Genomic DNA, 115,343 nt, shown 5'->3' with positions numbered 1-115,343 from the left:
TGATGTTGTCGCTAGCTTGGGTGAGCTTATTGATCGTCTCTTGGGAATGTTCTCCCCCACTTGTAGCTGCTTTTGTGAGTTCATCTGTACCTTTAAAAATATCCTGCATGGTGGCTTGTAAACCCTCTAGCCCCTCACGCATGCCCGTGTAGTAGAGGCTAAAAATAGAGTTTTTACCGCACTCCGTGAGTAAATCTATGGTTTCTGTAATGGAGTGATAAAGCGTGTCATCGATGTGCTTACTCTTGGTTTTGTAGAGGCGGTTATTGAGGCTAAAGTCTTGGTTAGGGTTGCTAAGGTCGCTGGTCTTGGTGTCGATCCCTTCTAAATCCACAATGTCGCCATTTTTAAACACAATTTTATGGTCTTTTACCCCAATAAAGCCCATGTGGTCGCATAAGTCAATCAATTGTTGGTAAAAATCCAACTTTTCTTGCAAAATCCTAATCTCTGCGTCTTTGTTTTCTAACTGCTTTATCAGGTCTTTTTTACCAAAAAACATACCACGCCCTTTCAAAGTGAATTTTTGATTATACCCTAATTTTAACCTTGCGTGCCTATATTGGCAAGTCATATTCACTACATTTGTGTATAATAGCGACTTTCGCTCTCTTTTATGGGATGATTTTAATAAGGAGTTGGCATGAACCGACTAGAAACTTTAGAATCCATTTTGGAGCGCTTGCGTTTGGCGATCCGCAAAAATGGGCTTAAAAATTCCAAACAGCGTGAGGAAGTGGTGAGCGTGCTCTACAAAAGCGGGACGCATTTAAGTCCCGAGGAAATCACACAAAGCATCCGTCAAAACGACAAAAACACCAGCATCTCTTCTGTTTACCGCATTTTAAATTTTTTAGAAAAAGAAAATTTTATTTACACTTTAGAAACGAATAAAAACGGCAGGCGTTACGAGATTGCAGCAAAGGAGCACCACGACCACATTATTTGCTTGCATTGCGGAGAGATCATTGAATTTGTCGACCAAGAAATTGAGGAGCGGCAAAATCAAGTCGCCAAAAAGCACCAAGCCAAATTGGTCAGCCACGACATGAAATTATTCGTGGTCTGCGCCAAATGCTTGGCTTCAGGGGTCGAGTAAATCCTGCCAACTTAGGGGGTGCCCCACTTCCAAATCTTGGTGGGCTTTTTTGCCTAGGATTTGGGGGAGAAACTTAGGGGCTAGCCCGGCGTTGGGGCGCAAGGCTTTGATGTGCCTTTTGGTGATGGTTTCTCCTTTTTTGAGCGGCTTAACCACAAACAGCGAACGGGCAAATTGCGCTCCTTGTGGCTCTTTAACTGGTGGGGTAGGGCTACCTAAAGCTTCTTTGGTGTCGCTCACGGCTTGCACAAGTGCGCTAAATTCTTTAGTGTCTAGGCTAAAGGCACTATCGGGGGTCTTTAAGCTCTTGTCGAGTGTAAAATGCTTTTCGATCACGCTTGCGCCCAAAGTCGTGGCGACAATCGCGCTCAAGTGCCCTAAAGTGTGATCGCTTAATCCGTAATCTGTGCCGTAAAGTTCTTTGAATTTTGGCATGGCTAATAAATGTGCGTCTTGCAAAGGGGCAGGGTAGGCACTGGTGCATTTTAAAAGCGTGATGTTTGTGTTGCCCACTTTGTGGCACACTTCTAGCGCATCTAGGATGTTCTCGTGCGTGGCAATACCCGTAGAAATGATTAAAGGCTTTTTGGTGCTGGCGGTGTGGCACAATAATTCTAAATCCGTGATCTCAAAGCTGGCGATTTTATAAAGGGGGCAATCCAGGCTCTCTAACAGCTCCAAACCCTTGAGGCTAAACACCGAACTAAAGAGGCATAAATCTAAACTCTTGGCAAGCTCAAAAAGCGGTTTGTGCCACTCTAGGGGCATGGCGGCTTCTTGGTAGAGTGCGTAGAGGCTTTGTTGATCCCAAAGCGTGCCTTCAATGATGAAGGGTGGCTTGTTAATGGGCAGGGTCAGGCAATCTGGGGTATAGGTTTGCAACTTTGCCGCCCCCACGCCTATATTTTTAAGCACAATCAAGGATTTTTGGGCGGTTTCTAGGGAGTTAGCATGGTTAGCACTAAGTTCTGCTACGACCAGGGGGGTCATTTTAAGCCTTTGTCTAGAGGAGAAATTTTAGAAAAGAGCCATACATCGTAATAAGTGTCTTCGTGGCATACAAAGTCACGCAAGAACCCACCCTTGCGGTAGGCATGTTTTTCATAAAAAACAATGGCATGGGTGTTGTTTGCCATCACTTCCAAATGCAAGGCGTGCAAGCCAAACTTAAAAAAAGCGATGAACTCTAGCCCATCTAAGATCAAAGCCCCGATGTGCTTTAAGTCTGGGTTTTTATAAATACCCAAAAAGGCGTGGTTGTGGGCAAAGTCTATACGGGTGAGAGAACCCACGCCTAGCAATGTCTCACCTTGTTTAAAAAGATAGTAGGCGGCGTTTTGGCTGTATTGCAGCTGCTCGATGAAATGCAAATGCGCTTCTTTAGAAATGTGTTGCGTATACATCCAAGCGGTGGTGGTGGGGTGGTTGCGGAAGTCTAGGATTTGGAGTTTTTCGGCTTTGGTGGTGTGGCAAAAGTGGCAAGCGTGCAAGGGCGGGCTTTTATCAAAATGCTGGCTAGGGATTTCAAAGCTTTGGGTTAATAGGTGCTTAAGCATAGGTTAAAATCCCTTGTAAAGTGGGGAGGAGCTTATCCCCAAGTTTTAAACTCTTTTGGGCGGCTTGCATGCGCTCCCTAGCGTTTAGGTCTAGCAAATCTTGCAACACACATAAAAGATTGTCTAGGCTGGCGAGAAACAACGCTTCCACTTTGGCTAGGGCCTGCACTTGGGCGAGCTGGTTAGAGGCGATGGGTAGGCTAATGAGTGGGGTTTGACTCAAAATGGCTTCATAGATCATCTGCCCCCCGCCAAATAGAGCAATGTCGGCTTGAGATAGACGCTTAGCGAGCTCTGTGGGGTTTAAGAGCGGCTCAAAAACAAAGTTGTGGGCTGTTGGCAAGTGAGGCAGTAACGGCTTGGGGGCGATGGTATGGATTTTTAGGGGGGTGTGCTTTAAAAGCTTTAGGGCATTTTGCAAGGGAGTTAAAGTTAAATCACTGCCCCCCAAGCACAGCAAGACCTCTTTAGGGGTGGTTTTTAGGGATTTTACTTGGCAAAATATGGGATCAATGGGGTAATACCCACTGCCTAAAAAATAATGTGAGTGATTTTGTAACTCTTTAGGGTAGGCTGTGTGGGCATTGTAAGCGGGGTTAAAAACATAAGTGGAGCTAGAAAACTTTATTTCTGCCCTATAAAAATCTTCAAAAACCACTAAGGGAGTTGGCACTTGGGCGTAAAATTTGGGTGTGGCTAAGTAGCTGTCCACAACGCACAGATCAGCCCCTAAAATTTTTTGATTGAGCCAAGAAATGGGTTCATCGGCTAGCGGGTGGGGGGCAAAAAGGCGCACTTTTGCCAAAGGTGCTAACAAGACTTTGAGCTTTTGCATGCGCCTTAAATGCCCCAGCCCACTTTGTGGGCTGGCATCAGCGAAAAGATGAATCGTTTTCATGCAAGGCGGTGTATTTCAAGGTGGCAAGTTTTAAATCTTCTGGGGTGTCGATGTCTTGCACGCACGCTTGGGGCAAGATGAGGGGCAAGGAGTGGGGGGCAAGGAGGGGTTCTTTAGCCATAAAATGCTGTGCTTGCCCTAAGTAAAAAAGCCCGACATCGTGGTAAAGCAAGGGCAAGTCCTGCGAGCGTTTGGACATGTTGTCTGCAAAAAGTGGCGTGGGGGTGTTGTTTTGAATGCTAAAGCTGCGGTAAGGCGAGGCGCTGTAAGCACTGCAAGCAAAGGCGTATTTTTTGTGAGGGTTTGTCTGCAAGGCTTGCAGAGCATCCTTAAGGTGTGTAGTCCTTAAAAGCACACTAGTGGCGTAAAGCACGCAAAGCAAAGCTTCAGGCTTTAACTTGAGCTCTAAAGCGGCATGGCTAGCCACATCTAGGGTCGTGCTAAAGTCATCGGCTAAATGGGTGGGGCGTTCTAAAACACACGCTCCATTTTCTTTGGCAATCTTGGCAATTTGGGCGTGGTCTGTGCTGACAAAGATTTGACTAAAAAGTTGGCTAGCTCGTGCCGTTTCAATGACATAGCTTAAAAGGGGCTTGCCCAAAAAGGGCGCAATATTCTTAAGCGGAATGCGTTTAGACCCCCCACGCGCCAAGATTAAGGCAATCATCAGTAAGGAAAGCTCGAATCTAGCACATCTCCCCCCACTTTTTTCTTGTTGCTGGCACTCAGTGCCCCCAAATTTGTGTAAGAAATCTTGGCATCTGCAATGTATTTAGATTGGATGGTGTTGTCGCGCGCGATGTCAAAAGGGCGGATCACCCCACTGATTTTAATGACTTGTTTTTCTCCATCGACCAAGACCTCACGGCTACCATAGATAAAATAATTGCCATTTTCTAAGACTTTGACAATGCGTGCGGTGAGGGTGAGTTTCAAGTCTTCGCTTTTCTTCTGCGCACCCCCGCCCTTAAAGGTGTTGTTGGTCGCCGATTGCGTGAGGCTGTAGTTCGCATTATCGTCTAAAAACTGGGCTTGGTTGCGCTTGTTGGGGTTCGTGCCATTGTAGGTAAGGCGTGGGGCTGTAGCAGTGCCATTAGAGGTTTTGGTATAGTTTTTAGAGGTGCTGTAGTTTGCGCTGGAGTTTTCGGACACAATCACGGTGATTAAATCATTGGGTTTCATCGCCCGTCTGTCGGCAAAAAGCGGTCTTTCGCCCTGCCCGAATAAACTGCCCGGCTTGGCAATTTGCGGGATAAACTCTTTAGAGGGCATGTCTTCGACATAATCGGGGGGGTCAAATTTCATGCTAGGCTCCACAGCCCCCATAAAAGAAATCCCCACAGCCAAAACGCCCAGGCTAAAAATCCGTTGCAGCACCATAGAGTATCCTTTGAGGTTGGCATATTTTAGGGCTAAATTATACTATAATAAGGGCTTATCACCAAGATTTTAGGGAGTGGTATGGCAAAACAGAAGGTATTGGGTTGGGTTTTTGGAACGGCTTTGGGGTTGGTGTCCGCACAGGCGCAAAGTAGCGATCAATTCAGGCAACATAACTCTTGGACGGACGGGCTCTTTGTGGGTGCAAATTACCAAACAGGCGCGGTTACGATCCTAACCAAAAACTCTAGTGCCATGAGCACAAGCCACCCCGGGCGCGACAACATGAATGCGGGGGCAAATGGGCTGGGCTTTAATGTGGGCTACACGGGCTATTTTAGAAAAGACCAAATGTTTGGAGCGCGTTACTACGCCTTTTTAGACTGGCAGGGTTTTGGCGCACATTACCCTAAAACCCTCTATGGGGGAGGGCAGTATTATGGGGGTAATAATTTACTCACCTATGGTGCGGCGGCGGATTTTTTTTATAACTTCTTTCAAGGGGCTTTTTATCGTAACGACATTTCTTTGGACTTGGGCTTTTATGTCGGGGTTGCCCTTGCGGGGACCTCTTGGCTTATAGGTGCGGATGGGCAAAAGGCAATGGGTTTACCCGCTGATACTAGCCCTAGCGTGAGTGCATTTCAGTTTCTCTTTAATGTGGGACTTAGGGCTTTAGTGGTGGGGCAGCATGGCATTGACATTGGCTTTAAAATCCCCACCATCAACCACATTTACTACAGCGGGGGCGACTACAGCGTTACCTTCCGCCGTACCTTTGCCTTTTACATTGGCTATAATTATCACTTTTAGCGGCATTCGCTCCACATTTTTTTGTAGTAGCTCTGGGCTTTTTGGATGAGGCTGTGGTCGTTATCCCTTAGTAGCAATTCATAATTGTTTTCAAAGGCGTTTTTGCTCCAGTTAGCCGAGCCTAAAAAAATCGTGTTGTTGTCAATGATGGCGAGTTTTTGGTGCATGATGCCTCTGTACTCTTTGCCTTTGCCAAAAAAGTGCGCTTGTCGACCGCTGAGAGTGCAGGTAGAAATCCCTCTATATTTAGCTAGATAGCCCATTGTGGAGTACTTGCCTTGTGCCCCACTGGTGTCGTAAATGATGTGGATTTTCACGCCCCGACTCGCCGCGTCTTTAAGGGCTTTAGCGATGTCCTTGTGTGTAAAGCTGTAAATGGAGATGTTGATTTGGCTTTTAGCGGCGTTGATCCCACTAATCAAGCTTTTTAAGGCTTCGTGTTGTTCGTAGGGGAGCATGTATAGGGTAGGGGTGGCTTGTAAAACAGAGGCTAACAGACAAGGGAGTAGAAAAGTTTTTAAGCGACCCATGGGACTTCCTTTGAGTGGTGTTGTTAAAGTAAATTGAATTAGTTAAATTAAAGCAAATTAAAGCAAATCAAGGGAACTTATATTATAATCCGCAGCCTAGGTAGCCTAGCTTAAGGAGTGTCCTTGAAAATTCTCTTAGTAAACCAGAACAAAATGGTGGGTAAACTTTTTGAGAACATCGCCAAGAAGCTAGGCTTAGAGCTTGTAGCCGAGGAGCATGTTAAAGAGATTTTGCCCACCCTTGAGGAAAATCGGGATTGTTTCTTTTTCGCTGATGACACAGCGGTAGATGGTGAGGGATATGAGTGCCTAAAACCGCATTTAGGTGGGGTGTCTTTCAGTGGGCTTTTGTTGCGTAAGGGTATTAAAGAATTTGGAGAATTCACTCACTATATCAAAAAACCCTTTTTACCCACAGATGTGCTCCATATTCTCCAAAGGAATATGGGATCTGCATCGCCCACCGTTTACCCCGCAAATGAGCTGGAGACGCACTTGCCGACGGTTGAATCAGATAGTGATTTTTTTAAGGATATTAACTCGAGCCTTGACCAGCTAGAGGGGCTCTTAGATATTAATAAGCCTATAGCCCAAGATGGACAAAAGGTGGAAGTTTTAGAAATCCCAGAGGACAAGTCCACGCTAGAAAAAAACCCCCAAGAGTTCCCAGAAAAAGAGATTGAAGCCCAAATGCCACAAGAAAGTGTCAAAGACCTAGAAACATCCCAAGAGCAAGGGCTCCAAGAGTTAGAAGAATCCCAGTCAAAGCCAGAACAAGAACCTCAAGAGCCCGAGCCCCAAGCGGTCTCTCCCCAAGCAGCAGAAGCTAAAAATTCCCCCGATGAACAAGTCCCCCAACCAAGCCCCCTAGCTTTGGATTTGGAGGATTTGTTGCCCATAGATAGCGGTAAGGATGAAACCCACGCCGGCTTAGAACACGATAAAATGTTAGAGGATTTGGTGCAAGAGGACTCTCCAAAGGCGCAGGATTTGATGGACAGCATGCAAAACATGGGCGATCTCATGCGATCTGCAGACCACGAAATCGAGGAACCTAAAAAACCCGAATTACAAACCTCCAAAGAACCCCCAGTCCCTAAAGAAAACGCAGACCAAGACCCCATGGATATGCTAGGGAAACTAGAAGCCCTAGAAGCAGAGGCTCAAAAAAGCGCAGAAACCCCACAAGAGCCCGAATCTGAATCTACAGAGCCAACCCCCCAAGTTGCAGATCCTACTGAAGAGATCCCCCAAGAATCCGAACCCACAGAATTAGAAGCACCCACACAAGAATCACAAACCCAAATCCCCACAGAACAAGAACCCACAGCTACACAGAACGCTACAGAAACCCCCAAAGAGCTAGAGCCCCAAACCATAGAGAGCGCGCAAGAAAATTTAGAACAATTGGGATTAGAAGACTTGGAGGGGTTAGACAATTTGGAGCAAGAGTCCGAAGAACAAGAGGCCCAAGCCACAGAGGGGGCGCAAGTCCCCAAATTGGAAGGGTTAGATGATTTAGAGTTAGAATCCACAGAACCCGCACCACAACCCGAACCTAAAGCGCAAGAACCTCAGACCACAGAAGAGGCGCAAGTCCCCAAGCTAGAGGGATTGGACGATTTAGACACATCCACAGCCCCTAAAGAACCTGAGCCCCAAGAACAAGAACCACAAACACAAGAGAGCGCACAAGAAACCCCTAAAGCGCAAGAACCTCAAGAAACCCTACAAGAACCCCTAAAACCCCAAGAGAACACACAAGAAGACCCAGAGCTAGAAAACCAAGCAGAGTTAGAGAACACCCCTGCGACAAAAGACACGCAAGAATCTCAAGTAGAGCTAGAAAAAGACCCGCAAGAGTATGAAAACATTGAGGACATCCCCGAACCGGTGATGTCTAGCGTGGTGGACGGCTCGTATGAAGCCCCAGCCCCAAGCCCCAAAAACCCCCAGCAGACACTAAGCAAGCCCCCCAAGAGATAGAAAACTTAGCAGAAGAACCCCCCCAAGAAACAGAAAGCCCAAAACCCGAAACCACAAAAGACCAAGCAGAAGCTCCCCAAGAGCAAAAGGCGCAAGAAACCCTCCAAGAGAGCGCGCCCACAGAAAGCCTTAAAATGGGAGCAGCACCCTTGCATTTGAGTTTTAATTTGCAAGATTTACTCAAAGACCTACCCATTGACCCCAAACTCTTAGAGGGCAAAACATTAAAAATACAAGTCAATTTAGCGGATAAAGATGAGTAACCACGCTTACCGCATGTTGGTTTTAGCAGGGCCTAGTGGTTCGGGCAAAAGTACTTTAATCAGCTATTTATTACAGCATTGCCCCAACATTTACTTTTCCATTTCCACGACCACCCGTCCCAAGAGGGCGGGCGAAGTGGAGGGGCAACATTACTACTTTGTGAGCCAAGAAGCGTTTATCAAGAGCATTGAGAATAAGCAGTTTTTAGAGTGGGCTAAGGTGCATGGGCATTATTACGGCACTTCGCTAGAGCCGATCAACAAGGCCCTAAAGGCGGGCAAGTTGGTCTTGTTTGACATCGATGTGCAAGGGCATCGCAGTGTGAAAGAAGTTTACAAAAAAGCAACTTCTATTTTCATCACTACAAAGAACATCCACACCTTAAAAGAACGCCTAGAACAAAGGCACACAGACAGCCACGAGATGATCGAGCGGCGTTTACAAACCGCCTTGCAAGAGATCCAAGAGATCGAGTTGTTTGACTATGTGTTGATTAACGAGGATTTGGAATTGTCTAAAAGAATGGTCTTGGAAGTCGCCCACACCCTGGGCTACAAACAACAGATGTTCCCCAAAGAGACATTTTGTGAGGCGTGGGGTGCAAGTCATAAATAAAGGATAAAAATGGGTACTTTTAGTGTTTGGCATTGGTTGATTGTTTTAGCGGTGATTTTGCTTTTATTTGGGGCAAAGAAAATCCCCGAGTTAGCCAAAGGGCTAGGCAGCGGGATTAAAAACTTCAAAAAGGCGATTAAGGAGGACGAGGAGGAGGGCAAAAAACCCGAGAGTGTGGGCATGCAACCCCCGCAACAGAGCGCGCAACCCACCCCCACCGCCCCCAAGCAAGAACAACAAAGCTAACCATGCACCGCAGAGTCAAGGAGTTATTAGAACGGGTGTTACAAACTGAAGTGGTGCTAGAGCACCCCAAAGATCGCTCTTTAGGGCATTACGCCAGCGTGGTGGCCTTCCCCCTAGCCAAGGTGCGTAAAAAAGCCCCTAAACTCATTGCTGAAGATCTGGCAAAGAGTTTAAGCACCCACCCCGAGTGCCAAGAGGTGTTTAGCCAAGTCGCTCCGCTCAATGGGTATATCAACTTCACACTCAAAGAAGAGTTTTTAAACAGCCTTTGTAATGAGGCTCTAACTTTAGGGGAGGATTTTGGCAAACAGCCCAGCAAAGAGGAGAGTTATTATGTGGAGTTTGTGAGCGCAAACCCCACGGGGCCCCTGCATATCGGGCATGCAAGGGGGGCGGTGTTTGGGGACAGCTTTTGTAGACTCGCTAAATTCTTGGGCTATAAGGTGCATAGCGAGTATTATGTCAATGATATGGGCGCACAGATCAAAACTTTGGGGCTATCTGTGTTTTTAAGGCTTAAAGAGAGTTTAGGCTATCAAGTGGATTATCCCAAAGAGTGCTATCAGGGGGAGTATATCTATGAGCTTGCTCAAGCCGCTAAAGAGCACTTTAAAATAGAGAGTTTAGAGGGGGTGGATGAAGAGGTGTCGAGCGCAGAGTTTGGGGGTTTTGCTAGGGATTTAATGCTTACAGAAATCCAAGAAACTCTAGCTGAGGCAAGCGTGCATATGGATGCGTATGTGAGCGAAAAAGCGGTGTTTTCTAAGAGTGCAGAGGTGTTTCAACGCCTAGAGGCGGGCGGGGGAGTGTATGAAGAAGAGGGTAAGTTGTGGCTTAAATCCAGCGACTTTGGCGATGAGAAAGACCGCGTGGTGCGTAAAGCTGATGGGGATTTTACCTATTTAGCCCCCGATATTGTTTACCACGACTATAAGTTTCAGCAGGACTATCACCACTACATTAATATTTTTGGGGCAGATCACCACGGCTATGTCCCCCGCATTAAAGCATCCTTGCAGTTCTTGGGTTACGACTCGTCCAAGTTAGAGGTTTTGTTGGTGCAAATGGTGGCTCTGCTAAAGGGCGGGCAGCCTTATAAGATGAGCAAGCGGGCGGGCAATTTCGTGTTGCTTAAAGATGTCTTGCAAGACATGGGCAAGGACGCTTTGCGTTTTATTTTCTTGTCTAAAAAGCTAGACACGCATTTAGACTTTGATGTGGCGAGCTTGCAAAACACGGATAGCACCAACCCCATTTTTTATATCCATTACGCCAACGCCCGTATCCACACCATGCTAGACAAATTCACCCAAAAAGGGGGGAGCTTAGAGGCGGTGCACCAAAGCCACCTATTGGACTTGCCCCCCGCCGGGCAGAACTTGCTCTTTAACGCTCTCAACCTACCCAGGGTCTTGCAAGGGGCGTTCAACGACAAGGAATTGCAAAAAATTTGCGACTATTTAAAAGCCCTCGCGGCGGATTTACACAGCTTTTACAACGCCCATAGGATTTTAGACACGCCCCAAGAATTACCCTATTTGAAGCTATGCCAAATGGTAAGCTTGAGTTTAACAATCGGGTTAAAACTGCTAGGGATTGAAGCCAAGAAGAAAATGTAAAAAGGGTGGGCGAGGATAAGGAGGGGGAGGTTACCCCGCCCATGCCCGGTTGGAAAGCCAACCAAGACGCATGATACCTAAAAAACTTATATCTTTCTCTTAAACTTTACAAGAGCTTAAAAACTTATGTTATAATTCTTCAAGTTTAAGTTTAAGGTAAAGGATTGAAATGCGTATCTTATTAGTCGAAAACGATGGGGACTTGAGTAAAGAGGTCAGCACCTTTCTCAATGAAAAGGGTTTTCAAGTTGATGTCGCCGAAAATCTTGAGGATGGGGAATATTATATCAGTATCCGCAACTATGATTTGGTGCTGATTGGGTTTGAACTCAAAGATGGCAATGGTTTAAGCCTCGTGCCTTACGCCAAAGCCAAACACCCCTCCATTGTCAGCATCATTTTGGCCGAGCATGACTCGAGCGAGCAAGAGATCAAGGCATTTAAAGAGGGCGTGGACGACTTTATCGCCAAACCCTTTGACATGGGGGTTTTGGTGGCAAGGATCGAGGCGCGCTTGCGTTTTTGGGGCTCTAGTATCATTGAGATTGAGGATTTAATCATTAATCCCGATGAAGAGAAAATCGTGTATAAGGGCAAGGAAATTGAAGTGAAGGGCAAGCCCTTTGAAGTGTTGACACACCTTGCTAGACATAGGGATCAAATTGTGTCAAAAGAGCAGCTTTTAGATGCGATTTGGGAAGAACCCGAACTTGTAACGCCTAATGTGATTGAAGTGGCGATCAACCAAATCCGCCAAAAAATGGATAAACCTTTAGGCATCTCCACGGTGGAAACCGTGCGCCGTAGGGGTTATCGCTTTTGCTACCCTAAAGGCAGCACCAACTAAACCTTCAAGCCCCTTTGGGCGATGAGTTCCAAGAGCCTTAAGAAAACAAGGCTCAAGCCCTCGAGTTGCTTGATCTCCAAGCGTTCATCAATGGCGTGTATGTGCTCATTGGTCAGCCCAAACTCCACCACCTCCACCCCAAAGGCATGTAAAAATCGTGCGTCGCTTGTCCCTCCGTTTGTGTTGAGTGTGGGTGTGGTGTTTAAAACTTCACTAATAGCTTGCTCTAAACACCCCACCAAGAGCGAGTCCTTAGATGAGAGAAAGGGCATGGAGTTTTGCTTCAGATTCAAGTCGTAGGGGACTTTGGCAAGGACAATTTCTAAAAAGTTTTCAAGGTCTTTTAAAGTCGTGGCGGGCGAGTTGCGGACATTAAAGGCGATGTCTAGGGTCTTTGGGGTAACATTTTCAGCACTCGAGTCGGTTTTCATGGAAGTGATGACAAGCCTAGATGGCTCAAAGTTAGTGTCTCCTTTGTCTAAAAATGCCCCCGCAACCAAATTTAGCTTATCAGCAACGACATCAATAGGGTTTAAGCAAGTTTTAGGGTAGGCGACATGTCCAGGTACGCCATATATGGTAAGCTTGCCCGCAATCGAACCACGCCGCCCGATTTTCACGCTATCGCCCAAATGCTTGACGCAAGTGGGTTCTGCCACAAGCGCAAAATGGGGCAGTAATTTTTTTTCTTGCAACACTTCTAGCATGTACTTCGTGCCAAACTCCGCCGGACCCTCTTCATCACTTGTGAGTAAAACAGAGAGCTTTAAGGGTGTATTTGGGGCAACTTTGGGGCAAAACTCCTGCAGGGCGCACACAAACGCCGCCACCCCACCTTTCATGTCCTGTGCCCCCCGCCCATATAAACACCCCTCTACAATTTCTCCGCCAAAGGGCGCAAAACGCCACCCCTGCCCCACAGGCACGACATCTACATGCCCCACAAAGCAAAAGTGCAAGGGGTTTTCTCCACCAAAGTCCTTTGTCAAAAAAAGATTTTTTACCCCGTTTTTATCTGCCCTTAGGGGCGTGAAGTCGGGCAGGAGCGATTGTATATACTCATAAATCCCCTCCTCCTTGGGAGTGATGGTTTTGTAGCTTATGAGCTTTTGGGCGATTTTAGTGGGATTCATGGGGGGTTTTCTTGAGTTTTTGGTGTAGGTGTAAATAAAGTTGCAAGACCTCTAAGTTTGCGGGGGTGATCCCACTGATTTGGGAAGCTTCAAAAAGGCTTTTTGGGCGGAATTTCTCCAATTTTTCGCACGCCTCTAGCCCTAAACCTGTGATGCTTTGGTAGTTAAAATCTAGCGGTATTGGGGTGTTTAGCATTTGCGCCATTTTGGCAATGGACGCGCTTTGTTTGGCGATGTAGTCGTGGTATTTGCACTCAATTTTAATCTGCTCTAAAATAAAAGGCTCAAGCTCTGTTACAAAATCCAAAAATTCGGGCAAAATGTCCGGGCTAAAACCTTCCCGCCCCATTAAAAACACCCCATCGCACTTGTCATTTAGGGGGGCTTGGTCTGCGTCTTTTAAGCGTTTTAACACTTCCTTAGTGGGGGTGATAGCGGTGTTCTTGAGCCTCTCTAGGGCACTTTGAATCTGCGCTTTTTGGGCGCAAAGGGCGTTATATTCTGCGTCGCCCATCAGTCCCAAAGCATAGGCGTATGCGCCAAGCCTTAAGCGGGCATTATCCTCTCTTAGGAGCAAGCGGTACTCCGCTCTTGAAGTGAACATTCTATAAGGCTCTTGCGTGCCCTTACTCACCAAATCATCTATCATCACCCCGATATACGCCTCATCTCGGCGTAAAACTAGCTCTGGCTTGTTTTGTAGGCTTAAACATGCATTGATACCTGCCATAAGCCCCTGTGCGGCTGCCTCTTCATAGCCCGTAGTGCCATTGATTTGGCCGGCCAAATAGAGATTACCCACTTGCCTTGTTTCTAGGGTGTATTTGAGCTGTGTGGGGGGGATGAAGTCGTATTCAATGGCGTAGCCATAGCGCGTGATTTGGGCGTGCTCTAGCCCCTTAATGGAGTGGATGACCTGCTCTTGTACCTCAAAGGGCAAAGAAGTGCTTAAACCATTGACATAATACTCGCTGCAGCTTCTCGTCTGCGGCTCTAAGAAAAGCTGGTGGCGTTCTTTTTCGTGGAAGCGGTAGACTTTATCTTCAATGCTCGGGCAGTAGCGCGGCCCCACGCTCTCAATCTGCCCACTAAACATAGGGGCTAGGTGGAAGTTTTGGCGGATAATCGCGTGTGTGTTTGCGTTCGTGTAGGTGATGAAACAAGGCAGTTGTTGGGGGTTAAAATCCTTGGTGTAATGGCTAAACTTGGGGGGGGTTAAATCGCCCCCGTGCGCTTCTAATTGGCTAAAATCAATGCTGGTCCCAACAAGTCTAGGGCAGGTGCCCGTTTTAAGCCGCCCCATTTCAAAGCCCAAATCCGCTAAATTTAACGACAAAGCTACCGCTGCACTCTCGCCAAAACGCCCATTTTGGCTTCGGTGCGTGCCAATATGCACCAAACCTTGTAAAAAAGTCCCCGTGGTTAAAATGACTTTTTTGGCGTAATACTCCTTGCCCAGCGCGCTTTTCACGCCCACCACAGCCCCACCCTCCACTAAAAGCCCCTCCACCATCTCCTGCGACACGCTCAAATTCGGGGTGTTGAGCACCAAATTACGGGCGTTGATGCGATAAGCGTCCATGTCAATTTGCGCCCGAGTTCCCCTAACCGCTGGACCCTTAGAGGCATTTAAAGTGCGAAACTGCAAGCCGCTCATATCCGTGAGCACCCCCATAACCCCACCCAGCGCATCCACTTCCTTAACCAAGTGCCCCTTGCCAAGCCCGCCAATGGCAGGGTTACAGCTGGCTAGCCCAATGTTCTCAATCAACAAGGTGAGTAAATGCACCCTTGCGCCCATTTTTGCTGCTACAACGGACGCTTCAATGCCGGCGTGTCCACCACCCACCACAACTATATCAAAATGACTCAACATACCCCTATTCTATTGTGAAACATGTTAACGCTGACTTAACCGACAAGGGCTTTATGCTAGAATTGTGCCCATGTTAAACCCCATCAATGCGCTCCAACAACTCGGCTTGCTCCAAGACCTCTTAAAAGACCATCCGCAGGCGCAAAACTTCAACGGGACGCTACCCCTGCTCTTAAAGGTGTTAGAGAAAAAGGGGGCGGATCAATACCTCTTACAGCTGGGCAACCAAATCTTAGAGAGCAAGAGCCAAAAGAACCTTGTTTTAGGCAAAACCTATTGGGCTTTGGTGCATAAAAGTTCCGTGGGCGCGACCATGCTCTCTAATTTAATCCCACAACCGCCCATCCTAAGCGAGCTGAAAAACGCTCCCTTAAAGCTGGACTTGCAAGAATTGCATAAACTCTTAAGCCATGAGAGTAAGGAAGTCTTTAAAGACTATCACGAGCAGATTTTGCAGAACTTCACCCACGCCCCCACCCGCCAAGACTTTTTATTCTTTGGCAATCTCTTGCTCTCTTTGCAGCATGAAGTGGCGAGCTTTGTCATCACAGACGGGCATAAAGAGTCCTTGGTGCAGTTTAAAAAGAGGGGCAAACAAGAACGCTTAGAATTTTACGCCCTCTACCCACACTTAGGTCCTCTGCAGGGCGTGCTTTACAAGCAAGAGGGGGGGGTTTGTCTGTCCCTTGGCGTGGCGTATGAGAGCGTGGCAAACCTCTTAAGGGGGCAAATAGATAGCCTCAAGGGCTTTAGCCACATAGAGATTTACACCGCCAAACCCCTACCCGAACCGCTCTTTAGCTTTGAAGAGAATTTACTAGACACAAGGGGCTAACCACCCCCATTTGGCTTTATGGCCCCCGGCCTATGCCCGCCCTAAACACTCAAGGGTTAGTTAGGAAAACCATAGGCATTTAAAGGGGTGTAGGGTTTAAGGGGTGCGCCAAAAGACGCGCCTGCGCTTTTAGCCAAAATCCCCGCCTGCATGGCCATCGTTTCGTTTAAAAAGGCTAAATGCCGTGTGAGCTCTAAAAGCAATTTGAGTTCTAAGCCCTGCGCTTGTTGGTTATAGGCGGCGTAAGCTACAGCCCTTGCGTTGGTGTCTTTGGCTTGTTTTAAAGCGGTGGCGAGTTTTTCATTCAGACTTTTAATCTGCTGCTCTAGGGGGTTTTTGGCAAATCTATGTTGCAACTCTGCTAGGCGCTGTTCTAGGGCGTGGGTGGGGGGCTTTTGGGCATTCTCATTAAAACTTGCAAGTGCGTTAAAGTCCTTCGCCTGCAGCTCTTCATAGTGGGTAAAATCCCCCCTAAGCAGGGCTTCTTGCATGCTTTTTAGCCGCTCTTGGTGCTGTGCGCTGGCTTCTCTAGCTTGCACCTTTTGGCAAAGAAGGGCACTTAAGGGCTTGGGGGCTAGGGGTGGGTTTTGCTCCTTAAGCTGGTTTAAAATCTCTTGGGCGGTGTCATTGGGGGTTGTAATTGTGGCAGTGTCAAAGTCCAGCCACGCACAGGCGCGCTTGAGGCGTGCAAGTTGGGCGTTTTGGGCGTGCTCATAGGCACTCAGGCGCGTTTGCAGCTCCTGCTCCTGCTCTTTGGCGTGCTGCAACTCCTGCTCTAAATAGGCGCGCATGGGCTCTAGGGGGGCAATGTTAGCTTCACTGAGGGCTTGGCTTTGCTCTAGGGTGTGGCGCATGCCCTCTAGGGTGGCGGCCTGCTCTTTGGCGCGCTCTAGCAGCTGGCTAAAGAGGTGCAAATGCTCTTGCATTTTGGCAATCATCGTGCCCTCATTGGCGTTAGAAGTGGCTAACCTTGCATTGGCTTGCACATCTAAAGTGATCACCGCCGCTGCGTGCAGCAAGCCAAAAAGGCAGAGGAGTAAAAACTTCAGGCAAACTCCCCGAACAACGCCCCCAAATGCACCCCTTGCAAAAAAGTGCTTTGGCATTTTTGTTGGATTTTCTTCGCCCCATGCACCAACACATCGCTTTTAATGCCATGCGCAATGGAGATTTTAGCTTCTAAAAAGGCACTCAATTGATCGCAAAACTTTAACAACCGCCCACTCACCCCATTAAACCTATCTTCGTTAAAGCACTCCCAAAGAGCGGTGTTGCTCTCTAAACTCTTCACTTCTTTAGTGGTGGGGTCTATGTAGCGGTCGTCAAATTCCTTTTCTGTGAAATAGCGCAAATCTTGCGCCAAATCTGCATCCAGGTAGCGCCAAATGTGCTCTTGCATCACCTCCGCCTCTAGGTCTTTTAAATGGCTCTCTAGCCCCTTCACGCCGTGTTTTATGGGCGAGATGATGTCTCTGGTCAGCACTTCGGGCAAGTCGTGCAACAGTCCGCCCAAAAAGTGGTTTAAACGCATTTGGCGGCAGGCTTTTAAATCAAAGCTCAGCAAGAAAGCACAAAAGGCGACAAAGAGCGCATGCCCTAGCACGCTTGTGGGCGGCACGCGGGGGGTTTGACTCCAGCGCTTTTGAAAACGCAGCTGCCCGAACATGGAGGCTAAGAGCTCCAAATGCGCCACTTTTTCTAAAATGGGGGCGTGCTTTGCTAGGGATTTTTCTAGGCTGTCTTGAATGTCTTGCACCCCATAGCCCTTAGGGTAAAAGCGGTAGATAAAACCAAACTCCCACGCCGACACATAGTCGTGGGCGGCTTTGAGTAATTGGCTCTCTAAATCTTTAGGGGGGTTACAAAAGTAATCTTGCAAAGCTAAGAATAAACCATAACCCCTCACTTCAGGCTCAAGCACGCCCCACACATAGGCAGCTAGGTCTATGCGATGCTTTTCTAAGAGCTTGTAGTGAATGGGGGGCTTAATGTCAGTCAGCACCACACGGCTTAAAAACTCAAAGCAAAAGTAGGAGAGCAGCTTGTCCCAATCCACGCCCACATGGTGCTTAGCCAACAGGACAACTACCATCGCCTTGTGGGCTTGTTTGTCTAACTCGCTAAACTCAATGGGGCAAGCTTGGTCGTTCCAGCGGCGGATAGAGGCGGCCACAAAGAGCCGCTCTAAGAGAGCCTTGCTTAAGAGGGGAGGGGTCATAGGTACTTAGGCACAGACTTTAAAAGCAAGTCTTCGAGTTTAGAGTCAGAGGTGGGCTCGCCAATAGCACTAAACTTCCACTCCCCATTGTGTCGATAGAGCTTGCCTAAAATCATGGCTTCTTTGCCCGCAAAGGCGGCATTGTTGGCGACATTGTAGGTCGCAAAAATAGATTTGACTTGGCTAGGCGTGCCCTCATATAAGCGGATACTTGCAAAAGGGATCGCGTCAAATTTAATGTGGGTGTAGGAGCTTAACACAAAGACTAATTGCGTGATCTCTGGCTGCAGGCTGTCTAGGGCAATGCTAATGACTTCATTGTCTAGCCCGTCATCGCCCCCCACATCGCCTGTGCGGTCATCCCCGCTGTGCTTGATCCCGCTAGCCGCTTGCTTGCCATAATACACACAATCTACGAACTTCGTGTCCGCAAACAGCCCCACGCTCAAATCCAAATCCACGGCTTCCGTCTTGGTGTTGCCAAACCACCCTTTTTTGCTGATCGCCCCCCAATTTGCCCCCACACAAAAGGCACTTAATTTCTCTCCACTCTCTTTTTTAAGCGAAATTTTTTGCCCCTTAACTAGACTGACCGCCATTTGCCCCCCTAAATATTCACGCCAAATTGCTTACAAAAGCCCGCCAAGCCCTCTTTAAAGCCGGTGCCCACGGCGGCAAACTTCCAATCCGCTCCATCCCGATACAACCTGCCAAACATCAAAGCGGTTTCTACCGAAAAATCCTCCTCTAAGTCGTAGCGCAAAATTTCTTGGTTGTCGCTCTCATCGACGATCCTCACGAAGGCGTGGCGCACCATGCCGAAGTTTTGCTTGCGGGTTTCGGCTTCGTGGATGGTAACCACAATGTGGATTTCTTGCACCCCACTATCTACATGGGCTAAATCCACCTTGATTTGCTCGTCGTCACCCTCGCCTGCCCCCGTGCGGTTGTCGCCCATATGCACCACCGCCCCGTCCTTGCTTTTAAGATTGTTGTAAAAGATGAAATTCGCATCATCGCTCACCTTACCATTGCCCGCCGTCAAAAACACCGAAGCGTCTAGGTCAAAATCCGCGCCCGTATCCGTGCTATTGACATCCCAACCCAAGCCTACAACGATTTTAGACAGCCCGGGTTTTTCCTTATTCAAAGACACCCGCCCCCCTTTGACTAAACTGACAGACATAAGCACTCCTTTTTAAAAATAAAAGGCATTTTAGCAGATTTTCGGCTAATGGGCGAGATAATCTAAGATTTGTTTTAGGATTTGGGGCGCGATCTCTAGGCGCAAGTCCAAAAGGCTTAGGGGTAGGGGGCAGTTTGTGAGCTTCACTGCGTCCTTAGCCGTAACCAATAACGAAGTGGCGTTGTGCTCTTTGTAAGCGCGCTCGAGGCGTTTGAAGTTAAAAGTGGCGTGGTCTTTGAAGTAGAGCTTGCCTACAAGGGGGGGCAAAAAGGGGTCTAGGCGTGTGGGGTTGGCAATGGCGGTTACTAAGAGCATGCGCTCAGTGGGATTTAAAACTTGTGTGTGCCTTGTATAATCCACGCCCTCTTGCACCACCAGGTCGGCTAGGGCGTAGCATTTGGGGCTCTCTCTATAAATGCCACTAGGCAAACAAAAGTCAAAATAAGGTTTTAAGGCGGGCTTTAGCAAAATGCTCAGCTTCTTAAAATTGAATCGGAAGCCATCGTCTAAAAGCACCACCTGTACGCCCATCTCTTTAGCCTTCAACACCCCCATTTTGCGCTTTTCGCTCACCACCACGCCACAGGTGCTTAACTTACTTGCCAATAAAAACGCCTCATCACCCGCCATGTTTTGCTCAACTAACACCTTGCCTCCCTCACTCACCACCACAAGCCCCCTAGAAGTGCGCCCATAACCCCGGCTCACCACCACCACTTGATACAGCGGGGCTAATACTTGTGCCAAAGCCAAAATAAAAGGGGTTTTGCCACTGCCCCCGGCCACTAAATTCCCCACGCTGACAATTCGAATGCCTAAATCCTCAAAGGGCGCAACTTGGCGTTTCATTGTGGCTATTGTTTGATACACTAAAGATAGGGGGCTTAGGGCGTAGGCTAGGGCTTTTTGGCAGAGTGTGGGGGCGTAAAAATAACGCTCAAGCCAAGTCATAGAGGGCAAATGGCGGGCATTTCTAACTTGAAGGCGTTTTTTGCCATGCGCTCTTGCACGCTGGTAACTAGGGTGGGCGCAAAGCCTAGGGCCACAAGGGCGTTTGTGTCTAAATGGGGGTTTTGCTCTATGGCAAAAAGTAAGGGGTCAATTTCGGCGTAGCTAAAACCTAGCTCATCCTCATCGCTTTGCCCGGCGTAAAAGTCCGCACTCGGGGGCTTGTTTAGAATATTTTCGGGCACTTGTAAAAGCCGTGCTAAAGCGTAAATTTGGCTTTTGTATAGGTTACCTATGGGGTTAATGGCGCAAGCTAAATCCCCAAAAATCGTCCCATAGCCAAGTAACCGCTCGCTCTTATTGCTCGTGCCGACAACTAGGGCGTTGCGCTCTAGAGCGTGATCGTAAAGGGTTGCCATGCGTAACCTAGCGCAAAAATTGCCCTGCCTAATGAGGCTTGCATCTTTGTGGCTGTCCTTAAAAAGGGCGTGGTGGGGGGCGATGGAGTGTAGGCTGTAGGCAATGTTAAAGCTTTCGCAAAGCTCTGTGGCGTGTGTTAGCGCGCTTTGGGGGGTGCTAAGGGAGGGCATTAACAAGGCGTGGGCGTTGTCTTTAAACGCCCTTTGGCACAGCAGAGCCACCACCGCGCTATCCACCCCTCCACTTAGACCATAGACCACTCGCCTAAAGCCCCTTTGGGTGGCTTGGGTTTGTAAAAAGCAAACGAGGGTGTCTAGGGTGGTGGGGGCTAGCCCCGCTAAAGGGGCAACTTGGGGTTTAGTCCTCAATTTTATTGGTTTTGAGGCGTTTGGCGTAGATTTTTCTAAGCTTTCTTATGTCTTGTTGGACCTCAAAGACCCCATGCCAGTGTGAGTAGTCTGGCGCAGCCATGATGCCACCCTGACGCATACGACGACCCTCGTGGTGCCACATATGATACATGGTGTTTTGGAAGTCATCGCTCCACATGTCTTTGCCAAGCAGGTGTTTTTTAGCAAGCTCATCCTTCATTTTCACCGCTTCCTTCCAATACTCGTTGTAGAGCATGATGTTTTTATCCGCCATGACAAAGAAGTTATCGATGTGTTGCTTATTGTGGCAATCGATACAACCCGCCTTCATTTCAGCGCGGGCGGCCTCTGGACCTTTGGGGTTACCCGCTAGGGGGTTACCGATGGTGATTTTATTTTCGTATTTAAAATCATCGCTGGCGGTTTCATACCCTCCCGTGCGTAGTTTGCTAAGGGGCATAAACAAGTTCCATTTTAAGCGGCGGCTCACATTGTGCGTTACCATGCTTTTAGTGTTTCCGCTCATGTGGCATGTAGCGCAAGTGGGGGCTCTAAAATCAGGGACTTTCCAAGTGCCCGGCGCAGCATCAAAGTTCCACTTAGCCCCTTCGGCGTTGAAGACATGCCCGTGCATAGAGTTGTTGTAAATTTCGATGTCGGGGTGATCGGGTCCTAAGTGGCAGCTTGCGCACGCAGCGGGTTTTCTCGCCTCTTCTAAGCTGAATTTATGCGCGCTGTGGCAGCTGGCACAATTACCCACAGAGCCATCGGGAAAGGCGGTGCCGATGCCATAAGTGGGCCAAGTTTCGGGGGTGGGGCGGCGGTTTTTATCAAGCTTAATGATGGAGCCGTGGCACTGCTGACAGCCCGTAGCCGCAGGGGCGTATTTTAAATCGGGGTGGTTTCTACCCTCCACCATCACCATCAGATCACGCATGTTTGCCTTAGCCCAAACTTGCACCGCACCTCTTACATGTCCGCTGTGGCGAAACTCGGTCACTTCCTTTTCGTGGCACTTGGCGCAGGTGTTGGTGGAAACCAACACAGAGATGGGCACCTTAGATCCTTCATGTCCATCCCTAGTGAGCATGGGGCTATCCTTACTCACGGCGTGGCAGTCGATACAGCTCACACCAGCGTGAGCGTGGCGACTCATTTTCCAATCCGCCACAATCCCCGGATTTTTCTTAGCGTGGCACTCAATACAGCCCTTAGCCTCTGCTTTCATTCCCCTAAAAGTTTTTAAGGGCAGTTGTGTATCCATTGCGTTATCGATGCTTGTCCCCCCTCTGGGTGGGTGTGCGCTAAGCCACCCTAGACAGAACACAAAGGCTAAAAATCCAGCCAAACTAGCACGCATGCTTTTCTCCTTTTAGTAAAATCAACATTTTTACTCCTTTAGTTGTGGCTCGTGCTGATCAAGGCACGCACAGTCGGTTTGTAGTCTTGTTTTAAAAACTTCCTTAGGTGGATGCCTAAGTTTTTATGCCCCACCTCATCCAAATGGCATTCCACGCAATGCTTTTTGGTGAGTTTGGCAAAGTAGTCCCTGTGGGGTAAAAAGGCTTTCATATTAGATTGTGTGGCGTCTTTTAGGTTAGTGTGGCAGCGCAAACAACCGGAGTCAAAGACATAGTCTCTAGCCTCGCGGCGATTCATCTCCCAGTCAAATTTGCGGGGGTTTTTCATGGTGTTGCCATAAACATCTTCCATTCCAAGCAAGGTCTTTTCCACGAAATAATGGATGATATTATCGTGGGGTAGGTGGCAATCCACGCATTCGGCCTTCATCCCCACATGGTTATGGCCTCCATGCTTGTCTAAGTGGTAAGAATCCACTTCAGGGGTCATGATATGGCACATGCCACAGAATTTATCATCACCTGTCCACTCTACTGCCTGCACAGTGACCACTGTGAGCACCACGCCCAGCACGCAACCTCCGCAAAAAAGCCAAAACAAAAAGAAACGCTTTTCTTGCAATACACGCAAAAAACCCATCACAACCCGCTTAAATTAATCTGCTTTCAAATCCGCCCTAGAATGACACAAAAAAGTTAACAGATCCCACCTCCAAAGATAATGTTAAATATTGAAAGTGTGTAACACGCCAACAACCCGCCCCAAAATTGTGAGCTCGTCTAGGTTTTCCACCACAATGGGTTTATACACGGGGTTGTCGCTGATCAGGTAGACCTGGGGGCGTTTGCTTAGGCGGCGGATGTAATGCTCCCCACCCAAGTTCACCACATAAACCGCCCCCTCATAGCGCGTCCCATCGCTTTGGAAAAGCAGTAAATCGTTTTCCTTGATGCGTGGCTCCATAGAATTGCCCACCGCCTGCACGAACCCCAAATGCTCGGTAGAAGTGAGCCCAAAACGGCGGATCAAAAACGACTTGCTCTGGGGCAAGAAGGTCATGGTCTCATCGTTGTGTGGGTCTTTATTCACGCTCACCTTAATGTCCTTGAGATAGGGCACCATAATAATATCCTCCATCTCGTGGTGGGTGGAAGTGAAAAAGTGCAAGTCGGTGTTCAAAGCATTGGCTAGCTTTTCCAGGGTGTCTAAAGTGATGTTGCTTTTTTGTTCGCTCTCGTAGCGCTTGATGCTTTGTAAACTCACACCACACTTGATCGCAAGTTCTTCTTGTGTGAGGTTATTGGCGTTTCTTAGTTGTTTTAGTTTTTCTTTTAACATTCGAGCTCCTTTTTTAGATTTTAAGTAACATAAAATACACTTTCAAGTGGGATATATACCATAATCTGGGTGAGATACGGCTAAAGTAGCTATTCTATGGATTCCATGCGCTTTGCCCTCTAGGACTTACCTTGACAATTAACCTAGTTTTGGCTAGAATACCCGCTTTTATGGAGTAGCGGGGCGTAGCGCAGTCTGGTTAGCGCACTTGGTTTGGGACCAAGGGGTCGAAGGTTCGAATCCTTTCGCCCCGACCAGCAAAGTTTTTTATGGTGGGTGTAGCTCAGTTGGTTAGAGCACCAGATTGTGGTCCTGGGGGTCGTGGGTTCAAGCCCCATCACCCACCCCATTTCCCCATTACTTTTTTACTCAATTGTTTTAAGCGCTTGTAGCTCAATTGGATAGAGCACCAGACTTCGGATCTGGGGGTTAGGGGTTCGACTCCCTTCAAGCGCACCATGCGCTTGTAGCTCAGCTGGATAGAGCAACGGCCTTCTAAGCCGTAGGTCACAGGTTCAAGTCCTGTCAAGCGCACCATTGTTTCAAAAATTAATTAACATTTACTTTGATTTCTACACCTTTTCACCTCCAATTTAAGCCTATTAACCTAATTAACCTATAATTTCAGCTTCATCCAAATTTTATGAAAGGGGCTTATATGCCAACCCAACCCGATAAGGAAGTGATCCACTCCAGTCTAACCCTAGCCCGCACCTTGCAAAGTAAAATCAGCGACCACTTAAGCCTAGAAGAGCGCTCGTTCCATAACAAGATGCAAAAGCTCTTAGCCAACGCTGAAAATAAGGTGATGTTGATCGAGCTTTTAGATCGCTCTTTTCGCTGTCAAGACAACAGCGCACGCTTTGATTTGATCGAGCACACGCTAAAAAAATACGGCATCGCCGACTTTTTTAGCGGCTTTGAGAAGTTTTTACTCTTTGGCTTTTTGAGCGTGGGCAAACTTGCGCCTTCCATGAGCGTGCCCTTCTTTGTGCGTAAGATTCGCCAAGATACCCAAAGTTTGGTGCTTGATGAGAGCAGCGACAGCTTAAAAGATAAGATTGAAAAACGCCAACAAGCCCAAATCACGCTCAACATCAATCTCATCGGGGAGGAAGTGCTAGGCGAGGCTGAGGCGTCCTATCGCATGCACAAATACGAGGAGGCGATCAGGTCTAGCTACATTGAATACATTTCTATCAAGATCACCACGATTTTCTCCCAAATCAATATCCTAGACTTTGAGCAGTCTAAAACAGAGGTGGTGAAAAGATTAGACAAGCTCTACAGCCTTGCGCTGGAGGAACAAGAAAAACAAGGCATGGATAAATTCATTAACCTAGACATGGAGGAGTATAAGGATTTAGAGCTCACGGTGGCAGCGTTTAAAGAGTCCATCTCTAAATTCCCCTTAAAAGCGGGCATCGTGTTGCAAGCCTATATCCCCGAGTCCTATGAATATCTCAAGGAATTAGTGGCGTTCTCTAAAGAGAGGGTTTTAAGCAACTTGCCCCCCATTAAAATCCGCTTTGTTAAGGGTGCGAACATGGAGAGCGAGGAAACGATCGCATCCATGCGCGGGTGGTCGCTGCCCACCTTTAGCCGCAAGCAAGACACCGACTCGAATTATAATAAAATGTTAGATTATGTCTTAAGTGATGAGAATTACAAATACATCCACATCGGGATCGCCTCGCATAATCTCTTTGAGATCGCCTACGCCTACACCCGCATATACACCCTAAACGACCCCGTGGCTTTGGAGCACTTCACCTTTGAAATGCTTGAGGGCATGAGCTTGCAGGCTAGCTTTGAGCTTAAAGAAATGCATAAGCTCATCTTATACGCCCCCGTGTGCGATGAAAAACACTTCAACAACGCCATCGCCTACCTCGTGCGCCGCTTAGATGAAAACACCGCCGCAGACAACTTTATGAAGGCGTTTTTTAACCTTAAGGTGGACTCGCCTGCGTGGAAGGATCAAGAGGAGCGCTTTTTAAGAAGCATTGCGGGTATTGAAAGTATAGACAACAGCCCTAGACGCACCCAGGATCGCAACACCCACCAGCCCGCGCAAAGCACCTACCCCAACCACCCCTTTAAAAACGAAAGCGACACAGATTTTATTTTGCGGGCAAACCGCGCATGGGCGGATCAAATTGTCGACAAGACCAAGAACGCTGCCATTGTGGAGCTCTTCCCTGTGATCGGGCGCGATTACGACAAAGAGGGCTGTAAAACTTTGCAAGTCTTTGACAAAATTGCCCACCAAAAAATCGCCACCATTGCCCAAGCCAACGAAGCGGTGATGCAACAAGCCCTAGAATCTGCCAAAGCCAGCACCTTTGGGCACCAAGCTTTTAGCCAAATCCACGCCATTTTAAGCAAAGTGGCGCAAAACTTTAGGGACAGGCGGGGGGATTTGATCGGGCTTAGTGCACTTGAAGTGGGCAAGACTTTTGTAGAAAGCGATGCTGAAGTGAGCGAGGCGATCGACTTTTTGGAGTTCTACCCCCACAGCTTGCAAAAACTTTTAGAGCAACACCCTGAAGTGCGCTTTAAGCCTAAGGGTGTGGGTGTGGTGATCGCCCCTTGGAACTTCCCCATTGGCATTTCCGTGGGCACGATCGCCGCCCCTTTAGCAGCGGGCAATAGCGTGATTTACAAGCCCTCCAGCCTTAGCGCGGTGGTGGGTTACCGCCTATGTGAGTGCTTTTGGGATGCGGGCGTGCCAAGGGATGCCTTAATTTACTTGCCCTGCAAAGGTGAGGATGTGAGTAAATTCCTTTTAAAAAGCCCCGACATTAAGTTCTCTGTCCTAACGGGCTCGGAGGACACCGCACAGCGCATGCTAGAGGCTAGCCCCACTTTGGCACTGAGTGCCGAAACGGGGGGCAAAAACGCCACCATCGTTACCAAAATGGCAGACAGGGACCAGGCGATCCGCAATGTGGTGCACTCTGCTTTTAGCAATTCGGGGCAAAAATGCTCGGCAACCTCTCTCTTGATCTTAGAAGAAGAGGTTTACAACGACCCAGACTTTAAGCGCACCCTCGTGGACGCAACCCAGTCCATGAGCGTGGGCGATCCTTTAGCGTTGTGGAATAAAATCGGGACTTTGGCAGACACGCCTAGCCCCAAGGTGCAAAAGGCACTCAACAACATCGAATCCCACGAGGAATGGGCGATCAAGCCTGAGTTTTTAAACGACAATGCCTATCTTATGAAGCCTTGCATTAAATACGGCACGAAAAAGGGCGACTACACGCACATGACCGAGTTGTTCGTGCCTTATTTGTCTGTAATGAAAGCCAAAGATTTAAAAGAAGCCGTGGAGATCGCCAATTCTACGGGCTATGGTCTCACGGGGGCTTTGGAGTCCTTGGATGAAAGAGAATGGGACTATTATGTCAACAATATTGAAGTGGGCAATCTCTACATCAACAAGCCCACCACCGGAGCGATTGTTTTGCGCCAGCCCTTTGGTGGGGTGAAAAAATCGGCAGTGGGGCTTGGGCGCAAGGTGGGGATTTATAATTACATCACGCAATTTGTCCACATTGAGGAAATCCCCACAGAGAACACCCACAGCGGGAATACGCCCTTCATCCAAGCCCTGGAGTCCTTCAACCAGCACCACAGCGACATGCTTAAAGAAATTGTGCAGATGGCGCGCAACTACGCCCACTACAACGCCGCCGAGTTCACCCAAAAGAAAGACTATGTGCAAATCCGCGGTGAGGAAAATTGGTTCACCTACACTAAGGTGTCTAGCATTGGCTATCGTGTATGCCCAGAGGATAGCCTCATTGACATTTTCAGCGTGCTGATGGCTGCGGCCGTGTGTCAAATCCCACTCACCATTAGCCTCGTTAGCAAGAGCGACAACCCCCACGCCCCGCTCTTATTAGAGTGCGTGGAGTATCTCAAACACCACTTCAACCCCACCATTGTTTACGAGAGCTTGGAGGAGTTTAGCCAAAAACTTAGCAATTTTGGGCGGGTGCGCTACTTTAGTCAAGAATTAGACACGCTTTATGAAGCCAGCAGCAAGCAGGGGATTGTGGTGGCAAATGCCAAGGCTCTATGCTGTGGACGCTTTGAGCTTTTAAACTACCACTTAGAAAAGTCCATCAGCATTTCCTACCACCGCTACGGCAATTTGGGCGCAAGGGGGCTTAAAGCCAAAGCGCACGCAGGATAAAGGTTAAGATTGGGGGGTTGACGGTTTTGATTTTGACTTTTTTTACTTTTATGGTAGTTTAAATGCAAGGGCTTAAAAAAATCAAGGAGATCCATGCAAATTAGTTACCAGATTGCGATTGTTTTTGTTCTTTACTCATTGTTAATGCTCGCCATTGGGTTTTATTTTTACAGGAATAATGAAACCACAGAGGATTATTTTTTAGGGGATCGTTCTATGGGGCCCGTGGTGAGCGCTTTAAGTGCGGGGGCGAGTGATATGAGTGGGTGGCTTTTAATGGGTCTGCCCGGGGCATTGTATGTGGGCGGGCTCATTAACAGCCACATTGCCATAGGTCTCACCATCGGGGCGACCATCAATTGGGTGTTGGTGGCAAAACGCTTACGGGTGTATACTAGCGTGATCGATAATTCTATCACCATCCCCGATTACTTTGAAACCCGCTTTAGCGATGATAAACACATTCTGCGCCTGATCTCGGCGGTGGTGATCTTGATTTTCTTTACTTTTTATGTGTCCTCGGGGCTAGTGAGCGGGGCGAAACTCTTTGAGGCGACCTTCGGGGTGAAGTACAACCATGCGCTCATCACGGGGACTCTCATCATCGTAACCTACACCTTTTTGGGCGGGTATAAGGCGGTGTGTTGGACGGATTTGATCCAAGGGCTATTGATGATGGGGGCATTGGTGGCGGTGCCTTGCATGATGCTTTATCATTTGGGTGGGCTACAAGAAAGTTTTAATATCATCGCCCGTGTTAAACCCGGTAACCTGACTTTTCTTGAGGACAGCTCTTTAGTGGCGGTGATCTCTAGTTTGGCGTGGGGGCTTGGCTACTTCGGGCAACCGCATATTTTGGTGCGCTTCATGTCGATTCGCTCCATTAAGGAAATCCCACAAGCTACAACCGTAGGCATTTCGTGGATGGGGATCAGCTTAATCGGGTCTTGCTTAATCGGGCTGCTTGGCGTGGCGTATGTGGCGAAGTTTCATTTAAGCCTAGCCGACCCTGAAAAAATCTTTATCCACATGAGCGCAACTCTCTTCAACCCGTGGATCAGCGGGGTTCTCTTAAGCGCCATTTTGGCCGCCGTGATGAGCACCGCCAGCTCGCAACTTCTAGTCAGCTCTTCTACTATTGCTGAAGACTTTTACTCCAAGATTTTTAATAGAGAAGCCCCAGTAAAGACCGTGATGATGGTGAGTCGGGCTTCGGTGTTGGCGGTGGCGCTTATCGCCTTTTTCATCTCCACCAACCGCAACGCTAGCGTGTTAAAAATCGTATCCTATGCGTGGGCGGGCTTTGGAGCAAGCTTTGGAACGGTGATTTTGTTCTCCCTCTTTTGGGCGCGCATGACAAGGCTCGGGGCAATCATGGGCATGATCTTTGGGGCGAGCACAGTGATTTTATACGACAAGTTTGGCAGAAGCTTTTTAGACATTTACGAGATTGTCCCCGGCTTTTTAGCCAGCTCTCTAGCGATCATCGTCTTTAGCTTACTAAGTTCTGTGCGCCCGGGGACAAAAGATGCCTTTGATTTGGTGATGCAAGAAGTGAGAAAAGAGGGCTAAAGTTCTAATTCACGCACCCACTCACTCTTTTAAGGTGTTTAGGTGCTCATACTTAAACGCCTCGTGGTTTTCTATGTCAGATCTTTTTCGGTGGATTTTAGGATGTTTTTGGGGGTCTTGGCATTACGGTCACTAGTAAATATAACGATTCTGATGTTTATTCTTTAGTGGGCTTTAGCAGGAATTAAAGGCAAAAGACTGAATGTGATTTATGCTATGGTAAGCACTAAAAGGCAGAAATGAGACTTACAAAATCAAGTGGAAAAATTGAATCTCTTTTTTAACACTAAAGGAAGATCCGTAAATAATATCTATTATTCCGACATTAAAAACGAGATGTCTTTAGACAGAAAAGGCTTTATGGAACTTCTTAGCATGATGATTAAAATCAAGATTACCTATGTTTCTTATAAAAATAGACTGGCATGACTAAGTTATGCGCCAGTAGAAAAGATATTTAATGAGTATGATCTTCAAATTACAATACCCTCATGTTAATCGCCTACAAGCAGGAGCTCTACAATTCAAGCAAAAATAAGCACATCAGCAAACTTCTGCGCCTCTATAGCATTGCTACAATCATTGCATTGCTTTGCATAAGAGGTATTATGGGCTTTTTAAAAAGCATTTAAAACTCTACACTCTGCAAAAGCACATCACAAAGCTAAAAGAACAAGCAGGTTTGCTTTTTTAAAAACTCTAGGCCCTAAAACTTTGCAGGAGTTAGTAGAAAGGATAGACAAAGCCTATCAAAAGTTTTTTAAAAACAGGGCAGACCACCTAGATTTAAAAAGACAACCCTATATCAATCTTTTACATTCAAGGGCAAGACAGGTTATAAAATCCAAGACAATGTTATTTCTTTTAATGGCTATGTTTTTAAGTTTGTCAAGACCTACAACCTTGTAGGTAAACCCAAGACTTTAACCGTTAAAAGAGATAATCTAGGCGATTATTTCTTGTGCTTGGTGTGTGAAAAAGAGAATAGTGCTCGTGTATGGAACATACAACCTAGTTGAAGTGGCGTACATTGTTGTTTGGTGTATATACAGAGGATCTAGTATAAGCTAACTGAAACGAGTAGGTGGTTTGTTGAATAATTCTTGTTTGATCTGCTCTATTCTTTTTTTTTTAAATGCTCTTCTAGGGTTTCTTGGATAAAAGTGCTTTTATTGAAACGCCCAAACTTTTAGGATATGCTTAATATCCTTATCTAAAGTGATTTTATAAGTCAAAAACGATAAATGTCTTTTTCAAAGGCTTAGATTATGTGCATTTCTTCTTGTTTAAATTAGCTCTTTTGCAAGTCTTATCCCCTAGATTGGACTCCCTTGAAAAATATGCTGAGGCTTCATGGGGCTTTATTCCCGATTTAAGAATTCTTTAAACTTGATTGTTAACAAAGAAGACATACAAAAAGACTAAGGGCACTGATTATTAATGAAAAGATATCAACACATAGAACTTTTTCATAGTATATATGGTCAGTAGGAACAATTAAAATTTTTAGAAAGTGGATCGGCTAGACTACTAGGTCTTGAAGCTTAAAATAATTTTCTAAAATCCAAGAAAAATCAAATGCATCGCTCGCCTTTATTTAAATAGGACAGATATGGTTGTACATACAATCAAACTATGTAATCCCCACAGCCACAAGGGCGAGGGTTGGGGGGATGGGGGGGGTGTTGGCAGTGGCGTTGTTGAGCGACACATTGCCGCTCACAAAGGGCACGCCAAGCGCATAGCGTGCTTCTTTGAGCCCTAAGCACATTTGTTGCAGCACCCACGCCCCATGCCCATCCATCGCTCCCAAGTTAATGCCATCGCTAAAGCCTAGCACCTTTGCGCCCATATTTTTAAGCTCTTGGTATGCCCTAAAGCATGTAGCCTTGCTGTCCTCTTTGGGCTCTTGCAAGGCTTTAGGGCTAGAGCTAGCTAGACTAATGCAAAGGTGTTTTTGAATTTGGGGCAACCAAATTTTAGCCGGGGGCAAGGCATTTAGCTCAAGGGGCAAGGGGCTTAAACTCTCTTGCTTGGGGCTTAGGTCTGTGTGTGGGGCTTTTAAGGGTAAGGGCAAATTCGCTAATTCTTGCGCTTTATAAAGAGCTTTAAAAGTGGGCTCTTTAGTGGCCACACCCACCGCTCTAGCTTCTAAGCCGTGCTTTTGTGCCACTTGCAAGGCTTGCTCTAGTTTTTGTGGCTCTAGACATAAGAGCATGCGCTCTTGGGTTTCGTTGAGTAAAATCTCCAGCGGGTCTAAATCTTGCACGCTAGGGGCTTTCTCTAGCTCTAAAATCGCCCCCACACACCCACGCGCTGCCATTTCCACGCACGCCACGCCAAGCCCCCCTGCCCCTAAATCCTGCGCCCCGAGCACACCTATTTGGCTGTAAATTTCAAGGCAAGCGTCTATGAGCTTAGCTTGTAGGTGTGGGTCGCCACTAGGCACGCTTGTGTGCTGCTCTTTTTGAAGGACAACACTGCTCATGCACGCCCCATCCACGCCCACACCCTCAGCTGCGCGCCCAAGCAGCACAAACACCCCCCCCGCTCTTGCACTTGCCCCCACTTGTTGCACCACAAGCCCCACACAAAAGGCATTGACGAGCACATTGTGTGTAAAACCATCGCTAAAACCGCTCTCACAGCCTAAATTTTGCGTGCGGGTATGCTTGGCGTAGTCGTTAAAGCCCGCTAGGGCTTCTTGGTGGTGGGGGGTGCTTTGAGAGGAGCGCAGCAGGGCAAAACAGGCTAGAGGCCTTGCGCCCACACTCAATAGGTCGCGCTGCACGCCGCCTAGCCCCGTGGCTGCGCCCGCATAGGGGTTTAAAAAACTCGGGTGGTTGTGCGATTCGATTTTAAAGGCAGCGCCTAGTCCGCCCCCTAAATCCACCACCCCCCCGCTGTTCTCTAAATCCGCTCCAAAGGCTTTTAAATGGGCTTTGCTGGAGCGGTAGCTGCAATGTTCACTCCAAAGGGTTGCCACTAAGGCATGTTCGAGTGCGCTGGGCGGGCGTTTTAGATGGGTGCTTAGGGTTTGTAAATCCTCTAGGCTTAGGGTGTTTGGCATGGCTGTCCTTGAAGTTTTACCTACTTTAGCAAATTTAGCAAAGCTTAGCTAAGAAAAATACAAAGTTCTTTGGGTATTGTGGGAGTTTTTAAGGAGTGCGAATGGGTCTTTTTGTGTTGCAATTTGTGGTGCTGCTCGCGGCCTTGTTTTTGGGCGTGCGGCTGGGGGGGATGGGGATTGGCTTTGCGGGGGGGCTTGGCGTGGTGGTGCTTACTTTAGGGCTTGGCATGGACGCGGGGGCGATCCCTTGGGATGTGATTTTGATCATCATGTCCGTGATTGGAGCAATTTCGTGCATGCAATTAGCCGGAGGGCTAGATTACTTGGTCTTGGTGGCGGAGAAGATTTTACGGGCAAATCCTAAATATATCAACTACCTAGCCCCCTTTGTAACCTACGCCCTCACGCTTCTAGCAGGTACGGGACACACCTCCTTTTCCGTACTGCCTGTGATCGTGGAGGTGGCAAAGGGGCAGAAAATCCGCCCCTGCCGCCCCTTATCCTTGGCGGTGGTGGCTAGCCAAGTGGCGATCACGGCTAGCCCCGTATCCGCAGCGGTGATCACCATGAGTGCCTTTGTAGAGCCCTTGGGCGTGTCTTATCCGCTTTTACTTAGCCTTATCATCCCCTCAAGCTTTCTTGGCTGTGCGCTTACAGCGTTTCTTGTGAGCGCATTTTTCCCCAGCCACTTAGAGGGGGCGGTGGCCATGCGCTCTACAGAAAATAAAGAGCTGCCCAAGGGCGCGCGCTTGTCGGTGTGGATTTTTGTGGCGGGGATTGTGGCGGTGGTGCTTTACGCCACGGCAATTTCTAAAAATGTGGGCTGGATCGCGCCCGTGCATTTGCCCCGCAATGGCGCGATCATGGCGTTCATGCTCACCATCGCGGCATGTATTGTCTTTTTTTGTAAGATCAAATGCAATAACTTGGTGCAAACAAGCACCTTTAAAGCGGGGCTTAGTGCTTGTGTGTGCGTGCTGGGCGTGGCGTGGCTGGGCGATACCTTTGTGAAAGCCTACATTGAGCCGATCAAAACCCACGCCGCGGCGTGGATCACGCATTACCCCTTCTTGCTTGCGGTGGGGCTGTTTTTCACTAGCATGCTCTTATACTCGCAGGCGGCAACCACAAAGGCACTCATCCCCAGCGTGATTTTAGCCATGGGGCTCACCCCCGCTCACCCGCACGGCGTGGCGACCATCATCGCCTCGTTTGCTGCCACCTCAGCCCTCTTTGTGCTGCCCACTTACCCGACTTTACTAGGGGCGGTGCAAATGGACGACACGGACAGCACGCAAATTGGCAAATACGTGTTCAACCATCCCTTTTTGATCCCCGGGACCTTAGCCATCGCCTTTTCGGTGGGCTTTGGGTTTTTATTCACCTCTCTTTGGCTGTAGTTGGTAAGGGGGTTAGTTGTTGGGGGTTTCGGAGGTGGGTTTTTTACTAAAGAGCGATTCAAGCATGCTAAGGCCCACTTTTTCGGGTACTCTAGGCGCGTTCTCTTTGGGCTCAAGCACTTCAAAATCTATATCAAAACCTGTGAGCATGCATGCCAAGCGCACATTCACCCCATTGCGCCCAATCGCCTTGCTCTTTTGATCGCCATAGAGGGTAACTTGAGCGTTTTTCTTGCCCTCTTCGGTTTCACTCAGTTTGATCTTAATGATTTGGGCAGGAGAGAGGGCATTGGCGATATACATTTCTGGGATTTCATTGTAATGCACGCAGTCAATACTCTCGTTGCAAAGTTCCTTGCTGATGGCGTTGATCCTCACCCCCTTCACCCCCACGGTCGCACCGATTGGGTCTATTTGGTTGTTGTGGGAGCGTAGGGCAAGCTTTGCCCGATCCCCGGGAATACGCGCAATCCCCATGATCTCTATCTCTTCATCGGCGATCTCAGGCACTTCTAGGTGCAGCAAGGCTTCTAAGAATTTGGGCGTGGTGCGCGAAAGCTCTAAGATCAAGCCCTGTTTACTAAAGCGCACATGTTTTAACACCGCCCGCACACTATCGCCCACCTTAAAACTCTCCCCCTTAATGCGGTTTTTCAGGGCCAAAATCGCCTGTAAGCCGTCTATCTCTATGTAGGTGTTTTGCTCGCTATCCACATCCAGCACGACCCCGCTTACAATGGTGTTGAGCATCGCCTTGTATTTTTGGAAGTATTGGTCTTCTAGGCTCTTTTGTATGTTGAACTCTAGGTCTTTAAATAGGGCATTGACTGCTCCCCTCTTCATGTCTTTTAGACTGATTTCATAGTGCAACAAATCATCAGGCTTTAAAGTCGGGTCGCTCTTGTGCGCTTGGCTTAGGGCAAGCGTGTTTTTAGGATCGGTCTCTAGCCTCGGGTCATCATCGGCGCACACCTGCACCACATGCAAGAGCGTTAAATCCTTGTTAGAGTCGTCAATGACAAAATGCGCCTGTGCGTCCAAGCACTCTTTGGCGACTTTTAAAATGCTGTTTTTGACGACATCTTTAATTGTGTCTAAGCTTAAGCCCTTTTCATAGGCAATCAGCTCGACTATGTCTAGTATTTTCTCCATAAACATCCTTGGGTGATTTAAATCGGGGGTAAAGTGGCATTATAGCAAAATTTCTTTTTAAAACTTAGGCAAAGGCACTTGGGTGGCAAAATTAAAGTGCATTTCGCCAAGCCCGTCTATCTCCATGTCCATTTTAGCGTCCTGCTCTGAGATGTAATCGAGCTTTTTAAAAGCGAGTAAATAGCCCCTTGCGTATTTGTTCGTGGTGTAGAGGATTTTGTCGTATTCGTCCTTGTCAATGGGGCGCACCCACATGGGCGTGTATTCTTTTTTGTTAGAGCCATGCAATACATAGCTAATGCCCCCGTTTTCATACACGCTCTTATCTTGGGCAAACAGCTCCACAAAGAAAAACTCTCGTTGGTGGTATGTTACAGGGTCCACGTCGTTTAAATGCGTGATGAAGACGCTTGCCACGGGGCGCAGGTCTTTAATGATTTCGCCCTTTCTGGTCGCCTGCGTGCGCTTTTCTTCAATGTAATTGGGCATGTAAGCTGTATCTAGCCTCTCTTCGCACCCGCTAAACAACACCAAAAACACTAAAAACAACCAAAACATGCCCTTATTTTAACCCAAAAATCTTATAAATTTACGCCCCTTGCCGATCTAGACCCCATGGACTATTTAAGCGTGTTTCAAAAAAATGGGGTTTTTGTTCCTTTTGTGGTGCTGGGCGATCCTTCCCATGAAGAGAGTTTAAACATCGTTAAAACGCTCATAGACGCAGGGGCAGACGCTTTAGAGCTAGGCTTTGCCTTTAGCGATCCTATGGCCGATGGCGTGGCGATACAAGCAAGCCACTTGCGCGCTTTAAAGGCTGGGGCGTGCATGCAAAAAAACTTTGAGCTCTTGGCGCAAATACACGCCTACAGCCCACAAACGCCCATCGGGCTCTTGCTGTATGCGAACTTAATCCACCGCTATGGCATAGAGAGTTTTTACCCCAAATGCGCAGATTGCGGGGTAGCTAGTGTCTTGGTCGCCGATTTACCCTTAGTAGAGAGCGCGCCTTTTGTAACAAGCGCGAGGGCGCATAACATTGCCCCCATTTTCATCGCCGCCCCGCACACAAGCCATAAGGATTTAGAGCAAATCGCCAATCTTACCAACGCCTATGTCTATGTGTTGGCACGCGCGGGCGTTACGGGGGCAAGCGAGAGTTTGGGCACAAACGCTAAGGGCGTGATCTCTCAGCTTAAGAGCGTTAAAAATGTGCCTTGTTTGCTAGGCTTTGGCATTTCTAAGCCCGCCCACGCCAAAGAAGCCCAAGACATGGGGGCAAATGGGGTCATTTGCGGCTCGGCGGTGGTGAAAATCCTAGAGCAGAATTTAAACAACCCCCCCCAAATGCACGCCAAGTTAAAAGACTTTGTGCAGGGCTTTAAAGCTTAGCGTCCAAGCGTTTGTAGTAGCGCAGAGCAATCACCGCTAGGGTTAAAAAAGGCCCTAACACCCCCACTTCAGGCAAGAACACCCCCGAAATGCTAAACTTGCCCATAGCAAAGAATAGCCCCCACAGCACCAGCGAGAGCAAAATGAATTTTAAACTCAGCAGGGCGAGGTTTTCATAGCGGGCGAGTTTGGGCGTGTGGTAGGCGATGAGGATCGCCGTGAGGGGCACAAAAAAGGGCAGTAGGATCGACACATACAAGAAGCCCCGTATTTTCTTGGTATCCGCCTTTTGGCGATAGAGCACATGCAAGGAGCGCAGTGCGTCCGTGATGGACACGGCGGGCTTGTTTTGATAAATCGTGTCGAGCACTTTGGGACGAAAGCCCTTAAGCGTCTTTAGCACAGGCAGTTTTTGTACCTTAAGCCCCTTGGGCCCGAGCACAAAGGGGGTGGGCAAAGTTAAAAAGCGCACGCCGTGCAACACCCAAAACTTGCCTTCAAAGTTGGCACTCGGGGCTTGGGCAAAGGTTTTGAGTTGCTTGTTCTGCAATGTGAAAATTTTCACATTGCTCGCGCTTTGCAGCAGGGGGTTGATTTTACCAAAATAGACATAGTCGTTGTTGTATTTCACCAAGAGATTTTGGGAGATGTTGCCCGCATTGTCTTTATAAATGATGGCTTCGGCTTTTTCTTGCATATAGACAAAGGGCGTGGCACTCAATCCCACGAAAATGACGATGAAGAGGGCGTTGATGGCAAGCATGGGTCTTAGGATTTGCTTGATAGAGTAGCCGATGGAGAGCAGGGCGGTGTATTGGTTGGAGTGGATGAAGGCGGTGTAAAAGAGCACAAGGGCTAAGAGCAGGGAGAGGGGCAGGGTGTAATTGAGCGCGTAAAGTCCGTCATAGACAAAAAAGAGCAAGAGCAAGTTAGCGGCAGTGGGGAATTTCTCGGCGTATTGCAGGCTGTCAATGCCGATAAAAAAGAACTCAAGGGCGCATAGAATGATGCAAAAATATTTGAGGTAGTAAGAGCCGACAAACACCCACAAGCGCATGGGCTAGGCTCTGCGGGTGAATTGGTTTTGCAGGGCGTAAAAATCGCCCTTTTCTAGGTAAAAGAGCAGGGCTTCTTTGGCGTGTTCTAAAATTTCGTTTAATAGAAACTGCTCTTCTTGGTTGAAACGCTCAAGCACATGGCTGATGACTCCACCCTTGCCCCGCCCGATCCCGATTTTCATTTTATAAAAAGGGTGGGTGCAATGCGCCATGATGGACTTGAGCCCATTATGCCCTCCACTGCTCCCCTTGGCTTTAAAGCGCACCGCCCCCAAAGGCAAATCTAAGTCGTCATGCGCTACCAAAATGGACTCTACAGAGTGCCTTGCTAAAAAGGCTTGCACAGCTTGCCCGGAGTTGTTCATGTAGGTGGTGGGTTTGAGTAGGTAGGCTGTGCCTACTTTGGCGTAGTCGCCTTGATAAAGTTTGGAGTGTTTGAAGCTTATATTGAGGCTTTGCGCCAGCAAGTCTAAAATATCAAAGCCCACATTGTGGCGGGTGTGGGCGTAGGTGGGTGTGGGATTGCCTAGCCCCACCACGAGCATTACTTCGCCTTAATGACCCCAACAACGGCGTTATTTGGGTTTTCCAGTACCCTAACATGGGCGGGGACTTGTAAATCCCTGATCAAAATCGCATCCCCCACATCTAGGGCGGACACATCCAGCTCGAAATGGGTGGGCAAATTCTCAGGCACGCACTCCACTTGCACGCGGGCTTTGGAGAGCATTAAAATGCCCTTGTTTTTTAAGCCCACGGGGGTGCCTGTGGTTTTGACGGGGATTAAGAATTTAGACTTCAAGCCCTTTTGGAGCACCAACAAATCCACATGGATTAAGGCGTTGGTGACGGGGTCTTTTTGGTAGGCCTGCACCACAACATTGTAGCTTGTTTGCCCGATTTTCACCATAAAGTCTAGGTTGGGTTTGTGTTTGACAAAGCGGATAAACTCGTTGGTTTTAAAAGTGGCGTGGATGTTCTCCATGCCTCTAGCGTATAAATTCGCCATCAAAACCCCTTCTTTGCGCAACGCTTTTTTGGCGGATTTGCTAAGCGCGCCCCTAGCTTCACCTTCTAACATGGCCGTCCTTCTGTATCAAAGATTTAAGCGTGGATTACCCACAAGAATAAACGGGAATTTTAATCTTAAACAACTTAGACAACGCTTATATGCAACACACATGCCCGTTTTTTGGCTTTAAAATGCTAGTATGTGGCATGCCATGTCGGATTTTCAAATATTTTAGCATCCATAAGAAGCGCACCCTCGCTTGTGTCCTTTTCATGGCAATGACTCCGCTTAAATCCAAGAACTTAAGCTACATGTCTTCTGCCTATGAAATTGGCATGGTTTATCTTAAGCCTTTAAACGCCAATAAGCCCTTGCAGGGGGCTTCCATTACCTGGGGTTATGAGATCAACCCCAAAAACTCGTGGCTTTACAGCCGTTATTATATCTTCTTGGATTACGGCAATATTTTACTCGGGCAAACTTCTAAACAAGCGAATTTATTCACCTATGGCGTGGGCGGGGAGTTGATGGTGTCTTACAACCAAAACCCCATCAACTCGTGGACTCTCTTTTTTGGCTTGCAACTTGGGGTAAACTCGTGGGTGATTAACCAAAAGGTTTCGGATCTGATTGAAAACACTTGGAACTCGTTTAAGGATTTTTCGTTCAAGCCGGCGTATTTTCGGGCAATGGGGACTTTCGGGGTGCAGTTCCGCACCATTGTAACTTGGCACATTGTGGATGTAGAGGTGGGGATGAAGGTGTTTTTAAACCCCGAACCCAAAAGCCCTTTCGAGCGTAATCTTTTGTTTTTCATCTCGCACGCTTGGCATTTTTAGCCTTGCGTGATGTTAGCAACTCCAAAGCGGTTAACTTTAGATTAACCACTTGAGATTAACCTAGGGCGTTTCCAAATTTTGAAGGAAGAGCAAAGCAACAAAACAACAACAACAGCAAAGGTCGCCTTCTCCAACAGCTAAGAAGACTATCGATTTTTCGGTGTTTAGGCTTTCTAGTCTATTTGCTAGGTGCTTAAAACACGGGCGCAATTCTACTATAAATGTACCGTTTTGTCAAGCTAGAGGGGCTTTTTTTGCAAATAATACGCTTTTTTGTGTATTTAATACCCAAAAAGCCAAGAAATATCCTTAAATCTGGCTATTTTTAATCCAAAACCTTTAAGAGATTTTCTAAGAAAATATTGCGCCCACATAGTCCTAAGGCACCTTTGGCAAGGTGATGCCTTGCTGTCCTTGGTATTTGCCTTGTTTGTCCTTGTAGCTGGTGGCGCAGACGCTATCGCCTTGCAAAAACACCACTTGGGCGATGCCCTCGTTAGCATAGACTTTAGCCGGCAAAGAAGTCGTGTTAGAAATCTCAATGGTGATGTGCCCCTCAAATTCGGGCTCAAAGGGGGTAACATTGACGATGATCCCGCAGCGCGCGTAGGTGCTTTTGCCAAGACAAATGGCAAGCACATCTTTAGGCATTTTAATGTATTCAATGCTGTGTGCTAGGGCAAAGGCATTTGGGGGGATTGTGATAAAATCTTGCGTGTAAATGGTTTCAACTAGGGCAGGGTTAAAGTTTTTAGGATCAACCACGCCCGTGTCCATGGATTTAAACAGCTTAAACTCCGTGCCGACTCTAATGTCGTAACCATAACTGCTTAAGCCATAGCTGATTGTGCCCTTGCTGATTTGTTGTTTGCAAAAAGGGGCGATCATGGCGTGTTGTTCGCTCATCTCTTGAATCCAAGTGTCCGCTTTTAAGCCCATAAGAACCTCCAAAAACCCCCATTATAGCACAGTCTTTTAAGCTTGTTTAAGCTGTGGACTGTTAAGAATAGAGAAAAAGGCTTTTAGTGCTCTCTGTTTATAATCTTTCTTTAAAAGAACTGCAAGATCATGCGCTGTCTTGTGGTTTTAAGCCCTTCGTCGCCAAGCAGGTTTTTAGCTGGCTCTACCAACGCTACGCCACGGATTTTAAGCAAATGCATAACTTATCTAAAGCTTTTCTGGCGTGTTTGGAAAAGGATTTTTGCGTGCAAACTCTAAGTGTAGGGGCTAAAGAGTGCAGCAAGGATAAAAGCGAAAAGTATTTATTCTTAACCCCCGATAGCCATAGCTTTGAAAGTGTGTTTATGGTGATGAAGCCCGCACAACTAGATACAGAAGGGCAGATTTTGGCACAAGAGAAACTGACTTTTTGTTTAAGCTCGCAAATCGGGTGTAAGGTGGGGTGTGTGTTTTGCGCCACGGCTAGGGGGGGTTTTGTGAGGGATTTAAATGCGGGCGAGATTGTGGAGCAGGTGGTAACCTTAAAAAGGGAGCACAATTTAGAGCCCACAAAGGGGGTTAATTTAGTCTTCATGGGCATGGGCGAGCCTTTGCATAATTTTAAGGAAGTGGTGAAGGCGATTGGGATTTTAAGCGACCCGCATGGCTTAAATATTTCCACAAGGCGGATCACCATTTCCACAAGTGGGGTCGTGCCTGTGATAGACGCTTTGGGAGCTTTAAATTTAGGCGTGCAGCTGGCTATATCCTTACACGCCGTGAACGACACCCTACGCTCAAAGCTCATGCCCATCAACAAAACCTATAACCTAGAAGCCCTCATCCAAGCCATTAAACGCTTCCCCGTGGATACAAGAAAAAGGGTCATGTTTGAATACTTGGTGATTAAAGACTGCAACGATGGGCTCGAACATGCTAAGGCGTTGCTAAAGCTTTTAAACGGGCTTAAAGCCAAGGTGAATTTAATCCCCTACAACCCTAACCCGAGCTTGAAGTTTGAACGCCCCGACTTGGATAAGGTCGCACAATTTGCGGACTTTTTAAACCAAAAGGGGCTTTTATGCACCCTGCGTATCTCTAAGGGGCTAGATATTAGCGCCGCCTGCGGACAGCTAAGAGAACAGCAAAGATAATCATTTGCACTGCTCCACACTAGCAATTTGAAAGAGTCAATTAAGAAATACGGCGAATACTTCAAGTCTAGGGATGCATTAGTAGAAATGAGGGGTTATACCATTTATCCAAATCTTAAAACACATTTGAAAACCATAAAATTTGGGTGACCTGAAACTCTGATACCTAAAGACCTTGCTTTTACTTTAAAACTTGGTCCATTATTTTTGTTCCGTTGCTTCATAAAGTTATAAGGCTATTTTGCAATCATCTCCACAGACACATCCAAAACTAAATGCAGACGGAGGTACTTTCAAAAGGTAACGATCATTAAAATAGAATTTATCCTTTATCCTTTGTTATCCTTTGAACTTGTTTATTTAACACTGATGGCACTAGAAACCCCCATGCCCTGCGCCACGCGGTCGCTAGCGGCTTTAATTTTTTCTATCAAATCTCGGGTTTCATAGGAGAGTTCAGCGGTTTTTTCTGCTTCTTCCGTACCCGTGTTGATGTTGACCACAACTTGGGCGGTGATCTCTTTAATCGAGCTGATGATCGCTGCAATCTCTGTAACAGATTTGCCGGTGCGTTCGGCAAGCTTTCTCACTTCATCAGCCACCACCGCAAAACCTCGCCCATGCTCACCCGCCCGCGCAGCTTCAATAGCGGCATTGAGGGCTAATAGGTTGATCTGATCGGCAATGTCTTTAATGGTTTGGGTGATGCTTGAAATGGAGTTGGATTGTGCACTTAGGGTATCTACTAGTTGCACATTATTTTTCATGGTGCTGGCGACATTTTGGATATTGTCTGCGGTCTTTTTGATCATGTCGTTGCCATCGCTGGTGAGCTGTTGGTTTTCCTTAATCAAACTCAAAGTCATTAAAATCTTTTCTTCCTTGTCCGTTATGTCCAAGGCAAATTTCAATGAATTTATATATCTTACCCTCACTATCAAAAACGGGATTGTAGCTGGCCTCCAAATAAACTGCCTTGCCCGTTTTTGTAACGCGCTTAAATGTTCCTTGTTTAAACTCCCCCGATTTTAAGTGTTGCCAAAACTCGGTGTATTGTGGGGTTTTGACAAACTCGGGATCGCAGAAAATAGAATGGTGCTTACCTTCAATCTCGTCTAAACTATAACCCACAACTTTTAAGAAGTTTTTATTGGCTGTGATCACCCTACCTTCTGTATCAAACTCAATCAAAGCCATAGAAGCCAGGGCGGCATTGTGGACGGCGCGCAAATCATTAAATTCTAAAATGCGCTGGGTGATGTCTGTGGCGATTTTAACGATCTTAACCACTTTACCTTGATTGTCTAACACGGGATTATAAGTGGCTTCCAAATATAATTCTTTACCCCCTTTGGCGATGCGCTTAAACTTCCCCTGTTTGAACTGGCCGCTTCTTAATTGATCCCAACCTTGTTTATATAGAGGTGAAGACACCAATTTTTGGTCGCAAAACATAGAATGGTGCTTGCCCTTGATCTCCTCCAAAGTGTAACCCATGAGCTTTAAAAAATTCTCATTGGCTGTAATGACCTTACAATCTGTGTCAAATTCAATGATTGCCATTGAGCGGTCTATAGCGTTGTAAATGGCATCCAATTCGTGGTTGCGTCTCTCAAGCCCAGCGATGAATTCCTGAGTAGCTGTGTTGTTCTGTTTTTTATGGCTAAAAAATGACATGAAGACTCCTTGCCGTGGGGTTAAATCTGTGGGATGGAAGGGGAGAATGGGGAGTTACCCCCCTATAAAGTAGCGGGCGCGGTTCAACCATTAAACTCTACGAATTATGAATTAGTTAAACTCCTCATTCTAGCAAAAAAGTATTAACCCTGAATAAACTTTTGCGCTAGAATACCCCTATAAGGAGCAACATGAAATTAGCCGTTTTTGATTTTGATTCGACTTTAGTCAATGCCGAAACGATTGAAGAATTAGCAAAGGCTTATGGCGTGGGGCAAGAGGTTACAAACGCCACAGATCTAGCGATGGCGGGCAAGGAGGACTTTTATACAAGCCTACTTAAGCGCGCAAATTTACTAAAGGGCATGGACGCTCACAAAGCCCAAGAGATTTGCCAAAACTTGCCCCTGCACTCGGGGGCGCTTGAAGTGGTGCAGGGCTTGCATAGCTTGGGCTATAAGGTCGTGTGCCTAAGTGGGGGCTTTAAGTGGGCCACGGGGCATTTTAAAGAAAAGCTAGGCTTAGATGCGGATTTTAGCAACACTTTGCATGTGAATGGAGGGGTCTTAACGGGGCAAGTGAGCGGCCCTTTAATGCGGGGAGATTCTAAGGCAGAGATTTTAGCCAGCTTGCAAAGCTTGCTAAAGCCCGAACACACTTTAGCCGTGGGCGATGGGGCCAATGACATTGGCATGTTTAAACTGGCGGATGTGAGTGTGGCGTTCAACGCCAAAGAGATCACTAAAAAGGCCGCCAGCGTGGTGGCACAAACCCTAGACTTGAGAGAGATTTTAGAGTGTCTTTAAGTGGGTTGGAGCGGGGTTAGCCCACCAACTTAAGCACTTAGCGGCATGGGAAGTTGGGGCGAGGTATTTTAACATCACATCCACATCCAATATTGCCACTACTGGACTCTACCAAAAGACTTGTAATACTTGGATCGATTTGCATATTTTCTCCTTTCTCTGAATTTGTATGGACTAATCGCAAGCGATGTCTGGGCAAAACCAATCATCCATCACAAGCCAAATATCACTAACGCTTTCATCAACTTTCACATTTTCTCCTTTCCTAAGATTAATCAATCCACAACATTGACAAAACCGCTTGTTTTTAGGCGCACTCTGCCCGCACCGATAGAGCCCCTAGAGCCCTCCAAAGATACACTGACCCCATTCTTTTTAAGGGTGATGTTTGCCCCATTGGCTTGGACATTCCACGACTTGACATGTCCGTGGGCATAAAGTTTTGCGCTCCCATTGTTGAGGCTCAAATCCAAATCCTCAATGAGGGTTTGTAAATCTAAGTGGGTGTTGTTGCCCTTGATTTGGCAGGTTTCTAGGCTCTCTTTGGGGGCATTGAGTTGGACATTGCCATTATTAATTTTAATGTCTAAAGCCCGCACCCTAGCCCCGATTTCAAGCGTGGCGTTGTTGCCCTTAACTTGGCAAGTGTCTATGGGTTTATATAAAAACAAATCCCCTGAGTTCATTTTTGCCTTCAAGTTTTTTAATGCGCCTTTCACGCTGACACTGCCATTGTTGAGCTTGAGCTCTAAATCCTGCATGGGCGCATCCACCGCCACTTTGGCGTTGTTGGCAGACAAGTATAGGGCTAAGTGGTCGGCGGGTAGATAAATTTTAGCCTGTCCGCTAAATTTATTGCTCTTTTGTTGCAAGCCCTTTTTAATGAGCAGGGCAAAGGCATCGCCTATGCTGTGTATCCCCTTAATGTCCTCTGCTAAATCCGCATCTAAACCTTGATCTGGAGTGCTGATATAAAGGCTGTGCTCGCTATGCTCAATGAGCAAATCCGCCTCACTTGCCTCGTTAAAGACGGCGTAAGGCTCTTTTTGCTCTGTTGCCAACACTTCAATTTCCATTTTTAACCCAAATTTGATCTCTAAATCACGGGTTTTAAACTCAAAGGTTTTTTCCATCGCTCACCGCCTTTCTTAAGATTTCCTTTTGTTTGCGGATTTTTGCCACTAAAAAGGGGACGTTTTTGGGCATAACAGGGCATTTCTTAGACTTGCTGAGGTAGTTTTTCAGCACACAAGCGCGCCCCATGCACTGGAAGAAAAAGAAACAATCCTTACAAGCAGGGTCAAAGCGGATATACTCCTTCCACGCCTCTAGTTTATGCGCCTCAAGCCTCAAGCCCTTTTGCAAATCCCCGAATTTATTGTGCTCTTGGTTGAGCGCAATGGTGCATTTCAAGACTTCTAAATTGGGGTTGATGGTGAGGTTTGAGGATTTAGACGCGTAACACACCGAGCCGGCAATTTGGGTGAGCATGCCTAAATCCCCCAATAAAAAGCCCTGCTCTTGCGCCTCGCTCTCCCAAATGCCTTGCATGTTGGGTGCACCGCTGTGGCACGCTTGTCTGCGCTCGGGTGTGGTGGTGTTGTTGCCCTCGGAGTATAAACCGATGGGTCTAAAGAGCAGGGCAAAGCGCAAATCCCCCTTTAAAAATGCAAGGTTTTTAAAAAATTGCACTCTTTGCTCTGGGCTGGAGCTGTGCTGGTTAAAGTTACACCTCAGCATGATTTTAAAGTTTTCTTTAAGCGTGTGGATGGCGTGGATGTTTGCCATGATCTGATCGTAACTGCCGCCCCCGCCGCATTTAGGGCGCATTTTGTCATGCTGCTCTTTGAGCCCGTCTAAAGTGATTTGAAAGGCCTTGACATTGCGCTGCACCAAGGCTTGCATATTGTCTTTACTTAAAAGGTAGCCATTGGTGGTCATGGATGCGCTGTGTGGGATGTGGGCGATTCTCTCTTGAAACGCTAAAATCCACTTGAGGTTTAAAAGCGGTTCGCCCCCGAAGTATTCGATGCGGATGCGTTTGTCTTGATTGCTTTCTAAAAGGGCAAAGATTTTATCGCTGTTCAGCTGTTTAAAACGGGCGGTGTCTAAATGGTTTTCATAGCAATAGACACAGCGGAAGTTGCACGCATCCCCGGCGGGGAGCAAGATTAAATGCAATTCTTGCCCTTCTCTTTTGATTTGCTTGTCAAACTCTTGTTCGTAAAAGTCCCCTTTGTGGGTAGGGGCAAAAAAGTTATTTTGGGTTAAAAACCCGAGGTGCCTAGTGGGAAAGTCGTTTGTAAAGGCGATTTGGTGCTGGGTTAATTCAGCGATGTACCTTTCTTCAATAGCAACGCCGATATCATTAAACCAATTATAGAGGTAGAGTTCCCCCCGATTATCTACAACGCTCACTTGTTTGAGTAGGTCATATAAGGGCATCTAAAAGTCCTTAGAAATAAATGCCCTAATCTAGCATGTTTTGATTAACAAACTAGGGCTTAATGTAGCCCAAGTCCACAAGAGCATTTGCCATTGCCCTAACAATCGGGCCGTTCTTGCTGCCTCCCTCGCCGTGTTCCACTAAAACAGTGATGACATATTTAGGGTTTTTAAAAGGCAAAAAGGCGGTCATCCACGCATGCGAGCGGTGGAAGTACTCCATTTGGTCTTCTTTCACACGCTTGATGGTGTCTTGGTCGATGCCCACAACCTGCGCCGTGCCCGTTTTGCACGCCAGGGCGACTTTAACCCCCCTTGTGCTGTAATAGCCCGTGCCCCCCTGTGTGCTGCACGCCTCATACATACCTTGCCTTAGAACGGGGAGTTTGGATTTTTGGAAGTTATCCAAGACATCTTTGGCTTTAAAATTACCCTTGAGCGCAAAATGGGGGGTGGGGAGTTTGCCCGAGGCAATCAAAGCCGTGTAGTTTGCCACTTGCATAGGCGTGGTTAAAAACGAACCTTGCCCGATAGAAGTGATGAGCGTATCGCCAGTGTTCCAAATGCCACCAAAGCGTTTCATCTTCCAACCAGGATCGGGCAAAATCCCGATAAACTCGTTGGGCAAATCCACACCTGTTTTTTGTCCAAAGCCCATTTGGCGAAAAGTCTTGGCTAAATTGTCGATCGAAATGTCTTGGGCGAATTTGTAAAAGTAGACATCTACGGATTCTTTGATCGCCTTGTATAAATTTGTCTTGCCATGCCCACCGGCTTTCCAATCTCTAAATTTGCGCTTGCCCACTTCAATGTAACCGGGAGCATAGACTTCTGTTCGCTCTGTGATGGGTAGATATTCTAAAAAGCTCAAAGCCGAACCCATTTTCACTACAGAGCCGGGGGGGTAAAGCCCATTGATGAGGCGGTTTAATAGGGGATTGTAAATATTCTCTTGGAGTTTTTTCCAATTTGCTACGCTGATCCCGCCGATGAAGTCATTTAAGTCATACTCTGGGTAGCTACCCGCAGCTAAGATCGCTCCTGTGTGTATATCCATCACCACCACCGCTCCCACTTTATCCACAAACAGCGCATCGGCTTTTTCTTGTAAGCGTTTGTCTAAGGTCAACACCAAGTCATTGTTAGTTTTGGGTTGTTTTTCTTCTAAGACTTTTAATTCTTGGTTTAAAGCGTTCACGCTCACGAGTTTATAGCCTATTTCCCCTTGTAAAAGGTCGTTATACTCTTTTTCTAAACCAGTTTTACCAATGGTGTGGGTGTATTGGCTCTTGGGATCACTTTGCATATCCTTAGTATCCGCTGCACCTAAGTAGCCCAAAACATGGGAGGCTAGGGCGTTGCCCGGATAGTGGCGTTTGTTGGCAGGGGTTATAGTGATTTTGGGATCGAGGATCAATTGAGGATACAAGGTCTGCATTTGGGCGTAGGGGATGAACTCTAAAATCTGTATGGCGTTGTGGTTGTAGACGGAGTTCTGTCTATGGTAGTTTTGGGCGGCGGTTTGAGTATCTAGAGTGGGGAAGTGGTGCTGTAAAAACTCTAATTCTTGTTGCAACTGGTCTTTTTTAAGAGCGGGGGCAAGTGAAATGCTAAAGCCCAGCTCGTTTATGGCGAGCAGTTGGTGGTTACGATCCATGATTAGCCCCCTTGTGGGGACTAAAATTTCTTTTTTAGTCATGTTGCGCAGGGCAAGCTGCTCAAAGTAGTCGTTGGTCTTGATCGTTAAAATGAAAATGCGCAAGAGCAAAATCGCCCACACGAGTGCCAAAAAGCCAAAGATGAAACGGAATCTAAGACCTTGCATACACTCTCCACAAAATGAACTCAAGCGCACCATAAGTTAGGAGCCGATCCCAAGGGACTAGGGGTGTGTCGTGCAAGGTGGCAAGCAGTAAAGTGTAAAGCACATAGATCGCCACTATATGGAAGGCCTCCCATAAAATATGCTCTTCAAACGCCCTTAAAACGAATTGTAAAACGATCTTCTCGTAGAGGATAAAGAGCAAAATCAATACCCCAAGCGGCTCTTGGTTGATCGCCTCAAAGAGCAGCAAACACGCAAAAATGGAGAGGATATAGCGGTTTTGCGAGCGCACCACTCCCCTATTTTTGTATAACATAAAAAGGAGACCAAGGAGAGGAGGCAAAATGGGGTAAAGGACCTGTAAATTGTTGTAAAGATAAAAGCCCAACACATATAAGACGCAGTGGGTGTAAGTTAATCTTGAGATCATATGCGCCCCAACAATGCGTTTAGCAAAGTGATTTGCAAGTGTTTCAAAGAGCCAAATTTGGACTTAAGGGTGCTTGGCTTTAGCACACTCACTAGAGCATTTGGGTGTTCTTGCAGTAGGGCGTGTTTAGCATGGCTGGTGAGTTTGTCAAACTTTGTGTAAACACAACGGATACTTTGGTCGGGTTTGACAAAACTTTGCAAGAACACTTGCATGTTTTCATCTTGGCTTAAGTGTAAATGGCGCGCATCTATTAAGTGTAAGAATAATTTGATACTGGAGCGTTGCTGTAATAAGGTGCATAAAAACGCCCCCCACTCCTCTTGTAAACTCTTAGACACTTTGGCATACCCAAAACCGGGTAAATCAATGCAGCCAAAGGCGATTTTTTCAGCCCCTAATTGCCAAGTGGTGGTGAAAAAATTTGCCATTTGGGTTTTGCCGGGCGTAGCCGAACTTTTGGCGATTTTACGCCCCAAAAGCTGGTTGATAAACGAGCTTTTGCCGACATTGCTGCGCCCCAAAAACGCCATTTCAGGCAAGCTAGTGGGGGGGATTTGCGCCATATTTGTTGCCGAGCACATGAAGCGACTTTCTAACACTTTAAGGTTTAGATTGTTGTTTGGCATGCTTTTTTGCCTTTTGCTTTTTTTGCTCTTTTTGGATGTCCTCCATGTCAAAGATAAAGGTCGCAGGTTTGTCCTTACCCCCGAGCACATCCGCATAACCATGCTCTTTGCTTAAAATGATCTCTTCACCTTTCACAGAGTTTACCTTGCCCACTTCGTTCACCACAGCGTTTTGTAACAAGCGATACTCTTGCTTGAGCGCATCATAAATCAAGCGATCCGAGTGCCCCTTAACCTCTCTACCATCCTCTGTAAACAAATGAAAATGCACATCGCCGATCGCCTCGTATTTAGTGGGTTTACGCTTGTTATTGGTGTAAATGATGACCTTGTTAGCCGTCAGCGTGTCCTTGCCCTTTTTAATATGGACATTGCCTTGAATGATCGTGGTTTTCTTTTGATCATTGGCTAGGAATTTATCCGCTGTAACCTCTAAAGTTTCTTTTAAAGGCACAGCCCACAACAAACCACAAATAAAAAGGGAGAAACCGAGCTTTTTCAAAACTTAAACCTTTGTGTGTGTCGTCCCTTGGGGTGCTCAGCCTCTGCTAAATTGATGATGGCGTGGATACCCTGCGCTTGCAAGACTTGGGTTTTGTGGTTGTAGGCGATGTTTTGCCCGCTTACATGCCCTTCAGGTCCATTTAATAAAAAATTGCCCTCCCCTTGAAAGATCTGTTTGGCGTGGTTATAAACCCCTCTTTGACTCCAAAAACTTTCATGGTTACTGGTCGTGTAAAGCACCCCTTTAGGAAAAGAATATAAATCGCCACGGCGCACCAAAACCTCCCCTCTAGCGTGTTCTAAAACTTGGCTATCGTTGTCAAATTTACTCAAAACAAAGTCGTAAAGGACTTCGTGGTCGCTAAATTGTAAAGCATGACTGCCCTTAATGTTTAAATCCGTGCTAGTGGCATTGCCCTCAAAAGCACTAAAGCCACGCAATTCAATTTTGGCAAAATCTCCGTTAAAGGTGGGGGCTTGTCTTTGGGGGCGTAAGAAAAACAAAATCAACCCCCCCATTGCTACCGCCAAGCCGATAAAAAACAGCCAAACGGGGTTCGCACGCACCTATTCACGCACCAAAATACTAGACTTTTTTAGATATTGTGCATAGTCGTTGGCTTCTTCTTGGCTTTTAAAGCCTCTGATAAACACCCGATAAATGGGTCTGTCGTTTTTAATTCCATTTACAATAACGCTAGAGTAATTTGTGTTTTTTAAGTGCACTTGCAAGGAGTCTCTAGCGTGCATGGCCCCTTGTTGATTATAAAACGCCCCCACTTGCAAGGAGAAGTTGCCCCCGCTGTAACTTTTTTGGCTCTCGCCCACTTTAAATTCTTTCTGCAAGGCTCTAGCTTGTTTATTTTGCTCTAAAGAGGGGGCGTATTGTTTCGCCACCACCCCTCCAAAGCCGATCACCTCTAGGCGCACGGGGGCTACTCCCTTGCCGATCATAGCGACATCGCGTGCGGCAGCGTTGGAGAGGTCAATGATTCTATTTCTTACAAAAGGTCCTCTGTCGTTGATCCGCACAATGGTGCTTCTGTTGTTGTCCTTGTTGGTCACCTTAACGATCGTGTTCATGGGCAAGATCTTATTAGCGGCAGTGTGGGCGTACATGTTGTAAATCTCACCACTACTGGTTTTTTTAGCGTGGAAGTTGGGGCCATACCAACTCGCATAGCCATCGAAAGTCTGCCCGACCTTTACCTGTGTGGGGTAGTAGGTCTTGCCACCCACTCTGTAGGGGCGCATGGTGGCGCGCTGCATCGCTGCTGAATCGATCATACCCGCTGTCAAACTGCTTTTAGATACGGGAGTGTCGTAGCTTTTGTTTTCTAGGTGCTTATTCTTATGGCGGTGGAAAAAAGAAAAGTGTTTTCTGGGCGGGATGGTGCCATTAAAGTCCCTAGCATCTTCATAGGCACGCAAACTTTCATGCTTGTTAGAAAAAGCGTAGCTTTGTTGTCCTTCCACATTTTTGGCACACCCTATAAACGCCAAGCTGACTAAAACAACTTGACAACACAATTTCATTTAACCTCGTTTTGTGCCACTTTAAAGCGGCGGGTTTTGTGGCCTAAAACGGGGATGATAAGCCTTTGTCTGCGGCTCAAGTAAAAACCTTTGAGGTTATTTGTATACCTCAAAAGGGCGACAGAGCTGTGGAACTTTTTGGCGATGGAATAAAGCGTTTCTCTAGGCTTAACCTTGTGGCTAAGAACGCGCACAATGTAGCTCTTGGGCTTATAGTGTTGCTTAAAGTAGGCAAGGTTTTCATAGGGGATATAGACCATGCTAGGCGCACCTGTGGGCAAAAAGTTATATCTAAACTGGTGGTTATAAGCCCTAAGTTTGGCTAGGGATAAATGCGCACTCGTGGCGACTTGGCTCAATAAAGTCCCCCCCTTAACAGACACGCTAGCTAGTGTTTGGCGCGCCCCCTATTGAGTAGATACGCCTTGTTGCCCTCTGTGTCTAAATTGTTGAAGGCGATGGCTAGGCTCAAAATGGAGCGGATGTAGTGGCGGGTTTCTAGGGGTAGGTATTTTTTACCTTCATCGAGCAAGACATTGATATTGTCCGTGCCCGCAACTTGGATCGCCTCTAGCACGCGCCTAAGCCCATAGTTATACGCCATCGCCACCAAATACCATTGGTGGGTTTGCTTGTAGAGCATTTTAAAGTAGGTGATCGCCGCCTGTGTGCTTTTGATCGGGTCGCGCCGCTCATCCACTAGAGTGTTGACCTTTAAGCCTAACATTTTAGCGGTTTTTGGCATGAACTGCCAAATGCCCACCGCCCTTTTCACGCTGTAGGCTCTTGCTGAAAATCTAGACTCTGCCATTGCTAAAAATAAAAACTCTATGGGGACATTTGCTTGCAAGAGCATGTTTTTGATGGTGGGGATGAAAACCCCATTAGCATCGTAGTGTTGGAGCAATTTATCAAAGGTTTGTTGCACGCTCCCTAAGGCATCGGTGTTGGCCCTATTTGTTAGAAAGTCGGCATCCACGCCAAAGGCGTTCAAAGTCTTTAGGCTGGTGCTGTTGATCGTGGGCGGGGCGGCATACAAAGACAGGTTCAGCAGGCAAACGAAACTCAAGGGTTGTAACAAGGATTTAAAAATCATGGATATACCTTTAAATTAAAAAGAGTTTGGGCGTTGTGTGTGGTGCTGTGGGCTAGCTCTTGCACATCCATTTGGCGCACCTGAGCTAACTTTTCAGCAATTAAGGGGATGTACTTAGGCTCGTTGCGCTGTCCCCTAAAGGGGTGGGGGGCAAGGTAGGGCGCATCGGTTTCTAAGAGCAAGCGCTTTAGGGGGATTTGGGGCAGGGTTTCTACTAAATTTTTGGCGTTTTTAAAGGTCGCCACGCCCCCAATGCCATAGTAAAAATTATCCGCTAGTTCTAGCAAAAGGCCATCGCCATTAAAGCAGTGCAACACGCCCCTAAGCTCGGGATACTGCTTTAAAATGGCGTGTGCGTCTACGCTGGCTTCTCGTATATGCACGATTAGAGGCTTGTTAAACTCTAAAGCCAAAACAATTTGGGCTTGAAAAATCTCTTGTTGTTTAGTTTTGGTGGTGGGGTCGTTTTGGTAGTGGTAATCTAGCCCGCACTCGCCCACAGCCACGCATCTAGGATGCTGGATATGCGCTTTTAAGAAGTCCAACTGAAAGTCTTGTAAATCCAAAGGATGCACGCCCACAGCAAAGTAAAGGTTGGGGTGGCTCTCACAAAGTGCGATGGCGCGCCCTAGGTCTTTGGGGCTGGCGGCGGGGATAATGGCGGTGTTGACCCCGACTTCTTTGGCGTTATCCAAGACTTGACACACATCAGCAAGGTAGTGGGCGTGGTCTAAGTGGCAATGGGTGTCTACAAGATCTAACATCTAGTTCCTTATACAGTTAAAAAAGCTCCATTGTACTATAATTAAGGGGTTGATACCCTAAAAAACGATAAAAAAGGCACACATGTTTAGCGGATTGATCCACGAAGTGACGCAAATCCTTAGTTTCAGCAATGGGGTTTTGAGCCTAAAAAGCGCCCATAAGCCCAAAATAGGCGACAGCATTGCTGTCAATGGGGCATGCCTTACAGCGATCGCTCTTTTCAAGGGGGGCTTTAGTGCACAGATGAGCGCACACACACAGGCGCACATCGCTTTAGAAAACTACCAAGCCGGCCAAAGAGTGCATGTTGAGCTTGCCCTAAAGGCAGGGGATCGCTTTGATGGGCATTTCGTGCAAGGACACATCGATGGGGTGGGGGTGGTTAAGAGTGTGCGAAAGGGGGAAAGTCAAGTGGACATCGCCATTAAAGCCTCCCCGGCTATTTTAGAGCTGTGTATCCCCAAAGGCTCGATTGCCATAGACGGGGTGAGTTTGACCTTGGCGGGCGTGCAAAACGACAGCTTTTCTTTGGTCATCATCCCCCACACCTTTAAAAACACCCTCTTTAATAGCTACAAGCCCGGGCGCAGAGTGAACATTGAAAGCGACATGCTCGTGCGTGCGGTGGCACACCTTAACAAACGCCAAAACCCGCTCTCATGGGCGGTGTGCGACTCGTTGGTGATGGGCTATTAATGGGAATGCCAAAAGCCGTAGCCCTAGCCTATAACATCGGGCAGGATAGCGCGCCTAAAGTGGTGGCTAGCGGGGTAGGCCAAATTGCCAAAGCGATCATGGAAAAAGCAAAAGCCTTTGATGTCCCCTTGTTTTGCAATGAAGCCTTAGTGAACTCGCTCTTAGATGTGCACCTAGATACGCCCATCCCGCCCGAACTTTACGCAAGCGTGGTGGAGGTCTTCATTTGGCTACAAAACGCCGAGAGCGGCGCACAAATGAGTTAAAGGGGTTGTTTAGCGGGCTTTGGTAATTGAAGAGGACGATATTCTTAAAATCTCCCTCATTTTGCGTAGGTTTACTTAAAATCTTGTATAATCCCCCCGCAATACGGACTTTTTTGTCTATTTTTAAGGAAGGAGAACGATGCTAGAAATTCGATGGCACGCACGCGCTGGGCAAGGCGCGGTTACGGGCGCAAAGGGCTTAGCCGATGTGCTCACCACCACAGGAAAAGAGGTACAAGGTTTTGCGGTCTATGGGTCGGCAAAAAGGGGGGCGGCGATGACGGCGTATAACCGCATCGACTCCGAGCCCATTTTAAACCACGAGAAGTTCATGCACCCCGATTATGTCTTGGTGATCGACCCAGGGCTCACTTTCATCGCCGACATCACCGAGCATGAAAAACCCGACACGACCTACATCATCACCACGCATTTAAGCAAGGATGAATTGTTTGAAAAAAAACCTGAGTTGGCAAACAAAAAGGTGTTTACCCTAAATTGCATTAAAATCGCAATGGATACGATCAAACGCCCCATCCCAAACACCCCTATGCTTGGGGCTTTAATGAAAGTTTCTGGCATGCTCGAACTCGAGTTTTTTAAAAACACTTTTAAAGAAGTTTTGGGTAAAAAAATGCCCCAAGCCTTGATCGATGCGAACATGCTCGCGATCGACCACGCTTACGCCCAAGTGCAATAAAGGACAAACATGAAAAACTGGCAAGAATTTGAAATGGGGGCGGTGCTCTTCCCCTTTGAAAAACAAGGACAGGAGGAATTAAGCAAACACAATAACGAGCGCACCTACACCACGGACAGCTCATTCACTGCGAGCGTGGCGCATTGGCGGGTGGAAAAACCCGTGCATAACAAGGATGTTTGCATTAATTGTTTTAATTGTTGGGTTTACTGCCCCGATGCGTCCATTTTATCCCGTGAGGGAAAAATGAGTGGGATCGACTACGAGCACTGCAAGGGCTGTGGCGTGTGTGTGGATGTCTGCCCCACTAACCCCAAATCTCTTTTAATGTTTGATAATTTAGAGCCCCTAGAGGAGGCTCTTGGCAAATGGCCTGAAAAGAAAGAGGGTTTGAAAAAGAAAAGCTACCGCACAGAAGGGGGTTATAATGGCTTCTAGTTACCACTTAAATGGTGTGGAGGCGTGGGATGGCTGCACGGCGAGCGCACACGCTCTAAGACAGGCACAAGTGGATGTCGTGGCAGCTTACCCCATCACCCCCTCCACGCCCATTATCCAAAACTACGGCTCTTTTAAAGACAATGGCTATATTGATGGCGAGTTTGTTTTGGTGGAGTCTGAGCACGCCGCCATGAGCGCATGCGTGGGGGCAGCGGCTGCAGGCGGGCGTGTGAGCACCGCCACAAGCTCACAAGGTTTTGCCCTTATGGTGGAAGTGCTTTACCAAGCCGCTGGCATGCGTCTGCCTATTGTGCTGAATGTCGCTAACCGCGCTTTGGCTTCGCCTTTAAACATCCACTGCGACCACTCGGACATGTATTTGGGGCGCGATAGCGGCTGGATCAGCCTTTGCACCTGCAACCCCCAAGAAGTGTATGACTTTACGCTCATGGCGTTTAGACTCGCCGAGCACATGGGGGTGAGGGTGCCCGTGATGGTGCACCAAGACGGGTTCTTATCTTCACACACCGTACAAAATGTCCGCCCCCTAGCCGACCATATCGCTTATAAATTCGTGGGCGATTATGTCCCCGTGCATCCCATGTTTGACTTTGACAAACCCGTAAGCTACGGGGCACAGGCTGAGGAAGAGTGGCACTTTGAGCACAAAGCCAAGTTACACCACGCCATTATGGAGTCTAGTAGCGTGCTTGAAGATATCTTTAATGATTTTGCCAAACTCACAGGACGGCAATACAATATTTTAGAAACCTTTGACATGGAAGACGCTGAGGTAGCGATTTTTGCGCTTGGCACCACTTGGGAGTCTGCCATTGTGGCGGCTAAGAAAGCTAGGGAAAAGGGTATTAAAGCGGGCGTGGTAACCACACACCTACTACGCCCCTTTCCCTTTGTGGCTTTGGGTGAAGTCTTTAAAAAGGCTAAGGCTGTGGCTATCATGGATAAAAGCTCGCCTTCTGGGGCTATGGGTGCACTCTTTAATGAGATCGCTGCTAGCTTATACCAAGTGCAAGGTTCACGCCACCCCGTGCTTAGCAACTACATTTACGGGCTAGGCGGGCGCGACTTGACCCAAGCGGACTTGGATCATATTTTTGAGGAGTTGAGCCAAGACGCACAAAAAGGTGCGCTCACCCACCCCACCCAGCAATTCATCGGGCTTGCTGGACCTAAATTGTCTTACTTTTAAGGAGAACACATGGTTAAAGAAGTCAAAACACTCAAGAGTTTTAGCCAATCAGCGGAAAAGTTTGAAGGCTCCCACCTCCTTTGCCCTGGTTGCGGGCATGGGATCATCGTGAGGGAGGTGCTCAACGCCGTGGATGGGCCCATTGTGCTAGGCAACTCCACCGGCTGTTTAGAAGTGTGCTCAGCAGTGTATCCACACACTTCTTGGGATGTGCCTTGGATCCATATCGGGTTTGAAAACGGCTCTACTGCTATCAGCGGCGCAGAGAGCATGTACAAAGCCCTAGAGCGCAAGGGCAAATACAAAGGGCAACGCCCTAAATTTGTCGCCTTTGGGGGCGATGGCGCAAGCTATGACATCGGGTTTCAATTCATCAGCGGGTGCTTGGAGCGCGGGCATGACATGACCTACATCTGCCTAGACAATGAAAACTACGCCAACACGGGGGGGCAAAGAAGCGGCAGCACGCCTATGGGCGCAAGCACTAGCACCACCCCTGCGGGCAAGGTGAGCTTTGGCAAAAAAGAGCGCAAAAAAGACCTACCCCTCATCATGGCAGCCCATGGCATCCCCTACACCGCCCAAATTGCGCCCAACAAGTGGAAGGACATGAACAAGAAAATCAAAACCGCCCTAGACACTGAGGGTCCCTGCTTCATCAACGCCCTTAGCCCCTGCCCCACCGAGTGGCGTTACCACTCTTCTTTGGCGATTGAAATGACGGATCTAGCGGTGGATTGCTTGATCTTCCCCTTGTTTGAAATCTTTAATGGGCATGAACTAAAAATCACCTACCGCCCCCGCAATGTTCTGCCCGTACGCGATTATTTAGGTGTGCAAAAACGCTTTGCCCACTTGTTCAAAAAAGAGAATGAACACATCATTGAGGCGTTGCAAAAAGATGTCGATGCCCGTTGGGAATACTTACAGCGCAGAGAAGAAGCCAAAGTTTAATGGTCGATCGCTATGCTTTGGAGGATGGCACGCCTTTGGGGCGTACAAAACAAGTTTGACACTTACTTAAAAGTTGAAAAGGCGATTGTGCAGGCGTGGCACGCCTTGGGCGTGGTAGACGCTAAGAGTTGCCAAAAAATCCAAGAAGTTAGTTTTAGCTTAGAACGGGTTTATGAAATCGAGCAAACCACTAAACACGATTTGATCGCCTTTGTGAATGCCGTTTGTGAAAACTTGGGAGAAGAGGCGCACTTTTTTCACTACGGCATCACTTCTAGCGATTGTATAGACACTGCCTTAGCTTTAATACTAAAAGAAAGCCTAGAAATCATCTTGCAAGACTTGCAAGGGCTTTTAGAGGTGCTGAAAAATCGGGCATTTGAGTTTAAAGACACCCCCATCATCGGGCGCAGCCACGGCATCCATGGCGAGCCGATGAGCTTTGGGCTGGTGTGGGCGTTGTGGTTTGAGGAAATGCGCCGCCATGTGAAATCTTTAGAGGGGGTGCTCGAGGAAGTGAGCGTGGGCATGGTGAGCGGGGCGATGGGAAATATGGCACACACCCCTTTAGAGCTCGAAGAAAAAACTTGTGAGATTTTAGGGTTAAAGCCTGCCTTAATCACCAATCAAGTCATCTCAAGGGATCGGCACGCTAAACTCATCAACGCCCTAGCCGTGCTGGCCAGCAGCTGCGAAAAAATCGCTACTAATGTCCGCCACTACCAGCGCACAGAAGTTTATGAGGCGGAGGAATACTTTAGCGTGGGGCAAAAGGGCAGCTCGGCTATGCCACATAAACGCAACCCCGTGTTGAGCGAAAACATCACGGGATTGTGTCGGGTCATTAGAGGTTATGCTGTGCCCATGCTTGAGAGCGTCGCTCTGTGGCACGAGCGCGACATTAGCCACAGTTCCGTGGAGCGCTTTGTCTTCCCCGACATTTTCACCACCACGGATTTTATGCTGCACCGCTTGACAAACCTACTAAAGACCCTTGTCATTTACCCCAAAAACATGCAAGCGAATTTAGAGCGCACGGGTGGATTAGTGTATTCGCAAAGAGTGCTTTTAGAACTACCAAAACTAGGCTTTAGCAAAGAGCAAAGCTATGACATCGTGCAAGAAAACGCTGCTAAGGTGTGGCAAGACTTGCAAGAGGACAAGCACCACAAAAAGGGTTTCTTAAACGCTTTACTTGTCGACCCTAGACTAAAAGACATCGACCCAAAAAAGCTTAAAGCTTGTTTTGAAACAGCGCATTACCTAAGACATACAGACCAAATTTTTAAACGGGTCTTTGGGAATGATCCAACTTTGAGCTAGAATACGCTGTTCTTGCCCATCCTTTCATGAATTAATCTCGTGGACTAAAAAAACAGTCCATCGGTTATTCCATTAAAACTCTCTTACATCTTGAAATACAAGTCTAGCCTAGAAGTTACTTTTGTATAGACTTTAATGAGGATATTGCAGAATCTAAAAACCCATAAACTTTTGCTTTACTATAAGTATAGTCTAAAGTTATGGTCCAATTCCCCTAAAGGTGCAAACCATGGAAGCTTCTTAATGTCATCTTAAACTCCTTACATACTTTTGCTATTTGGTGATACCTATCTCAAACACAAACCGAAGTGTTCATTAGCTCTCACCCTATCTAACGAATAGAAATGTTTTTTGGTTCTAAAAGATGTAGCTATTAAGAGTGGTGGTGGGGTGTTGCATGGACTTTTGATGGTGGAGCTTACTAAATCAACCGAAAGGGGTCAAAGAAAATTATTGAAAGTTTGAAACGATCGGGTTATTGACATACGCCCAAGCGTGCTAAAACCAAGTGCAAATGAGCGCAATAAAGAAAGAGCTCTTTAGAGCTTTAACCCCGATGGACTTTATTGCCAAGAAACTGCATAGACACTTTAGCGAATGGCTTTAACGCACCATAAAGTTAAGACTGTCTACAGACCCCAAGAGCAAGCTAAAGAGAATTATAAGCCACTTTTGACGCGCGCCTTTTTCTTTCTCCATGAGCTGGGCGTAAATTCTAGGTTCAATGCGTTTTTTACCCGTGTCTTTGGTAATCACATTGCCTTGATAGCCATAGACATCGTGTTTAGGTTTGCCTCTCTCCATGCATTAAACTTTTATTCAACTCGTAACCACGCTGTATACGAAGCTCCCAACATCTTAAAAAGATTCTTACAAAATCTTTACAAGCTCTCTTAGTGTTTTCAGCATAAAAAAATCAAAAAAACGCCCATAAAACCAATAGATAAGGATGGAAGTCCCATCGTTTAAAGCAATGCCATGGATACTTAAGTCCTCACCTATTGCTTTATCTTGTGGGCTTAAAGTTTTTAAGGGCGATGTCCTACGCTATTTCACACTAAAACTCACAAAATGGCTTTCATTAAGGCAAAAAAGATCTGCTTAGTGGCGCAATCTTTGGGCAAACCCCTAGACCAACGCACCCTAAAATTTTGACACATTGGTCTTAAAACTTTGAATCGCTTGTTACGATCTCTGATAGAGTAACCTTGATTATTCTAAATTGAAATAAAACACAAATTTTAGATAAAATACCCCCGCCTAGTTAGAGCTAGGTAATATTTTAATTGCAAAGGATACGCAATGACACACGCTGATAAATGTTGCCACAATCACGAAGGGCATGCACAACACGAAGAAAACCACCACCATCATTGTTGTGGAGACCATCACCACCATCATGCAGATGAACACCATCACCATGGGCATGAGGAACATCAAGCCTAGCTTTTCATCTCCCGGCTATGCTGGGTATCCTAAGTATCTCTGTAGTTTGTTGTCCATTAGATATGTCTTATATCAGTTGGTAAGAATCACTCCACACGCTTTGCTTGTTCTCTAAAGTATCAATTATATACCCTCAAGTGAGGTTTATATGGATTTGGTGCGTGCTCTGGAAGAAAAAGAATTTTTATATGGCGCAATTTCCATATACGAACTTTTATGCTGTGAAAATAGATCACGACCCTCGCAACATCAATTATAGTATTTAATATTATTCTTATAATTGTTGTTGTATAAGTAGCGTTTGTTTTCTATTATTTCTCTACTGGAGTGTTGTATGCATAGGTGTTTGACATTATTGTGTGGAAGTTGTCTAGTGCTAGGGGCACAACAAAGCATTAAAACCCACCGCTTGCAAAGGGTGGAAGCCACGGGTAGGTCGGTCAATGAAGAAGCCCCCAAAAGCTGGCGCAGTGAAGAAGTGAAAAATTATTTGGGTAGCCAAACGATCATTTCACATAAACAACTCACCCAGCAGGCTAACCAAAGCATTGAGGAAGCCTTGCAAAATGTCCCCGGGATCCACATTAGAAACGCCACGGGGATCGGAGCACTACCCAGATTTTCGGTGCGGGGCTTTGGGGGCGGGGGCTCAGGCAACAGCAACACGGGCTTTATCCTCGTTAATGGCATCCCCGTTTATGCCGCCCCTTATGCCGACATCTCTATTCCCATTTTCCCTGCCACTTTCCAAATGATCGACCGCATTAGTGTGGTTAAAGGAGGCGAGAGCGTGCAGTATGGCCCTAACGCCTTTGGGGGGGTCATCAACATCATCACTAAGCCCATTCCCTATAAATGGCAAAACCAAGTGGCTGAACGCATGACAGCGTGGGGCAGGGCGAGCAATGGGGGCTTTGTGGGGCCAGAGAGTAAGGGGCAACCTTTCATCAAAACTCTAGCCAATAACTTTTTATACAACACCTATTTAAAGAGTGGAGGCATGATCAACAAGCACTTTGGCGTGCAGGCGCAAGCCAACTACATCACAGGGCAGGGCTTTAGAGCAAACAGCCCTAGCACGATACAAAACTACCTCTTAGACTTGCTCTACCAGATCAACGAGAACAACAAAATCACCGCCAATTACCAATATTACAGCTTTGACATGGCAGACCCGGGGTCAATGGCTTTAGCTGATTATCAAAAAAACCGCTTTGCCAACACCCGCCCCAACAACGCTAAGAGCGGTAAAGCGATGCTCTGGAGCGTGCGCTACCAAAATTTCTTTGAAACCCGCCACTTTGACGGGGACTTCACGCTCACCTACTACGGGCACACCATGAGCCGCGATTTTCAGCTAGACTCCAACTATTTAAGCGTGAATACCAACCCTGCCATAGGACACATTTACACCGATGAAAATTACAGCGGGTTTTTCATCGCCAACCACGCCAGAACCTACCTTATTAACGCCATTGAGCCCGCCTTAAACCTGCATTTTAGCCACCCTATTGTGAGCCAAGATATCAAGGTCGGCATGCGTTTTATGCAAAGCAACATGCTTTTTAAAACCCTGCAATCCACTTGTGAGGGGGCTAATGGCTCTTGCACCATGAGCCCTTATGTGCTCATCAAAAGCCCGAGCCAAAATGTCAAAATGGACAACAACTACACCGCCGTGTATTTGAGCGACAAACTGAGTTTTCTAGGTGGCAAAGTCGTGGTTACCCCGGGCTTGCGCTACACTTTTTTAAACATCCATAAAAGCATCCCCACCAAGCATAACTTCAATCTATGGAACACCACCAAGGAGCCGGGCAACCAATTTAGCCCCGCACTCAACATCGGCTACAAACCCTTAGACGGGTGGCTGCTCTATTGCAACTACCGCCGCAGTTTTATCCCCCCACAATTCAACATGACCACCATTGGGGCGTTTTCCTCCGACTACACACAAACCTTTAACGAACTAGAGGGTGGCTCACGCTACAGCTATAAAAATATCCTTAGTTTCAACGCTAATTACTTTGTGATTTTTGCCAAAAACTATTACTCCGGCGGCTATAGCCCCGGACCCTTAGATGCTCGATCTCAGGGCGTGGAATTGGAGCTTTACTACGCCCCCATTAGAGGGCTACAAATGCATTTAGCCTACACCTACACGGACGCACGCGTTACCACCAATGCCCTAGACAAGACCAAATACTTTGTAGGGATCGTCGATCACCCCTTTAACCTCAAGGGTAAGAGATTGCCCTATGTGAGCCCTCATCAATTCATTTTTGATATGAGCTACACCTACAAGCACACCACCTTTGGGCTCTCTAGCTACTTTTACAGCCGCGCCTACTCCTCTGTGCTCAACCAAGCCAGAACCCAAACCGCTTGTTTTAAGCTTAACCCAAGCAAGAATGCGGGCATTTCTCAGGGCTGTAACAGCGTGGGGCTCTTGCCGTGGTATTGGGTGTGGAATGTCCAAGTGAGCCAAGTGTTTTGGCAAAGTGGACGACATAAAATCACGGGGAGCTTACAAGTGAATAACATTTTTGGCATGAAGTATTATTTTAGAGGGATCGGCACAAGCCCCGCTGGCTACCAGCCCGGCCCGGGGCGTTCTGTAACAGCCTATCTAAGTTATGAGTTTTAAACCCAAAAAGGAGCAAGGGCGGGATCCACGCTCATCCCGAGCTCTAGGGGCCGCTGATGTGTTTTGTAGCCCTAACGAATACATTGACCGCTCAATTTAACTTTAGTCCTAGTAGGGCAGAGATGACTAGATAGCCACACGCCAAACCTACAGACCCCAAACACTTCTAGAAGTTGAAGACATAGTTCCAGTAGATGGACACATTGCGCCTAAAAGTGTGGGTTATTTTACTGCCCTTGCCACCGCAGTAAGGACTAGTGCCATACCCACAACTGCTGCTGTCGGCTTTGGTGAATGTCGCCGTGAAGTAGGGGTCATTAATGGTGGGGACACGCACACCAAATTCAAACCCTTGGTGCTTGGTGAGGTTGGTGCGAAAGCCCATGTTGACCACGAATTGCACATAGTTGGGCGAGTGTTTGAGTGCGAGATCAGGATCTTTGACCTTTGCCAAGTTCCCCATATATTGGTTCATAGTCCCACAACCGGTGCCTTCAGCTGGATCTTTTCCCACCTACAGCTAGCATTTCCGGATGGTTGACCCATTAACCATGAGCTCCCCCCAATCATCACACCGGCAAAGAACCCAAAGGTGCGATCGCCCCTCTCATACAAGTTAAAGAGTGCATCCATGCCCACGCCATAAAACAAGTTTGCAGAGGGCTGGTTAACATAGCTGGTTCCAAGAGCTAAACCTCTACCGCTAAATTCTCCTCCTTGCCCGCTAAACATGCCATAATAGCGTAAGCCAAAATGCCTTTTCTTGCCGAAAAATTGCTTATAGCCAAACTGCAGATCCACGCCATAGAGGTTGCCATTGTAAAGGGCACCCATCACATTTCTGCCATGTTCGCCATAGGTGTTCGTAAATCCATTAGTGGTAACACGCTTAGGCGTTGGAAGGGGCGTGTTGTCTACCGAACGTATCCCCGAGAAATTAGAATATTGGAACCCTCCTTCCACATACGCTCCGCTCTTTTCAGCACCCAAATTCGACACGCACACGCACAAACCACAAGCGACTATAGCTTTTCTTAAAAGCATGTAACTCCTTTGTACTGAACTTATAAAAGCAAAGATATCTTAACTAAATTTTTTATTAAGCACAAAAAATACAAAACTCAAGCCACATAGGATCGCTGCCTTGTTACCTTAAGTGCCATTTGGTTTAGGGTAGCCGCTTTTTTGCTCTTGAGCTCTGTTTACAAGATCCAAAAAATGCACATGCTTAAACTGGGCTTGTAGGTGATAGCGGTGTAGGGGATCTAGGGCTTAAAAATACAGCCACACGCAGTAGAGCGCATGTTAGACATTGAATTTAGCCAATTCTTGATCGAGCACCTGCGCTACTTTATTTAAGGATTGGCTAGCCTTACCCACATCTTGCACACTTTGGTAGTTGAGTACGGCTAGGCGGTTGATCTCTTGGATGCTCTGCACAATCATTTTTGTGGTGCTAGCCACACCTTTAAACCCCCGCACATCTTCACTAGTGGCACTGATCACGCTTTGGATATTTTCCACATTTGAATCGACCATTTCTTGTAAAGAGCGTGCAAGTTTAGAGATTTTTAAAATCTCTTGGGCGTTGCTGTGTAAATCTTGGCTGATAGTGCCTATACTCTGCACCACTTCGTTGATGGTGCTGGTGATCTCGGTTAAGCTATTTTGGGTTTTTTCAGCTAGTTTTCTAACCTCATCAGCCACCACCGCAAAACCTCTGCCATGTTCGCCTGCTCGCGCCGCTTCAATGGCCGCATTCAAGGCTAATAAATTTGTTTGTCCTGCAATATCTGCAATCAAAGTCAAAACAGCTTTAATGTTCTCGGTGTTCTTGGAGGCTTCATCCAAGCGGCTAGAAAACTCCGTGCCTAACTGGGCGTTGTTGGCTAGATTTGTGCTAAAGGTTTGGATTTGGGAGCGGATTTTTTCTAGAGTGCTGTCCGTCTGCAGAAGGTTTTGGTTGTTTTTGTCTGCATTTTCCACTCCTCTTAAAATATTGTCAATGACACGATCGCCGTTTTCTAGGGCAGTGTGGATAAGATCTTTGGCTTCTTGGGTGTGCTGTTCCACGGTGTTTACACTTGTGTAAAGGACATTAGCGATTTGATTATTCTGCACGCCCAACTCTTTTATTTTAGAAACCATACCTTGTATTTTTTCTAATAAAAGGTTGATATTGGTTGAGATGGTGGCGATTTCATCCTTGCCTTTAACTTGTAGGCGTTTGGTCAAATCCCCATCATCTGAAACCAATTGGATGATCAAATCACGCAATTGGATGAGTGGGCGGCACAAAACTTCAATCACTCCAAAAAGAACAAAAGTCACTAAAACTAAGGCGATGACAGAAATAAAAAGCATCGTCGATTGGACGCCATGTAGATTTTTAAGTGCGTCTTTTTTAAAGACAACAGAAACCACTTTCCAACCTAAACCATCAATGGTGCTATAGGTGTACAACTTCACCCCCTCCTTGCCGTTTCTCTCAATGAAACCAGAAGAAGTGCTTAAAATCTGCCGGCGCAACCCTTGGTCATTGGCATGGTACTCACTACCCTCTTGATAAACCGATGAGCCCAGTACAACCCCATTTTTATCCAAGAGATGCACCCTTTGCTTATTAAAATAAGTATTGATGATGGATACCAAAAGACTATCCAAATCAACATTCAAAGCCAGCACACCCTTAAAAATACCTTTCTGTCTTAAGGCCAAAGAATAGGTAACAACGATTTTTTTGTGTAAGCGTCTATGTAGGGTTTAGAGATGGAAACATCCATAGCGGCCTTGGCATTTTGATACCAACTACGTATCCGTGGGTCGTATCCCGTGGGTTCATTGCCTTGTAATTTAATGATACGCCCGTCCTCAAAGGCTACATACATGTCGGCGGAGTTCATGTTGTCGTTTGTGAATTCTAGAACTTGTTTCACCTGCCCAGTGTCATTTAAAGACATCTTTTCAAAAGAATGGGCGGTCTGGCGCAAAATAGAGAGAGTATTGCGATCCCATTCTTTAATCGTGGAAGATAAAATATTGATATTGGTTTTGAGCGAGGCTTGCGCTTGCTGAGTTAAGTTGTTGCGGATTTTCACCCCGATGATCACGATGGTGGTGCCAAACACCAAAATGAGCAACACCGCCAACACTGAAATGATTTTTGTCTTAAACCCCAATCTTATATTTAAACCCATCAAGACTCCAAATTATGTTAGAAAAGTAGAAGGTCCATTATAACAAAAATTAGTATTCCTAAGAATTTTCTTGTAGGAAATGCCCATAACCCTTAAATTGCCACACACACGCATGGGGCTTAAAAAACCCTAGTGCCTCCTTAGGCTCTAAGAGCGGATCGGCTAAACCCAAAAACACCTCCACACAAACACCCTTGCTTTGCAAAAACTCTAGTTTTTTAGGGTCTAGGGGGTGTAGAGCAAATCCTCTAAATCCTCAGCACTGCCTAAATGCGTGTAATTTTCTAGATTTGGGTTTTTTGTAACATATCCGCCCAGCCAATGTTTTTAAAAAGGTTTGCATGTAGCCTTTAGGGTCTTTTTATAGCTTAAAACTTGTAGGCGTTTAAAGGCGGGGGTTTGAGTGCCAACATACAAGGCGAAATCAACATGAGCTTTTGCACCCTTTGCCCTTCTTTGGCTTTGCCATAAGCACACTCTAAAGCTTTAAGAGCCCCATAGCTAAAGCCCGCCATGTCGTAATCCCCACAATCTTTTAAAATCCACGCAAACAGCCCCCTCTCCCCCTAAAGCCAAAGCCACTAAAATACACCATCACACAAAAGAGCGCAAAATCTCTTGGATTTGGGTTTTACTTAGCTTCTCTTTATCCAATAAAGCCTGTGCCATTGCCTGTACTTGGGCTCTAAAATTGCCTAAAAACTCTCGTTGTTCCGCATAAAGCGTGCTTAAGAGAGCCTCTACATCACTTCGATCCCCGATAAACTTATGCCCCATGCCATACTCTTCGCACATCTTTTTAGCGGTTTCTAGGGCGTGCTTTAAATCGTCCTTAGCCAAAGTGTAACTTTCTTTAAAGAATAAATCCAGCACAATCATCCCGCTTAAATGCACCTTAATGCTGTTGTTCATCTCACTCTTGCTCAAAATACGCCGATCGCTTGCCACCAAGAACTCCCCCACCAAGAGCACCTTATCAAACTCCACCTCTAGCCAGTAGGCACTAAGGGCTTTGGCACTTTGATAAAGGGCGTATAAATTCTTTTCTTGCTCGCTCAAAGTTACATTTTTCTTTTTACCAAAGGCGATTTTGTCTTTGACCTCTAAAATGTCTTTCATGCTAATTTGTGCCGCGTTGCGTCTTAAAGCATTTAGGGCGCTTTCATTCACCAAAGAAGAGAGCATCGCCCCACTAAAGCCCACACAGATTTTTGCCACCTCCAAACAATCTAAATTGTGTTGTTTGTCTTGCAAATAAGACTCTAAAATCTGCACCCGCTCTTCTAAGTCGGGCAGAGAAATAAAAATACGCCGATCAAAGCGGCCACTTCTTAAAAGAGCCTCGTCCATCACATCGATTTTATTCGTCGCCCCGATCACGATCACCTGAGAGCTTTCCTCAAAGCCGTCCATCTCGGTTAAAAGCTGGTTGAGCGTGGCTTCTCTCTCATCGTTGCGCTGGTGTCCTCTCGCCTTACCCACCGCATCGATCTCATCGATAAACACAATGGACGGGCTAAAGGCTTTGGCTTTGGCAAAAAGTTCTCGCACCCTCTTAGCCCCCACGCCCACATAAATTTGCACGAAGGCGCTCCCGCTGTGGTAGAAAAAGGGCACTTTCGCCTCAGCGGCTAGGGCCTTGGCGATCATCGTTTTACCCACCCCCGGTGGGCCCACCAAGAGCACCCCCTTAGGTAATTTGATCTTTAAATCTTGGTATTTTTTGGGATTTTTCAAGTAATCCACAATCTCGTATAATTCCTCTTTGACCTCCTTCGTGCCCGCCACATCTTTAAAGCGGACACTGGGCAAAGTGGCGTGCAAAGGGGGCTGTGGGGTGCTTGGGTGTGCTTGGGTAGCGTCCACAGAGGGCTGCAGCAGTGCCTTTTTGTTCCAAGCCAAGCGCAAAACCACCGCCAAGAGCACTAAAAAGAAAAAGATGATCACGACATTTAAGAGTTCTTGCGTGGTGTTGTCCTCGGGCAACACCTCAATGGGGATATTCGTAGGAAATTGCATGGAGTCCGTCCAGCCCAAACGGGCGGTTTTATACACCTTAAAGCGGGTTTTTAGGTAAATGTAGCGGCTATCAATTTTAATACTTTGGATTTTTTCGCTGCGTAACAGGGCGTTAAAATCTTGGATACTCACCAGCCTAGTAGGTTCTCTAAAAAACAAAAACACCACAAAGACCACCCCCACCAAGAGCGCAAGGCAGCCGATGATCGCCTTTTTATACCGCCACAAAGTTTGAATCAAGCTCCACCTCGTAATCTTCCAACACCACCCACTGCCCCCGTAAATCCTCATTAGAGCTTAGGCGTATGGGGTTAAAGAATTGATCATGCCCTAAGTAAAAGCCCCCCTTAAGCCCCTCCACCAGCACCTCTAAAGCCACGTCCCGATCCTTTAAATTTTGCCTAAAGGCTAGGTTGTTGGCTTGCACGCACTCTTTGATCTGCCTTAAACGGGCTTTGGCAATGTCGCCTCTCACGCGATTAGGCATTTTACTTGAGGGCGTGCCATCGCGCACGCTGTAGATGAAAGGGTGGATGTGCGTTAGGGGGAGTTGTTTAAAGTTCTCTAGTGCCTCTTGCCAAATGGTTTCGTCCTCATGCGGGTGGCCTACGATAAAATCCGTGCCAATGGCAAAGCCCTTAGAAGCGACTTTTTGCAAAAGGGCTAAATCCATGTGTGTGCGGTTGCGCCGGCGCATCCAGCGTAGCATGGTGTCGTGGCTGTGTTGCAGGGCGATGTGTAAATGTTTTTCTAAAATGGGGTGATCAAGTAGCTCTAAAAACTCGCTATCCATTTGGGCGGGCTCTAGGCTGCCGATACGCACCCGCTTTATGGGGGTTTTGGCGATCTCTTTAATGAGTTTGGCTAGGCTATCCCCATAATCTAGCCCGAAACTGCCGACATTCGTGCCCGTCAAAACCACCTCTAAAACCCCACTATCGGCGAGCAAGTCTATTTGCTTTAAAATGTGTGCGCGCTCTAAACTACGCGACTTGCCCCTCACTTGGGGGATGATGCAATAACTGCATTTAAAATCGCACCCCTCTTGGATTTTGACAAAAGCACGGGTTTTACCTACAAAGCTTTTTAAAAGCGTGCCCTCTAGCTCTTGTTGTTTATCCTCGTAAAAAAAACCCTCTTGGCTTAAAAGGCGGTTGATTTGGGTTTTATGATCGTGCCCAAACACCCCACTCACTTGCTTGTTTTCTAAGAGTTTGCGTCCCTCTTTATTTGCCCCGCAACCGGTAAAATAGACTTTTTTATCCAAAGTGTGCATTTTTTTGGCATACGCCCTTGCGCTATAGTCTGCGTCATTGGTAACAGTGCAAGAGTTTAAAACCACAATATCCGCTAAATCCTCGCTTGTGGTGCGCTCAAAATCCTTTAAATGTGCGAGCATGACTTGCGTGTCGAATAAATTGGTGCGGCAACCAAAGGTTTTAAAATAGACTTTTTGTTTCATAGGCGTAATTCCTTGCTCTCAAAAACGCTGTTTTTGTTCCCAAACCCATCGCCCGCGCTCTGCACGAATTTAGTCGTGCTGTAGGCGATGAAAATATCCGGTTCTTTTAAAAGTGCCTCGATAATATCACTAGAAATCTTAGATTTGAGCGCAAGCGTGGCGTAAGAGTTGGTTTGGTACCACACGCTGATGTGGATACCCTCCTGCTCGAGCACCATAAACACCCGTGGGTTGGCGCTGGTGTTGCGTAGGGAGTATTTGGTGCGCATGTTGTTCATTTGTTTATAGGTCATTTCGGTGTATTGCTTGGCTTGGGTGTTGGCGATGTCTAGGGCGATTTGCATGGCCTTTTTGTAATTCGAGTCAAAGGTAACACAAAAGACGATCCCATCCCAAACGGTTTTCATGCCAAAGTGGCTGTAATTGCAAAGTAGATTGCTAAAGATGTAGTTGTTGGGGATAAAGATGATACGCCCCGCCCGGCAATCGTTATTTTTGTAGCTGGTGAGCGTGACATCCTCTAAAATCGTGGTGTAAAGGGCAGAGATGTCGAGCACATCGCCCACATAGGCGTGCCCCTCTTTCACCACCTTGATGCGATCGCCCACATGGATATTGCCCTCAATGAGGATCATAAACCACCCTAGCACGCTCATGAATAAATCGCGCATGGCAATGGCGATCCCGGCACTGGCAAAGCCCAGCACGGTTACAAGGTAGGACACATTTTCCAAGTAGGCGAAAAGAAAAATCAACACCACCACATTGGCGTTGACAAAGTTGATCGCCTTGTTGATCGTGTAGGCGCGCTCGTTGCTGTGGATGTATTTATGGCTGATGACCTTGAGCACCCACGCTAAAACAATGCTGACTAGGGCGATCAGCACCACATAGATCAGTTTAAAGATTTGGTCCTTGATTTGGGATTTAATGTTGGACTCGGTTTCTTCAATGTCCTTTAGGTAAACATCCATGCTCGTTTTTAAGAGATTTTGCGCCCCTTGCAATTCGATCTTTTTAACCTGCTCTTGGTAAATTTTCTTAGCTAAGTGTTCTTGTTCTTGCCCCCTTTGTAACTTCTCTAGTTGTGTTAAAACCTGTAACTTTTGATTGATCAATGTCAAGACTTCGTGCAAGCTCTTTTTGTGGTGCTTCATGGTGGTGTATTTGGCTTTGATTTGCTTAATAAAAGAAATCCCTGTAACGATGGCGATGGGGTTGGTGATGTTGGGGATGTTGGCGATGCTGGGCTTTTCCACCAATTCTTTAAAAGGGTTCATTTTGTACTGCTCGAGCAGCTCCTCTTGGTATTTTAGGGCTTGCAAGGTATGGTTTAGGGTGCTGATTTGGAGAGTGTCTTTGTTTTTCTTGTTTTTTTTATTTTTAAGGGTTTTGAGTTTTTGTTGGATAGTTTGGATTTCCTCGTAAATTTGCTCATAACTCTCAAAATTACTGAATTTTTTTAGCCAAATGTTATCGCTCGTTTGGAGCTTATGATCTAAATGTCCTACCTCTTCTTGCAAGCGTTGGATTTGTGTATTTTCTTGTCCTACAAGATAGCAAAGACAAGCACACAGCACCAAAAAAACTTTAAACAAAATGTCCCCGATGAAATAGATTTGAGAGTGTAGTTTAACACAAGAAACCCATACTTTCGCTACATAAACCTTGCAATAAAATGCTAAGATAGACAAAAAGGCAATGCATGCAAAATCCTTCTGATAAAATGTCTAAGGTCAGAAAATGGCTTGTCAAGTGGAAAACCCGCTCTTTAGGCAAGCGTTTGAATATTTATATTCTAATCTTATCCGTGCTGCTCTTCTCAGATCGGTGCAATTTGCAAGCGCAATTGGAGAAGGCTAAAAGTTACCTCGAAAGCATGCTAAACGGTCGTTTGGCGACTTGGGTTTTTGAGCGTATTTGCGTGAACATCGCCGATTACGCCCTAGATGAACACTTGTACTTGAAAGACCGCATGCGGGTATTTGAGCTGTTGGTGCAAAACATACAGCTTTACCACATTGTTTTAGACATGTGGAACAATGAGGTTTATCAAGACCAAAAAGACATCTTAAAAATCGCTGTGCAAAACGCCTACGACAAACGCTATAGCCTAGACGCTGAGAGCCAAAGAGCGTTGACCTATCAAATGCGTTTGTTTAAAAAGTAGCTTTAATTTCGCTTAAATTCAAGTTATCTTAAGGTAAAAAGGCTAGAATAGGCTCTTTTGATATTTGACAAGGAATACGGGATGCAACTCACTGAGTCCATGAAAAATACAGACATCAAGCGCGATTGGGTCGTGCTGGATGCAAAAGACCAAGTTTTTGGGCGACTAATCACCAAAGCGGCGACCCTACTTAGGGGCAAACACCGCCCTTGCTTTACCCCCAATGTAGATTGTGGGGATTTTGTGGTGATCGTCAATGCCAGCCATGTGAAGTTTTCAAGTTTAAACAAGCTCAAAGATAAAGAGTACTTCACCCACTCGGGCTATTTTGGCAGCACCAAGAGCAAAACCCTAGAAGAAATGCTAGAGAAAAACCCCGAAAAACTCTTTTATCTAGCGGTGCGGGGCATGTTGCCTAAAACTAAGCTCGGGCGGGCGATGATCAAAAAGCTGAAGATCTATAAAGATAAAAAACACCCCCACACGGCTCAAGTGGGCAAGAAGGATTAAGTAGATGACAAAAATTTACGCCACAGGCAAAAGAAAGAGTGCGATCGCCAAGGTTTGGCTTGCGCATGGGGACGGGCAATTAGACATCAATGGCATGGATTTAAACACTTGGCTAGGTGGGCATGAGTCCATTAAAATGAAGGTCATGCAACCCTTAGTGCTCACCAAACAAGAGGGCTTGGTGAGCGTGAAAGCGGTGGTCTTTGGGGGCGGTTACAGTGCACAAGCTGAAGCCTTAAGGCATGGCATTTCTAAAGCCTTGAATCTCTACGACAGTGCCTTTAGGGCAATTTTAAAACCCAAAGGCTTACTCACAAGGGATTCTCGCGTGGTGGAGCGCAAAAAATATGGCAAACACAAGGCACGCCGCAGCCCACAATTCTCTAAACGCTAGGGAGCACACAAGGGGGGTGTGTGGCTGTTGATCTAAAAACCACGCCGATCCCTAGGCTTTTTTTCTACTATTTTATCCCCCTCGCCTTTTCTATGATTTCTTTGTCTACCTATTCCATGATCGATGGTATGTTTGTGGGCAACAAGCTGGGTAAAGATGCTCTTGCGGCGATCGGGGTGTGTTGGCCCATTTTCCCCACCCTGATCGCCTATGAGTTGCTCTTTGGACTGGGGGCAGCCTCGATCGCCTCGTATTTTTTAGGCAAAGATCACATCAAGCGCGCCCGCTTGGTCTTTAGCTCGGTTTTTTATTTTGTGGCGATCAGCATTGTTGTCATTAGCTGGACTCTCGTGCCCTTCACCGATCATATCGCCAAAATGCTAGGTAGCTCTAATCTGCTCTTACCGATGGTGTCGATCTATCTCAAGGTGATTTTAATGGGGGCGGTTTTTATGGTCTTGCACCCCTTAGCCGATGTCTTTGTGGTGAATGATAAACGCCCCATCTTGGCGATGGTCGCCATGCTGGTGGGCTCTCTTACGAATGTGCTGTTTAATTACCTCTTGCTCTATGTGTTTGAAGTGGGCATACACGGGAGTGCGATCGCCACGGTGCTCGGGCATGCGGTGGGGTTCTTTGTTTTGTTTTCGCATTTTCTTTTAAAAAAAGGGCAATTATACTTTGTGCGCCGTTTCAACTGGGCGAGCGTGATCTCTTCAGCCAAAAGCGGTGTGCCCCAAAGTGTGTCCGAGTTTAGCGCCGCTGTGGTGATGTTGCTCTTTAATTGGATGATCATGCACACTGCGGGGGAGCGGGGGGTGTCGATCTATGCCATCATCATGTATAATGGGATTGTGTTTTGGACGACCCTGCTTTCCATAGGGCAGGGGATACAACCGATCGCTAGCTTTAGCTATGGGGCGGGGCGGCTCGATCGTGTGCGTGCTGCCTTTAGCTTTGGGCTTAAGGTGGCTCTGTGCGCGGGCGTGGGGCTTTACATTGTGTTTTACTTTTTTGACAGCTACCTCATTAGGTTTTATGTGGATAAAACACGCCTCTTAGAAGATTTTTCCTTTTTAGCCGACACCAAGAGTGCCATGGATATTTATTATTTCGGGCATATTTTCTTAGGAGTCAACCTCTTTTCTGCCATCTTTTTTCAATCCATACAGCGTACCAAGAGCTCGTTTCTTATCACCATTTGCGAAACCATCGTGTTTGTCGTGCTCTTGTTGCCGATTTTAAGTTATTTTTACGGGCTTAAGGGGATTTGGGTTGCCTACCCACTTTCGCAATTCTTGGCTCTAATCGTAGCGGTATTTGTGGTGCGTTATGAACGCCAAAGGGGGACCTTTCACAAAAACACCCTAGAAAAAAACATGTTATAATACGCCATGCAAATCAAAACAAAGTTAGCAAAAACCCTCCCAGCTCCCCAAAGAGCCACGTCTGCTAATCAGTTCATTGAGGTGTGCCTAGACTCCTCTTTGTATGCCAAAACAAGCTTGTATCTAAGAAAACACTTCCCCGAGCATGTCAGATTCAAGCACACCTTGATTTTACTTGAAAAGGCAGGTCTCAAAAAAGCCTACTTGCTCAACCGCTTGTTCTACGCCAAATACGCCTTGCACCCCTTTAACTCCCCTGATATGTTTAACCTCTTACTAGAGAAAATTCTAAGCAACGCCCATTTGCCCGTGGTGTTTAAAGAGAGTTACACCTCTAAAATCAAGTCTAAATCCCTATTGGCCCTCGTGCCAAAAGTGGAGATACAAGCCATTTATATGCACTCTAGATTGGTGTTTTACTACACGCATTTTTTGGCTCGGGAGTTTTTACACAGCGTGTTCGCACCCTTTATTTTGCTTGAAACCCCCTTCAAAGATAAAAGCAATAAAAAGAGCTTTCTACACGAAACCCACGCCCATTTGGACGCCCTGCAGGTGTTGATGTCGCTGAAAAACCCGCACTTCAAGCACGCTTACATACAATTCATCTACCCCACGCAAAAGCTTTTTTTGACAAAACAAGAAGAATTAATTTTAAAAGCTCTGCGCACGCTAGGGCTAGGTGTGATGCACTCTAAAGAAGAGATTAAACGCCGCTATTTAGAGTTGGCCAAGCTCTACCACCCCGACACTGCCCCCTCCAAAAAGCCCCACCACAACATCCGCAGACAACGCTTTTTAGAAGTGACGGAAGCCTACAAAGTTTTGAAGAACTTGTAGCTAGTTCGCACCCTTATGTTCTTGGATCATGCGGTAGATCTCATCTTTCAGGTGCAATTTCTTCTTTTTGAGAGCAGCGACCTTGAGTTCATCGGTGCTGTGCGATTCTAAAGCACTGATTTCATCATCTAGGGCATTGTGTTCCTCAAAAATCTTATGGAAGTGGGGGTTTTTATTGCTGAGTTCCTTGATTTCTTCCCTATACTCGTGGAACATCTCTTTCTCCTTTCTAATAAACTAATAAGGTTAGTCATTATAGTATAGCGTGCCTTTTATCGGCTTAAAGGATTGCCATGTTCTCCCTTAAACCCCGCATTTTTTGGCTTTTTTATTCTCTCTTGTGCCTTAGTCTGCACGCTTCTAATATCGCTGAACACTTGCGCTACAATTTGGGCTTTAATTTATTCATCATGGACCACGAGGGCTACACGACCTATTGGCCGGACACCAACACCACGCTAAATACCCGCCTGACCCCCGAATTTGGCTTTGCTTTCAACACCAAAAGCGTGGAGCAAAAGCTCATGGTGGGGGCGTTCTTTTTCCAAAACATCCACACCTACCAGATGAACTTCCCCTCCAAGTGGGGCCCCACACTCTATTACCAAGCAAGGGGACATTCTTTTAACTTCTATGGGGGGATTTTCCCTAGAAAATACCTCAACGGACACTATCCTTTAAATGTTTTTGCGCCCTACTATTGGTTCATAGACCCCAATGCACGGGGCTTTTTATTGCAATACAGACCGCCCAAAAACCCCTACAAATCCACCCACCTAGAAGCCGAGTTCATGCTCGATTGGTTTGGGGGCAACTGCTACACTTGTAAGTTCGGGCACAACGATGCACACAATGGCATGGACCGCTTTAGTTTTATGGGTTATAGCGAATTAAAGACTTTAAAGGGGTTTTTGATTTTGGGAGGCAATGCCGAGTATTTCCATGTGGAAGACCAATTCTTGTTAAATTGGCCCAACACTTCGGGCAATATCCCCCGTGGCGGGCATTACTTGCTTGATCGTCTCTACTACCAATTCTACGCCAAGAGCGACCTATTAAACGCTGCCCCCTTTATGGATAGATTAGATTTTTCTCTAGGGGTGCTTGCGAATCTAGAGCGCTTGCGCAAAATGGAGATGTCGACCGATTTTAAGATAAGCAATGGCTTTTTCGCCCAAGCCAACATGCAATTCAAGGGCTTTGGGATCAGCGATCTCTTTTTTGCAAGCAAATATGGACAAAACGCCTACGAGGACAAATACAACAATCTCTACATAGACGAAATTTGTACGGCCTCTAAAAACTACTGCCCCACACCCATTTACCGCGGGGTCGCCTTTTTCCAAGCCCCGCTTTACAACCGCTTGGACATTTACTACGAATTTAGAAGCTCCTTTGCCAGCATTAAAACCCAATTTGTCTACAACACCATGAGCAACTACCACACCACGCAATCCTCCTACCAAGTCTACTTCACCGTGTCCCTAGACAGCTACGACTTACTCAACTTTATTTTGCGCAAAGTCCACCGCTAAAGCAAACTGCCGATATAAAGCTAGGCGTTAGCCAAACTAGGCTTGACCTAGTTAAAGGAGTTTGCATGCCCGTATCCATCCCCGGTAATTTAACCTACATCAACCAAAACGCCCCCTACAGCTCCATTGTCAACCAAAACGCTTTGCCTAAAATCTCCCAAATCGACCAGCAGGTCTTTTTAGAACGGCTGCAAAAAGTGGAAGCCACCCGCGCCCTTGAAGAAAACAAGGCCATCAGCCCAGACAAGGAAAACCCCCCCCACCAACCCCCCAAACAAGAGCAGGAGTCCCAAGAGCAAAGCACAACCCAAGGCGATGCCGACACCCGCTACCAAAAAGACAAGGACAAAGAGCATTGCTACCATGGGCATTATTACAGCGACAGCGAGCTGGAGCGGGCGGTGGAGAACACCGAAGAGCTCGAGCAGCTTGTAGACCCGCATGTCCTAGATATTACGATTTAGGGGTTTTTAACAATACCAGCATGGGGGGCAACTTTAGTCCAGTGGTTGTAACAAGCATGCTAGCATTGTGAAAACGAAGGAGATTTAATGCGATTTGCGTATGATTTGGTTGTGATCGGGTTTGGCAAAGGGGGCAAGACTTTAGCTGCCGCCGCCGCAAAGCTAGGCAAAAAAGTCGCTCTCGTTGAAGCCAGTAAGGAAATGTATGGCGGGACTTGTATTAATATCGGGTGTATCCCCTCTAAAGCCCTCTTGCATTTAGCGACCCATAAAAAGGGGGCGAGTGGCTACAAGGAAGCCATAGAAGCCAAAAATAAAATGGTTGCCTTCTTGCGCCAAAAAAACTATGAAACCCTGCTAGACGCGAAGGTGCAGGTGATTGATGGCACGGCAAGCTTTAAGGACAGCCACACTTTAATGCTCTATCACAACGACAGCTGCCAAGAAATCAGTGCAGATTATATTGTCATTAATACGGGTTCGCTCCCCATCACCCCCCAAGTGCCCATCCACTCCGATAAAGTCTATGACAGCACCTCTTTAATGCAACTGAGCACCTTGCCGGCGCATTTAGTTGTGGTTGGTGGGGGCTACATAGGCTTAGAATTTGCCAGCATGTTCAATTTGTTTGGACGCACCCCTAGCAAAAACACCACTAAAGTGAGCGTGCTCGTGCGCGGGGCAACCCTTTTGCCCAAAGAAGACCCCGCGTTTAGAGAGAGCATTTACGAATCCTTGAGCCAAAAGGGGGTTAAAATCCTCTGTGGTGCTGATCTCAAAACGATTGAAGGCGATTGTATCCACTACACCCAAAGCGACCAAGAAAAAACCCTAGAAGCCGATGCAATTTTACTCGCCATAGGGCGCACCCCCAACACCGCCACCTTACAACTTGAGCGGGCGGGTATTGAGCTAGGGGCACAACAAGAAATTTTAACCAATGAGTTTTTGGTGGCAAACGCCCAAAGTGAAGGCAATATCTACGCCATCGGTGATGTCAAAGGTGGTGCAATGCTCACCACTTACGCCAGTTTAGACGACTACCGCATCGTTTACGATCACCTTTTTGGTGCAAAAAGGCGATCGATCCATAACCGTAATGTTTTACCCGAAGTGCTTTACATTGAAACCCCCTATAGCCATGTGGGCTTAAGGGCACATGAAATCAAAGACAAGACTTTTGACACCCACAGCCTTAAGACGACAGCCATCCCCGGGGCAAGGGTGCTAGAGGACACCACGGGGCTACTACAAGTCTTGGTAGAAGAAGGCACAGAACGCGTTTTGGGTGCAAGTTTACACTGCCCCCTATCTTATGAATACATCAACCTATTTAGCCTCGCCATAAACCAAAATCTAAGCTTTTCTACCCTTAAAGAGATGATTTACACCCATCCCTCCATGATGGAGAGTCTCAACACTCTTTAGTGGTATGAAAGGTCATTAAAGCCTTTGGGATATAAAAACACCAAAGAGTTTCTAGCAGTGTGTCCCTATGATGGGTCTAATTCTTAGTTTTTAGTGCGCACAATCAAAGGGAAGGCGGTTTTTGGTTACCCACAACCAGCTGCCCCTCTCTTGGCTTTCACTTCTTGAGGAGTAGAGTCCATGCATGCTGTCGCATTTAAAAGAGATAGTTTAAGGTATTTAGGTAGTGAGATCATTGTTTGTTGCCAAGACCCTATGGGTGTTTAGCGTATAAAATCCGTGCTGCGCGCCGACAGATTCACCTAAAACCATTAATCAGCGACTACCAAGCAATTTCCTTCTAGCAAATTATCTTTATGTTGTAAGAATCCGTATTTAAGCAAGGTATTAAGGGTGTTTAGCTAGAATCCCGTTACTTTTTTGATATAAAAGGAGACCTCCATGGCCTTGTACGACAGACAAGTACGCGAAGGCGTGTCATCGTCTTACGCAGAACAAAATGAAACTGCCTTAGTTAATTTTGTCAAAACCACTTATAAATTCTTTGCCGCTAGCCTACTCTTGGCCACCATTGGTGCGCTCATTGGCATGATGCACTTTCAGGTGGTCGTGCAATATAAGTGGGCGTTTTTCATCGGCGAAATCGCCGCTTTCTTTGGACTCATGTTCACCCGCAGAATGCCCACGGTTAACTTGCTCATGCTCTTTGCTTTCGCCTTTTTATCGGGCATCACCTTGGTGCCTTTGCTAGGCTTTGTGATCGCACGCTCAGGGGCGAGTGCCATTTGGCAAGCTCTTGGCATGACAACCATTGTTTTCGGCGTGATGAGTATTTACGCCATTAAAACCAAGAGCGACTTTGAGAGCATGGGCAAAATGCTTTTCATCGCCGTGATTGTGGTGATGGTGGCCTCTTTAATCAACCTCTTCTTAGGCTCGCCCATGATGCAAGTGGCGATTGCGGGCGTGTGTGTGGTGCTCTTTAGCCTCTTTGTGGCTTACGACACCCAAAATATCATCAAAGGGGCTTATGAAAGCCCTGTAGAAGCGGCGGTGGCTTTATATGTGGATTTCTTAAACATCTTTGTGTCCCTCTTGCAAATCCTAGGCATCATGGGAGGGCGCAACGACTGAGCCCATCGGCCGTCTTTTAGACGCGAACTTAAACCGCTTTAAAGAGGGGGTGCGGGTGGTCGAGGACACTCTGCGCTATCTCTATGATAACAAGGATTTGGCTTTCCGTTTAAAACAAGTCCGTCACCAAGCCACCGCAGTTTTTATCCAAAATGGCATCAGTTTTTTATGGCTCTACGCCCAGCGCGATAGTTTAAATGATGTCCTAAGCCATTACGACAACTCACCTCCCAAGGGGTCTTCATGTTTGCATATGTTGCAGGCCAATTTTAAACGCGCGCAGGAGAGTGCACGGGTGCTTGAAGAGTGTTTTAAATACCTGAACCCTTCCAACCCTAAAGCCCCTAGTTTTAAAACCTTGCGCTACACACTCTATACCCTTGAAAAAGAATGCATGGCTTTTTTAAACGATTTACCAAAGAGTGGCTTTTTTAGTGTAGAATAACCCCACCTAGAGCGATCTAGTGTAAAATTTATTTTTTGGAGGATTTTATGTCAGACGAATGCTGTCACGATCACGCTGAGGGTGGGTGCTGCCACGATCACGAAGGGCATGGTGAACACCACCACCATCACCACCATCACCACTACTACAGTGGGCATCATCACCACCACCATCATCACCACCACCACGGAGATGGTGAACACCACCATCACCACAACGGACACGAGGGTTAACCCTCACCCCCGGCTTTGCCGGGGTGGCTTGGTTATCTAAGTTTATCTGCTCTGGTTTTTCTCGTTGCTGTTTTATGTTGTTGTGGACTCGGATCTATGTCCTCTCGTTGATTTTTTGCTTACTTTCTAAAAAAGTCGTGTATATCCAAAACTTTTCTAGCTTTAACCACCAACAAAAGCACTCTTGGTGTAAGATACATATAGAAACTCAAGCCATAAATTTCTTAAGCCGCTCTAGACCGGCGTGGATTTGCTCCAAAGAACAGGCATAAGACATGCGCACAAAGCCCTCAACCCCAAAGGCAATGCCGGGCACCAAGGCCACGCCTTGCTCTTCTAAGAGTTTTTGGCAAAACTCCATCGAATTTTGCCCGGGGATTTGTATCCATAGATAAAACGCCCCCTGCGGTTTTAAAGCACTCAAGCCCTTAATGCCATTGAGCCCAGCATAAGCGGTGTCCCTGCGTTCTTTAAAGGCAAGACGCATGTTTTCAATGTCCTTGTCAGCGCAACCTTGCAAGGCGGCTAGAGCGGCTTTTTGGGCGATAGAATTAATACTAGAAGTGCTGTGGCTTTGCAAGGCAAGCATGTGCTTAAGTAAAGTCTTGTCTTTCGTGCCCAAGTAGCCCACGCGCCAACCGGTCATGCTCACCGCCTTACTTAGCCCATTGATCGTGATCGTGCGCTCTAATTGCCCCTCTAGTGCCCCAAAAGAGAACATAGAGCCCTCATACACGAGCTTTTCATAAATTTCATCACTCAAAACCCAAACTTTAGTGTCTTTTAGCACTTCCCCTAAAGCTCGTAATTCCTCTTTAGTGTAAATCATCCCTGTGGGGTTGGAGGGGGTGGTCAACACTAATATTTTGGTTTTGGGGGTTAGGGCTTTTTGCAACTGATCGGGGGTGATTTTAAACTCAGTGGCGGCACTAGTGGATAAAAAGACATTCTTACCCCCGCTGTAGGTGACGAGCTCGGGGTAACTCACCCAATAGGGGGTGGGGATGATGACCTCATCGCCTGGGTTGATGAGAGCCTGAAAGGCATTAAAAAGACATTGTTTCGCCCCATTGCTCACCATGACCTCGTCAGCGTTGTAGTCCAAGCCATTTTCGCTTTGAAACTTCTTTGCGATGGCTTGCAATAACTCGGGGATACCCTTCACAGCTGTGTACTTGCTAAAGCCCGAGTCGATCGCCGCTTTGGCCGCCTCTTCAATACAAGGGGGGGTGTCAAAGTCAGGTTCGCCCGCACTGAAACTTAAAATATCCTTGCCCTGTGCCTTTAACTCTTGTGCCAGCGTGGTGATCGCAATGGTCTGTGAAGGGGCAATTTTCGTGATTCTGTCTGCGTACATCAAGATTCCTTTTGTTGGGTTTCCAAATACTTGGTGTGGATGGCGTTGCGTCTAAAGTCGGGGTTATCCAGCATGCCTAAATGAAAATCCTTAGTCGTCTTGATCCCCTCGACATAAAACTCTTTTAAAGCCCGCTTCATCTTAGAAATGGCTTGCTCTCTGGTGGGAGCGTGGACGATGAGTTTACCAATCATCGAATCGTAATGGGGTGGGACGCTGTAACCCGCATAAGCGTGGGTGTCAAAGCGCACCCCCATCCCCCCGGGAGTGATCCAAGAGGTGATTTTACCCGCACTGGGCGTAAATGTCTTGGGGTCTTCGGCGGTGATGCGGCACTCTATGGCATGCCCCTTACAAACAATCGATTCTTGAGGGGGGAGCTTCTCCCCTTGAGCGATTTTAATCATCCACTCCACCAAGTCTAAGCCGCTCACCATTTCGCTCACCGTGTGCTCCACTTGTAAGCGGGTGTTCATCTCCATAAAATAAAAATCCTGTCCATTCGTATCTAGCAAGAACTCAAAAGTCCCCGCCCCCACATAGCCAATATGCTTGGCGGCATTGATAGCGGTCTTTAAGAGTCTTTGGCGTACCTCTTCTTGCAAGACTAGGGCAGGGGTTTCTTCAATGAGCTTTTGCTGGCGGCGCTGGGTGGAGCAATCCCGCTCGCCCACATGGATCACATTGCCGTGTTTGTCGGCTAAAATTTGCACCTCTATGTGCTTGGGGTTTTTAATGAATTTCTCGATATATACACTCCCGTCCCCAAAAGCACTCAGTGCCTCGGTTTCAGCGGCCAAGTAAAGATTTTTAAGTGCGTTGGCTTTCTCCACCACACGCATGCCCCGCCCACCCCCACCATTGGCCGCCTTAATGATGATGGGAAAACCGATATGTTCGGCGACCTCTAAAGCCTCTTCATAGCTCTTTAAAATCCCATTTGAACCCTCGATCACGGGCACGCCTGCCCCTTTCATGCACTCTTTGGCTTTGGATTTGTCCCCCATCAACGCCATCACCTCCGCACTCGGTCCAATAAATTCTAGTCCGTGGTGGGTGCAAATCTCCACAAAGTTTTGATTCTCGCTTAAAAACCCGTATCCGGGGAAAATCGCATCCGCTTCAAAGAGCTCGGCAGCACTGATGATCGCCGGGATATTAAGATAGCTCTCTGCCGATTTGGGCCCACCCACGCACACCTTGGCATCGGCAGTGTTTAGATAGTGTGCGTCCTTGTCGGCACTGGAGTAAATGGCGATGGATTGTTTGCCCATTTGAGCGATGGTTTGTATCGCTCTTAGCACAATCTCCCCCCGATTAGCGATCAAAATGCGCTGAATCTCTTTCTCCATGCCGCACCTTAAAGTTTCTCAATCTTAATGAGCTGCGTGCCGTATTCTACGGCGGTTGCATCGTCCACCTCAATGGCTAAAATCTTGCAATCACACTCGGCCTCAATCTCATTCATGATTTTCATCGCCTCCACAATGCCGATCACTTGCCCCTTTTTAATGGTGTCGCCCACTTGCACATAGGGGCTAGCAGTGGGGCTGGGGCGGTGGTAGAAAGTACCCACCATAGGGGATAAAATATAATCCTCTTTTGTTTTTTGTCCCACGCTGGCTGCTCCAGCCGTAGTGTTGATAGCACATGCGCTAGCCGTGGGGGTTTGTAAGGAATGGTGGGGGGTGCTTTCTGTCACAAGGGTAGAGACACCTTTCTTACCCGACTTGTCTAGCACCAATTCCACACTCTCCACCTTGAGTTTCAAATAGCCGATTTGGCTTTTATCAAAAGCCGCCATCAGCTCTTGGATGTCGCTCACTTGCATACCAATGGTCCTTGAAAATAGAGTTGCTCGGTTTGAGATTATGATAACATGATTTGGTGTTAAAGTGTTAATATTAATTTTAAATGGATACAATGCCACTTTATTTCACCCAAAGGAGAGTTCATGGCAACTAGACGAGAGCACGATTTTATCGGAGAGATGGAGATTGAAGACGACCTATACTACGGCATCCAAACCATGCGGGCGGTGGAGAACTTCAACATCACGCACGATCGCCTCTGCAATTACCCCGTGTTTATCCGCTCTTTCGCGCAGGTGAAAAAGGCAGCCGCACTTGCCAACGCCGAATTAGGGCTGATTGATGTGAAGATCAAGGACGCAATTTGCAATGCCTGCGATAGGATCATCGATGGCGAGCATGTGGATCAGTTCGTGGTGGATATGATCCAAGGCGGAGCGGGCACGAGCACAAACATGAATGTCAATGAGGTGATCGCCAACTTGGCTTTGGAGTTTTTGGGGCATAAAAAGGGCGAATACCAATATTGCCACCCCAACGACCATGTCAACCGCTCGCAATCCACCAACGACACCTACCCTTCGGCTTTAAAAATTGCTATCTATGAAAGGTTAGACAGACTCACACAAACCCTAAAAATCCTTAAAGACGCTTTTACCACAAAAGCTAAAGAGTTCGCCCATGTCCTCAAAATGGGGCGCACGCAATTACAAGACGCTGTGCCTATGACTTTGGGGCAAGAGTTTGAAACCTTTGCGTGCATGGTTGAAAAAGACATCCAGCATGTCCTGGATGCACGCAACTGGACAAGGGTGCTTAACTTAGGTGGCACAGCCATTGGCACGGGCATTAACTCCCACCCCGATTACAAAGGTATTGTGGAAAAGAAAATCCAAGAGGTTACGGGGCGTCCTTTCACGATCGCCCAAAATCTCATTGAAGCCAGCCAAAGCACGGGGGCATATGTGCAAGTGAGCGGAGCCCTAAAAAGAGTGTCTATCAAACTCTCTAAAATCTGTAACGACTTGCGCTTATTAAGCTCAGGTCCTAGAGCGGGCTTAAATGAAATCAACTTACCCAAAATGCAACCGGGCAGCTCCATCATGCCCGGCAAAGTCAATCCCGTGATCCCTGAAGTGGTGAATCAAGTCTGCTTCTCCGTGATTGGCAACGACCTCTCTGTGGCGATGGCGGCTGAGGGTGGGCAGTTACAACTCAATGTTTTCGAGCCCGTGATCGCCTATAAACTCTTCCACTCCTTCTTAATGCTCGATCGTGCGATCCATACTTTGGTCGATAAGTGCATTTTAGGCATCACCGCTAATGAAAAAATTTGCCACGATTATGTGTTTAACAGCATTGGGATTGTTACCGCGCTCAATCCCCACATTGGCTATGAAAAATCTGCCTCTATTGCCAAAGAAGCCCTAGAAACCGGTAAATCCGTCCATGAAATTGTGTTAGAACGCAAGTATTTAACACAAGAACAGTTGGATGAAATTTTCCAGCCCGCCAACATGCTAAGCCCTCATGTCTTCAAGAAGCACAAAGATTAGACCTTTGGGGTTGCTCTTAAGCCTAGTGTTTTTGGGCACACTAGGGGCTAAGGCACACCCTCGCCTACCCTCACCCATCCCGCCTGCCCGCCAAATGGTGATCAATTTAGAACCCTGCAGCCCTAAGTGTTTACACAATCTCTATGCCAGCGGGCAAATCTTTTCGTTTATGGCGCACTACGCCGCCGACACACAAGACGCACAGTTGCAGGACAATTACACCATCATAGACGATCTACTAAACCCCACTTTGAGCGCACAAAAGCCTAAAGAGGAGAATGCACAAAACCAAAAAGAAGTTTATAAAGTGGCTTTACTCGTGCCTAAAAAAGTTGTGGGGCGTTACGCCGACACTTCCACCAACGCCCTTTTGGCTTATTTGGCTCTCAAAAACCACGACTTCACGCTGAAAGTCTTTGACAGCCAAAGTGAAGACCCCGATAGCTTAAAAAAAACTTACCAAGACATCATCCAAGAGGGTTTCCCCTTCGTCATCGCCCTTTTGACCCAAGAGGGTGTGCAAAATTTGGCAGCAAAGACCCCCCTAACCTTGCCGACCATTGTCCCTACGGTGAATAAACACCAACTAGAAAAGCGCATGGACTTGCCCTCCACTCTCATTTTTGGGGGGATCGACTTTCCTAAACAAGTGGCGATGCTCTTAGACTTGAGTCAGCACAAGCCCTTAGTGGTCTATGACGATGACAGCTTTAGGGGGGCAATGTTGAGTAAGAGCCTCAAGGATTTGGGGGCGAATGTCGTTTATGAGGACACAATCACCTTTAAAAAAGCGAGCACCTTTGGGCGTGAGATCAAGCACCAAAAGCGTTATTTAAAAAATGGCGTGGTGCTTTTCAACACCTCTATTGTCAAAACGGGCATGCTCTTAAGCCAAATTGGCACACTCTCTAGCCGTGAGCGCCCACAAATGCTACTCTCTTCGCAAATCAATTTTAATTTGTCTATGTTTATGTTGACACAACCGCAAGATCGCCAAAATCTATTCATCACAAACGCCCTAGCCGAGCTTAACCCTTATTTGAACCAAACGGCGGCTTTACTCAACAGTGATTTAAAATACGATTGGGTGGGCTATGCGAGTGTGGATTGCTTAGAAAATATGCTTGCGTACTTTTACCCTCACTTGCAACGCTACTTTAAAGAACCCTTGCAAGATCAGCAAATCCTTTACACCAACACCCTTTACACGCCTAAATATCTAGGCTTCACACCCTATTCCAACTAAGGCTATCCATGCAAGTGCTTTTAAAACACGCCACGCCCCTATCTTGTTGCTATGAAGCCATCCGCACCTGTTACCAAAGCTTTGGTTACAGCGATCAAGGGGGGCGCAAAGATTTAGAGCTCATTGACCGCGTGGCAAACAAATACCGCCACAACTCCACTTTAGAGCATTTATTCTATAACTTTGACATACAGGGCATTTCTCGGGCGTGCTTGCAAGAGTTGGCAAGGCATCGCATGGCAAGTTTTTCGGTCAAATCCAGCCGTTACACGCTAAGAGAACTTAAAAGCGAAGAGAGCTTTACCCCCCTAGAGCCACAAAACCTAGAGCGGGCACAAAAGTTTTTAGTCTTTACGGGTGTAGAGGCGGTGGATAGGGCGAGCGTGCAAGCTTTAGAAAATCTGCGCCTTTTGATCGTGCAGAACATTAAAAACGATTACGCCAAATTTGCCATGCCAGAGAGTTATAAAACCAGCCTCGCCTTTAGCCTCAATGCCCGCAGTTTGCAAAACTTTTTGAGTCTGCGCACGGATAGCAAAGCCCTTTGGGAGATCCGCACCCTTGCCCTAAAGATTTACGAAGCCTTGCCTGAAGATCACCGCTATTTATTCACCCATTGCCTAAAACATGAAAACTCTACACCTTGTTGACACCTTTAGCCTACTCTTTAAGTTTTACTATCCCTTAAAGGACTTACACACTTCTAAGGGCTTTAACACCGCATGGCTCAATGCCTTTTGTCGCATTATACAAAGGCTCTACAACTTCAAAGCCGATGGTTTAATTTTCGCCCTAGAGAGTGGGAGTAACCACCGCAAAGACCTACACCAAGACTACAAAGCCAACCGCCAAGCCCCCCCCCATTTAGACGAACAACTCCCTATTATTTTTGAGTGGATCGAGCGCATGGGGCTGTGTGCTTTGAGCGTGGCGGGCTATGAGAGCGATGATGTCATTGCCAGCTTATGCCAGCACTTTGACGCGCCGCAAATCCGTATTTTTAGCGCAGATAAGGACTTTTTCCAACTTGTAAACGAGCGGGTGGTGCTCTTTGATTTAAGCACGCAAAGCACCAAAGGCGTGGATTTTTGCCTAGAAAAATACAAGATACACCCCAAACAATTCACCGACTATCAAGGCTTAGTGGGCGATAGCAGCGATGGTTATAAGGGGGTTAGGGGCATTGGGGCTAAGGGGGCGGTGCAACTCTTGCAAGAGTGGGGGAGTTTAGAAAATCTCTATGCCCATTTAGACAAACTCCCCGCCAAATTGCAAAACGCCCTAAGAGAGGATAGAGAACAAGCTTTTTTAAGTAAAGAACTCGCCACACTTAAAAGCGATTTAATGTTCGACTTAAAATCCCCCCCTGATTTTCCTACACAAAACCCCCTACTAAAAATCCAAGACGCCTTGGCGGAGTTTGAAATGTTTGCTCTACTCAAGCAAATACAGCTCAAGGTCAATTTAAGCCCCTTAAGCACGCCTTTAAACTCTAGCCAAGAGTTGTTAGACAAGCTAGCAAACCGCCCTACTTGTGTGGTGCAAGCACAAAGGCTTAAAGAGGGGGTGTTGCTTGGGGTGTTTTTTGAGGGGGAGTTTAGGGCGGTGCTACTAAATGATTTGCTCGCCCCGGCTTTGGTGCAACAGCTTTACACTTGCGCGCTCATTGGCTACAACTTAAAAGAAGTCTTTAGTTTGCTAGGGGGTGTTTTAGAGGGCGTGGACTTTGAAGACATTAGCCTATTAGCGTGGCTCGATCATTGCTATTTGGACAACTCTTTAAACGCCTTAGCCTTGAGCCTACGCCTTGAAACCCCAGCCCCCCTAGAGGGTGACACAGCCCAAATCGCCGCCGCTATGCGCCACAATGCCCCCATCATTTTAAAAGCCTATGAGCATTACAAGGCACATTTAACCCCCCCCTTGTGGGAGCTCGCCCACAATTTAGAATACCCCCTGCTTAGACTTTTATGCGAAATGCAAGGGCATGGGTTTTTGCTAGATTTAGAGTATTTACAAGGCTTAGACGCTGAGTTTAAACAGACTTTAGCGCAGCTGGAACAACGCATACACGCCCAAGCCCACACAGACATTAACCCCAATTCCGCCAAACAATGGGCGCAGTTTCTCTACACGCATTTAGGGCTTGAGAGCAAGCACGCCATAAAGATTAAAACCGGACTCTCCACCAATGAAGCCAGCCTCAAAGCCTTACAGCAAGCCTACACGGGGCAGAGCATTCAGGGGGTTGAGGTGTCTAAATTATTAAGCACGCTTTTAGAATACCGCGAGCTTTTTAAACTGCAAAGCACTTATGTTAAGCCCCTCTTAGAGCGCCAAGTTAAGGGCAAAATCCACACAATTTTCCACCAAACCACCACCGCCTCCTCAAGGTTAAGCTCGAGCAAACCCAATTTACAAAATATCCCCATGCGCACCCCCTTAGGGCAGCAGATTGCCCGAGCCTTCATCGCCCCTAAAAATTGCATGTTGCTAGGTCTAGACTACTCGCAAATGGAGCTAAGACTACTCGCCCATTTTAGTGGGGATACAAATCTCATCACTGCCTTTAAAGAGCGGCAAGACATCCACACAAACACCGCCCTAGCCCTTTTTAACGACCCCACGCAAAGACCGCTAGCCAAGGCGATCAACTTCGGGCTCATTTATGGCATGGGGGCTAACCGGCTCGCCACCACACTCAATATCAGCCTCAAAGAGGCAAGGGAGCACATACAGCGCTACTTTCAGGCCTTCCCCACGATTAAGGGCTTTTTAGAGGGCTTGAAAGAGCGGATTTTAGAGGAAGGGCAGGTGCAAACTTTGCTAGGGCATGTGCGTGCCTTCAACTTTCAAGGAGCAAGCCAAAAACTTGTCGCCGACTATTTAAGAGAGGGGGCAAACACGCTTTTTCAAGGCAGCGCAAGCGATTTAATGAAACTGGCTATGTTGGCGGTGAAGGACAAATACCCCGAGCTTAAAATGCTCGTGCAAGTGCATGACGAGCTTATTTTAGAAGTGCCTAAAGACCAAGCGGACACGCTCGCCAAAGAGCTTAAAACGCTCATGCAAGAGATTTACCCACTTAAAGTCCCCCTAGAGTGCCATGTGTGTTTGGGGACAAACTGGGCGGATTTAAAGGCCTAAGCCCCACTTTAGACACTATATTAAGTTTTCCAGTGTAGAATACATGTTTTGTAAAAATGCTAGAGGAGCGATGATGGCTGAGATGAATCGGCGGGATTTTTTGAGCATGGCGCTTGCAGGCGTGGCGGGCGCGGGCGCACTTGCAGGGCTGGTTGCCATGAAAAAGACATGGGACCCCTTGCCTAGCGTGGTGTCGGCGGGCTTTACGACCGTGGACATTTCCAACATGAAGGACGGGGAGTTTAGCAGCGTGGCGTGGCGGGGCAAGCCCGTTTACATCATCCGCAAAACCCTCCACATGCCCTTTGACACAAAGCGGGATTTTAAGCTCAACAATGGGGTTTTCACCGTGGGGGTGCAGATTTGTACACATTTGGGCTGTATCCCTAATTTTGAGTCCATTGACAAGGGCTTTTTATGCCCCTGTCATGGGGGGCGTTTCACAAGCGATGGCGTGAATATCGCAGGCACGCCGCCCCCCCGCCCCTTTGAAATCCCCCCCTTCAAGTTAGAGGGCACAAAGATCACCTTTGGGGCTGTGGGCAAAGAGTATCAAGCAATGATGAAGGCGTAAGGATCACACATGGCGGAGATGAAAAAAAGCAGAGGGCGTTGTGGATTGGTTGGACCAGAGACTTGGGATCAAAAAACTCACCAAGGTTTTGATGACTGAGTATTGGATTCCTAAAAACATTAACTTTTTATGGGCGATGGGGGTGATTTTATTGACCTTGTTTACCGCCCTTGTGGTTTCGGGCATCTTTCTTTTGATGTATTACAAGCCCGATGCCAAACTAGCTTACGACAGCGTGAATTTCACCATCATGCAAGAGGTCGCCTTTGGGTGGCTGTGGCGGCACATACACGCCACCGCCGCGAGCATGATCTTTGTCATCATCTACATCCACATGTTCGTAGCGATTTACTATGGCTCTTACAAAAGAGGGCGGGAGATGATTTGGATCAGCGGCATGTTGTTGTTTGTGATCTTCAGCGCCGAGGCGTTTAGTGGGTATATGCTGCCTTGGGGGCAAATGAGCTATTGGGCGGCTTCGGTGATCACCGGGCTCTTTGGCAAAATCCCCGTGATTGGGCCTGATCTTTTAATGTGGATTCGGGGCAACTATGTGGTGGCGGACGCGACTTTAACCCGTTTCTTTATGTTGCATGTGTTCTTGTTGCCCGTTGTCATTATTATGATTATAGGCATGCACTTTTATTCACTGCGCATCCCCCATGTCAATAACCAAGAGGGCGAGGTGTTAGACTTTGAAGCCGAAGAGAAAAAATACAAAGAGGGCAATAAAAAAGAGTCTAAAGTCATCCCCTTTTGGCCCGTGTTTTTGTCTAAAGATATTTTTGTGGTGTGCGCTTTCATGGTGTTTTTCTTTTACTTGGTGTGCTACCATTACGAGTTTGCCATGGACCCCATCAACTTTGAGCGTGCCAACAGCCTAAAAACCCCCACACACATTTACCCCGAATGGTATTTCTTGTGGAGTTATGAGGTCTTACGCGGCTTCTTTTTTAATGGCAACTTGGGGCTTGTGGTCTTTGGCATCGTGCAAATCATCTTTTTCTTACTGCCCCTTTTAGACAACAGCCCCGTAGTTAAACCCGCCCACCAGCGCAAAGCCTTCCAAGTGTGGTTTTGGCTCTTGGTGGTGGATATGGTGGTGCTGACGATCTATGGCAAGCTCCCGCCTGTGGGCAATAATAGATATGTCGGCCTCGTTGCCTCGCTCATTTTCTTAGCCCTTTTCTTTGTCATTTTGCCCCTCATCAGTCGGGCTGAAAAGAAAGGAGCTTAAGGTGAAAGAATTAAAAATTTTGGCGATCTTGATCATTGTCATCGGGGCACTTTACTATGGGGTAGAACCCTACGCCCACTCCATTATGGAGCCCAAAACCGCGCCCGCTGACTTTGCTTTTAAAGACTTAAAGCCCATTGACTTGAGTAGGGGCGTGGCGAGCAAGGGCAAGGACTTGGTGGCACAAAATTGTGTGGCGTGCCATAGCCTTAAAAGCCAAAAAATCCCCGCCCCCATGGACAAGGCTGCAGCCGGGGTAAGCTTTGGTGTGGTGCCCCCCGATCTTTCCCATATCGCCAGCGTGCTTAACCCGCAATTTTTAGCCCACTTCATCAAGGACCCCACAAAGGCGGCTTTGCTCACCCACAAGTATAAGGACGATCACCCCTACCCCATGCCCGCTTTTACCCAATTTAGCGATCAGGATTTGGCAGACATTGTGGCCTACTTGGTTTCGATTGCGCCTAAAAACTTAAGCGATAAACAAGTCTTTATGCAAGCCTGCCAAAGATGCCACGACATTAAATACGACAAGCTCTACGCCATCACCGATCATAAAGACTTGCACCGCTACTTAGGCTCTAACGCCCCCGACTTGTCCATGATGATCCGCTCACTAGGGCGTGAAAAACTAGAAGTTTTCATCAATGATCCACAAAAACTCTTGCACGGCACAGCCATGCCTAGAGTGGGTCTTACCAAAAAAGCGCAAGAGCAAGTGATCAACTACTTGGAGCAAACGGGGGATAGCAAACACCACCAACGCCACCGGCTAGGTATCCAAATCATGCTCTTCTTTGCGGTGATGACCCTACTTGCCTACTTTTGGAAACAAAAAGTGTGGAGAGAGGTGCACTGATCGGGCGTGTAGTGTGGAGCTATGCGCTCACCCAAAGCACACGCACCTAAATTAAAGCCACGCTTTAATGTGGCTGGCAATTTCAGCGACTTTTAAAACTTCTGTGTGGATGGGGGGCTTCTTAAATAGGTCTGTAACACAGCTTGGAGGGACAATCCCTTGTTTGGCTAAAACTTCTAGGGCTTCTTTATCATCTTTGGCAGGCTTGTTTTCTAAAGCTAAACAAGTGGTTTTGGGGAACTTAGCCCACGAAGCAGTGGATACGATCACGCTAGGCAAGGGGCTTTTTAGGCTTTCAAGGGCTTTAAAAGCGGTGGCGGTGTGTGGGTCAATGAGATAGTTAAAATCCTTATAAATTTGTTTGATGTAGCCTAGACATTCTGCATCTGTGCAACTAATCGCCTCAAAATGCTCCCGTAATTTCTCTAATTCGCTTGCGCCGAGTGTGTAGCGCTTTTGGGTGTCTAAATTTTGCATGCACTCTTTGGTGCGTTCATGGCCAAAAAGTGCGTAAAGCAAGCGTTCTACATTGGAGCTTTTTAAAATGTCCATTGCGGGGGCGTAAGTCTTTTGCAGTGTCCTATGGCTGATGTCATACACTCCTGTGTTAAAAAACTCAGCAAGCACATCATTGGCGTTAGACACAATGGCAATTTTAGCCACAGGCAAACCCATTTCTTTAGCATAAAACGCCCCTAAAGCGTTGCCAAAATTGCCACTAGGCACCACTACCCGGATAAAATCTCCAAACTTAAGGGTTTTGGAGCGCACCCACTCTAAATAAGCCCACACATGGTAAATGATTTGAAAGAGCACCCGCCCGAAGTTTACCGAGTTTGCCACTCCAATAGAAAAACCCTTTTCTTGCAGCTGCGTGTTAAACTCAGGGTCATTTAGCAAGTTTTTGAGCGCACTCTGGGCATCGTCAAAGTTACCCTCAATGCCATAGACCTTTAAATTCGGCGCGTCCATGGTTTGCATTTGCAAGGCTTGCACGAGGCTTGTGCCCTTGGCAGGATATAGACACACGACTTTAATGTTCTCTAGCCCAGCTAGACTAGCTAAAGTTGCAGGACCCGTATCCCCGCTGGTCGCCACTAAAATTAAAAACTTCTCTTGGCTCTCCTTTGCTAAAGAACCAAGCAAAGCCCCCAAAGGCTGCAACGCCATGTCTTTAAAGGCAAGGGTGGGGCCGTGGTAAAGCTCTTGCACCGCTAGATTCGGCTTTAAAATCTTTAAAGGCGCGGTTTGAGCAAAGGCGTTGTAACGCTCTAGGGCCCTTTGTAACATTGTCCCACTTAAACCCAAAGCGGCGCAAATGTGGGCAGCGAGCTCTTGATAGCTGTAATTTAGACATGGGGCAAAGTCAAGTTGGGGGATTGTCTTTAGGGTATAAAGCCCCTTAGTGGGGCTAGCGGGGTGGACTAGGGCTTGCAGTAGGGGCAACTCGCCCCCGCCCCTAGTGTCGGCTAAAAACATACATTATCCTTTGGCAAGTTCAATGGTGTAGGGTTTGGGGGCGATGTATTGATGGCTGAAGTGATGCCAAAAATGGGCTTCGTAGACATTGGGGCTACGCTCTAAGCGGCAATGAAAGCCCCTAACCATCTCGGCAAAGGACAGGCCATTAGCCACCACACAGGCTAAAATCTCGGGCCGCACCTTGAGCACTAAGGTGCGGTAGCCCTCCTGTTGTCTAACGATCGCCCGCACGGGCACAATGCGGAAAGTTTGTGTGCCGAAATTGGCCTGCACAATGGGGGCAACCACCCGCTCAAAGGTTTCGTTCATCGGCACAAAGGTTACAATTTGTTTTGCCTTGTAGCCCGATGCCTTGAGATACTCGATCAAACCCGTAGGGTCGTAGGTGAATTTTTGTGTGTAAAAATTGACATACGCCTGTGGGGTCTCCTTCTTTAAGGCATGGACATCCTCCTTCCACTGCACCAAGTCGCTCTCTTTAAACTCCAAAGTCAGGCTGTCATCGGGGGGCAACCACTTCACGGGTTGTTCTTTGTGGCTGCGGCTGTAGGTTTCGCAAATTTGCTGCCCCTCTTTGAAGGGGTTTTTTAAATTCAGGGCTTTAATGGCGCTATCCCTAGTGGCGTCTTGGTTGTAGGGCGTGGCAATGGGCATCACATAGGCGGGCTTAGTGGCTGCAATTAAATTCTCTAGTTGATTTTTAAAGCCCTCCAAATGGCTGGCATGTAGGCTCTTTTGCGTGGCTTCATCGTAATTATTGACGCAAAAGGGAAAGCCGGAAGTTCCCCCACTAAAGGCGGTGCAAAGCAAGGTCAAATCGCTTGGCAAATTAAAGGAATTGAGATAGCCCCCATAGGCGTTGATGATGACATCGTGCCCGGACAAGCATAAATACAGCCCACTCTCTTCTGTGCCATCGGGGGGGGCGAATACGCTGAATTGGAAAAATGAGCCAAACTCGTAAATCTCGGTAAACTCCAGCGAGTAGATGTTGTTAAAGCCTAGACCCTTTAGGCTTTTTTCCACACTTTTAGAGGCAAAATTAGGCACGATGAAGGACTTTGTTTTAGACAAGAAGGCTAAAGTTTGGGGGTGTAAACAGCTGGAGCGGTTCGAGGAGATGAAGATAAAATCTGCCTTCATAAGCGCATGCACGGCTTCTTTGCAGCTTGCCTTTTCTAAATACCCACTGCCAAGAAAGCTAGGCCCTAAAAGCCACGGATCGGTGATCAAGCTCACCCCCCCCGCCTCAATGTAAAGACAAGCGTGGTTTAAATAGCGGATTTTAAAATCCCCCTTAAAACTGGATTGGTAGGGGTTGTTTAGGTCTATGGAAGTGTCCACCACCAAAGAGCGCCCCTCTACACGGCATTTTAAGGGCTTTTTGGGCGTGCCATTTTGGTAAGTCAGGCTCTCAATATGCAGAGCCCAATGGCAATAGGGGCAAGTGGCAAGCTCTTTGTTGTGCTGCAACTTGCCCCCACAATGGTTACAAATTTGATCGATGATCCATTCCACTTCGGGTTTTTCACCCATTTTGACATGCTTTTTCATTTTAACAATGAATTGCCCGATGTCATTGATCCCTTGCAACAACCCCCGCGCCGGCACGATCTGCGTGTTTTGGACGGTTTCAAACAGCCCTACGCGACGTAGCCTCTTTGGGACATCTTGGGGGGCTGCTTTAGCGGGTTTTTTGGGGGTAACTGCCATAAGGACTCCTAGTGCGTGCTAAAACGATGATTATACAAGAATTTAAGGCTTTAGGCCATGTTTAATCCACTCGGCAACCACTTGTGCGCTTCCGTGTTGCAAATACGCCCGGATTTTTTGCGACTCTTGTAAAAATTTCCCTCGATCTAATGTATCGTAAATCTCCAAGAGTTTGGGGGCGTTGAGGTCGTCTTGGATAATCTCAGGGTGCAACATGGTTTGCCCTCTGCCTGGGCTTTCATTGTGCAGGGCATTATAAAAGATGTTGGCAAGCCCAATGCAGGTTAAATGCACCAAATTTTTGGCGATGAAAAAATCTAGGGGGCGGGCTTTGTAAGCCAAAATAAAGGGCGTGCCGATGAGTGCGGCCTCTAGTGTGGCGGTGCCGCTGCAAATAAAGGCAAAGGACGCCTCGTATAAGCTCTTGTGTGCGTCAAAGGACACTTCAAAGAGCTTTAAATGCGCCCCATACAAGGCATTTAAATCCTGCCCTTGAAAGCTTGCGGGCACGACCAAGACTTTTTTACCCCTAATTTTTTGCGCCACCTGTACGAAAATGGGCAAAATACGCTCAATCTCTTGCTTGCGGCTGCCGGGCATAAACACCACACTCTCGCCCCCCACCTCAGTTTTTTGGTATTTGATCTCATCTAAGAGCGGATGACCTACAAACTGCGCCTTTTCTTGGTAGTAACTGAGCTCAAAGGGCAAAATCGCGGCGAGTTTGTCGCAATGCTTTTCAATGATCGGAGCTCTATACGCTTTCCACGCCCACACTTGGGGCAAAATATAGTATAAAATGGGCTTATTTGGTTGCGCTTTTTTAATGCGCTTGGCTAGGGGGATGTTAAACGAGGATGAGTCCATGAGCAGCACTAGGTCGGCTTGCTCGGCTAAATGTGCCATGGTTTTTAGAGCCTTGTAGAAAAAGAACAAGCGCCCAAAGACCTCTTTAAAACCCATCACAGAAAAATTTTTAGGCGATAAAATGGGCTTGTCCCTTGCATTTAGGGGTTCATACACGCCCAGCCACTCCACTTCAGGCAAGTGGGGACGCAAGGCTTTTAAATGGATGTTGGAGCTCACTTCTAGAGCACTGACTAAGATTTTCATTGCGGATCTTCGGGGTCTTTGACTTGTAATTTGTCTTGAGTTTGGCGATCCCTTAGCTCAATTTTGAGCGTGCTGTTTTCTAAATCTAGCCCAAAAACGCGGTCTTTGAGCACATGGTTTTCTCTTAAAAGCACGCGGTATTGTCGGTAGAGATTGTCGGCGAAATAGCGCTTGGCCGGGCGTGCCCTTGCGATGGAGTGGTCTTTTAAATAAATCTCCACGACCTCTAGTGCTTGGGGCAGGGGCTCATCGATGTCTTGCAGCTCGGGCTTATCTTTTTCTAGTTGCCATAAATCCCGCTTGATTTTATGTGACAACAACTCTTGGCGGATTTCTTGGATTTCCTCTTCCTTGCTTTTTTGGAGGGTCTGCAACTCTTTGATCTGATCTTTGGTCTGCACGATTTGCGCCCGCAAATCCCTTAGTGCCACCCGTGCGTTCTCGATCTCCTCCTCATAGGCTTGCAACTCCTCTTGAAATTTCTGCCGCTCCTCCTCAAAGAGTTGCACCACCTCCCAACTCTCTTTCATCTCAGGGGCTTTCTTGATAAATTCTTGAAAAATCGCATCAATCACACCATCTCCAAAGACAGCAGTTGCATTTGCGTCCCCTTACTTAGGCGCACCTTTTGCGACCCGCAATGCCCACACACTCCATATTCCAAATTGGGCGGAACATAGGTTTGTTTGCACTCCAAACACTCCAACTCCACTTTTTCATCCACAATTTCTAAGATCGCTTCTTTGCAGATGTCCAGCTCTTCTTTAAAGGTTTCAAACGCACTCATGAAGAGCTGTTTGTCCATCCCGCAACGCTCGCCAATGCTCACCACCACCCGCTCGATTTTGGTGGCGTTGTGCTTTTTGGCATGCGTTTCGCACAAATCCATTAAAGAAGAAACGACCGAATACTCGTGCATGCCCTAACTACTGCTTGAGGTTTAACAAGGTGTTCAAAATCTGATCTGAGGTCGTTACGGCTTTAGAGTTGGCTTGAAAGCCCCGCTGCACCACGATTAAATTTGTCAAACTGCGGCTCAAATCCACATTGCTCGACTCCAACTTAGAGCCAGACACCCCGCCCCTGCGCCCCGTGTTGGCTGCCCCAATGAGGGCCTTACCCGAGTTGCTCGTTTCTGAGAACACGCTACCCCCGTCCGCTTGTAAGCCCGCATCGTTGGCAAAGTTCGCTAGTGCCACTTGCGCTAGGGCTAAACTCTTGCCATTGCTAAAGGCCCCGAGCAAGGTCCCGTTATTGTCAAAGCGCACATCCATTAAATCCCCCGCCACATAGCCGTTTTGCTCAATGGCATAGGTTTCAGAGATTTTATCCACGCTAGTGATCCCATCAAAGGCCCCGGCTGAACCAAAGTTGAGCGTGATCCGTTGGGGCGAATCCGAGCCATTGTGGGGGTTGAATTGCAAGAGGGGGGGATTCATGCCTGCTAGTGAACCGTCTTTATTAAAGTGCAAGACCCCATTTTCAAACACATTGGGGCGCTCGGGCGAGCTGCCGATGATTTCGCCGGGTTCGGGCACAATCACTCTAAAGCGCCACTCTGCCCCGCCTGCTTTGTAAAACTCTAAGCGCATGGTGTGCTTGGTGCCTAAGCTATCCACTAAGTCCACGCTGCTTGCGTGCGTGGCGTGGGTGAGCTTGGAGGTGGAGGTGGAGATGCCGCCTTCAATGAGCGAAGCGGTGTTGAGTGCCCCCATGGTCTTGCCAAAGAGGACATTTTTAGTCACTTTGGCAGAGGTGTAGTTGGTGACAAAAATGCTTAAATTGTCTTTTTGGGGTTTACCATCGTCCTTATTGGTGATTTCAAACATGCCATTTTTATTGATTTTCACAGCCACAGACGCGGTGCTGTCTTTGTAGTTAGCCTTTAAACTTGGGTCTTTAACGATGTTGGCATCGTGTTGCATCAACGCCCGCAAATCTTCCGTGGTTTTAAATTGCCCTGTGGTCGAGTCGGCATCGATGCCCTTGGTGTAGCGGTATCTAAAGGCGGTGATACTTTGATCCCCCTTAACAAATTTAGAAAACGCCCCCGTGCCCGCCCCGGTAACGACAATGTTTTTCACATGTTTGTCGCCCTCAAGATTGTTTTTATTCTCGAGGCGCAACTGCCCATTGTCTACATAGGCTTCTACCCCTGTTTTGTTTTTTACAGCGTTGATCGCATTTTGGGCGGCGGAGAGGGTGCTGATTTTAGACACAGCCGAGTCGTTGGTAAAAGAGATTTTTGTCCCATTGATCTCGACGGTGCTGTTTTGGTTGGTGGCGGTGATGTCCCTTTTCATGGTGGCGTTTTTATAGCTCACCCAAATGCCCTGATCTTCATTGAGCAAAAACGCATCCCCATCTTCGTTAAACAAAGAGCCCATGTCCTCAGCGACTTGGGTTAAATTCGTGGAAGAGTCGTATTGGGGTTTCACGCCATCAGAGGGGGTGCGGCTAGAAGAGTCGAGCATGAAGATACTGCCCGTTTGGTCAGCGTGGCGACCGGCGTTGAGGTTGGCACGCATGGAGATTTTTGTGCTCGAGCGTGCGGGCATCACCATCCCCGGATCGATGCGGATATTTTGTAAAGGTTTGGTGTTGTCAATTTTAAGCAAGTCGGTTTCACTCCCCTTAGAGCCCATGTCCTTAGGGTCGCGCACCCAGCCCTGCACCACATACCCACCCGTAGTTACAAGGCTGCCCTGTGCGTCAAAGAGAAATTCCCCGCTGCGGGTGAAGTTGCGCGTAACGCCCCGATCGGGGCTGATGACAAAAAAGCCATCGCCCTCAATGGCAAGGTCGGTTTTCACATCGGTGTTTTGCAAATTGCCCTGTGAGAAAATCTTAGTGGTTGCGTCCACGCCCACGCCAAGACCCACAGAGAAGTCGTTTTGCCCTGCTAGGCCGTTTTTATAGGGGGCGGTGGCGATGAGCTTAACTTGAGAGAGCATGTCTACAAAGGAAGCTCTAGAGTATTTAAAGCCCGTGGTGTTGACATTGGCGATGTTGTTGCTTTCAATATCTAGGGCGATTTGGTGCGCCTGCATCCCGTTAACGCCAGACCATAAAGAGCGGAGCATGGTGATCCTTGTAAGTGAATTGTCAAATTAGAAGCAAAACTTATTCCAAAAGCGCATTTATTTTAATTTTAACCTAAAATAGAAGCAAGTAACGAAACCCATAACCCCTAAGAGCCTGTGGAGGATACTAAAGTTAAAAGCGACAATCCACTAACCTTATTGATGAACCCCGCATTCTATTTGTTTTTATCTAAAACTAAGTTTAAACCCCTATTTTACTAGAATCACCATTAACTTTTGCCAAGCCATTTTTAGCTAGAATACCGCCCATGAAAAAACCACACCCGCTTTGTTTAAAAATCAGTCATGCCATTGCTAGGCGCATTAAGGCGAATCAAGTTCAGCGTGCCGGTGTTCTAGTGTTTAAGGAAGCTCCAAAGCCAGTTTCTCGCCCCAAAAGTTCGCGCACCTCTAAAGCACTCTCTAAAGGGGTTTTTGTGCTTGGAGGAGGGCTAGCCACACTAAACCCGTTGCAGGCGTATTGGAGCGGGTGGCTGCCAGAATCGGGTTTAGGCGACCAATCCCACATTGGGGGGTATGTTTGGCAACACAGCGTACCCAACCATGGATGGCTTTGGGATCAGGGAAACGATTTTTATCATAACCAGGGAGATGGCTACTACTGCGCCAACTACTATTGTAACACCAATAACCCCGTTACCTTAGAAAACAATTGGGGCATGGGCAGGGGCTACACTTTCTACCTTTCTCAATTCACTTGGAAGGGCGGGGGGGATTTTAATCTTGATTTATTGGGGGTCAATGGCAACAATCCAACCCTCAACCTAGGCTACACTCCGGGGGCTCCCGGGGCAAACACCTTCACCCATTACCGCAGTCAAGACTATTTTAACGATACTTTCCAAGCGGGCAACATCATCATTAGCGATAACCTAACCACAGACCAAACAAATCTCAATCTCCAAGCCACTGGTAACATCACTTCTCAAGGTTACAATGGGCAGCATGTCACCATCAGTGCCAACGACGATTCGCAAGGAATGGATCTTAACGCCCAAAGTGAAAATTTCAATAACACCACTTTTACGGGCAACGCCCCTTTTAATTTTAACAGCAACAACATTACCTTTAGTGATGTTGCCTACAACACCACAGGCGGGGGCTCTGTTACCGATAACGGCAGTTTGACCTTTAGCAACAATTCGCAATTCACCCTAAGCAACAACTCGCCTTTCACCAATTTGGGAGGCAGTGTTAATTTAAATGGGGTAACCTTCAACATCACGGCAGGTTTAACCAACATCAACGGCAACGCCCAGCCCCAAACATACAACATCATCCACACCACAGGTAACATTAACTACAACAGCTACACGAGCCATTTGTGGAATTTGATCCACTATGATGGGGTGTCCGGCACGCTCTACAACCAGCCCGGCTACACCAATCCCCAAGGGGGCAATGGCACCTACTATGTGCTCTACAACACCAACAACCCCGACACCCAAGCCCAAGACATCTTTAAAGAAACTTTTACAAACAACACCATGAGCATGCAACTTGTGGGGGTGAAAGAAAATGTGTGGGTGGACCTGCAAAATTTAAACAACGCCTCCGATCCAAATTATCAAAGCCCTAATAACCCGGGAACTTGGACGCCTTGGATTGGGCAGGGGGTTGCCTACATCAACCCCGGCGCAGCCAACCCTAATAGCAGCGGACAAAGGATTTTAGAAACCCAAACGAGCCCATGGGGCTATGCCTACACGCGCATTGATGTCGGAGATCAAGGCACTTTAATTTTAGGCAACAACACCACCAGTGCAGCCACCACAAAAGGCACGATTTGGATCGGCGATGGGAAGGGCGCCATTGGCTACATCACAGGGAAATTCAGTGCAGGCAACATCTACCTCACAAACACTATCCAAACGGGCAATGATTACAGCGGGCATGGGACCAACATCACTTTTAGTGCGCTTAATAACATCACCGCAAATGGCTTAATCTATGATGAACTTAATGCTGGTGCCCAAAACTCCAACGCTTATTTTAGTGTCAACAAGGGCACAATCAGCGTTTCTAACTCCATCTTTGTAAACAACACATCGGGCGGGGTTATGGGCTTCACCTCCCAAAACACCACTTTTAACAACACCCAATTTAGCGGCAATCAAAGCCAAATCGATTTGACGGGCACACAAAGCATCGATATTGCCAACACCCAATTTAACGAGAGCAGCGGGGGCGAGTTTAAATTTGTGGGTAAAAACATCACTACCAGCAACAACACCCAATTTAACGGGAAAAACACGCTCGTGTCTATGGTAGCCAGTGGGGCGTTGACACTCACCAACACCAAAATCAGCACCAGCAACAACGACATCAACTTAAGCGGCCAGAGCATAACCATCAGCGGGGGCGTGGCTAACCCCACTGAGGATAACAGCTACACAAGTGCCATTGTGGGCAACAACACCAACATTAATCTACAAGCCAGCGGGGCGCTGAGTGTGGCTAACACCCTCTTTAACGACCCCCTGCAAAGCACCAACAGCCCGCAAAACATGACCCTAAGCGGGCAAAATATCACACTCAACAACGATAAATTTGAAGGCTATTCGCAATACCACTTTAACACCAATAGCCTCACCTTGCAGGGCACGACAACTATTGCCACAAACAATAACCTAGGGAGTGGCAATGTGGCGACAAGCCCCTTTGGCACCTATGCAGGCAATGTCAGCTTTGGCTCTAAAGCTCTTTTAAAATTAAGCAACACTCAAGAGATTTTAAACGCTCTAAAGAAGGGTGGCACCTACACCCTCTTAAGCGGTAAGGACATCAACTATCAAAGCGACACCACCTACGCCAAAAACCTATGGCAAATGGTGCAATTTGGCGGGCAAAGCGACCAGCTAGCCACCGGCTTGCCCCAAGATTTCACCCAAGGGCGAAATGGGATTTACTATGTGTCCTTAGACGGGCAAACCATTGAAGAAAACTTTGGGGCAAGGTCTTTGACCTTGTCGCTCATCGACCAAAAACAAGATGTTTGGTACGATGTCTATACCATGACCCCTAGTTGCTTCATTTGGTGTAGCTACAAAACCTACAACCCCAATGTGGGGACAAATGGCATTGCCTACATTGACCCCACGCACCCAGAGGCAGAGGGCTGGAATGGCAGCAACACCTTAAACACTTATTCTAGTTCTAGCACAGGCAACGGCATGACCTTGAATGTGCAAGGGAACAACGCCACTTTAGTGATTGGCAACGACACAAAACAGGCCGCAAAAGGGGGCATTGTGCGCTTGGGCGGGACGGGGGGCAGTGGGGGGCTTGTGGGCTACATCAAGGATAGCTTCAACGCCGCCAATATTTTTATGACCAACACTTTCCAAACGGGCAATAGTTTTCAAGATGGAGGCGGAGCAAACATTAGTTTCACCGCGTCTAACAACATCACCTTAGACGGGCTCAATTACCAAAACCTCAAAGCCGGCACCCAACACTCCAATGCCAGTTTTACGGCTGGTGGGGATTTAAGCGCGACCAACACAAATTTTGTAGATCAAACGGGGGGCACTCTTAGCTTTAGTGCCCAAAACACCAGCTTTAGCAACTCTTCTTTTTCAGGCGACAGCCAAACCATTAACATTGATGCCAACGATGCCCTAAGTTTCACCAACACAAATTTAAACAATGGTGAAAGCACCATCAATATGCAGGCCAACAACCTCACGATGGGGGCAAGTGCCGGCAGCGCAGGCAGCACGGCTCAGTCTCCTGCCAGCGCGATCAACGCTAAATCCCTTAATGTTACCGCCCAAACGGCCACCTTTGACAACACCCGTTTTACCCTAGACCCCACGAGCGACACATCTTCTCAGTTTAAAGTCAATAACCTCACCTTTGACAACGACACCTTTAATGGGATTGGCAGCACCTACGACTTTAGCGGCACCCAAAACACCACCTTTTTAGGCACGACCACCATTTCCACCACCGATTTAAGCAGCAACCCCAACAGTCCGTTTAAATCCTTGGTGGGCAATGTTACTTTGGGCTCTAATGCCCTCTTTAACATCACAAGCGCGCTGCAATCCCAGCAAAAATATGTCGTGGTTGCCGGTGGCGACATTAAATGGAGCGATGACAGCTATGCCAAGAATTTATGGAATTTAGTGGATTACCAAGGGATGAGTGGCACGCTCTTACAAAATGACGGCAATAACACCTACACCGTGGCCTTTGGGGGCGCAGACTCGCAGATCAAAGCCAAAGAGACTTTTAGCCACAACCAGATCACCCTAACTTTGCTGACCCAAGTTGTGGATCTTTGGCCTGATGTCTACAACATGACTCCCGGCTGTGTTCAAGGTTCAATCCTTGGGATACAGGGGTGCTTGGGTTGGGCTAAGGGGCATTATGATTGGCTGACTGGGTATGGCTATAAAACCTACAATGTCAGTGTGGGGGCGGGGGGCATTGCCTACATCGATCCCAATTTAAAAAACGCCACCGCTCCCTATTACAACCCGGCGGGCAAACAATTAACCGCATACAGCTTTGCGGGCAATGGGGGGACTTATGACATCCAAGGGCAGGGGACTTTAGTTTTAGGCAACATCACCACTCAGGCGGCCAGTGGAGGGTTGATCCAGTTTGGCGGAGAGGGGGCCAACCCGGGCTATATCGTGGATGTCTTTAATGCCTACAACATTTACCTAACCAATGGCATCAGCGTGGGCAATTTTGGGGGCGCGAATGGGGCGAAGTTGCCCTATGGCGGCGGGGCAACCATGACCTTTAACGCCAGCAATAATTTAACCACAGATGGCCTCACCTACACCAATAACCTCACCTACCTTAACCAAGTCTGTGGCATTTTGGGCTCTGTTGTGGGCAGCATTTGTAAAGACATCAAGCCCCAATCCTCCAACGCTAATTTTAGAGCCAACAACACCTTAAGTGCCATTAACTCCAACTTCTCCGATCATGTGGCTGATTATGGCGGTTTGTTTGGCTCTTTCCAATTTATGGGAAAACAGCAGGTGGATTTCACGGGCAGCAATGTTCAGGGCAACCGCACGAAAGTGTATGTGCAGGGCAGTCAGATCAACCTTGCTAACTCGGGCTTCTTTTTGGGCGACAACTCCAGCGTTGTACTCACCGGCGATTACACAGACAATTTAACCACAACAGCAGCCAAGGTGGAGGGCAACATCACCGCCACAGACACGACCTTTAACCTCAACACGGGCAGCAGCGCGACCTTTGCGGCAGCCAACACCACTTTAAGTGGCAACAGCGTGGTGTTGTTAAACAACGGCTCGATCTTTAATCCAAACCCCAAAAACACCACAACCACCAGCGCCACTTTTGAGGGGGTTACCAACATCACAGACAGCGCACAAATCGATGCCCAACAAAGCGATGTAACTTTTGATCAGGCCGCAAATTTTAGCGAGACCGCGCTTTTAAGCTTGTTTCAAAACTCTAGCGCTATCTTTAACGGCCTTGCCACCTTTAGCGGAAACTCTTTAATCAACCTCGACTCCAACACCACAATCGCTTTTAATCAGGGCTCTGACTTCACCGACAGCGCCAGCGTGGTTTTACAAGGGCAGGGGGCAAAGGCGACCTTTGCGGGCACGAACACTTTTGGCAGTGGCACGAGCCTACAAGTCAATGCCGGCGCGAACTTAGAGTCTAGTGGGACGATGAGTTTTAATGGGGGGCATTTCAATGTATCCAATGGCAGTGTGGCTTTAAACACCCTCAATTTCAATGGAGCCGAGTTAAACACACAGGGCAACAACACTTTTAGCGCAGGCGCAGTCAGTAGCGCAGGGGACACGGAATTTGGGCTGTATGGCAGTGGGGATTTGACCTTTGGGTCTTTAAGTGTCGCTAGTGGGGTGTTAAACATCCAAAGTTCTTTGACCCGCACCAGCCCATTCATCGATGTAAATGGAAATTTTGATGTAAGCGGTGTCCTCAACCTCTCTAACATTGACTTATCCAGCGCACTTAGCAAGGGGCAAACCCTCACCTACGATATCATCAACGCTAAAAATATCGAGGGGATCAGTGGGGCTGATGGCTACCAAAAAATCGAGTTGTCGGGGATACAAATTAAAAATGCCACCTACAACGCCACTAAGGACAGCTGGAGTTTTATCAATCCCTTGAATAGTTCGCAGATCATCACTGAGAGCGTGCAAAATGGGAATTTGAAAGTGAGTATCTCACAAAACCTTGGCTCTAGCACCGCTGGCTCTTACAACTACAACATCTACAACATCGCTCCCGAACTTTATTTTTACAACCAATCCAAGCAGAACACAACCGGATCCGCCTACAATTACAGCGATGATCGCGTGGGGACTTTCTTTTTAGACGGGCAGGTTAAGGGGGTGTACAACAATGGCGGGGTGCAAGAACTCCCGGGCACTTACGATACCTATAACAACCCCAACAGCGCGTTAAATATTTTCAACACGGGGGTGAGTGCAAACAATTTAATGGCACTAGCCGGGGTCGCCACTGCCCTTTGGCCCGCTTTAGAGGGGTTTTTGACCTCGGGGGTTTTGAACGATTTAAACGATCCTAATAAACTTTTACAGGCGTTGCAAAAAATCCAAATCAATTTAACTCCCGCACAAAAACAAACCCTATTAAACTTCATCAACGGCTTTGACAGCCAGATTAACCAGACTTTCAGCAACGGGACTTTGGTGGTCGGGGCTGAGCAAGCAGGGCAGATTGGAAGTAATAGCACAGTGTGGTTTGGGGGCAATGGTTTTAATGGTCCATGCGCACCGAGCACAGCACCCCAAAGCACTACTTGCCAATTCCGCCACACCAACATAGGGCAACTTTTAAGTTCTAGTTCAAACGCTCTAGGTTATATCGAAGCGCAATTTAATGCCAAAGACATTTACATCACGGGGACTTTGGGTAGTGGCAATGCAAAAGGCACGGGGGGCTCTGCTGAGGTGAGTTTTAACAGCACCACAAATTTGGTCCTCAACAAAGCCACGATTGAGGCGCAGGGCACGGACAAAATCTTTTCCTCTTTGGGTCTTAGCGGGGTGCAAAGTCTTTTAGGTCAGCCCCAATTGGGCGGATTGTTGGGGCAGTGGATTTACGACAAGGCAGAGGGCAATAATTTGATCCCTGTCGGCTTAAAAGGCTTGCTCCCTAGTAGCGTGGCTAACGCGACTTTGGGCGAAATCTTTAACGCGCAAGACATGGCCGCGCTCACCCAATTGCCCGGATTTGCCACCGTGGTTAAAGACATTTTGACACACCAAAGCGTGAGCTCGCTCTTTGGACCTAATGGACTCGTTGAAAGCTTGCCTACGAGTGTGCAAAATGAAATTGATGGCAAAATTGAGGCTGGCATCACGCAAGGGCTTGAGAGCGGTAAATTAAGCGGGTTGGAGCAAGGGCTGGTGCATAAGTTGCTAGGCATTATAGAGGGAGGACAGGGGGTGCAGGGGATCTTCAACTACCTCAACAATAACTTTGGCAACCAAACTTTATGGAATGTGATGGATGAGCTGGCCCCTTGGACAAATGTTACTTTAAACAAAGCCCTAGCGATGGGCGATAGCCCAGCGGCCACAGCCATGATGCAAAAATTCATGGACACAACCACCTTTGGGCAAATCTTTAATGTCATCTTCCAAAACAGCGCCATCATCAATAAAAGCGTGGCTTGGTTGGGGCCTCAAGTGTGGGGCGTGATCATGGACATGGCAATTAACGATGTTTTAAACCCCCCCAAAGCTTTAAGCAAAATGGCAGACGATGTGGGCGAAAAGCTCCTAGAGCAGATTTTTGGGGGCAATGTTTTAAACACCCTAAACAGCCTCACCCAACAGAAAGCCCTAAGCGGTATCCTCAACAATATTTTGCAAAATAAAGGGCTTGGGGGGCTGTGGTCGCAAGGGTTGGGCTCATTCTTGCCCCCAAGCATCAAACAAGCGATGCAAAAGGCAGGCGTGGGGGGTTATCTTGCACCCAAGGGGCTTAGCGCGCTGTGGGAGAAGGGTTACTTCAACTTCTCAGCCAACAACGATATTATCAGCCAAAATAGCACTTATAGCAACGCTACGGGCGGGACTTTAAGCTTTGTCGCTGGCAAATCCATTGTCTTTAACGGCAACAACAGCATTAACTTCACCAACTACCAAGGCACGCTCAACTTTTACTCCGACAATCTGTCTAACATCAATTTAACGAGCTTGAATGCCACAGATGGGCTGAACTTAAACGCTCAGTTTGAGAACCTCAACATCGCCGGGGGTAAAATCAACCTCAACCAATACGAAAGCCTCAATGTGAGCGCGCAAAACTTCCAATACTTAGGCACTATCACGGATACAGGGGGGGCGATCGACTTTTCAGGGATCACGGGGGCGGATGTCCTTGGGACTTTAAATTTACAAAGTAACAGCACCCTAATTGCCAATAACCTAAGCATCCAAAAGGCTTTAAACAACCAAAGCACCAATGCGCTCAACATTGGTAACGATTTAACACTCTATTCAGGTGCAACTTTAACAACCCAAGCGCAGGGCATTTATGTCGGTGGGGCGTTAAACAGCCAAGGCGACTTTGTCTTTAACCTCAATCCAAGCAACACGAGCCAAAGCGCAAGTAGTAGCGCAAATAACACACAGGGCACAAGTGTGGGTAGTGGCACAAGTGCAAGTGGTAGCACAAGCACAAACAATACAAGCCAAAACGCAGACTCTAATACAAACGGCACACAGGACACAAAAGGCAATACAAACCAAAGCACAAGCAACAACACAGACAGCACGCAAAGCACAAGCCAAAATACGGGCTCTAACACAAGCAACAGCACAAGCACAAGCACAAGCAGCCAAAGCCAAAGCCAAAGCACGGGTGCAAGCGATAGCAACAGCACAAATACAAATAACGACGCAGACAATAGTATAAATGGTGGTATAAGCAACACCCCCACACAAAATATCAACACGCCCTTAGTGCAAGTGCAAGGCATTGCCACGCTCAAACCCACGAGCGATGAAACTCCCCTAATGACCCTCAACGCCAACACCCAAGCCGCTTACACCTTAATTAATGCCAATAGGTGGATCAACTACAACCTTTACAACCAAACCTTTGACCCCAATAGCTGGAAGGACTACCTAACCCTCTACACTTACCTAAACATCAATGGCAAGAGCTTTACGCTCAACCAACAAGGCAATGGCTTGCTTTACAACGGGCAGGCGGTTAAAATCGCCGATAGGGGCTTGTTGGTGAGCTATACAAACGCACAAGGGCAAAGCATAGACGCCTCCATTGCCTACGACAATATCAGTGTCGGGGTCAATAAGACTCTTGATGTCGGCGCGCCTAGCATTGAACAATACATCGCCCATATCCAAGGGGAGGACAGCGTGAAAGCCGTTTATGCGGCGGGCGGACCACAAGTGATGGGCTGGTTAAACCAACTTTTGATCCAAACCAAAAACACGCCCCTTTTTGCCCCCTACTATTTAGAAAACACCTCCCAAGCCAACTTAGTTAAGATCGCTAAAGACATCGCCAACAGCATCGACTTGGTGGCTAACCCTACTTTAAAAGCCAACGCTACAGATGTTTTACAAATCAACACCTATACCCAGCAAATGAGCCGTTTGGCTAAACTCTCTAGTTTTGCCAGCAACGACACCCTAGATGACTTCCACGACTTTTTAGCTAGCATTAAGGGCAAACGCTTTGCCAGCGCGGTGCCTAATGCGATGGACATCATCACCGCCTACTCCCAACGCAACAAGCTCAAAAACAATCTATGGATGACGGGCGTGGGCGGGGCGAGCTTTGTGGCGGGGGGCACGGGCACACTCTATGGCATCAATGTAGGCTATGACCGCTTCATTAAGGGCGTGATTGTGGGTGGGTATGCCGCCTATGGTTACAGCGGCTTTTATGGCAACATCACCAACTCCGCCTCTAACAATGTCAATGTGGGGCTTTACAGCCGTGCCTTTGTCAAACGCAGTGAGATCACCGTGAGCGCAAATGAAACTTGGGGCTATAACAAAGCTTATATTAACGCCACAGACCCCATTTTATCCATCGTGAATCAACGCTACAATTACAGCACTTGGACAACCAATCTACGCGCCAACTACGGCTACGACTTTTTCTTTAAAGACAAGAGGGTGATTTTAAAACCCCAAATCGGCTTGGCTTACTACTACATTGGTTTGTCCGGCTTGCAGGGCACGATGAATAACCCCTTCTACAGCCAGTTTAGGGCCAACGCCGACCCGGCAAATAAATCTGTGCTGACCTTGAATTTAGCCCTAGAGAGCCGCCACTACTTTGGCAAAAACTCTTATTACTTCGTGCTCGCCAGCATTGGGCGGGACTTGTTCGTGCATTCTATGGGCGATAAAGTTGTGCGCTTTATTGGAGATGACATGCTCAGTTACCGCAAAGGCGGGATGTATAACACCTTTGCAGGCTTAACCACAGGGGGTGAAATCCGTTTGTTTAGATCTTTCTACATCAACGCCAGCATCGGGGTGCGTTTTGGTTTGGACTATCAAGACATCAATATCACGGGCAATGTAGGGATGCGCTATGCTTTCTAAGATATTTTTAAGCTTTCTTAAGTTAAAGTTCTCTTCCCCCTCCTTTTTGGTCCCAAGGAGTTTAGGCTTCTTGGGGCTTTTTTGTTTTTATAAATCATCTTCTTTAATCAGCTTTTAAGTTCTTTTGTGTTAGTGTACGAGCCCCCCTCCTTTTTAACCCCTAGGGTTTTCCCTGGGGGTGTTCCCCATCTTTAAATTCCAATGGTTGTTGAATGCGTCTTGAACCCATAAGCCATGTTTATATCCTGCTCAAACCTGCCCTAGAGCCTGAAATGTTACACGCCCTAGAGGCTTGCTTGAAAGAGGCCAAAATGCTCTACAGCCTAGAGTCGCCCACCGCCTATCACCCCAATGAAGCCCTGCTTTGTTTGGGTGGGGATGGCACGCTCTTAGCTGCCCTGCGCCACCCTTTGAATTTGCCCTGCTTTGGCATACATGTAGGGCATTTGGGTTTTTTAACAGCCACAAATTTAGAGGGTGCTCTGGCTTTCTTAAAGGCTTTGAAGCGGGGGGATTACAAAGCCCAAGAGCATTTAATGCTGGAGGGTAAAATAGGCAAACAGTGCATTTTGGCCGCTAATGATTTAGTGGTGAGCAAGAAAGACTACTATGGCATGTTGGAATTACAGCTCTTCATTGACGAGGTGTTGGTCAACACTTACAAAGTGGATGGACTCATCTTTGCCACACCTTTGGGCTCCACCGCTTACAACATCAGCGTGGGTGGGAGTGTGCTCGACCCCCTATGCCAAAACATCTTAATCACCCCTATTGCCCCACACTCTCTTAGTGAAAGGCCGCTGATTTTAGGGGCTGGGGCGTGCTTAAAAGTGGTGTCCACTCAAGCCTGCATTGTGGTGGCGGACGGGCAAGTACGCCACACCTTAAAGCCCAAACAGGTCTTAAATATCCATGCCGCCAAACGCCAAGCCACCTTGCTCCAGCCGTTGGAGCGCAATTACTTTAAAATCCTCAAAGAAAAATTTGCGTGGGGTTCAGCACAACAAAATAATTCTATAAAATAGTCAAGCGTTCCAGGAGATATCTTTTAAAATTTTTGAAATTCTAAGCAAAAGCCACAACTATAATATCTTGGAAATTTTGAATATAACGATAACGAAAATGTATCTTAATCTTCTTGTAAGTGGGCTTACAAACCCAGCATATCAATTTAGACCCAAAAGACTTGTCAATATTTGAGTTTTTCTTGTGGTATTTTATGTACCTTGGTAGCTTTAATTTGTGCCAAGTTGGCTTTTAATCGTCTAGCGATCTTGGTTTGTTTGGTTAATTACTTTGTAACTCATCTCTTTGTGTTTTAAGCTCTTTAATTTTAGTCCTTTGCGAAGCATTTCTAAGCGCATATCCGTGTTCTTTAGCTTTATCATTTCATCACTTAGGATTTTTAATCCTGTTGTTCTTTAACCCTGTCTTGGTTTTAAGACTGGCGTTTTCTTTCACTAAGTCTTTGATTGTTTTTCTAAATGTCTATTTTATGTTCGCCTGTGTCAAGATTTTCCCCGTATTCATCGCTGTTTTTAAATTCTTAGGTCAGGGATTCGATGTTGCTTGTTAAGCTTTTAAGTCCTTTCCAGGTCTTTATTCCTGCTTTTCCTCTCATCTTGCCTAATCTCAATCTCTTTATCTTTGATGGGGAGCACTGCAATAGGTCATGTTGCACTTACCAACAATGGCATTGCACTTAATGGGTAAAGAGCATTTCACATGTGCTTCCGGTCGGTTGACTTTTAGCTTTAAACCATGCAAGTTTTTTAGCATGTTTATCTTTTGTGGAATCACCTTGATTTTAAGTTTTATGATATTGTTGTCGATCAAGTAAATTGTGTAAATTGTTTTTTGTAACATAAAAGCGAGACTAAAAATTCTCTCTTAGCTTCACAGGACAAACTAGCCAAAACGAAGATTGCAAAGTGTTCCCCTTATGTGGTTGGAAAGCAGACTGCCTAGTCATTAAAGTATGCTCATAAGTTCGCCTGTTAATTTGCAAGTAAGGTGTCATGCACCCCATATCTTCCCCTTTAACGATTTTACCTCATCATGTTTTCCTCTATTAAGTGGCATTGCTTTATCTACAACATGATTACGCATGATTTTTCTAATGTTGTCTTATATTTATCAATTATTAAATGTTTAAGTAGATTTTCCTAGTAAAAGCAGCGGTTATGGATACTAAGAAGTAGATACATCACAACCTCGGCTTTATTATCATTGCTAAATCTTGTCTTTCTAGGCGTATCCGTGCAATATCAAGAGACACTAGAAGTGGTGCAAGAATTACAAGAGGGCGGGAGACTTAAATTTTCTCTGCAAGAGTTTATAGGGATGGTGGATGGACTTAGACATTGAAGCTTCAAATAATTTTCGTAATAGCATGGATAACTTTGGTGAACTTAAGATGGCGAAGCTTTGATTAAGCCAAACGCTCTGCTTAATGACCTCCTTGCAAGACCCAAGCCTAGATGACAGAAACCACCACGATAGTTATATTGCTTTAGGCAACGCTATAATGGCGGCAAAACTATCAAAATCCAACCATTTTAAAACTCTCCGGCAGAAATCCCACTCGTCTTTAGCGGGTGGGATGAATGCCCTCTACCCTTGATTTTCTATGTATCTTTTGATAGTTTCTGGGTTAGCTTCTCCTATGGAACAGGCAAAAATCCATCTGTCCAAAACTTTTGTTCTTTCCAAAAATGCTTGCGCAAGAACGGGATAAATCTTGGTTCTCTCCAAACCCTATAAGTGGTAATCTGCTTGATGCGCAAGATGATGGAACTGATAGACACTCTAGGGATATACTGAATCATCAAGTGTAAATGGTCTTTGTCTGTCTCCATTGCTATGATGATAAAATCTGAACTTTCCTCTATCTCCTCAACCACAGACTTTATAAAAATAGCCACATCTCCTACGAGCAACTTTTTTCTGTATTTACACACTAAAATCAAATGGGCTTTTAGATTATGTTTGCTCCTGTTTGTGGATAAATAGCCTTTGAGTTTGTAATGGTTTTCTTTCATAGCTCTACACCTCAAAAATATTTTATAAAATTATGTTATAATAATGTAAAATAGTTAAGGCGTAAGAAATTGCTTAAAGCAATAAAGTTTAGAATTTACCCTAGTGTTGAACAAAAAACCTTGATACACAAGCATTTTGGTTGTGCTAGAGTGATCTATAATTACTTTTTAGCATACCGCCAAAAGCAATACGCACTAGGCATTAAAGAAAATTACTTCAGCATGCAAAAGGTGCTTACTACTCTCAAAAAACAAGAGTCTTATGCTTATCTAAGTGAATGCAATTCGCAAAGCTTGCAGATGGCACTAAGACAGCTGACAACAGCCTTTGATAGGTTTTTCTCTAAGCTGGCAGATTATCCTAGATTCAAATCTAAGAAGTATGCCAAGCAATCTTTCTGTGTCCCGCAACACTTAGAGATGGATTTAGGAAACAACCAAGTCAAGCTACCCAAATTCAAAGAAGCTATTAAAGCCAAGTTTCATAGGCATTTGCCTACAAACTCTATCGTCAAACAGGGGTTTATCTCTTGTGTAGCAGATAAATACTATCTCTCTGTCAGTTATGAGGACAATAAGCCTGAACCTAAACCCACAACTATCAGAAAAGCTGTGGGTTTAGATATGGGTTTAGAGTCTTTAGTCATCGCCAGTAATGGCGTGTTCTACCCATATAAAAAGTTTTTCCAGAATCTACAAACCAAACTCACTAAAGCGCAAAGGAGATTGTCTAAAAACTCAAAGGTTCTAGTAATAGAAAAAAGCAAAGCAAAGAAAGTGGCACAAATCCACGCCTCTATCAGCAATAGCAGAGAGGACTACCTACATAAAATCAGTAATGAGATAACCAATCAATACGATTTGCTAGCAGTAGAAACCTTGAAAGTTAGGAATTTGGTCAAAAACCACAAACTAGCTAAGAGCATTGCCAATGCCAGCTGGTCTAGGCTTATTAGTCTATTAGAATATAAGGCTGGTTGGAAGGGTAAAACCCTTATCAAAATTGACCAATACTTCCCTAGCTCTCAAATCTGCTCGACCTGTGGGAGCAATACCGTAAAAAGCCACTCCATATTAGAAATTTTGTCTGCCCTTGTTGTCAAACACACCATCACAGAGACCTCAATGCTAGCATCAACATTAGAAACTATGCTTTGGGAATGCTAGATGAGCGACACGCTATCAAGGTAGATAAAACTAGGGTAGGGATGACCCGAAGTTACGCTTGTGGAGATTCCGCTGATGGGGTTGTAACCAAGTATGGCTACATACTGGATATAGCTAGTTATGGATCGTTGAAGCAAGAAGCCCACCCGTCTTTAGCGGGTGGGTGATTCACTATTCGAGCGGTAGAAATTATAAAACTTAGTGGCGGGCTTGATAACGTCCCCAAAACTCCGCACACCAAAGAAATCCTTCATCGTTGCCACACGGGTTCTATACTCTTGCTTATCTTGTTGTTTTTGTTCTGCGCCATTTGCAAGGTTTTGTGTTTAGGTTTTTACTTGTTTGCGTGGATAGCGATTTTAGAGCCACAGGGGGTCTACAAGCGACACATGGCAGCTAATCCGTTGATGCTTTAGCTCTCTAACGCTCTACGGGCTTGAAAATACAAAAAGTGGAGGTTTTGGCTTTGAACTGAGAAATTAGGGCTTTAGAAACCCTATTGGAGCAACGGGTTAAAGAAAAGACTTTTGATGATTGTAGCGTTATCGCTTTGGTGCTAGAAGGTGGTGTGCCTCTAAGCGCAACTGAGAAGAAATTACAAGATAAGATCATAAATACCCCCTAGATTGAGTCTTAAGAGCACCCTTTAACACGATAAACAAAGTTTTAGAGTATATTGCGTTATAATGAAAACTTTTGGAGGTGTTGCATGGTATTTAGTGATGCAGAATTACAAAAACCCGTGGAGTTAGCCCTAGAGAAAATCCGCCCTATGCTCTTAAGGGACGGGGGCGATGTGGTGCTTTTGGGCATTAAAGAGGCTAAGGTGTATGTGAGTTTAGAGGGGGCGTGTAGGGGCTGTGCGTCTAGCGCAAACACTCTAAAGTTTGGCATTGAGCGTTGTTTGCAAGAGGAAATTCACCCGGACATGCAAGTCGTGCATGTGTCGCCTGAACGCTATAAAGAGTTGTTTTCTTAAGCCTCTTTAATGACAAATGACCCCAAGAAGCGCACCTTTTGCACGCAGGGCTACAAGGCGTTTTTACACAAGGAGTACCCAAGAGCGGGGTTTTTATTCGGGCAGGCGTTGTTCTTAGACCCGATGGACTCGCACGCCAAGATCGGTCTTCTTTTAAGCGACATTGCCCTAGACTTCCCCAAAGAGGCGCACAGTTTCTATGAGTTGTACCAAAGTTTGTTAGATTCACAACCACGCCGTTATAAGCTCAGCATCCAGCACCAAATTTTAGATTTGATCGCATCTTTTGACGATAGCCTGAGTAAAATGGCGCAGGTGTTTAGCGCAGAAAACCAACTCAAGGCCGAAAGTTTGGAGGGGATTTTATACGCCGACTTTAAGGCCATGTGTGTGGGTAGGGACTTTAAAGAGGTTTTTG

The 115,343-nt window shown here is 47.0% G+C and carries 102 protein-coding genes, 4 tRNA genes and 5 pseudogenes (2 of these 111 running past the window's edge); 52 read left to right on the top strand and 59 right to left on the bottom strand.

Annotation, left to right across the window (positions count from 1 at the left end; all coding sequences use genetic code 11):
• On the bottom strand, positions 1 to 502 hold the beginning of the coding sequence (locus tag K6J74_RS03730) for a methyl-accepting chemotaxis protein (protein ID WP_221272515.1). It extends 809 nt beyond the left edge of the window; 502 of the gene's 1,311 nt are visible here — the first part of the coding sequence; its start codon is at positions 500 to 502; the stop codon falls past the left edge of the window.
• 141 nt (positions 503 to 643) lie between these two features.
• On the opposite strand from K6J74_RS03730, the gene fur reads away from it, so the two are divergent.
• Positions 644 to 1,099 carry a ferric iron uptake transcriptional regulator gene (gene fur, locus K6J74_RS03725; protein WP_221272514.1) on the top strand — a complete coding sequence of 152 codons (456 nt, stop codon included), beginning with the start codon at positions 644 to 646 and terminating at the stop codon, positions 1,097 to 1,099.
• Here the strand turns inward: fur and pseI are convergent.
• From pseI to flgH, 5 genes are read right to left on the bottom strand one after another with little or no spacing between them, the layout of a single operon-like run.
• Positions 1,085 to 2,089 carry a pseudaminic acid synthase gene (pseI, locus tag K6J74_RS03720; RefSeq protein WP_221272513.1) on the bottom strand — a complete coding sequence of 335 codons (1,005 nt, stop codon included), beginning with the start codon at positions 2,087 to 2,089 and terminating at the stop codon, positions 1,085 to 1,087. The genes fur and pseI overlap by 15 nt on opposite strands.
• A complete protein-coding gene (pseH, locus tag K6J74_RS03715) occupies positions 2,086 to 2,655 on the bottom strand; it encodes a UDP-4-amino-4,6-dideoxy-N-acetyl-beta-L-altrosamine N-acetyltransferase (protein ID WP_221272512.1) in 570 nt (189 codons plus the stop codon). The genes pseI and pseH overlap by 4 nt, the downstream gene beginning before the upstream one ends.
• Positions 2,648 to 3,553, bottom strand: coding sequence for a hypothetical protein (locus K6J74_RS03710; RefSeq protein ID WP_221272511.1), 906 nt, complete (start codon positions 3,551 to 3,553; stop codon positions 2,648 to 2,650). The genes pseH and K6J74_RS03710 overlap by 8 nt, the downstream gene beginning before the upstream one ends.
• Complete coding sequence (pseF, locus tag K6J74_RS03705; protein WP_221272510.1) at positions 3,528 to 4,220, bottom strand: pseudaminic acid cytidylyltransferase; 693 nt, start codon at positions 4,218 to 4,220, stop codon at positions 3,528 to 3,530. The genes K6J74_RS03710 and pseF overlap by 26 nt, the downstream gene beginning before the upstream one ends.
• Positions 4,220 to 4,927, bottom strand: a complete 708-nt coding sequence (gene flgH, locus K6J74_RS03700; RefSeq protein WP_221272576.1) for a flagellar basal body L-ring protein FlgH — start codon at positions 4,925 to 4,927, stop codon at positions 4,220 to 4,222. The genes pseF and flgH overlap by 1 nt, the downstream gene beginning before the upstream one ends.
• Before the next feature lie 87 nt (positions 4,928 to 5,014).
• Here flgH and K6J74_RS03695 point away from each other — a divergent pair, with 87 nt between their 5' ends.
• A complete protein-coding gene (locus K6J74_RS03695) occupies positions 5,015 to 5,746 on the top strand; it encodes an outer membrane protein (protein ID WP_221272509.1) in 732 nt (243 codons plus the stop codon).
• Here K6J74_RS03695 and K6J74_RS03690 read toward each other — a convergent pair.
• Entirely contained in the window at positions 5,743 to 6,276 is a 534-nt protein-coding gene (locus tag K6J74_RS03690) for a phospholipase D-like domain-containing protein (RefSeq protein ID WP_221272508.1), read from the bottom strand. The two genes, K6J74_RS03695 and K6J74_RS03690, sit on opposite strands and share 4 nt — an antisense overlap.
• A 123-nt stretch (positions 6,277 to 6,399) precedes the next feature.
• Here K6J74_RS03690 and K6J74_RS03685 point away from each other — a divergent pair, with 123 nt between their 5' ends.
• The 6 genes from K6J74_RS03685 to hsrA all read left to right on the top strand — a co-directional run bounded on the left by K6J74_RS03685 (position 6,400) and on the right by hsrA (position 11,853).
• Positions 6,400 to 8,262 (top strand): hypothetical protein, encoded by a 1,863-nt coding sequence (locus K6J74_RS03685; RefSeq protein WP_221272507.1) that lies wholly within the window; start codon positions 6,400 to 6,402, stop codon positions 8,260 to 8,262.
• 134 nt (positions 8,263 to 8,396) lie between these two features.
• The gene (locus K6J74_RS08525; protein ID WP_260321697.1) at positions 8,397 to 8,525 is read left to right on the top strand and encodes a hypothetical protein; all 129 of its coding nucleotides are present in this window, start codon (positions 8,397 to 8,399) and stop codon (positions 8,523 to 8,525) included.
• A complete protein-coding gene (gene gmk, locus K6J74_RS03680; RefSeq protein ID WP_221272506.1) occupies positions 8,518 to 9,141 on the top strand; it encodes a guanylate kinase in 624 nt (207 codons plus the stop codon). The genes K6J74_RS08525 and gmk overlap by 8 nt, the downstream gene beginning before the upstream one ends.
• 9 nt (positions 9,142 to 9,150) lie before the next feature.
• On the top strand, positions 9,151 to 9,387 hold the full coding sequence (locus K6J74_RS03675; protein ID WP_221272505.1) for a twin-arginine translocase TatA/TatE family subunit: 237 nt from the start codon (positions 9,151 to 9,153) through the stop codon (positions 9,385 to 9,387).
• Positions 9,388 to 9,389: 2 nt separating this feature from the next.
• The gene (gene argS, locus K6J74_RS03670; RefSeq protein ID WP_221272504.1) at positions 9,390 to 11,006 is read left to right on the top strand and encodes an arginine--tRNA ligase; all 1,617 of its coding nucleotides are present in this window, start codon (positions 9,390 to 9,392) and stop codon (positions 11,004 to 11,006) included.
• 169 nt (positions 11,007 to 11,175) lie between these two features.
• Entirely contained in the window at positions 11,176 to 11,853 is a 678-nt protein-coding gene (gene hsrA, locus K6J74_RS03665) for a homeostatic response regulator transcription factor HsrA (RefSeq protein WP_221272503.1), read from the top strand.
• On the opposite strand, the gene dapE is transcribed toward hsrA, so the two are convergent.
• Both dapE and mnmG read right to left on the bottom strand, forming a co-directional pair.
• On the bottom strand, positions 11,850 to 12,986 hold the full coding sequence (gene dapE / locus K6J74_RS03660; RefSeq protein WP_221272502.1) for a succinyl-diaminopimelate desuccinylase: 1,137 nt from the start codon (positions 12,984 to 12,986) through the stop codon (positions 11,850 to 11,852). The genes hsrA and dapE overlap by 4 nt on opposite strands.
• Positions 12,973 to 14,862, bottom strand: a complete 1,890-nt coding sequence (gene mnmG, locus K6J74_RS03655) for a tRNA uridine-5-carboxymethylaminomethyl(34) synthesis enzyme MnmG (RefSeq protein ID WP_221272501.1) — start codon at positions 14,860 to 14,862, stop codon at positions 12,973 to 12,975. The genes dapE and mnmG overlap by 14 nt, the downstream gene beginning before the upstream one ends.
• A gap of 70 nt (positions 14,863 to 14,932) precedes the next feature.
• On the opposite strand from mnmG, the gene K6J74_RS03650 reads away from it, so the two are divergent.
• Positions 14,933 to 15,697, top strand: a complete 765-nt coding sequence (locus K6J74_RS03650; RefSeq protein ID WP_221272575.1) for a hypothetical protein — start codon at positions 14,933 to 14,935, stop codon at positions 15,695 to 15,697.
• Positions 15,698 to 15,753: 56 nt separating this feature from the next.
• Here the strand turns inward: K6J74_RS03650 and K6J74_RS03645 are convergent, their stop codons facing one another.
• From K6J74_RS03645 to K6J74_RS03605, 9 genes are all read right to left on the bottom strand, one after another.
• On the bottom strand, positions 15,754 to 16,698 hold the full coding sequence (locus tag K6J74_RS03645; protein WP_260321696.1) for a hypothetical protein: 945 nt from the start codon (positions 16,696 to 16,698) through the stop codon (positions 15,754 to 15,756).
• A gap of 44 nt (positions 16,699 to 16,742) precedes the next feature.
• Positions 16,743 to 17,915 (bottom strand): HD domain-containing protein, encoded by a 1,173-nt coding sequence (locus tag K6J74_RS03640; protein WP_221272500.1) that lies wholly within the window; start codon positions 17,913 to 17,915, stop codon positions 16,743 to 16,745.
• Positions 17,912 to 18,514: a TerD family protein gene (locus K6J74_RS03635; protein WP_221272499.1), complete on the bottom strand. Its 603-nt coding sequence runs from the start codon at positions 18,512 to 18,514 to the stop codon at positions 17,912 to 17,914. Before K6J74_RS03635 ends, K6J74_RS03640 begins: the two co-directional genes overlap by 4 nt.
• Before the next feature lie 8 nt (positions 18,515 to 18,522).
• On the bottom strand, positions 18,523 to 19,101 hold the full coding sequence (locus K6J74_RS03630; RefSeq protein ID WP_221272498.1) for a TerD family protein: 579 nt from the start codon (positions 19,099 to 19,101) through the stop codon (positions 18,523 to 18,525).
• Positions 19,102 to 19,146: 45 nt separating this feature from the next.
• Positions 19,147 to 20,052: a tetraacyldisaccharide 4'-kinase gene (locus tag K6J74_RS03625; protein WP_221272573.1), complete on the bottom strand. Its 906-nt coding sequence runs from the start codon at positions 20,050 to 20,052 to the stop codon at positions 19,147 to 19,149.
• Entirely contained in the window at positions 20,049 to 20,837 is a 789-nt protein-coding gene (locus K6J74_RS03620) for an NAD+ synthase (protein WP_221272497.1), read from the bottom strand. The genes K6J74_RS03625 and K6J74_RS03620 overlap by 4 nt, the downstream gene beginning before the upstream one ends.
• Entirely contained in the window at positions 20,827 to 22,200 is a 1,374-nt protein-coding gene (locus K6J74_RS03615) for a multiheme c-type cytochrome (RefSeq protein ID WP_221272496.1), read from the bottom strand. Before K6J74_RS03615 ends, K6J74_RS03620 begins: the two co-directional genes overlap by 11 nt.
• A 38-nt stretch (positions 22,201 to 22,238) precedes the next feature.
• Positions 22,239 to 22,841 carry a cytochrome c3 family protein gene (locus K6J74_RS03610; RefSeq protein WP_221272495.1) on the bottom strand — a complete coding sequence of 201 codons (603 nt, stop codon included), beginning with the start codon at positions 22,839 to 22,841 and terminating at the stop codon, positions 22,239 to 22,241.
• An 84-nt stretch (positions 22,842 to 22,925) separates the two neighbouring features.
• On the bottom strand, positions 22,926 to 23,540 hold the full coding sequence (locus tag K6J74_RS03605; RefSeq protein ID WP_221272494.1) for an XRE family transcriptional regulator: 615 nt from the start codon (positions 23,538 to 23,540) through the stop codon (positions 22,926 to 22,928).
• 179 nt (positions 23,541 to 23,719) lie between these two features.
• Between K6J74_RS03605 and K6J74_RS03600 the strand changes: the two genes are divergently transcribed.
• From K6J74_RS03600 to K6J74_RS08520, 7 genes and pseudogenes are all read left to right on the top strand, one after another.
• Positions 23,720 to 23,797 (top strand) — tRNA-Pro (locus K6J74_RS03600).
• A gap of 15 nt (positions 23,798 to 23,812) precedes the next feature.
• Positions 23,813 to 23,889: transfer RNA gene (locus tag K6J74_RS03595), tRNA-His, on the top strand.
• 33 nt (positions 23,890 to 23,922) lie between these two features.
• Positions 23,923 to 23,999 (top strand) — tRNA-Arg (locus K6J74_RS03590).
• A 1-nt stretch (position 24,000) separates the two neighbouring features.
• Positions 24,001 to 24,077: transfer RNA gene (locus K6J74_RS03585), tRNA-Arg, on the top strand.
• Between the two features lie 121 nt (positions 24,078 to 24,198).
• A complete protein-coding gene (locus tag K6J74_RS03580) occupies positions 24,199 to 27,744 on the top strand; it encodes a bifunctional proline dehydrogenase/L-glutamate gamma-semialdehyde dehydrogenase (RefSeq protein ID WP_221272493.1) in 3,546 nt (1,181 codons plus the stop codon).
• A gap of 93 nt (positions 27,745 to 27,837) precedes the next feature.
• Entirely contained in the window at positions 27,838 to 29,316 is a 1,479-nt protein-coding gene (gene putP / locus K6J74_RS03575; RefSeq protein WP_221272492.1) for a sodium/proline symporter PutP, read from the top strand.
• Positions 29,317 to 29,807: 491 nt separating this feature from the next.
• A pseudogene (locus tag K6J74_RS08520) lies at positions 29,808 to 30,305 on the top strand (nuclease/transposase family protein); the annotation flags it as partial.
• Positions 30,306 to 30,949: 644 nt separating this feature from the next.
• Here the strand turns inward: K6J74_RS08520 and K6J74_RS03570 are convergent.
• Entirely contained in the window at positions 30,950 to 32,386 is a 1,437-nt protein-coding gene (locus tag K6J74_RS03570; RefSeq protein WP_221272491.1) for an AIR synthase-related protein, read from the bottom strand.
• Positions 32,387 to 32,487: 101 nt separating this feature from the next.
• On the opposite strand from K6J74_RS03570, the gene K6J74_RS03565 reads away from it, so the two are divergent.
• Entirely contained in the window at positions 32,488 to 33,786 is a 1,299-nt protein-coding gene (locus K6J74_RS03565) for an anaerobic C4-dicarboxylate transporter (protein ID WP_221272490.1), read from the top strand.
• A gap of 12 nt (positions 33,787 to 33,798) precedes the next feature.
• Here the strand turns inward: K6J74_RS03565 and nusA are convergent, their stop codons facing one another.
• Entirely contained in the window at positions 33,799 to 34,938 is a 1,140-nt protein-coding gene (nusA, locus tag K6J74_RS03560; protein WP_221272489.1) for a transcription termination factor NusA, read from the bottom strand.
• A 57-nt stretch (positions 34,939 to 34,995) separates the two neighbouring features.
• On the bottom strand, positions 34,996 to 35,496 hold the full coding sequence (locus K6J74_RS03555; protein WP_221272488.1) for a hypothetical protein: 501 nt from the start codon (positions 35,494 to 35,496) through the stop codon (positions 34,996 to 34,998).
• A 57-nt stretch (positions 35,497 to 35,553) separates the two neighbouring features.
• Between K6J74_RS03555 and trpA the strand changes: the two genes are divergently transcribed.
• Positions 35,554 to 36,330, top strand: coding sequence for a tryptophan synthase subunit alpha (gene trpA, locus K6J74_RS03550; protein ID WP_221272487.1), 777 nt, complete (start codon positions 35,554 to 35,556; stop codon positions 36,328 to 36,330).
• Here trpA and K6J74_RS03545 read toward each other — a convergent pair.
• From K6J74_RS03545 to K6J74_RS03535, 3 genes are read right to left on the bottom strand one after another with little or no spacing between them, the layout of a single operon-like run.
• Positions 36,320 to 37,387: an LptF/LptG family permease gene (locus K6J74_RS03545; protein WP_221272486.1), complete on the bottom strand. Its 1,068-nt coding sequence runs from the start codon at positions 37,385 to 37,387 to the stop codon at positions 36,320 to 36,322. The genes trpA and K6J74_RS03545 overlap by 11 nt on opposite strands.
• Positions 37,388 to 37,390: 3 nt before the next feature.
• Positions 37,391 to 37,933 (bottom strand): aminoacyl-tRNA hydrolase, encoded by a 543-nt coding sequence (gene pth / locus K6J74_RS03540; protein ID WP_221272485.1) that lies wholly within the window; start codon positions 37,931 to 37,933, stop codon positions 37,391 to 37,393.
• Positions 37,933 to 38,469, bottom strand: a complete 537-nt coding sequence (locus K6J74_RS03535; RefSeq protein WP_221272484.1) for a 50S ribosomal protein L25/general stress protein Ctc — start codon at positions 38,467 to 38,469, stop codon at positions 37,933 to 37,935. Before K6J74_RS03535 ends, pth begins: the two co-directional genes overlap by 1 nt.
• 203 nt (positions 38,470 to 38,672) lie before the next feature.
• Here K6J74_RS03535 and K6J74_RS03530 point away from each other — a divergent pair, with 203 nt between their 5' ends.
• Entirely contained in the window at positions 38,673 to 39,239 is a 567-nt protein-coding gene (locus tag K6J74_RS03530; RefSeq protein WP_260321713.1) for an outer membrane protein, read from the top strand.
• A 378-nt stretch (positions 39,240 to 39,617) separates the two neighbouring features.
• Here K6J74_RS03530 and dcd read toward each other — a convergent pair whose 3' ends face one another.
• Complete coding sequence (dcd, locus tag K6J74_RS03525) at positions 39,618 to 40,178, bottom strand: dCTP deaminase (RefSeq protein ID WP_221272572.1); 561 nt, start codon at positions 40,176 to 40,178, stop codon at positions 39,618 to 39,620.
• 86 nt (positions 40,179 to 40,264) lie between these two features.
• On the opposite strand from dcd, the gene rlmN reads away from it, so the two are divergent.
• Positions 40,265 to 41,332 (top strand): dual-specificity RNA methyltransferase RlmN, encoded by a 1,068-nt coding sequence (gene rlmN / locus K6J74_RS03520; RefSeq protein ID WP_221272482.1) that lies wholly within the window; start codon positions 40,265 to 40,267, stop codon positions 41,330 to 41,332.
• Positions 41,333 to 41,688: 356 nt separating this feature from the next.
• Here rlmN and K6J74_RS09000 read toward each other — a convergent pair whose 3' ends face one another.
• Together K6J74_RS09000 and K6J74_RS08995 are read right to left on the bottom strand one after the other, a co-directional pair.
• Positions 41,689 to 42,099, bottom strand: a complete 411-nt coding sequence (locus tag K6J74_RS09000) for a methyl-accepting chemotaxis protein (protein ID WP_430886793.1) — start codon at positions 42,097 to 42,099, stop codon at positions 41,689 to 41,691.
• A 79-nt stretch (positions 42,100 to 42,178) separates the two neighbouring features.
• Positions 42,179 to 43,009, bottom strand: a complete 831-nt coding sequence (locus K6J74_RS08995) for a PAS domain-containing protein (protein WP_430886785.1) — start codon at positions 43,007 to 43,009, stop codon at positions 42,179 to 42,181.
• A 191-nt stretch (positions 43,010 to 43,200) separates the two neighbouring features.
• On the opposite strand from K6J74_RS08995, the gene serB reads away from it, so the two are divergent.
• Positions 43,201 to 43,815, top strand: coding sequence for a phosphoserine phosphatase SerB (gene serB / locus K6J74_RS03510; protein WP_221272481.1), 615 nt, complete (start codon positions 43,201 to 43,203; stop codon positions 43,813 to 43,815).
• Positions 43,816 to 44,090: 275 nt separating this feature from the next.
• Here the strand turns inward: serB and K6J74_RS03505 are convergent, their stop codons facing one another.
• The 10 genes and pseudogenes from K6J74_RS03505 to K6J74_RS03460 all read right to left on the bottom strand — a co-directional run bounded on the left by K6J74_RS03505 (position 44,091) and on the right by K6J74_RS03460 (position 53,044).
• Entirely contained in the window at positions 44,091 to 44,948 is an 858-nt protein-coding gene (locus K6J74_RS03505; protein WP_221272480.1) for a DUF4097 family beta strand repeat-containing protein, read from the bottom strand.
• Entirely contained in the window at positions 44,932 to 46,260 is a 1,329-nt protein-coding gene (locus tag K6J74_RS03500) for a radical SAM/SPASM domain-containing protein (protein WP_221272479.1), read from the bottom strand. The genes K6J74_RS03505 and K6J74_RS03500 overlap by 17 nt, the downstream gene beginning before the upstream one ends.
• 52 nt (positions 46,261 to 46,312) lie before the next feature.
• On the bottom strand, positions 46,313 to 48,085 hold the full coding sequence (gene mrdA / locus K6J74_RS03495) for a penicillin-binding protein 2 (RefSeq protein WP_221272478.1): 1,773 nt from the start codon (positions 48,083 to 48,085) through the stop codon (positions 46,313 to 46,315).
• Positions 48,072 to 48,377: a hypothetical protein gene (locus K6J74_RS03490; RefSeq protein WP_221272477.1), complete on the bottom strand. Its 306-nt coding sequence runs from the start codon at positions 48,375 to 48,377 to the stop codon at positions 48,072 to 48,074. The genes mrdA and K6J74_RS03490 overlap by 14 nt, the downstream gene beginning before the upstream one ends.
• 134 nt (positions 48,378 to 48,511) lie before the next feature.
• Positions 48,512 to 49,144, bottom strand: coding sequence for a ribosome biogenesis GTP-binding protein YihA/YsxC (yihA, locus tag K6J74_RS03485; RefSeq protein WP_221272476.1), 633 nt, complete (start codon positions 49,142 to 49,144; stop codon positions 48,512 to 48,514).
• The gene (gene lptA / locus K6J74_RS03480) at positions 49,119 to 49,646 is read right to left on the bottom strand and encodes a lipopolysaccharide transport periplasmic protein LptA (protein ID WP_221272475.1); all 528 of its coding nucleotides are present in this window, start codon (positions 49,644 to 49,646) and stop codon (positions 49,119 to 49,121) included. Before lptA ends, yihA begins: the two co-directional genes overlap by 26 nt.
• Complete coding sequence (locus tag K6J74_RS03475) at positions 49,643 to 50,215, bottom strand: hypothetical protein (RefSeq protein ID WP_221272474.1); 573 nt, start codon at positions 50,213 to 50,215, stop codon at positions 49,643 to 49,645. Before K6J74_RS03475 ends, lptA begins: the two co-directional genes overlap by 4 nt.
• A complete protein-coding gene (locus tag K6J74_RS03470; protein WP_221272473.1) occupies positions 50,216 to 51,184 on the bottom strand; it encodes a septal ring lytic transglycosylase RlpA family protein in 969 nt (322 codons plus the stop codon). It lies immediately after the preceding gene.
• Positions 51,181 to 52,280, bottom strand: a pseudogene (locus K6J74_RS08990) (lytic transglycosylase domain-containing protein). Before K6J74_RS08990 ends, K6J74_RS03470 begins: the two are co-directional and overlap by 4 nt.
• Positions 52,277 to 53,044, bottom strand: a complete 768-nt coding sequence (locus tag K6J74_RS03460; RefSeq protein ID WP_221272472.1) for a TatD family hydrolase — start codon at positions 53,042 to 53,044, stop codon at positions 52,277 to 52,279. The pseudogene K6J74_RS08990 and the gene K6J74_RS03460 overlap by 4 nt, the downstream one beginning before the upstream one ends.
• Positions 53,045 to 53,126: 82 nt before the next feature.
• On the opposite strand from K6J74_RS03460, the gene ribE reads away from it, so the two are divergent.
• The 7 genes and pseudogenes from ribE to purB all read left to right on the top strand — a co-directional run bounded on the left by ribE (position 53,127) and on the right by purB (position 58,635).
• Positions 53,127 to 53,741 carry a riboflavin synthase gene (ribE, locus tag K6J74_RS03455; protein ID WP_221272471.1) on the top strand — a complete coding sequence of 205 codons (615 nt, stop codon included), beginning with the start codon at positions 53,127 to 53,129 and terminating at the stop codon, positions 53,739 to 53,741.
• The gene (locus K6J74_RS03450; RefSeq protein WP_221272470.1) at positions 53,741 to 54,007 is read left to right on the top strand and encodes an EscU/YscU/HrcU family type III secretion system export apparatus switch protein; all 267 of its coding nucleotides are present in this window, start codon (positions 53,741 to 53,743) and stop codon (positions 54,005 to 54,007) included. Before ribE ends, K6J74_RS03450 begins: the two co-directional genes overlap by 1 nt.
• A 139-nt stretch (positions 54,008 to 54,146) precedes the next feature.
• Positions 54,147 to 54,707, top strand: a complete 561-nt coding sequence (locus K6J74_RS03445; protein ID WP_221272469.1) for a pyruvate flavodoxin oxidoreductase subunit gamma — start codon at positions 54,147 to 54,149, stop codon at positions 54,705 to 54,707.
• A gap of 9 nt (positions 54,708 to 54,716) precedes the next feature.
• Complete coding sequence (locus K6J74_RS03440; protein WP_221272468.1) at positions 54,717 to 55,145, top strand: 4Fe-4S dicluster-binding protein; 429 nt, start codon at positions 54,717 to 54,719, stop codon at positions 55,143 to 55,145.
• Entirely contained in the window at positions 55,135 to 56,358 is a 1,224-nt protein-coding gene (locus tag K6J74_RS03435) for a 2-oxoacid:ferredoxin oxidoreductase subunit alpha (RefSeq protein WP_221272467.1), read from the top strand. Before K6J74_RS03440 ends, K6J74_RS03435 begins: the two co-directional genes overlap by 11 nt.
• Positions 56,359 to 56,367: 9 nt before the next feature.
• Entirely contained in the window at positions 56,368 to 57,312 is a 945-nt protein-coding gene (locus K6J74_RS03430; protein ID WP_221272466.1) for a thiamine pyrophosphate-dependent enzyme, read from the top strand.
• Positions 57,312 to 58,635: pseudogene (purB, locus tag K6J74_RS03425) on the top strand (adenylosuccinate lyase). Before K6J74_RS03430 ends, purB begins: the two are co-directional and overlap by 1 nt.
• A 603-nt stretch (positions 58,636 to 59,238) precedes the next feature.
• On the opposite strand, the gene K6J74_RS03420 reads toward purB, so the two are convergent.
• Positions 59,239 to 59,439, bottom strand: coding sequence for a hypothetical protein (locus K6J74_RS03420; protein WP_221272465.1), 201 nt, complete (start codon positions 59,437 to 59,439; stop codon positions 59,239 to 59,241).
• A gap of 538 nt (positions 59,440 to 59,977) precedes the next feature.
• On the opposite strand from K6J74_RS03420, the gene K6J74_RS03415 reads away from it, so the two are divergent.
• Positions 59,978 to 60,196 (top strand): hypothetical protein, encoded by a 219-nt coding sequence (locus K6J74_RS03415; RefSeq protein ID WP_221272464.1) that lies wholly within the window; start codon positions 59,978 to 59,980, stop codon positions 60,194 to 60,196.
• 231 nt (positions 60,197 to 60,427) lie between these two features.
• Positions 60,428 to 62,728 (top strand): TonB-dependent receptor family protein, encoded by a 2,301-nt coding sequence (locus K6J74_RS03410; protein WP_430886784.1) that lies wholly within the window; start codon positions 60,428 to 60,430, stop codon positions 62,726 to 62,728.
• A 166-nt stretch (positions 62,729 to 62,894) separates the two neighbouring features.
• Here K6J74_RS03410 and K6J74_RS08515 read toward each other — a convergent pair whose 3' ends face one another.
• The 9 genes from K6J74_RS08515 to K6J74_RS03375 form a co-directional block, all read right to left on the bottom strand.
• The gene (locus K6J74_RS08515) at positions 62,895 to 63,182 is read right to left on the bottom strand and encodes an outer membrane protein (RefSeq protein WP_260321694.1); all 288 of its coding nucleotides are present in this window, start codon (positions 63,180 to 63,182) and stop codon (positions 62,895 to 62,897) included.
• Between the two features lie 17 nt (positions 63,183 to 63,199).
• Complete coding sequence (locus tag K6J74_RS03405; RefSeq protein ID WP_260321693.1) at positions 63,200 to 63,772, bottom strand: outer membrane protein; 573 nt, start codon at positions 63,770 to 63,772, stop codon at positions 63,200 to 63,202.
• A 261-nt stretch (positions 63,773 to 64,033) separates the two neighbouring features.
• On the bottom strand, positions 64,034 to 65,404 hold the full coding sequence (locus K6J74_RS03400; RefSeq protein ID WP_260321692.1) for a methyl-accepting chemotaxis protein: 1,371 nt from the start codon (positions 65,402 to 65,404) through the stop codon (positions 64,034 to 64,036).
• 32 nt (positions 65,405 to 65,436) lie between these two features.
• A complete protein-coding gene (locus K6J74_RS03395; protein WP_221272462.1) occupies positions 65,437 to 65,907 on the bottom strand; it encodes a PDC sensor domain-containing protein in 471 nt (156 codons plus the stop codon).
• Between the two features lie 76 nt (positions 65,908 to 65,983).
• Positions 65,984 to 66,109, bottom strand: coding sequence for a hypothetical protein (locus K6J74_RS08510; protein WP_260321691.1), 126 nt, complete (start codon positions 66,107 to 66,109; stop codon positions 65,984 to 65,986).
• 184 nt (positions 66,110 to 66,293) lie between these two features.
• Positions 66,294 to 66,440, bottom strand: a complete 147-nt coding sequence (locus tag K6J74_RS08505; RefSeq protein WP_260321690.1) for a hypothetical protein — start codon at positions 66,438 to 66,440, stop codon at positions 66,294 to 66,296.
• Positions 66,441 to 66,519: 79 nt separating this feature from the next.
• Positions 66,520 to 68,172, bottom strand: coding sequence for an AAA family ATPase (locus K6J74_RS03385; RefSeq protein ID WP_430886792.1), 1,653 nt, complete (start codon positions 68,170 to 68,172; stop codon positions 66,520 to 66,522).
• Positions 68,159 to 69,406, bottom strand: coding sequence for a tRNA (N(6)-L-threonylcarbamoyladenosine(37)-C(2))-methylthiotransferase MtaB (gene mtaB / locus K6J74_RS03380; protein WP_221272460.1), 1,248 nt, complete (start codon positions 69,404 to 69,406; stop codon positions 68,159 to 68,161). Before mtaB ends, K6J74_RS03385 begins: the two co-directional genes overlap by 14 nt.
• Entirely contained in the window at positions 69,403 to 71,007 is a 1,605-nt protein-coding gene (locus K6J74_RS03375; protein WP_221272569.1) for a mechanosensitive ion channel family protein, read from the bottom strand. The genes mtaB and K6J74_RS03375 overlap by 4 nt, the downstream gene beginning before the upstream one ends.
• A 104-nt stretch (positions 71,008 to 71,111) precedes the next feature.
• Between K6J74_RS03375 and K6J74_RS03370 the strand changes: the two genes are divergently transcribed.
• The 5 genes from K6J74_RS03370 (at position 71,112) to K6J74_RS03350 (ending at position 74,708) form a co-directional block, all read left to right on the top strand.
• Entirely contained in the window at positions 71,112 to 71,576 is a 465-nt protein-coding gene (locus K6J74_RS03370; RefSeq protein ID WP_221272459.1) for a hypothetical protein, read from the top strand.
• 81 nt (positions 71,577 to 71,657) lie between these two features.
• Positions 71,658 to 72,086, top strand: coding sequence for a 50S ribosomal protein L13 (gene rplM / locus K6J74_RS03365; RefSeq protein WP_221272458.1), 429 nt, complete (start codon positions 71,658 to 71,660; stop codon positions 72,084 to 72,086).
• 4 nt (positions 72,087 to 72,090) lie between these two features.
• On the top strand, positions 72,091 to 72,480 hold the full coding sequence (rpsI, locus tag K6J74_RS03360; RefSeq protein ID WP_221272457.1) for a 30S ribosomal protein S9: 390 nt from the start codon (positions 72,091 to 72,093) through the stop codon (positions 72,478 to 72,480).
• Positions 72,481 to 72,500: 20 nt separating this feature from the next.
• Positions 72,501 to 73,868 carry an MATE family efflux transporter gene (locus K6J74_RS03355; protein WP_260321689.1) on the top strand — a complete coding sequence of 456 codons (1,368 nt, stop codon included), beginning with the start codon at positions 72,501 to 72,503 and terminating at the stop codon, positions 73,866 to 73,868.
• A gap of 6 nt (positions 73,869 to 73,874) precedes the next feature.
• Positions 73,875 to 74,708 (top strand): J domain-containing protein, encoded by an 834-nt coding sequence (locus K6J74_RS03350; protein WP_221272456.1) that lies wholly within the window; start codon positions 73,875 to 73,877, stop codon positions 74,706 to 74,708.
• Here K6J74_RS03350 and K6J74_RS03345 read toward each other — a convergent pair whose 3' ends face one another.
• Positions 74,709 to 74,924 (bottom strand): HP1242/YdcH family protein, encoded by a 216-nt coding sequence (locus K6J74_RS03345; RefSeq protein WP_221272455.1) that lies wholly within the window; start codon positions 74,922 to 74,924, stop codon positions 74,709 to 74,711.
• Positions 74,925 to 75,001: 77 nt separating this feature from the next.
• On the opposite strand from K6J74_RS03345, the gene K6J74_RS03340 reads away from it, so the two are divergent.
• The 5 genes from K6J74_RS03340 (at position 75,002) to K6J74_RS03320 (ending at position 79,714) form a co-directional block, all read left to right on the top strand.
• Positions 75,002 to 76,243, top strand: coding sequence for a hypothetical protein (locus K6J74_RS03340; RefSeq protein WP_221272454.1), 1,242 nt, complete (start codon positions 75,002 to 75,004; stop codon positions 76,241 to 76,243).
• A 65-nt stretch (positions 76,244 to 76,308) separates the two neighbouring features.
• Positions 76,309 to 76,707 (top strand): hypothetical protein, encoded by a 399-nt coding sequence (locus K6J74_RS03335; protein ID WP_221272453.1) that lies wholly within the window; start codon positions 76,309 to 76,311, stop codon positions 76,705 to 76,707.
• Between the two features lie 87 nt (positions 76,708 to 76,794).
• Positions 76,795 to 78,135, top strand: coding sequence for an FAD-dependent oxidoreductase (locus tag K6J74_RS03330; protein ID WP_221272452.1), 1,341 nt, complete (start codon positions 76,795 to 76,797; stop codon positions 78,133 to 78,135).
• 441 nt (positions 78,136 to 78,576) lie between these two features.
• Positions 78,577 to 79,269 (top strand): Bax inhibitor-1/YccA family protein, encoded by a 693-nt coding sequence (locus K6J74_RS03325; protein WP_221272451.1) that lies wholly within the window; start codon positions 78,577 to 78,579, stop codon positions 79,267 to 79,269.
• 55 nt (positions 79,270 to 79,324) lie between these two features.
• Positions 79,325 to 79,714, top strand: a complete 390-nt coding sequence (locus K6J74_RS03320) for a thiamine-phosphate pyrophosphorylase (protein ID WP_260321688.1) — start codon at positions 79,325 to 79,327, stop codon at positions 79,712 to 79,714.
• 50 nt (positions 79,715 to 79,764) lie between these two features.
• Here the strand turns inward: K6J74_RS03320 and K6J74_RS03315 are convergent, their stop codons facing one another.
• From K6J74_RS03315 to accB, 4 genes are all read right to left on the bottom strand, one after another.
• Complete coding sequence (locus K6J74_RS03315; protein WP_221272450.1) at positions 79,765 to 79,938, bottom strand: hypothetical protein; 174 nt, start codon at positions 79,936 to 79,938, stop codon at positions 79,765 to 79,767.
• Positions 79,939 to 80,155: 217 nt separating this feature from the next.
• Positions 80,156 to 81,307 carry a pyridoxal phosphate-dependent aminotransferase gene (locus tag K6J74_RS03310; RefSeq protein ID WP_221272449.1) on the bottom strand — a complete coding sequence of 384 codons (1,152 nt, stop codon included), beginning with the start codon at positions 81,305 to 81,307 and terminating at the stop codon, positions 80,156 to 80,158.
• Positions 81,304 to 82,656, bottom strand: coding sequence for an acetyl-CoA carboxylase biotin carboxylase subunit (locus tag K6J74_RS03305; protein ID WP_221272448.1), 1,353 nt, complete (start codon positions 82,654 to 82,656; stop codon positions 81,304 to 81,306). Before K6J74_RS03305 ends, K6J74_RS03310 begins: the two co-directional genes overlap by 4 nt.
• 8 nt (positions 82,657 to 82,664) lie before the next feature.
• Positions 82,665 to 83,135, bottom strand: coding sequence for an acetyl-CoA carboxylase biotin carboxyl carrier protein (gene accB / locus K6J74_RS03300; RefSeq protein ID WP_221272447.1), 471 nt, complete (start codon positions 83,133 to 83,135; stop codon positions 82,665 to 82,667).
• 123 nt (positions 83,136 to 83,258) lie between these two features.
• On the opposite strand from accB, the gene aspA reads away from it, so the two are divergent.
• The 7 genes from aspA to K6J74_RS03265 all read left to right on the top strand — a co-directional run bounded on the left by aspA (position 83,259) and on the right by K6J74_RS03265 (position 91,734).
• A complete protein-coding gene (gene aspA / locus K6J74_RS03295) occupies positions 83,259 to 84,671 on the top strand; it encodes an aspartate ammonia-lyase (protein ID WP_221272446.1) in 1,413 nt (470 codons plus the stop codon).
• A 4-nt stretch (positions 84,672 to 84,675) separates the two neighbouring features.
• Positions 84,676 to 85,917, top strand: coding sequence for a type 1 periplasmic-binding domain-containing protein (locus K6J74_RS08500; protein ID WP_260321687.1), 1,242 nt, complete (start codon positions 84,676 to 84,678; stop codon positions 85,915 to 85,917).
• Between the two features lie 8 nt (positions 85,918 to 85,925).
• Positions 85,926 to 86,567 (top strand): FAD-dependent thymidylate synthase, encoded by a 642-nt coding sequence (thyX, locus tag K6J74_RS03285; protein WP_221272445.1) that lies wholly within the window; start codon positions 85,926 to 85,928, stop codon positions 86,565 to 86,567.
• Positions 86,545 to 89,064 carry a DNA polymerase gene (locus K6J74_RS03280; protein WP_221272444.1) on the top strand — a complete coding sequence of 840 codons (2,520 nt, stop codon included), beginning with the start codon at positions 86,545 to 86,547 and terminating at the stop codon, positions 89,062 to 89,064. The genes thyX and K6J74_RS03280 overlap by 23 nt, the downstream gene beginning before the upstream one ends.
• A 73-nt stretch (positions 89,065 to 89,137) precedes the next feature.
• Complete coding sequence (locus K6J74_RS03275) at positions 89,138 to 89,638, top strand: Rieske 2Fe-2S domain-containing protein (RefSeq protein ID WP_221272443.1); 501 nt, start codon at positions 89,138 to 89,140, stop codon at positions 89,636 to 89,638.
• Between the two features lie 91 nt (positions 89,639 to 89,729).
• Complete coding sequence (locus tag K6J74_RS03270; RefSeq protein WP_430886791.1) at positions 89,730 to 90,875, top strand: cytochrome b; 1,146 nt, start codon at positions 89,730 to 89,732, stop codon at positions 90,873 to 90,875.
• Position 90,876: 1 nt separating this feature from the next.
• Positions 90,877 to 91,734, top strand: coding sequence for a c-type cytochrome (locus K6J74_RS03265; RefSeq protein WP_221272441.1), 858 nt, complete (start codon positions 90,877 to 90,879; stop codon positions 91,732 to 91,734).
• 51 nt (positions 91,735 to 91,785) lie between these two features.
• On the opposite strand, the gene thrC is transcribed toward K6J74_RS03265, so the two are convergent.
• The 6 genes from thrC to flgE are packed head-to-tail and all read right to left on the bottom strand — an operon-like array spanning position 91,786 to position 99,125.
• On the bottom strand, positions 91,786 to 93,213 hold the full coding sequence (thrC, locus tag K6J74_RS03260) for a threonine synthase (protein ID WP_221272440.1): 1,428 nt from the start codon (positions 93,211 to 93,213) through the stop codon (positions 91,786 to 91,788).
• Positions 93,214 to 93,216: 3 nt separating this feature from the next.
• The gene (locus K6J74_RS03255; protein ID WP_221272439.1) at positions 93,217 to 94,929 is read right to left on the bottom strand and encodes an MBL fold metallo-hydrolase; all 1,713 of its coding nucleotides are present in this window, start codon (positions 94,927 to 94,929) and stop codon (positions 93,217 to 93,219) included.
• A 42-nt stretch (positions 94,930 to 94,971) separates the two neighbouring features.
• Positions 94,972 to 96,042: a lipid-A-disaccharide synthase gene (gene lpxB / locus K6J74_RS03250; RefSeq protein WP_221272438.1), complete on the bottom strand. Its 1,071-nt coding sequence runs from the start codon at positions 96,040 to 96,042 to the stop codon at positions 94,972 to 94,974.
• On the bottom strand, positions 96,039 to 96,617 hold the full coding sequence (gene mua, locus K6J74_RS03245; protein ID WP_260321686.1) for a nickel-binding protein Mua: 579 nt from the start codon (positions 96,615 to 96,617) through the stop codon (positions 96,039 to 96,041). The genes lpxB and mua overlap by 4 nt, the downstream gene beginning before the upstream one ends.
• The gene (hypA, locus tag K6J74_RS03240) at positions 96,614 to 96,961 is read right to left on the bottom strand and encodes a hydrogenase/urease nickel incorporation protein HypA (protein WP_221272437.1); all 348 of its coding nucleotides are present in this window, start codon (positions 96,959 to 96,961) and stop codon (positions 96,614 to 96,616) included. Before hypA ends, mua begins: the two co-directional genes overlap by 4 nt.
• Before the next feature lie 7 nt (positions 96,962 to 96,968).
• Positions 96,969 to 99,125, bottom strand: coding sequence for a flagellar hook protein FlgE (gene flgE / locus K6J74_RS03235; RefSeq protein WP_221272436.1), 2,157 nt, complete (start codon positions 99,123 to 99,125; stop codon positions 96,969 to 96,971).
• A 269-nt stretch (positions 99,126 to 99,394) separates the two neighbouring features.
• On the opposite strand from flgE, the gene K6J74_RS03230 reads away from it, so the two are divergent.
• Both K6J74_RS03230 and K6J74_RS03225 read left to right on the top strand, forming a co-directional pair.
• A complete protein-coding gene (locus K6J74_RS03230; RefSeq protein ID WP_221272435.1) occupies positions 99,395 to 109,738 on the top strand; it encodes a vacuolating cytotoxin domain-containing protein in 10,344 nt (3,447 codons plus the stop codon).
• Between the two features lie 212 nt (positions 109,739 to 109,950).
• The gene (locus K6J74_RS03225) at positions 109,951 to 110,763 is read left to right on the top strand and encodes an NAD(+)/NADH kinase (RefSeq protein WP_221272434.1); all 813 of its coding nucleotides are present in this window, start codon (positions 109,951 to 109,953) and stop codon (positions 110,761 to 110,763) included.
• 1,588 nt (positions 110,764 to 112,351) lie between these two features.
• On the opposite strand, the pseudogene tnpA reads toward K6J74_RS03225, so the two are convergent.
• Positions 112,352 to 112,779: pseudogene (gene tnpA, locus K6J74_RS03220) on the bottom strand (IS200/IS605 family transposase).
• A gap of 69 nt (positions 112,780 to 112,848) precedes the next feature.
• On the opposite strand from tnpA, the pseudogene K6J74_RS03215 reads away from it, so the two are divergent.
• From K6J74_RS03215 to K6J74_RS03205, 3 genes and pseudogenes are all read left to right on the top strand, one after another.
• Positions 112,849 to 114,113, top strand: a pseudogene (locus tag K6J74_RS03215) (RNA-guided endonuclease InsQ/TnpB family protein).
• Positions 114,114 to 114,655: 542 nt separating this feature from the next.
• The gene (locus K6J74_RS03210; RefSeq protein WP_221272433.1) at positions 114,656 to 114,925 is read left to right on the top strand and encodes a NifU family protein; all 270 of its coding nucleotides are present in this window, start codon (positions 114,656 to 114,658) and stop codon (positions 114,923 to 114,925) included.
• Between the two features lie 9 nt (positions 114,926 to 114,934).
• On the top strand, positions 114,935 to 115,343 hold the 5' portion of the coding sequence (locus K6J74_RS03205; protein ID WP_221272432.1) for a histidine kinase. It continues 200 nt past the right edge of the window; 409 of the gene's 609 nt are visible here — the first part of the coding sequence; the start codon lies at positions 114,935 to 114,937; its stop codon lies off the right edge, out of view.

Source organism: Helicobacter sp. NHP19-012, from assembly GCF_019703325.1.
Lineage (GTDB): Bacteria > Campylobacterota > Campylobacteria > Campylobacterales > Helicobacteraceae > Helicobacter > Helicobacter gastrofelis.
This window is presented reverse-complemented; position numbering and strand designations above follow the sequence as displayed.

Bases quoted from the DNA above. Each gene is read 5' to 3' on its own strand.
- fur (WP_221272514.1), top strand. From the start codon at position 644: ATGAACCGACTAGAAACTTTAGAATCCATTTTGGAGCGCTTGCGTTTG.
- pseI (WP_221272513.1), bottom strand. From the start codon at position 2,089: ATGACCCCCCTGGTCGTAGCAGAACTTAGTGCTAACCATGCTAACTCC.
- pseH (WP_221272512.1), bottom strand. From the start codon at position 2,655: ATGCTTAAGCACCTATTAACCCAAAGCTTTGAAATCCCTAGCCAGCAT.
- K6J74_RS03710 (WP_221272511.1), bottom strand. From the start codon at position 3,553: ATGAAAACGATTCATCTTTTCGCTGATGCCAGCCCACAAAGTGGGCTG.
- pseF (WP_221272510.1), bottom strand. From the start codon at position 4,220: ATGATTGCCTTAATCTTGGCGCGTGGGGGGTCTAAACGCATTCCGCTT.
- K6J74_RS03695 (WP_221272509.1), top strand. From the start codon at position 5,015: ATGGCAAAACAGAAGGTATTGGGTTGGGTTTTTGGAACGGCTTTGGGG.
- K6J74_RS03690 (WP_221272508.1), bottom strand. From the start codon at position 6,276: ATGGGTCGCTTAAAAACTTTTCTACTCCCTTGTCTGTTAGCCTCTGTT.
- K6J74_RS08525 (WP_260321697.1), top strand. From the start codon at position 8,397: ATGGGAGCAGCACCCTTGCATTTGAGTTTTAATTTGCAAGATTTACTC.
- gmk (WP_221272506.1), top strand. From the start codon at position 8,518: ATGAGTAACCACGCTTACCGCATGTTGGTTTTAGCAGGGCCTAGTGGT.
- K6J74_RS03675 (WP_221272505.1), top strand. From the start codon at position 9,151: ATGGGTACTTTTAGTGTTTGGCATTGGTTGATTGTTTTAGCGGTGATT.
- argS (WP_221272504.1), top strand. From the start codon at position 9,390: ATGCACCGCAGAGTCAAGGAGTTATTAGAACGGGTGTTACAAACTGAA.
- hsrA (WP_221272503.1), top strand. From the start codon at position 11,176: ATGCGTATCTTATTAGTCGAAAACGATGGGGACTTGAGTAAAGAGGTC.
- dapE (WP_221272502.1), bottom strand. From the start codon at position 12,986: ATGAATCCCACTAAAATCGCCCAAAAGCTCATAAGCTACAAAACCATC.
- mnmG (WP_221272501.1), bottom strand. From the start codon at position 14,862: ATGTTGAGTCATTTTGATATAGTTGTGGTGGGTGGTGGACACGCCGGC.
- K6J74_RS03650 (WP_221272575.1), top strand. From the start codon at position 14,933: ATGTTAAACCCCATCAATGCGCTCCAACAACTCGGCTTGCTCCAAGAC.
- K6J74_RS03640 (WP_221272500.1), bottom strand. From the start codon at position 17,915: ATGACCCCTCCCCTCTTAAGCAAGGCTCTCTTAGAGCGGCTCTTTGTG.
- K6J74_RS03635 (WP_221272499.1), bottom strand. From the start codon at position 18,514: ATGGCGGTCAGTCTAGTTAAGGGGCAAAAAATTTCGCTTAAAAAAGAG.
- K6J74_RS03630 (WP_221272498.1), bottom strand. From the start codon at position 19,101: ATGTCTGTCAGTTTAGTCAAAGGGGGGCGGGTGTCTTTGAATAAGGAA.
- K6J74_RS03625 (WP_221272573.1), bottom strand. From the start codon at position 20,052: ATGACTTGGCTTGAGCGTTATTTTTACGCCCCCACACTCTGCCAAAAA.
- K6J74_RS03615 (WP_221272496.1), bottom strand. From the start codon at position 22,200: ATGCGTGCTAGTTTGGCTGGATTTTTAGCCTTTGTGTTCTGTCTAGGG.
- K6J74_RS03610 (WP_221272495.1), bottom strand. From the start codon at position 22,841: ATGGGTTTTTTGCGTGTATTGCAAGAAAAGCGTTTCTTTTTGTTTTGG.
- K6J74_RS03605 (WP_221272494.1), bottom strand. From the start codon at position 23,540: ATGTTAAAAGAAAAACTAAAACAACTAAGAAACGCCAATAACCTCACA.
- K6J74_RS03580 (WP_221272493.1), top strand. From the start codon at position 24,199: ATGCCAACCCAACCCGATAAGGAAGTGATCCACTCCAGTCTAACCCTA.
- putP (WP_221272492.1), top strand. From the start codon at position 27,838: ATGCAAATTAGTTACCAGATTGCGATTGTTTTTGTTCTTTACTCATTG.
- K6J74_RS03570 (WP_221272491.1), bottom strand. From the start codon at position 32,386: ATGCCAAACACCCTAAGCCTAGAGGATTTACAAACCCTAAGCACCCAT.
- K6J74_RS03565 (WP_221272490.1), top strand. From the start codon at position 32,488: ATGGGTCTTTTTGTGTTGCAATTTGTGGTGCTGCTCGCGGCCTTGTTT.
- nusA (WP_221272489.1), bottom strand. From the start codon at position 34,938: ATGGAGAAAATACTAGACATAGTCGAGCTGATTGCCTATGAAAAGGGC.
- K6J74_RS03555 (WP_221272488.1), bottom strand. From the start codon at position 35,496: ATGTTTTGGTTGTTTTTAGTGTTTTTGGTGTTGTTTAGCGGGTGCGAA.
- trpA (WP_221272487.1), top strand. From the start codon at position 35,554: ATGGACTATTTAAGCGTGTTTCAAAAAAATGGGGTTTTTGTTCCTTTT.
- K6J74_RS03545 (WP_221272486.1), bottom strand. From the start codon at position 37,387: ATGCGCTTGTGGGTGTTTGTCGGCTCTTACTACCTCAAATATTTTTGC.
- pth (WP_221272485.1), bottom strand. From the start codon at position 37,933: ATGCTCGTGGTGGGGCTAGGCAATCCCACACCCACCTACGCCCACACC.
- K6J74_RS03535 (WP_221272484.1), bottom strand. From the start codon at position 38,469: ATGTTAGAAGGTGAAGCTAGGGGCGCGCTTAGCAAATCCGCCAAAAAA.
- K6J74_RS03530 (WP_260321713.1), top strand. From the start codon at position 38,673: ATGGCAATGACTCCGCTTAAATCCAAGAACTTAAGCTACATGTCTTCT.
- dcd (WP_221272572.1), bottom strand. From the start codon at position 40,178: ATGGGCTTAAAAGCGGACACTTGGATTCAAGAGATGAGCGAACAACAC.
- K6J74_RS09000 (WP_430886793.1), bottom strand. From the start codon at position 42,099: ATGAAAAATAATGTGCAACTAGTAGATACCCTAAGTGCACAATCCAAC.
- K6J74_RS08995 (WP_430886785.1), bottom strand. From the start codon at position 43,009: ATGTCATTTTTTAGCCATAAAAAACAGAACAACACAGCTACTCAGGAA.
- serB (WP_221272481.1), top strand. From the start codon at position 43,201: ATGAAATTAGCCGTTTTTGATTTTGATTCGACTTTAGTCAATGCCGAA.
- K6J74_RS03505 (WP_221272480.1), bottom strand. From the start codon at position 44,948: ATGGAAAAAACCTTTGAGTTTAAAACCCGTGATTTAGAGATCAAATTT.
- K6J74_RS03500 (WP_221272479.1), bottom strand. From the start codon at position 46,260: ATGCCCTTATATGACCTACTCAAACAAGTGAGCGTTGTAGATAATCGG.
- mrdA (WP_221272478.1), bottom strand. From the start codon at position 48,085: ATGCAAGGTCTTAGATTCCGTTTCATCTTTGGCTTTTTGGCACTCGTG.
- yihA (WP_221272476.1), bottom strand. From the start codon at position 49,144: ATGCCAAACAACAATCTAAACCTTAAAGTGTTAGAAAGTCGCTTCATG.
- K6J74_RS03470 (WP_221272473.1), bottom strand. From the start codon at position 51,184: ATGAAATTGTGTTGTCAAGTTGTTTTAGTCAGCTTGGCGTTTATAGGG.
- K6J74_RS03460 (WP_221272472.1), bottom strand. From the start codon at position 53,044: ATGTTAGATCTTGTAGACACCCATTGCCACTTAGACCACGCCCACTAC.
- ribE (WP_221272471.1), top strand. From the start codon at position 53,127: ATGTTTAGCGGATTGATCCACGAAGTGACGCAAATCCTTAGTTTCAGC.
- K6J74_RS03450 (WP_221272470.1), top strand. From the start codon at position 53,741: ATGGGAATGCCAAAAGCCGTAGCCCTAGCCTATAACATCGGGCAGGAT.
- K6J74_RS03445 (WP_221272469.1), top strand. From the start codon at position 54,147: ATGCTAGAAATTCGATGGCACGCACGCGCTGGGCAAGGCGCGGTTACG.
- K6J74_RS03440 (WP_221272468.1), top strand. From the start codon at position 54,717: ATGAAAAACTGGCAAGAATTTGAAATGGGGGCGGTGCTCTTCCCCTTT.
- K6J74_RS03435 (WP_221272467.1), top strand. From the start codon at position 55,135: ATGGCTTCTAGTTACCACTTAAATGGTGTGGAGGCGTGGGATGGCTGC.
- K6J74_RS03430 (WP_221272466.1), top strand. From the start codon at position 56,368: ATGGTTAAAGAAGTCAAAACACTCAAGAGTTTTAGCCAATCAGCGGAA.
- K6J74_RS03420 (WP_221272465.1), bottom strand. From the start codon at position 59,439: ATGGAGAGAGGCAAACCTAAACACGATGTCTATGGCTATCAAGGCAAT.
- K6J74_RS03415 (WP_221272464.1), top strand. From the start codon at position 59,978: ATGCACAACACGAAGAAAACCACCACCATCATTGTTGTGGAGACCATC.
- K6J74_RS03405 (WP_260321693.1), bottom strand. From the start codon at position 63,772: ATGCTTTTAAGAAAAGCTATAGTCGCTTGTGGTTTGTGCGTGTGCGTG.
- K6J74_RS08505 (WP_260321690.1), bottom strand. From the start codon at position 66,440: ATGGCGGGCTTTAGCTATGGGGCTCTTAAAGCTTTAGAGTGTGCTTAT.
- mtaB (WP_221272460.1), bottom strand. From the start codon at position 69,406: ATGAAACAAAAAGTCTATTTTAAAACCTTTGGTTGCCGCACCAATTTA.
- K6J74_RS03370 (WP_221272459.1), top strand. From the start codon at position 71,112: ATGCAAAATCCTTCTGATAAAATGTCTAAGGTCAGAAAATGGCTTGTC.
- rplM (WP_221272458.1), top strand. From the start codon at position 71,658: ATGCAACTCACTGAGTCCATGAAAAATACAGACATCAAGCGCGATTGG.
- rpsI (WP_221272457.1), top strand. From the start codon at position 72,091: ATGACAAAAATTTACGCCACAGGCAAAAGAAAGAGTGCGATCGCCAAG.
- K6J74_RS03350 (WP_221272456.1), top strand. From the start codon at position 73,875: ATGCAAATCAAAACAAAGTTAGCAAAAACCCTCCCAGCTCCCCAAAGA.
- K6J74_RS03345 (WP_221272455.1), bottom strand. From the start codon at position 74,924: ATGTTCCACGAGTATAGGGAAGAAATCAAGGAACTCAGCAATAAAAAC.
- K6J74_RS03340 (WP_221272454.1), top strand. From the start codon at position 75,002: ATGTTCTCCCTTAAACCCCGCATTTTTTGGCTTTTTTATTCTCTCTTG.
- K6J74_RS03335 (WP_221272453.1), top strand. From the start codon at position 76,309: ATGCCCGTATCCATCCCCGGTAATTTAACCTACATCAACCAAAACGCC.
- K6J74_RS03330 (WP_221272452.1), top strand. From the start codon at position 76,795: ATGCGATTTGCGTATGATTTGGTTGTGATCGGGTTTGGCAAAGGGGGC.
- K6J74_RS03325 (WP_221272451.1), top strand. From the start codon at position 78,577: ATGGCCTTGTACGACAGACAAGTACGCGAAGGCGTGTCATCGTCTTAC.
- K6J74_RS03305 (WP_221272448.1), bottom strand. From the start codon at position 82,656: ATGGAGAAAGAGATTCAGCGCATTTTGATCGCTAATCGGGGGGAGATT.
- accB (WP_221272447.1), bottom strand. From the start codon at position 83,135: ATGCAAGTGAGCGACATCCAAGAGCTGATGGCGGCTTTTGATAAAAGC.
- aspA (WP_221272446.1), top strand. From the start codon at position 83,259: ATGGCAACTAGACGAGAGCACGATTTTATCGGAGAGATGGAGATTGAA.
- thyX (WP_221272445.1), top strand. From the start codon at position 85,926: ATGCAAGTGCTTTTAAAACACGCCACGCCCCTATCTTGTTGCTATGAA.
- K6J74_RS03280 (WP_221272444.1), top strand. From the start codon at position 86,545: ATGAAAACTCTACACCTTGTTGACACCTTTAGCCTACTCTTTAAGTTT.
- K6J74_RS03275 (WP_221272443.1), top strand. From the start codon at position 89,138: ATGGCTGAGATGAATCGGCGGGATTTTTTGAGCATGGCGCTTGCAGGC.
- K6J74_RS03270 (WP_430886791.1), top strand. From the start codon at position 89,730: ATGACTGAGTATTGGATTCCTAAAAACATTAACTTTTTATGGGCGATG.
- thrC (WP_221272440.1), bottom strand. From the start codon at position 93,213: ATGTTTTTAGCCGACACTAGGGGCGGGGGCGAGTTGCCCCTACTGCAA.
- K6J74_RS03255 (WP_221272439.1), bottom strand. From the start codon at position 94,929: ATGGCAGTTACCCCCAAAAAACCCGCTAAAGCAGCCCCCCAAGATGTC.
- lpxB (WP_221272438.1), bottom strand. From the start codon at position 96,042: ATGAAAATCTTAGTCAGTGCTCTAGAAGTGAGCTCCAACATCCATTTA.
- hypA (WP_221272437.1), bottom strand. From the start codon at position 96,961: ATGCACGAGTATTCGGTCGTTTCTTCTTTAATGGATTTGTGCGAAACG.
- flgE (WP_221272436.1), bottom strand. From the start codon at position 99,125: ATGCTCCGCTCTTTATGGTCTGGCGTTAACGGGATGCAGGCGCACCAA.
- K6J74_RS03230 (WP_221272435.1), top strand. From the start codon at position 99,395: ATGAAAAAACCACACCCGCTTTGTTTAAAAATCAGTCATGCCATTGCT.
- K6J74_RS03225 (WP_221272434.1), top strand. From the start codon at position 109,951: ATGCGTCTTGAACCCATAAGCCATGTTTATATCCTGCTCAAACCTGCC.
- K6J74_RS03210 (WP_221272433.1), top strand. From the start codon at position 114,656: ATGGTATTTAGTGATGCAGAATTACAAAAACCCGTGGAGTTAGCCCTA.